The 115343-nt window shown below is 47.3% G+C and carries 96 protein-coding genes, 2 tRNA genes and 1 riboswitch (2 of these 99 only partly in view); of the genes, 68 read left to right on the top strand and 30 right to left on the bottom strand.

The features are described 5' to 3' along the window. On the top strand, positions 1-2027 hold the 3' portion of the coding sequence (locus tag AADH33_RS12680) for an nSTAND3 domain-containing NTPase (protein WP_348549117.1). The gene continues 232 nt to the left of window position 1, outside the view; the window shows 2027 of its 2259 coding nt (coding positions 233-2259); its start codon lies off the left edge, out of view; the stop codon is at positions 2025-2027. Positions 2028-2141: 114 nt separating this feature from the next. On the opposite strand, the gene AADH33_RS12675 is transcribed toward AADH33_RS12680, so the two are convergent. The 8 genes from AADH33_RS12675 to recN all read right to left on the bottom strand — a co-directional run bounded on the left by AADH33_RS12675 (position 2142) and on the right by recN (position 9004). After that, positions 2142-2480: a DUF3817 domain-containing protein gene (locus AADH33_RS12675; protein ID WP_348549116.1), complete on the bottom strand. Its 339-nt coding sequence runs from the start codon at positions 2478-2480 to the stop codon at positions 2142-2144. Positions 2481-2538: 58 nt separating this feature from the next. Continuing rightward, a complete protein-coding gene (gene xerD / locus AADH33_RS12670; RefSeq protein ID WP_348549115.1) occupies positions 2539-3477 on the bottom strand; it encodes a site-specific tyrosine recombinase XerD in 939 nt (312 codons plus the stop codon). A gap of 33 nt (positions 3478-3510) precedes the next feature. Then, positions 3511-4731 carry a class I SAM-dependent methyltransferase gene (locus AADH33_RS12665; protein ID WP_348549114.1) on the bottom strand — a complete coding sequence of 407 codons (1221 nt, stop codon included), beginning with the start codon at positions 4729-4731 and terminating at the stop codon, positions 3511-3513. 100 nt (positions 4732-4831) lie between these two features. Further along, positions 4832-5146 (bottom strand): sulfurtransferase TusA, encoded by a 315-nt coding sequence (gene tusA / locus AADH33_RS12660; RefSeq protein ID WP_305956339.1) that lies wholly within the window; start codon positions 5144-5146, stop codon positions 4832-4834. A gap of 88 nt (positions 5147-5234) precedes the next feature. Further along, positions 5235-5726 carry a hypothetical protein gene (locus tag AADH33_RS12655; RefSeq protein WP_348549113.1) on the bottom strand — a complete coding sequence of 164 codons (492 nt, stop codon included), beginning with the start codon at positions 5724-5726 and terminating at the stop codon, positions 5235-5237. A 113-nt stretch (positions 5727-5839) separates the two neighbouring features. Continuing rightward, complete coding sequence (gene ruvX / locus AADH33_RS12650; protein ID WP_348549112.1) at positions 5840-6427, bottom strand: Holliday junction resolvase RuvX; 588 nt, start codon at positions 6425-6427, stop codon at positions 5840-5842. A 72-nt stretch (positions 6428-6499) separates the two neighbouring features. After that, a complete protein-coding gene (locus AADH33_RS12645) occupies positions 6500-7063 on the bottom strand; it encodes a YqgE/AlgH family protein (RefSeq protein ID WP_288999084.1) in 564 nt (187 codons plus the stop codon). A 261-nt stretch (positions 7064-7324) separates the two neighbouring features. Then, positions 7325-9004: a DNA repair protein RecN gene (gene recN, locus AADH33_RS12640; RefSeq protein WP_348549111.1), complete on the bottom strand. Its 1680-nt coding sequence runs from the start codon at positions 9002-9004 to the stop codon at positions 7325-7327. A 617-nt stretch (positions 9005-9621) separates the two neighbouring features. On the opposite strand from recN, the gene AADH33_RS12635 reads away from it, so the two are divergent. Together AADH33_RS12635 and rlmB are read left to right on the top strand one after the other, a co-directional pair. Beyond that, on the top strand, positions 9622-9957 hold the full coding sequence (locus tag AADH33_RS12635) for a pyrimidine/purine nucleoside phosphorylase (protein ID WP_075101358.1): 336 nt from the start codon (positions 9622-9624) through the stop codon (positions 9955-9957). A gap of 267 nt (positions 9958-10224) precedes the next feature. Further along, on the top strand, positions 10225-10995 hold the full coding sequence (gene rlmB / locus AADH33_RS12630) for a 23S rRNA (guanosine(2251)-2'-O)-methyltransferase RlmB (protein WP_100748650.1): 771 nt from the start codon (positions 10225-10227) through the stop codon (positions 10993-10995). On the opposite strand, the gene coaE is transcribed toward rlmB, so the two are convergent. The 4 genes from coaE to pilB form a co-directional block, all read right to left on the bottom strand. Then, the gene (coaE, locus tag AADH33_RS12625; RefSeq protein ID WP_348549110.1) at positions 10958-11644 is read right to left on the bottom strand and encodes a dephospho-CoA kinase; all 687 of its coding nucleotides are present in this window, start codon (positions 11642-11644) and stop codon (positions 10958-10960) included. The two genes, rlmB and coaE, sit on opposite strands and share 38 nt — an antisense overlap. A gap of 175 nt (positions 11645-11819) precedes the next feature. Continuing rightward, positions 11820-12722, bottom strand: coding sequence for a prepilin peptidase (locus AADH33_RS12620; RefSeq protein WP_348549109.1), 903 nt, complete (start codon positions 12720-12722; stop codon positions 11820-11822). A gap of 25 nt (positions 12723-12747) precedes the next feature. Continuing rightward, positions 12748-13971, bottom strand: a complete 1224-nt coding sequence (locus AADH33_RS12615) for a type II secretion system F family protein (RefSeq protein WP_075101362.1) — start codon at positions 13969-13971, stop codon at positions 12748-12750. A gap of 370 nt (positions 13972-14341) precedes the next feature. Then, positions 14342-16057 carry a type IV-A pilus assembly ATPase PilB gene (gene pilB / locus AADH33_RS12610; RefSeq protein ID WP_348549108.1) on the bottom strand — a complete coding sequence of 572 codons (1716 nt, stop codon included), beginning with the start codon at positions 16055-16057 and terminating at the stop codon, positions 14342-14344. A gap of 350 nt (positions 16058-16407) precedes the next feature. Between pilB and tpiA the strand changes: the two genes are divergently transcribed. From tpiA to pnp, 14 genes are all read left to right on the top strand, one after another. Next, positions 16408-17217 carry a triose-phosphate isomerase gene (gene tpiA / locus AADH33_RS12605; protein WP_348549107.1) on the top strand — a complete coding sequence of 270 codons (810 nt, stop codon included), beginning with the start codon at positions 16408-16410 and terminating at the stop codon, positions 17215-17217. A gap of 431 nt (positions 17218-17648) precedes the next feature. After that, positions 17649-17957 (top strand): preprotein translocase subunit SecG, encoded by a 309-nt coding sequence (gene secG / locus AADH33_RS12600; protein ID WP_075101365.1) that lies wholly within the window; start codon positions 17649-17651, stop codon positions 17955-17957. 223 nt (positions 17958-18180) lie between these two features. Next, positions 18181-18265, top strand: a tRNA-Leu gene (locus AADH33_RS12595). 123 nt (positions 18266-18388) lie between these two features. After that, a tRNA-Met gene (locus AADH33_RS12590) sits at positions 18389-18465 on the top strand. A 438-nt stretch (positions 18466-18903) separates the two neighbouring features. Beyond that, positions 18904-19404: a ribosome maturation factor RimP gene (gene rimP / locus AADH33_RS12585; RefSeq protein WP_075101367.1), complete on the top strand. Its 501-nt coding sequence runs from the start codon at positions 18904-18906 to the stop codon at positions 19402-19404. A 113-nt stretch (positions 19405-19517) separates the two neighbouring features. After that, positions 19518-21002, top strand: a complete 1485-nt coding sequence (gene nusA / locus AADH33_RS12580; protein ID WP_100748657.1) for a transcription termination factor NusA — start codon at positions 19518-19520, stop codon at positions 21000-21002. Between the two features lie 197 nt (positions 21003-21199). Continuing rightward, positions 21200-23926 carry a translation initiation factor IF-2 gene (gene infB, locus AADH33_RS12575; RefSeq protein ID WP_348549106.1) on the top strand — a complete coding sequence of 909 codons (2727 nt, stop codon included), beginning with the start codon at positions 21200-21202 and terminating at the stop codon, positions 23924-23926. A gap of 204 nt (positions 23927-24130) precedes the next feature. Continuing rightward, the gene (locus AADH33_RS12570; protein WP_075101370.1) at positions 24131-24520 is read left to right on the top strand and encodes a ribosome-binding factor A; all 390 of its coding nucleotides are present in this window, start codon (positions 24131-24133) and stop codon (positions 24518-24520) included. A 9-nt stretch (positions 24521-24529) separates the two neighbouring features. After that, positions 24530-25573, top strand: coding sequence for a tRNA pseudouridine(55) synthase TruB (truB, locus tag AADH33_RS12565; RefSeq protein ID WP_075101371.1), 1044 nt, complete (start codon positions 24530-24532; stop codon positions 25571-25573). A 492-nt stretch (positions 25574-26065) separates the two neighbouring features. Further along, positions 26066-26590, top strand: a complete 525-nt coding sequence (locus tag AADH33_RS12560) for a type 1 glutamine amidotransferase domain-containing protein (protein ID WP_075101372.1) — start codon at positions 26066-26068, stop codon at positions 26588-26590. A gap of 108 nt (positions 26591-26698) precedes the next feature. Continuing rightward, entirely contained in the window at positions 26699-26860 is a 162-nt protein-coding gene (locus AADH33_RS12555) for a hypothetical protein (RefSeq protein ID WP_207968990.1), read from the top strand. A 67-nt stretch (positions 26861-26927) separates the two neighbouring features. Next, a complete protein-coding gene (locus AADH33_RS12550) occupies positions 26928-27101 on the top strand; it encodes a hypothetical protein (RefSeq protein WP_198336164.1) in 174 nt (57 codons plus the stop codon). Positions 27102-27493: 392 nt separating this feature from the next. Then, the gene (gene rpsO / locus AADH33_RS12545; RefSeq protein ID WP_075101373.1) at positions 27494-27760 is read left to right on the top strand and encodes a 30S ribosomal protein S15; all 267 of its coding nucleotides are present in this window, start codon (positions 27494-27496) and stop codon (positions 27758-27760) included. A 714-nt stretch (positions 27761-28474) separates the two neighbouring features. Continuing rightward, positions 28475-30577: a polyribonucleotide nucleotidyltransferase gene (gene pnp, locus AADH33_RS12540; RefSeq protein WP_348549105.1), complete on the top strand. Its 2103-nt coding sequence runs from the start codon at positions 28475-28477 to the stop codon at positions 30575-30577. 209 nt (positions 30578-30786) lie between these two features. Here the strand turns inward: pnp and AADH33_RS12535 are convergent, their stop codons facing one another. The 4 genes from AADH33_RS12535 to AADH33_RS12520 form a co-directional block, all read right to left on the bottom strand. Next, positions 30787-31353, bottom strand: a complete 567-nt coding sequence (locus AADH33_RS12535) for a hypothetical protein (RefSeq protein WP_348549104.1) — start codon at positions 31351-31353, stop codon at positions 30787-30789. 22 nt (positions 31354-31375) lie between these two features. Next, on the bottom strand, positions 31376-31981 hold the full coding sequence (locus AADH33_RS12530; protein WP_075101376.1) for a hypothetical protein: 606 nt from the start codon (positions 31979-31981) through the stop codon (positions 31376-31378). 141 nt (positions 31982-32122) lie between these two features. Next, positions 32123-32380, bottom strand: coding sequence for a YheV family putative metal-binding protein (locus tag AADH33_RS12525; protein WP_348549103.1), 258 nt, complete (start codon positions 32378-32380; stop codon positions 32123-32125). Next, positions 32381-34564 (bottom strand): M3 family metallopeptidase, encoded by a 2184-nt coding sequence (locus AADH33_RS12520; RefSeq protein WP_348549102.1) that lies wholly within the window; start codon positions 34562-34564, stop codon positions 32381-32383. 520 nt (positions 34565-35084) lie between these two features. Between AADH33_RS12520 and AADH33_RS12515 the strand changes: the two genes are divergently transcribed. The 3 genes from AADH33_RS12515 (at position 35085) to AADH33_RS12505 (ending at position 38245) form a co-directional block, all read left to right on the top strand. Continuing rightward, entirely contained in the window at positions 35085-36197 is a 1113-nt protein-coding gene (locus AADH33_RS12515; protein WP_348549101.1) for an AOC03_06830 family ribosome hibernation factor, read from the top strand. A gap of 171 nt (positions 36198-36368) precedes the next feature. Further along, positions 36369-37124, top strand: a complete 756-nt coding sequence (locus AADH33_RS12510) for an endonuclease/exonuclease/phosphatase family protein (protein WP_075101430.1) — start codon at positions 36369-36371, stop codon at positions 37122-37124. Positions 37125-37237: 113 nt separating this feature from the next. After that, entirely contained in the window at positions 37238-38245 is a 1008-nt protein-coding gene (locus AADH33_RS12505; protein WP_348549100.1) for an NADP-dependent oxidoreductase, read from the top strand. Between the two features lie 35 nt (positions 38246-38280). Here the strand turns inward: AADH33_RS12505 and AADH33_RS12500 are convergent, their stop codons facing one another. The 3 genes from AADH33_RS12500 to AADH33_RS12490 are packed head-to-tail and all read right to left on the bottom strand — an operon-like array spanning position 38281 to position 41776. Then, on the bottom strand, positions 38281-38898 hold the full coding sequence (locus AADH33_RS12500; RefSeq protein WP_348549099.1) for an alpha-ketoglutarate-dependent dioxygenase AlkB family protein: 618 nt from the start codon (positions 38896-38898) through the stop codon (positions 38281-38283). Between the two features lie 17 nt (positions 38899-38915). Continuing rightward, positions 38916-39806 carry an alpha/beta fold hydrolase gene (locus AADH33_RS12495; RefSeq protein ID WP_348549098.1) on the bottom strand — a complete coding sequence of 297 codons (891 nt, stop codon included), beginning with the start codon at positions 39804-39806 and terminating at the stop codon, positions 38916-38918. Positions 39807-39850: 44 nt separating this feature from the next. Further along, a complete protein-coding gene (locus AADH33_RS12490) occupies positions 39851-41776 on the bottom strand; it encodes an ABC transporter ATP-binding protein (RefSeq protein ID WP_348549097.1) in 1926 nt (641 codons plus the stop codon). A 303-nt stretch (positions 41777-42079) separates the two neighbouring features. Between AADH33_RS12490 and AADH33_RS12485 the strand changes: the two genes are divergently transcribed. Next, positions 42080-42946: an EamA/RhaT family transporter gene (locus tag AADH33_RS12485; RefSeq protein ID WP_348549096.1), complete on the top strand. Its 867-nt coding sequence runs from the start codon at positions 42080-42082 to the stop codon at positions 42944-42946. 389 nt (positions 42947-43335) lie between these two features. Then, complete coding sequence (locus AADH33_RS12480) at positions 43336-44226, top strand: fructose bisphosphate aldolase (RefSeq protein WP_348549095.1); 891 nt, start codon at positions 43336-43338, stop codon at positions 44224-44226. Between the two features lie 86 nt (positions 44227-44312). On the opposite strand, the gene thiC is transcribed toward AADH33_RS12480, so the two are convergent. Continuing rightward, a complete protein-coding gene (gene thiC / locus AADH33_RS12475) occupies positions 44313-46298 on the bottom strand; it encodes a phosphomethylpyrimidine synthase ThiC (RefSeq protein WP_348549094.1) in 1986 nt (661 codons plus the stop codon). A 289-nt stretch (positions 46299-46587) separates the two neighbouring features. Beyond that, positions 46588-46704: riboswitch (TPP riboswitch) on the bottom strand. 272 nt (positions 46705-46976) lie between these two features. On the opposite strand from thiC, the gene pstS reads away from it, so the two are divergent. From pstS to phoU, 5 genes are all read left to right on the top strand, one after another. Next, positions 46977-48143 (top strand): phosphate ABC transporter substrate-binding protein PstS, encoded by a 1167-nt coding sequence (gene pstS / locus AADH33_RS12470; protein ID WP_348549093.1) that lies wholly within the window; start codon positions 46977-46979, stop codon positions 48141-48143. Between the two features lie 209 nt (positions 48144-48352). Next, positions 48353-49306, top strand: coding sequence for a phosphate ABC transporter permease subunit PstC (gene pstC / locus AADH33_RS12465; RefSeq protein WP_348549092.1), 954 nt, complete (start codon positions 48353-48355; stop codon positions 49304-49306). Positions 49307-49391: 85 nt separating this feature from the next. After that, a complete protein-coding gene (pstA, locus tag AADH33_RS12460) occupies positions 49392-50279 on the top strand; it encodes a phosphate ABC transporter permease PstA (RefSeq protein ID WP_348549994.1) in 888 nt (295 codons plus the stop codon). Between the two features lie 251 nt (positions 50280-50530). Then, positions 50531-51289 carry a phosphate ABC transporter ATP-binding protein PstB gene (pstB, locus tag AADH33_RS12455; protein ID WP_348549993.1) on the top strand — a complete coding sequence of 253 codons (759 nt, stop codon included), beginning with the start codon at positions 50531-50533 and terminating at the stop codon, positions 51287-51289. Between the two features lie 98 nt (positions 51290-51387). Beyond that, entirely contained in the window at positions 51388-52167 is a 780-nt protein-coding gene (phoU, locus tag AADH33_RS12450) for a phosphate signaling complex protein PhoU (RefSeq protein ID WP_348549091.1), read from the top strand. Between the two features lie 112 nt (positions 52168-52279). Here phoU and AADH33_RS12445 read toward each other — a convergent pair whose 3' ends face one another. Both AADH33_RS12445 and argH read right to left on the bottom strand, forming a co-directional pair. After that, the gene (locus tag AADH33_RS12445) at positions 52280-52570 is read right to left on the bottom strand and encodes an oxidative damage protection protein (RefSeq protein WP_075101388.1); all 291 of its coding nucleotides are present in this window, start codon (positions 52568-52570) and stop codon (positions 52280-52282) included. 306 nt (positions 52571-52876) lie between these two features. Next, positions 52877-54250 carry an argininosuccinate lyase gene (gene argH, locus AADH33_RS12440; protein WP_348549992.1) on the bottom strand — a complete coding sequence of 458 codons (1374 nt, stop codon included), beginning with the start codon at positions 54248-54250 and terminating at the stop codon, positions 52877-52879. Positions 54251-54363: 113 nt separating this feature from the next. On the opposite strand from argH, the gene AADH33_RS12435 reads away from it, so the two are divergent. The 7 genes from AADH33_RS12435 to AADH33_RS12405 all read left to right on the top strand — a co-directional run bounded on the left by AADH33_RS12435 (position 54364) and on the right by AADH33_RS12405 (position 61794). Beyond that, positions 54364-55515 (top strand): histidine kinase, encoded by a 1152-nt coding sequence (locus AADH33_RS12435; protein WP_348549090.1) that lies wholly within the window; start codon positions 54364-54366, stop codon positions 55513-55515. A gap of 323 nt (positions 55516-55838) precedes the next feature. Next, entirely contained in the window at positions 55839-56576 is a 738-nt protein-coding gene (locus AADH33_RS12430) for a LytR/AlgR family response regulator transcription factor (RefSeq protein ID WP_348549089.1), read from the top strand. 142 nt (positions 56577-56718) lie between these two features. Next, positions 56719-57795: an RNA-guided endonuclease InsQ/TnpB family protein gene (locus AADH33_RS12425; RefSeq protein ID WP_348549088.1), complete on the top strand. Its 1077-nt coding sequence runs from the start codon at positions 56719-56721 to the stop codon at positions 57793-57795. Between the two features lie 176 nt (positions 57796-57971). Then, positions 57972-59006, top strand: coding sequence for a hydroxymethylbilane synthase (gene hemC, locus AADH33_RS12420; RefSeq protein WP_348549087.1), 1035 nt, complete (start codon positions 57972-57974; stop codon positions 59004-59006). Between the two features lie 90 nt (positions 59007-59096). Then, positions 59097-60191, top strand: a complete 1095-nt coding sequence (locus AADH33_RS12415) for a uroporphyrinogen-III synthase (RefSeq protein ID WP_348549086.1) — start codon at positions 59097-59099, stop codon at positions 60189-60191. Positions 60192-60290: 99 nt separating this feature from the next. Then, the gene (locus AADH33_RS12410; RefSeq protein WP_348549085.1) at positions 60291-61244 is read left to right on the top strand and encodes a hypothetical protein; all 954 of its coding nucleotides are present in this window, start codon (positions 60291-60293) and stop codon (positions 61242-61244) included. 67 nt (positions 61245-61311) lie between these two features. Then, positions 61312-61794, top strand: a complete 483-nt coding sequence (locus AADH33_RS12405) for an acyl-CoA thioesterase (RefSeq protein WP_348549084.1) — start codon at positions 61312-61314, stop codon at positions 61792-61794. Between the two features lie 126 nt (positions 61795-61920). Here AADH33_RS12405 and ribBA read toward each other — a convergent pair whose 3' ends face one another. Together ribBA and AADH33_RS12395 are read right to left on the bottom strand one after the other, a co-directional pair. Then, a complete protein-coding gene (gene ribBA, locus AADH33_RS12400; RefSeq protein ID WP_075101396.1) occupies positions 61921-63033 on the bottom strand; it encodes a bifunctional 3,4-dihydroxy-2-butanone-4-phosphate synthase/GTP cyclohydrolase II in 1113 nt (370 codons plus the stop codon). 306 nt (positions 63034-63339) lie between these two features. After that, the gene (locus tag AADH33_RS12395) at positions 63340-64629 is read right to left on the bottom strand and encodes a replication-associated recombination protein A (protein ID WP_348549083.1); all 1290 of its coding nucleotides are present in this window, start codon (positions 64627-64629) and stop codon (positions 63340-63342) included. Between the two features lie 330 nt (positions 64630-64959). Here AADH33_RS12395 and AADH33_RS12390 point away from each other — a divergent pair, with 330 nt between their 5' ends. Continuing rightward, positions 64960-65463, top strand: coding sequence for a type IV secretion protein Rhs (locus AADH33_RS12390; protein WP_348549082.1), 504 nt, complete (start codon positions 64960-64962; stop codon positions 65461-65463). A 264-nt stretch (positions 65464-65727) separates the two neighbouring features. Beyond that, positions 65728-66720, top strand: a complete 993-nt coding sequence (locus AADH33_RS12385; protein WP_348549081.1) for a hypothetical protein — start codon at positions 65728-65730, stop codon at positions 66718-66720. 125 nt (positions 66721-66845) lie between these two features. Here the strand turns inward: AADH33_RS12385 and gltA are convergent, their stop codons facing one another. Next, a complete protein-coding gene (gene gltA, locus AADH33_RS12380; RefSeq protein WP_100748689.1) occupies positions 66846-68126 on the bottom strand; it encodes a citrate synthase in 1281 nt (426 codons plus the stop codon). Positions 68127-69213: 1087 nt separating this feature from the next. Here gltA and sdhC point away from each other — a divergent pair. From sdhC to AADH33_RS12285, 19 genes are all read left to right on the top strand, one after another. Beyond that, positions 69214-69600 (top strand): succinate dehydrogenase, cytochrome b556 subunit, encoded by a 387-nt coding sequence (gene sdhC / locus AADH33_RS12375; RefSeq protein ID WP_075101402.1) that lies wholly within the window; start codon positions 69214-69216, stop codon positions 69598-69600. A gap of 2 nt (positions 69601-69602) precedes the next feature. Beyond that, the gene (gene sdhD, locus AADH33_RS12370) at positions 69603-70007 is read left to right on the top strand and encodes a succinate dehydrogenase, hydrophobic membrane anchor protein (RefSeq protein WP_075101435.1); all 405 of its coding nucleotides are present in this window, start codon (positions 69603-69605) and stop codon (positions 70005-70007) included. A gap of 389 nt (positions 70008-70396) precedes the next feature. Next, the gene (sdhA, locus tag AADH33_RS12365) at positions 70397-72247 is read left to right on the top strand and encodes a succinate dehydrogenase flavoprotein subunit (RefSeq protein WP_348549080.1); all 1851 of its coding nucleotides are present in this window, start codon (positions 70397-70399) and stop codon (positions 72245-72247) included. A gap of 186 nt (positions 72248-72433) precedes the next feature. Further along, positions 72434-73144 (top strand): succinate dehydrogenase iron-sulfur subunit, encoded by a 711-nt coding sequence (locus AADH33_RS12360; protein ID WP_348549079.1) that lies wholly within the window; start codon positions 72434-72436, stop codon positions 73142-73144. Positions 73145-74274: 1130 nt separating this feature from the next. Then, positions 74275-77157, top strand: a complete 2883-nt coding sequence (locus tag AADH33_RS12355; protein ID WP_348549078.1) for a 2-oxoglutarate dehydrogenase E1 component — start codon at positions 74275-74277, stop codon at positions 77155-77157. Between the two features lie 163 nt (positions 77158-77320). Beyond that, positions 77321-78559 (top strand): 2-oxoglutarate dehydrogenase complex dihydrolipoyllysine-residue succinyltransferase, encoded by a 1239-nt coding sequence (odhB, locus tag AADH33_RS12350; RefSeq protein ID WP_348549077.1) that lies wholly within the window; start codon positions 77321-77323, stop codon positions 78557-78559. 407 nt (positions 78560-78966) lie between these two features. Then, entirely contained in the window at positions 78967-80421 is a 1455-nt protein-coding gene (gene lpdA, locus AADH33_RS12345; protein ID WP_348549076.1) for a dihydrolipoyl dehydrogenase, read from the top strand. 185 nt (positions 80422-80606) lie between these two features. After that, positions 80607-81773, top strand: a complete 1167-nt coding sequence (gene sucC, locus AADH33_RS12340; RefSeq protein WP_348549075.1) for an ADP-forming succinate--CoA ligase subunit beta — start codon at positions 80607-80609, stop codon at positions 81771-81773. A gap of 173 nt (positions 81774-81946) precedes the next feature. Next, on the top strand, positions 81947-82822 hold the full coding sequence (gene sucD / locus AADH33_RS12335; RefSeq protein WP_207968964.1) for a succinate--CoA ligase subunit alpha: 876 nt from the start codon (positions 81947-81949) through the stop codon (positions 82820-82822). Positions 82823-82921: 99 nt separating this feature from the next. After that, on the top strand, positions 82922-83959 hold the full coding sequence (gene galE, locus AADH33_RS12330) for a UDP-glucose 4-epimerase GalE (RefSeq protein ID WP_348549074.1): 1038 nt from the start codon (positions 82922-82924) through the stop codon (positions 83957-83959). 48 nt (positions 83960-84007) lie between these two features. Continuing rightward, on the top strand, positions 84008-85357 hold the full coding sequence (locus AADH33_RS12325) for a hypothetical protein (RefSeq protein WP_348549073.1): 1350 nt from the start codon (positions 84008-84010) through the stop codon (positions 85355-85357). A 23-nt stretch (positions 85358-85380) separates the two neighbouring features. Further along, positions 85381-88911, top strand: coding sequence for a glycosyltransferase family 2 protein (locus AADH33_RS12320; protein ID WP_348549072.1), 3531 nt, complete (start codon positions 85381-85383; stop codon positions 88909-88911). Positions 88912-88933: 22 nt separating this feature from the next. After that, the gene (gene glf / locus AADH33_RS12315) at positions 88934-90031 is read left to right on the top strand and encodes a UDP-galactopyranose mutase (RefSeq protein ID WP_348549071.1); all 1098 of its coding nucleotides are present in this window, start codon (positions 88934-88936) and stop codon (positions 90029-90031) included. A gap of 43 nt (positions 90032-90074) precedes the next feature. Continuing rightward, a complete protein-coding gene (locus AADH33_RS12310) occupies positions 90075-91187 on the top strand; it encodes a glycosyltransferase family 4 protein (protein WP_348549070.1) in 1113 nt (370 codons plus the stop codon). A 41-nt stretch (positions 91188-91228) separates the two neighbouring features. Further along, the gene (locus AADH33_RS12305) at positions 91229-92398 is read left to right on the top strand and encodes a nucleotide sugar dehydrogenase (protein ID WP_348549069.1); all 1170 of its coding nucleotides are present in this window, start codon (positions 91229-91231) and stop codon (positions 92396-92398) included. 12 nt (positions 92399-92410) lie between these two features. Next, a complete protein-coding gene (locus AADH33_RS12300) occupies positions 92411-93931 on the top strand; it encodes a glycosyltransferase family 2 protein (RefSeq protein ID WP_348549068.1) in 1521 nt (506 codons plus the stop codon). A 69-nt stretch (positions 93932-94000) separates the two neighbouring features. Next, on the top strand, positions 94001-94885 hold the full coding sequence (locus AADH33_RS12295; protein WP_348549067.1) for a UTP--glucose-1-phosphate uridylyltransferase: 885 nt from the start codon (positions 94001-94003) through the stop codon (positions 94883-94885). Positions 94886-94888: 3 nt separating this feature from the next. Beyond that, a complete protein-coding gene (gene pgi, locus AADH33_RS12290; RefSeq protein WP_348549066.1) occupies positions 94889-96562 on the top strand; it encodes a glucose-6-phosphate isomerase in 1674 nt (557 codons plus the stop codon). Positions 96563-96594: 32 nt separating this feature from the next. Then, positions 96595-97995 (top strand): UDP-glucose/GDP-mannose dehydrogenase family protein, encoded by a 1401-nt coding sequence (locus tag AADH33_RS12285; protein WP_348549065.1) that lies wholly within the window; start codon positions 96595-96597, stop codon positions 97993-97995. A 71-nt stretch (positions 97996-98066) separates the two neighbouring features. On the opposite strand, the gene AADH33_RS12280 is transcribed toward AADH33_RS12285, so the two are convergent. Then, positions 98067-99554 carry a phosphomannomutase CpsG gene (locus AADH33_RS12280; RefSeq protein WP_348549064.1) on the bottom strand — a complete coding sequence of 496 codons (1488 nt, stop codon included), beginning with the start codon at positions 99552-99554 and terminating at the stop codon, positions 98067-98069. Positions 99555-99680: 126 nt separating this feature from the next. Between AADH33_RS12280 and mazG the strand changes: the two genes are divergently transcribed. The 8 genes from mazG to yjgA all read left to right on the top strand — a co-directional run bounded on the left by mazG (position 99681) and on the right by yjgA (position 107644). Further along, the gene (mazG, locus tag AADH33_RS12275; RefSeq protein ID WP_348549063.1) at positions 99681-100547 is read left to right on the top strand and encodes a nucleoside triphosphate pyrophosphohydrolase; all 867 of its coding nucleotides are present in this window, start codon (positions 99681-99683) and stop codon (positions 100545-100547) included. Beyond that, entirely contained in the window at positions 100531-100935 is a 405-nt protein-coding gene (locus tag AADH33_RS12270) for a ComEA family DNA-binding protein (protein ID WP_348549062.1), read from the top strand. Before mazG ends, AADH33_RS12270 begins: the two co-directional genes overlap by 17 nt. Before the next feature lie 163 nt (positions 100936-101098). After that, positions 101099-103297 (top strand): polynucleotide adenylyltransferase PcnB, encoded by a 2199-nt coding sequence (pcnB, locus tag AADH33_RS12265; RefSeq protein WP_348549061.1) that lies wholly within the window; start codon positions 101099-101101, stop codon positions 103295-103297. A 24-nt stretch (positions 103298-103321) separates the two neighbouring features. Further along, the gene (gene folK / locus AADH33_RS12260) at positions 103322-103912 is read left to right on the top strand and encodes a 2-amino-4-hydroxy-6-hydroxymethyldihydropteridine diphosphokinase (RefSeq protein WP_348549060.1); all 591 of its coding nucleotides are present in this window, start codon (positions 103322-103324) and stop codon (positions 103910-103912) included. A gap of 51 nt (positions 103913-103963) precedes the next feature. After that, the gene (panB, locus tag AADH33_RS12255) at positions 103964-104764 is read left to right on the top strand and encodes a 3-methyl-2-oxobutanoate hydroxymethyltransferase (protein WP_348549059.1); all 801 of its coding nucleotides are present in this window, start codon (positions 103964-103966) and stop codon (positions 104762-104764) included. Positions 104765-104861: 97 nt separating this feature from the next. Further along, a complete protein-coding gene (panC, locus tag AADH33_RS12250; RefSeq protein ID WP_348549058.1) occupies positions 104862-105743 on the top strand; it encodes a pantoate--beta-alanine ligase in 882 nt (293 codons plus the stop codon). A 188-nt stretch (positions 105744-105931) separates the two neighbouring features. Further along, positions 105932-106903, top strand: coding sequence for an RNase adapter RapZ (gene rapZ / locus AADH33_RS12245; RefSeq protein ID WP_348549057.1), 972 nt, complete (start codon positions 105932-105934; stop codon positions 106901-106903). 228 nt (positions 106904-107131) lie between these two features. Further along, entirely contained in the window at positions 107132-107644 is a 513-nt protein-coding gene (gene yjgA, locus AADH33_RS12240) for a ribosome biogenesis factor YjgA (RefSeq protein ID WP_348549056.1), read from the top strand. A 286-nt stretch (positions 107645-107930) separates the two neighbouring features. On the opposite strand, the gene AADH33_RS12235 is transcribed toward yjgA, so the two are convergent. Further along, positions 107931-108551, bottom strand: coding sequence for a thiol:disulfide interchange protein DsbA/DsbL (locus AADH33_RS12235; RefSeq protein WP_348549055.1), 621 nt, complete (start codon positions 108549-108551; stop codon positions 107931-107933). A gap of 346 nt (positions 108552-108897) precedes the next feature. Here AADH33_RS12235 and ubiG point away from each other — a divergent pair, with 346 nt between their 5' ends. The 4 genes from ubiG (at position 108898) to AADH33_RS12215 (ending at position 111896) form a co-directional block, all read left to right on the top strand. Continuing rightward, complete coding sequence (gene ubiG, locus AADH33_RS12230; protein WP_348549054.1) at positions 108898-109746, top strand: bifunctional 2-polyprenyl-6-hydroxyphenol methylase/3-demethylubiquinol 3-O-methyltransferase UbiG; 849 nt, start codon at positions 108898-108900, stop codon at positions 109744-109746. 55 nt (positions 109747-109801) lie between these two features. Next, a complete protein-coding gene (locus AADH33_RS12225; RefSeq protein ID WP_100748716.1) occupies positions 109802-110512 on the top strand; it encodes an HAD family hydrolase in 711 nt (236 codons plus the stop codon). A 99-nt stretch (positions 110513-110611) separates the two neighbouring features. Continuing rightward, on the top strand, positions 110612-111445 hold the full coding sequence (locus AADH33_RS12220) for a YciK family oxidoreductase (protein WP_201586569.1): 834 nt from the start codon (positions 110612-110614) through the stop codon (positions 111443-111445). Between the two features lie 184 nt (positions 111446-111629). Beyond that, on the top strand, positions 111630-111896 hold the full coding sequence (locus AADH33_RS12215; RefSeq protein ID WP_317052924.1) for a DksA/TraR family C4-type zinc finger protein: 267 nt from the start codon (positions 111630-111632) through the stop codon (positions 111894-111896). A gap of 117 nt (positions 111897-112013) precedes the next feature. Here AADH33_RS12215 and AADH33_RS12210 read toward each other — a convergent pair whose 3' ends face one another. The 3 genes from AADH33_RS12210 to AADH33_RS12200 all read right to left on the bottom strand — a co-directional run bounded on the left by AADH33_RS12210 (position 112014) and on the right by AADH33_RS12200 (position 114528). Then, entirely contained in the window at positions 112014-113243 is a 1230-nt protein-coding gene (locus AADH33_RS12210; protein ID WP_348549053.1) for a CobW family GTP-binding protein, read from the bottom strand. Positions 113244-113322: 79 nt separating this feature from the next. After that, positions 113323-114081: an osmolarity response regulator transcription factor OmpR gene (gene ompR, locus AADH33_RS12205; RefSeq protein WP_075102182.1), complete on the bottom strand. Its 759-nt coding sequence runs from the start codon at positions 114079-114081 to the stop codon at positions 113323-113325. A 234-nt stretch (positions 114082-114315) separates the two neighbouring features. Further along, a complete protein-coding gene (locus AADH33_RS12200; RefSeq protein ID WP_348549052.1) occupies positions 114316-114528 on the bottom strand; it encodes a hypothetical protein in 213 nt (70 codons plus the stop codon). A gap of 96 nt (positions 114529-114624) precedes the next feature. On the opposite strand from AADH33_RS12200, the gene AADH33_RS12195 reads away from it, so the two are divergent. Beyond that, on the top strand, positions 114625-115343 hold the start of the coding sequence (locus tag AADH33_RS12195) for a Tex family protein (RefSeq protein ID WP_348549051.1). Its footprint extends 1804 nt past the window's final position; the window shows 719 of its 2523 coding nt (coding positions 1-719); the start codon lies at positions 114625-114627; the stop codon falls past the right edge of the window.

Genomic DNA, 115343 nt, shown 5'->3' with positions numbered 1-115343 from the left:
AAGCTGCTAAAGTAAAGGTACTTCATCCGAGTAGATATATTTTTGTCACTTCACTGGCACTTTCCGCCAAAAACAAAGAAGATATTTATGAAGTTTTCAGCCCTTACATCAATTGTGAGTCTGATATCTTTGGTCAAGAGGATTTAAACAGTTTGTTAGATAAATACCCTGAGGTAGAGCGACAACATTACAAACTATGGCTAGCTAGTACTAATGTTTTACAGTCAATTTTATCTAACGACATACTAGGGAGAAGTAGTTTTCAATTAGAAGAGATCCAAGAGTTTCTACCTAAGTATGTACGAACTGAAAATCATAAAAAAGCGTTCGCAAAGTTAGAAGAGCTTGGCAGTATTATTATCAATGGCGAGCCTGGTATCGGCAAAACAACTTTAGCGGAACAGATGTGTTTTGAGTATGCTTCTCAAGGTTACCAGTTAGTTGTGGTTCATGAGTCCATCGTGGAAGCTGAACAACTTTATAATCCTGAACGAAAGCAAATATTCTATTTTGATGATTTCTTAGGAAGCAACTTTTTAACAGCAATAGATGCAAAGCAAGATTCGCATATTGTAAGCTTCATGAAGAGAGTCAGCAAAGATAGCCTAAAGCGATTTATTTTGACGACTCGCTCAAATATCTTAAACCAAGGCAAAAGACTGTCAGAAAAGTTTGAACAAGGTAACCTTGATAGAAATGAATATGAGGTAAAAATTCAGTCTCTTACAGAATTCGATAGAGCACAGATTCTTTATAACCATATCTACTTCAGTGATTTATCAGAGGATTTTGTTCAGCAAATATATATTGATAAACGCTACAGAAACATTATTTCACACCAAAATTTTAACCCGCGATTAATAGAGTTTATCACTGACGCCATTAAAGTTAAGAAGGAAGCTAATCCTAAGATTTATTGGGACTATATTCAAAAGTCTCTTGATAATCCGAAGGATATTTGGCGTGGCATGATACAGACACAGATAAGCGATTTAGATAGACATATAGTAATAGCTATCGTTTTAAACGGTAGTCCGGTCAGTGAAGAACAGATAGTTGCACTATTAACCAGTTTAAAAGAGTCAGGATTAGATATGACTTCTGAATATCCTACCATCAGTAGTATCATGCGTGGATTAGTAGGATCAGTACTAAATAGGAATTTAGGTCAAAATGGACAGATCACGTATAGTTTATTTAATCCTTCGATTGCTGACTTTGTTATCTCCGAATATTTTGATAGAGCTGATTATGTAGCGAAACTAGTGAGTTGCTTGAGAAGTTCTCATGCTTTATCGAATATTAAAACATTATCTGACTCTAAGGATCAGAAGTTTAATTATAAAGCAGTTCTTGAAGATTTAGTACAGTATGAGGTAATGTCGAAATTCGATATTGATCAATACACACTTAAGCTAGTAAGTATATCTCGGACTACCTCGATTAAACTTAAAAATATAACTGAAAAAATAATGAACACTTATCCTAACGACTTGTTTAATAAGTGTGGAACACATTCTTTAGAAGTTTTTCAACTTGCTCTGAATTATAATTTGCTTGCTAAGGATAATATCTATCTTTCATTAGAAATAATCAAAGCACTGCAAGATGCCGATTTTAATGAATTTAAAGAGATTTCAAAATTGATTAATCTTTTAAATTACAAACCTGATTTAGTTAAGTCATTTAAAGAAAGTTTTGTCTATTTTTTATGCGAGGAAATTACTGACTGGGCGATTGCAGGGTATGATTTTGAAGATATATATTACGAATCTGATGTAGAGAATCAATATATCTATGACTACGTAGAAAGTTTAATAAGTGAGTTAGACTGTGATTTTGACTTTGATAATGAAGAGATTGAGCAAATTTCAAGTTCGCTAGATATTGAAAGGATCATAACTTACAATATAGATAGAGAAGCAGATAATGAAAGAGGTGCTGAGACTTATATAGAAAATCGAGATCTTAATGATATTTTCAATCCCATAATTGACCCAATTGATGATTTATTTAATAAAGACTAGTAGAAAACCGTAGCTATGGTGTTACAAATTATTTAGTTTTAAACATTAAATTGATGGATTACGCTTTATCCTCACTCTGTTCGAGAGCTTGAAAAGCTAACCCATCTTATGTACTTACCCTTTCAAATGCTTCTTTAATACATAGTCAAAGATAAACGGGCCAAACGGCAAAAACGAGCCGAGCACGCCAGCCGGCATGGCCCATAGCGGCAGCTTTATTTTGCTGGCTGTGAGCAGCAGCATCAGGATATAAGCGATAAATAGTGCGCCATGCGCCATACCGATGTATGTCACCGCCTCAGAAATGCCGAGCATGTATTTTAGTGGCATAGCGATACCAAGCAATAATAAAAAAGACGTGCCTTCTAAATAACCCGTTATGGTCAAGTTTTTGAGGGCAGTATGCTGCCCTTTGGTGAGCGTAGGCTGTAAAGATGGCTGAGCTTGCGACACGTTATATTCCTTTTACAATCTTCAATAAATAGTCAGTTTTTATGTTAACCGTTCAATACTAGCCGCGTGGATGATGCTCGGCATGCAATTTTTGCAGTCTCGCTGTCGCCACATGCGTATAAATCTGCGTGGTGGACAAATCACTATGCCCAAGCAATAACTGCACGCTGCGAAGATCGGCACCATGATTGAGCAAATGGGTCGCAAAGGCGTGACGCAGGGTATGCGGTGACAATTCTTTGTCAATACTGGCGACTTTGGCGTATTTCTTTAATAAGTACCAAAAGTTTTGCCGCGTCATATAGCCGCCTTGCGCCGTCAAAAACACTGCTTGGCAATTGCCTGACTTGAGATGCGCAATCAGCTCGCCACGCCCGTGAGACAGATAGTCCTCTAGCGCATCGCTTGCATATTCACCAAGGGGCACCAGTCGGGTCTTATTGCCTTTACCTGTGATTTGCAACCAGCCTGAGTTTAGGTTGACTTGCTCAAGCGATAAATTAATCAGCTCACTGACGCGCAGGCCGCAGGCGTAGAGCACCTCTAACATGGCCTTGTCACGTAGGCCAAGCGCAGTACTGGTGTCAGGGGCAGCCAGTAGATTGTCGACATCGGCTTCGCTCAAATCCTTTGGCAATGGGCGACCAAGCTTGGGGCTTTTGATACGCTCGCACGGATTGTCCTCGCGCAGGTTGCTGGCAATCATCCATAGATAGAACTGGCGCAGGCTTGAGAGCATGCGCGCTTGGGTGCGCGGGGTTTTGTCCTCTATAGCGAGGGTAGATAGGCAGTGCAGCACGTCATCCGCTTGCCATTTGGTCAATGGCGCGGTGTTGGTCAGCTCACAGGTACGTAGGTCGCGCACATAAGCGTTACGCGTCCGCGTTGCCAGACCGCGCGCCAGCATGGCTTGGCGAAACTCGGTGATATAGGCGGGCTCATCATCGACAGCCAATGCTTTGGGTTGGCGCTGTTGTACGGCACGGTCACGGCTCATGGCATGTTACTCAGTTATTTATCATTCATCAGGCTAGCATTTATTAGGTATCAAGCACCACAGCGAAGTGACCTCAGCACGGCGCGCAGCATAGAGTGGATCAGAGTCGTCTCGACTGCGGCCATGGGTAGGTTTGGTATCGAGGCGGTATTTTACGGTCAATTCGTGAACAGCAAACCAGCCTAATAACTCTTCTCGGGTGCGTAGCTGTAAGTGCTCAGCCAAATCCGATAAGATCAGCCAGATCTCACCGTGCTCGCTTAAATGATCTCTGGCACCTTGCAAAAAGCCATGCAGCATCGCGCTATTGGCATCATAGACGGCGTACTCAAGCGGCGAGCTGGGCTTGGCAGGTAGCCAAGGTGGATTGCAGACAATCAGATTGGCAGGTGGCGCATCGGCGGGAAACAAATCCACTTGCTGTAACGCTATGCTAGACAATCCTAGCCGCGTAAAGTTTTCATCAGCACAAGCCAGTGCCCGTGGATTAAGATCGGTGGCTATGACGTTTTTGACACCGCGCTTGGCTAAAATAATCGCCAGCAGCCCTGTACCAGTGCCGATGTCGTAGGCGACATCACAAGTCTTTGGTAGCGGTGCCTTGAGCAGTAGCGATACATACTCATGACGCGTAGGGGCAAAGACACCGTAGTGCGGATATATCGATAAACCCAGAGTGTCGATTGGCACGCCTTTTGCGCGCCACTGCGCCGCGCCAAGCGCACCTTGTATGTCACGAAGCGATAGGACACAAGAGTGATCTGCGGCTCCTTCTAGCTGGCCAAACGCCGCTATGCAGGCGGCGCTCATATCAGGAGCACGGCGTAATTGACTGACATAGTCGGTATCGAGTTCTAAGAGCAAACGGCCCAATATACGAGCGCGCTGGGCTTGGGTTTGGCGCTGCTGATGAAACAAATTGGGTATCAATACAGTAGCATCAGTCGATGGCTCGGAGGTTGCCCGTTTATTAGCCTTAGCGGCTTTTTTTGTTTTGCGAAGCGCGGCGCGCTCCTCGGTACGCTCGATGCGCCGACCAAGCGCTTGCAGTAGTTGCTGGGCATTATAAAAGTCACCGCGCCATAGCAAGGATGTACCCTCGCACGCTAAGCGATAGGCCTCATCTGCTGTGGTTTTGTCATCAACTATCATAATGCGCGCAGGCGGCCCATGATTGCTTTCAGACAGCCAGCGCGCGTGACGCAAGGTTTGGTTTTCATACCACTGTACGTACTGTTTTTCAGGTGTTAACACACGATCTACCTTTAATTTGTGAATGATATATTTCGTACAAAGCAAAGATATCTTTATGTGATGAGGGCATGCCTAGGACGCGTAACGTCAGCACGTCGGTTTACGCGCTTTTTTTCTTGACCAAATAGCGATATAGCGTGGCGCTCGTTGGGGCGTCATCATCGTCTGCCACCGTAATCTCATCGGCATCGACGTTTACATGGATATTCTCAGCCAGCGTTTCTTGTTGCACAAGAGTGTGGCCAAGATGGCGACAAAAATTAGGAATATCACGCGTCGTCGCAGGGTCCGTGGCCAGTATTTCTATCACTTCGCCTGCATCAGCGTTGCGTATGGTGCGATGCAGCATCATGACCGGCTCAGGGCAGATTAATCCTTGAGTGTCTAAATGATGGTGAACCGCCGTCTGTGTCATGGTATCTGGTATGGAAGTTGTCATAGTCTTGGTGTTGAGTCAATAAAATAAGGTGAAAGTGGTGTGTGATTGAAAACGAAAGCGGGTGTTATGGTTTTTTAGTGGTACCTTCAGGGCTGCCGGTTTGTTCTTGCGCCGCCAAAAAGTTAAAAAAGCGCGTAAAGCTGACTTTAAACAAAAACGCCACACCCACCCAGCAAGACAGTCCTAGCCAAGCCGTATCAGCAAATAACAAACCGCCGAGTAGCACGATGCTTGAGACGCCGATGGTCATGATTACCATTGATGCTTGGTTTAGGCGATAACGATAAATAATAAAGGCATCATAAAGGCTGGCAGGAATGGTCAGCGCCACCAAGGCATAAGGCAGGTTATAAAATAACTGATAAAGCAGCTGATTGTCGTGAAAGGCCTTGATACTAGCGATGGTACCAAAGACCACAAAAGCAAAAATGGCCGCATAAATCAGATAAATCGCCAGCTGGTTGGCTCGCTGTGCGCCTTTGATACGAGCGATAGCAAGCGGCGCAAAACCATGCCGCGACTTATTGGATACAGGTTGGTTTAAAGCGGTGGTCATAATCATCAGTCGTATATATTGGTTTAGAGGATGGGCGTGGCAATATCTAAGCGTTAAATACTAGCCGTCCGCTTGTGCGCGACTACCTACGCGTCACTACTTGAGGACACGCCCTAGTCAGGCTTGATCGCATCGATAGCCAAGCTGCTATTTGGATCGGCAAAATACGTCGACATCAAAATACACGCAGAGATATCATCAATCGGGTCGCGCTCGTTTTGGATCCAGCCATTCTCCCACGCGATTTCGCGCGCTGCTACCGATGTCAGACGCTCATCACACAGCGTCACAGTCACTGGTAGGCGCTGCTCCATGACTCTATGCGCCAGCCGCCGCGCAAATTTGTGCGCCCGTTTAGAGAGCATGGAGCTGCTACCGTCCATATTGAGTGGTAAGCCGACCACCACCTTTGCCACGCCCCATACTTTTATGATACCCAGCAAGTTGTCCCAGTCAGGTTGACCATTGTTCATCGCCAAGATATCAAAGGCGCGCGCCGTCTCAGTAATGGTATTGCCTAAAGCCATGCCCATTTTTTTGACACCATAATCTAGCGCTAAGATCAGATGCGGTTTGACACTCGGTTCGGTCGCGCTCGGCTCGGCTGTATTATTATCGATATCGGTGGCGACATGGGGTGCTTGAGCGCCCTCATCGTCTCTCATCTCTGCGCTATCATTCATAAAAGAACGGTCTACCATAATCAAAAAATTTTCCTGTGTTGCAGCTTAGTAGCGAGCTTTGGGTGTCTGGGTTTGGCTGAGTCACTGCCATTAAGCGTGGCCGATATCGCTGCTTAAGTAGTCGAAATTTACGCCAATTTTGTCAGCAGCGATCTGCCAGCGCTCCGCAAACGGGGTATCAAACAACAAGTTGAGATCCGCCGGACACACCAGCCAGTCACCACTTGCAAGCTCACGCTCTAACTGGTCTTTGCCCCAGCTGGCATGCCCCAAGCACAGATGATAGTGACCAACGCCTTGGCCTGCGGCGATACGCTTGAGGATATCTTGGCTGGTGGTGATACAGACATTCTCTGAAATAGCAAACGACGATGCCCACTCCGGCTGGCCAGTATGCAGCACAAAACCGACCTCAGGATACATCGGCCCGCCTTCTAAGGCCACGTCTTCCATCACTTGCGGGTCTGTCACCTCGATACTCAGATCCTCTAATAGCTTGCCCACGCGCGACTGCTCTAAGGGGCGATTGACCATCAGACCAAGCGCGCCATGCGCATCGTGACGACAGATATAAATCAGCGCCTGCTCAAACCGTGGGTCTGGCAGCTCTGGTGCCGCGATTAAGAAATGATGGGTCAAATTGGCTTTAGACATAGAAGCAACTGCAACCTAATAATACAATCAACAATAAAAGGATAAAGACATTACTGCATTAAAAACACAACCACGCAAGTAAGAGAAGGTTATATGGCGATGATGACCAAAAAAATCAACCAAAGCAAATATTTATCAGCGGTTTGACTTTAGTGGTCTCGCTCGCAATGGTTTTTTAGCCCTGCGCTCGCTGTTTTAAAGTAGGCTAATGATATCCATCTATGCAGAGCCGTAGGATTACTATGCAGGATAGCAAATGCCTTATTTGACATCCGTTAGCAAGCTACGAGCGTGATCACGAGTGACCTCCGTGATGGTCACGCCGCCCGACATGCGTGCCAGCTCATCGACTTGCGCGCTATCTGTCAAGATGACCAGCTCACTTTCGGTTTGCTCGTCATGATGTTTTTGTACCAAGATATGTTGGTGCGCTTGTGCGGCGACCTGTGCTTGGTGCGTGATGGCCAGTAGCTGCTGAGTCTGCCCCAGTTTACGCAGGAGCTCACCGACCACCTGCGCGGTACCGCCACTGATACCGACATCGACCTCGTCAAAGACCAACATGGGCTTGGCGGCATCATTGTCCGCATTGGTGGCTTGTAGCACTTGCATCACCAGTGCCATCCGCGACAGCTCGCCGCCTGAGGCGATCTTATGCAGCGGCTGCATGGGCATACCGACATTGGCGCTAAACAACAAATCGATATCATGACAGCCTTGCGCATTATATTGGCTTGGGTCGGGTTTTTTGGTAAAGACAAACTCGCAGCGCGCATTGGGTAGCGCTAGTGGCTGCAGCTGCTGGACCAGTTGTTTGCTAATATTTGGCGCGGCTTTTTCGCGCGCTTTTTGGAGTTTGGTGGCCAGCAGCAGATATTGCTGCCACGCTTGCTCGATTTGCGCGGCCATGGCATCACTACTTGGTTCGTTTTCTAATTGTTCTAACTGCGCTTGCCAGTGGTTGGCTTCCTCAATCAAATCAACGGCGGGTAAGCCGTGCTTGCGCGAGAGGCGATGACCGAGGCCGATGAGATTGTCTAAGGTTTGCAAGCGCTCAGGGTCGGGCAGTTGTTGTTCGGCATAATCTGATAGCAATCCTGTGACTTCGGTGATTTGCTGCTGAGCCAGATGTAGCTGCTCTGAGGCTTGCTCAAACGTCTGACTGACGCCCAGTTGATTATCACACAGCTTGATCGCTTGCCCAAGCAGGGTCATGACGTCTGGCTCATCGGTATCGTTGTCGAGCAGATGCAGACCATGACTGGCTTCCATCATCAAAGCTTCGATATTAGACAGCTCTTCGTGCTCCGCTTCGATGTCGGTATAATCCACAGCGAGGAGCGGCTCGATGTCTGCCAGTTGGCTTTGTAACAGCTGGATACGGTCATGGCGCAGCGCTTCGCGACTGGCAATCTCATCAGCGCGGCGTTTTAGCTGCTGATAGTGTTGATAGCTGCTCGCGGTTTGTGCAGCCAGCGTGGTGGTTTGTGCCATGGCATCCAACCACTGCACCACAAATTGCGGCTTTAGCAGTGCTTGCTGGGCGTGCTGGCTATGAATATTGACCAACAGTGTACCGAGGCTCTTTAGCTCCGCTAAGCTGACGGGCGTACCATTTAACCAAGCCTTTGAGCGCCCTGTTTGACTAAGCTGGCGACGAATCAACACATCTGGCTCATCTAAGGCGCGATCATGCTTGGCAAACCATTCTGCGATGAGCGCATTGTTTGCCACATCAAACTGAGCATAGATATCGGCATGTGCCGCCCCATGTCTGATCATTGCGCTGTCGGCTCGCTCACCTGCACACAAAGACAGCGCATCGAGCAGCAGCGACTTACCGGCACCTGTCTCACCGGTGATGACGTTAAAGCCTTCCGCCATACTCAGCTCATGCTGAGCAATCAATGCAAACTGATGTAAAGTGAGTGATACTAGCATCAACGCCTCTCATGACAGACAATGAGTTTCACCAATTCTTTAGATGAAGTCATCGCTAAAATAGAATAAATACAACGATAAAATGGCTCGTTTATGGTACTCAATAGACTATAGTGATTGGCAAATATTATGGTGGCAAACGCCGCTAAATACAAATCATAAAGCCGCGCAATAACATAAATCTCTGCAGCCCGCTTTGGATAAAGTCAGAGGCCCACCGGTGGCACCTCTTGCGCCTGCCGCAACATTTTCCTTGCCCCTGTAACAAACTTTATAGATATAATGTGGTAGCATAATCTCACATAATGACAAACGCTTGCTAGCTTGTTTTATGCTTGTCGTCTGATAATGATAAGTCATCTTATCGTAATATCTCATCGATACCATAGTCGGCATACGCGGGTAGGCATCTTAAGTTGTCAACCAGATGTCAACCAGATATTAAGGCTGATGTCAGTATGTGTGCGAGTCTGTGTCCGCGATTGGGCAAAGACTGTCACTCGATCGAATACAGCACATTTATAGTAGGCTAGGCTGCTTGCAATGCTGATTCATAAAGTCATTTCATCTGTACTTATTTTTTAGTTTTACCATAATTATTTGATAAGGAAGCCACTATGACAGCGGCGCAATTTACCAATGTAACAGTCAATGCTCATGCGACGGTCTCTTATGATGGTCGTTGCTCAAGCCATACCATTATGTTTGAGGATGGACGTCATAAGACGCTAGGCATCATCTTACCTTGTGATAATTTGGTGGAGCATTATCATTTTAGTACCAATACTTCTGAGCGTATCGAGATCACCAGCGGGGAGTGCGAGGTCAAAATAAATGGTGAGGAAGCGTTTAGCTACTACCGTGCAGGCCAGTCATTTGTGGTCGAAGGCAACAGCGGCTTTAACCTCAGAACCGAAGAGATTGTACAGTATATCTGTCATTTAGAAGGCTAAAGACGCATACACTAGGCAATGGCGTAGGCCACCGCCTACCTGCATTTTGCTAGATAATCTGCATATAGTCTCCTTAGCAAAATTAACCAAATTACGTACTCATCAAGCGTCACCCCAAATAAAAACCTCAATCGATCGCGGATAAACCATATCAGTCGGTATGGTTTATTTGTTTTTGATGAGGCTGCACTGTTTTTTTATTGTTGTTTTTTATCGTTATTTCTTATCGCTTTAGCGATATCCATTTGATACTTAAGTAGGCCGATTATGGCAAAACCCATTTATTTTTATGGCATTCATGCAATTGATGCCTTACTCAAACATCGTCCGCTCGATGGTCTTAGCTTGTTTGTCCAACAAGGCCGTGATAGCGACCCTCACGTGCAAGCAATCATGGCCGAAGCCGAGGCCAATGGCATCAGTATTCAGCCCACACAAAAAGACAAGCTGACCCAGCTGTGCGGCAGCCCGCAGCACCAAGGCGTGGTGCTTAATGCCCGCCCTCTAGGTTTCGCGGACGAAGCGCTGCTAGACACCATCGCGGGGCGCGAGCAGTGCTTGTTGCTGATACTCGATCAAATCACTGATGCGCATAACTTCGGTGCGTGTTTGCGTACGGCTGTTGCGATGGGCGTGGATGCGGTGGTTTGTCCAAAACATCACGCCGCCAGCCTCACCCCAACAGTGGCAAAAGTCTCTGTCGGCGCCGCTGAGCTGATGCCGATTGTCAGTGTGACCAATTTGGCTCGTACGCTTGACCACATCAAAAACGCTGGTGTATTTGTGTTTGGTACGGCGCTTAGTGATGCGGCCAAGCCCATACATGCAGCGGACTTGACCGGCAAAACGGCCATTATCATGGGTTCAGAAGGAGAGGGCATGCGCCGGTTGACCACAGAGCGCTGTGATGAGCTGGTCTATATCCCGATGTCGGGCAATGAGCATGGCAACTTACAAAGCCTAAACGTCAGCGTGGCCACCGGTATGGCGCTATATGAGGTCAATCGGCAGCGTACTTTAGCTGCTGGGCAAGCGTAAGATAGTTTTGGTGTAGCGGCTCCAGCTGTGCATACAGAGCCGCTAGGTCGCGATCGTTTAAGATGACATCATCAGCGTGACGGTTGCGCGCTTCGCGGCTTAATTGATTGACCATGATGGCTTTGATCTTTTGGACACTTTGCTCATCACGCTGGCTGGCGCGCTCAAGCTGGGTATCTTCGCTGGCATCAATCACCAGTACTCGTTGGCACAAGTTTGCCAGCCCCGCTTCTGCCGCCTCTATGAGTAGCGGCGCGGACAGCACCACATAAGGCGAGGTGCTGGCGGCTAACTGTGATTTTGCCGCCTCTCTTATCGCTGGGTGAGTAATGGCTTCAAGCTCGATGAGCGCTTCGGGATGGGTAAAAACGTGCGTACGCACCGCCGCTCTGTCCATCGAGCCGTCGCCATTTAACACCCAATCGCCAAATTTTCTTTGAATTTTGCGCAATGTCGCGCTGCCTTTTGCCACCACCTCATGGGCGATCACATCGGCATCGATAATATCGATGCCTTGCTGCGCAAACCAGTCACTAGCAGCAGATTTGCCACTACCGATACCGCCTGTCAATCCGACCACCAGTGTCTTGTTTTGCTTTCGGCGGGTTTGCGGCTTGTGAGAATAAGGTGAAGCGTTAGAGTTTGACATAATAATGACTTATCTGACCGATATGATAGAGAGGAAAACGTGTGCAGCTGTTTTGCCCCATCTGTGCTGATGATTTGAGGCTGGCACAAAGATGAGAGAGATAAGCGCCATTGCCACTTACCCTGCTACTTTTACAGTATGTTTTTTAGAACGTATGGTAAAACTCACGCCTGTTTTAGTAAGTATACATGCCTAAGTACCAACTGACGATATCTGTGCCATATAATAAGGCGACTATACCGGCAATAGCAATGTAAGGGCCGAAGGCAAAGGGTCTGCTCTCGCCTTGTTTTTTCATTAAGACCAGCCCGACGATGGAGCCTAGCAGGGAGGAGAGTAAGATGATCAGCGGTAGCATCATAGGTCCCAGCCAAGCGCCCAATACGGCCAACAACTTAAAGTCGCCCTGACCCATGCCGTGTTTTTTGGTGATCAAATAAAACAGCTTTACCACCACCCATAACGACAAAAACCCCAACAGCAACCCCCAAATCGACTGGCTGGGTGAGACAAACCAGCCTTGACTGTTGACTGCTAGACCTAGCCCCGCCAAAGGGAAGGTTAAGCGATCAGGGAGGAGCTGAGTATCAAAATCGATACCGGTTAAGGCGATTAGCGTCCATACTAAGACCAACGCCGATAAGCCTGTTGCACTCACCCCAAATTGATAAATGATCAGCACAGAGAGTAGGGCAGTGATCAGCTCCACCAGTGGATAGCGAATACCGATGGCGGCGTTACAAGCAGCGCAGCGCCCGCGCAGCATCAGCCAACTGATCAAAGGGATGTTTTGATACCAGGTGATTTTATGAGCGCAGTGCGGGCAGCGCGATGCCGGCCGACTCAAGGTAATCGCGCTGTCGCCTGCGACGATACGGGTCAGTGGCTGCGTATGCTCGCGCGGCATGTCTGCTTGCTCAGCCAGAAACTGACTACATTCTTGTCGCCAGCTTGCAAACATCATCAGCGGGAGCCGATGAATGACCACATTTAAAAAACTACCGACACAAAGCCCTAATAACCCAAATACGACCAAAGCCATAATCGTATTGTCTTGTAATAACTGTATAAATTGCATGAAATCGCAGTCCTTGAGTGAGGTATTAGCCGACCACTGAGCCCATTTGGAAGATCGGTAGATACATCGCAATCACGAGGCCACCGACCAATACCCCAAGCACCGCCATAATCATAGGCTCCATCAAACTGGTCAGGCCATCAACCGCGTTATCGACTTCGCTTTCATAATAGACCGCCACCTTGTCTAGCATCTCCTCTAAGCTACCAGACTCCTCACCAATACCGACCATCTGTATGGCCATACTGGGAAATAAATTGGTAGAACGGATCGAAAACTGTAACTGCTGACCGGTAGAGACGTCGTTTTTGATCTGCTGAGTGGCATTATAAAACACCACGTTGTTGGTCGCGCCTGCTGTGGAGTCCAGCGCATCGATGAGCGGTACCCCCGCGGCAAAAGTCGTTGAGAGGGTGCGGGCAAAGCGGGCGATAATCGCTTGATAAGCAATATTACCAAATACAGGTACCTTCAAAACAGCGCGGTCCAAAAAGTCACGGAATTTTTTGGAGCGTTTTTTCGCTTCTGAAAACCCGATAATGGCGCCGCCGATGAGCACAATCAAAACAAACCACCATGACTGCATCCACTCAGACATACCCACCACCATTTGGGTAAAGGCGGGCAGCTCAGCGCCAAAAGACTCAAAAAGATCAGAGAACACGGGTACCACTTTGATGAGCAAAATCATGGTCACGATGACGGCGACGATAATAACGGCAATCGGGTATTTGACCGCTTTTTTGATTTTGGCTTTGAGCATCTCGCTTTTTTCTTTATAAGTAGCCACCCGCTCGAGCATGGTTTCAAGCGAGCCTGATTGCTCACCAGAATCAACCAACGAGCAAAACAGGTCATCAAAGTAGCGCGGATGCTTGCGTAGGGCAGAGGCGAAGGTTCCACCAGATTCGATATCAGATTTTATTTGCAATACCAAATCTTTCATACTGGGATTGTCTAATGAGTCAGCGACAATTTCAAAAGACTGCGTCAAAGGCACCCCAGCTTTCATCATGGTGGCCAATTGACGAGAAAAAATCGCGATATCGATGGGTTTAATGGCTTTTTTAAACGTATAAAGCGGCTTAGGTTTTTTCTTGATGCCCTTAACCGTAATACCCTGTTTGCGCAAAGTGGCTTTGGCCAGCTCTAAGCTGCGACTGGTGGTCTCGCCTTTTACTTTTTGTCCGCGCCGGTTTACGCCATCGTAGACAAAGTCTGACAGCATGTCGGTCTTCGCTTTTGCCATGTTTCTACCCTCAAAAATTGTCTTATTAGATATTGCAAATATATAAACGATGGTTCGCCAATAACCTCGACTTTAGCCACTTTTATAACAGTGGCTTTTTATGGCACTGCTCTTGTAAATACAACTGAGTACGGCGTAGTAGCAATAGCATAACCTTTTGCATTCCCTACTTTATTTTAGCCTAAAAAACCAGTGTTCATCTGTTTTATTTTGAAATATGTCTGGTAGATATTATTGCTAGTTTATAAAAGAAAAGCCATACCTACTTATGACTGGCAAATGATGACCAAAATTACTGCTGGTGTCTTTGATAAAAACACCATTTAGCAATGACGCAGTATGCTCCTCTTTGACGCGATGAGAGTTGGTGCTATTCAGAGGTTACTCGCATCATCTCTTGAATACTGGTCACCCCTTGTAATACCTTTAAAATGCCAGAGCGGCGCAGATCGCGAAAGCCGTTTTTGAGCGCAGCGTCTTTGATATCCATGGCATTGCCATCTTCCATGATGATGCGAGAGATGTCTGGGCTGACCTTCATGACTTCATAAACACCCACTCGGCCTTTATAGCCTTCACGGCATTCACTACAGCCGACAGGCTCATAAATGACGTTGTCTGGATCGTCTAGATCGGCATCAGTAAAGCCAAGCTCAAGCAAACTTTGCCGCGGTACGTTGATGGCTTTTTTGCAGTTTTTACACAAGCGCCGTGCCAAACGCTGAGCAATGACCAAGTTGACAGAGGTGGCAATGTTAAAAGAAGCCACCCCCATATTGCGTAGACGCGTCAACGTCTCAGGGGCAGAGTTCGTGTGCAGGGTTGAGAGTACCATGTGGCCTGTTTGCGCCGCTTTTATTGCAATCTCCGCAGTCTCTAAATCTCGAATCTCACCGACCATGACGATATCGGGATCCTGACGCAAAAACGACTTCAAAGCATTGGCAAAGGTTAGGCCAACTTTTGGGTTGACGTTGACCTGATTGATGCCTTCAAGGTTGATCTCTACTGGATCCTCGGCAGTGGAGATATTGGTTGCTCCCGTGTTGAGGATGTTGATACCAGTATATAGCGATACGGTTTTACCAGACCCTGTCGGACCTGTGATCAACAGCATGCCCTGCGGCTTATGAAGAGCCTCTAAAAACATCTCTTGCTGATCTGGCTCATAACCTAAGGCATCAATCCCGAGCATGGCCGATGAGGGGTCCAAGATACGTAGTACGATTTTTTCGCCAAACAGCGTCGGCAAGGAGTTTACCCGAAAGTCGATGGCTTTGTTTTTTGACAGTTTTAGTTTGATACGGCCATCTTGCGGGATACGGCGCTCAGAGATGTCCATTTGTGACATGACCTTTAGGCGTGCTGCGATCTTACCGGCAAGCTGGACAGGCGGGCTGGCCATTTTTTGCATGACCCCATCAACACGAAAGCGTACGCGGTAGGTCTTTTCATAGGGTTCAAAATGCAGATCTGAAGCTCCCATACGAATGGCATCCACCAGCATCTTATTGACAAACTTAACGACAGGGGCCTCATCGACGCTATCACTGAGCTTGGTCTCGCCCTCATCAGCCGCGTCATCTCCGTCTTCAAAACCGACGTTTAAATCGCTATCAGAAAAGCTATCAAGCCCCTGCATACTGTCTGCATAAAGCGCTTCGATGCGTTTTTTGAGCTTATCTTCTTCGACCACCACCGTTTCGATAGATAGGCGTGAGTTAAATGCAATGGCATCAATGGCATCGATACGTGTTGGATCACTTAAGGCGACAAACAAACGCTGGCCGCGCTTAAACAAAGGCAAGGCATTAAACTTACGGACGATTTTTTCATCGACCAAGTCTTTAGGGATGACATCGAGGCTCAGAGCGTCTAGATCAAACAAAGGATCGCCAAAAGCTTGTGAAAGCATTTGTGCCAAGTGATAGGCGTCGGCCAGCTTGTTGTCTACCAAGTATGACACCAGTCCTATTTGCTGCTGCTGCGACTCGGTCTGTGCGGTTTTCATATTTGCTTCGCTAACGATACCTTCGCTAATCAGCTGCTGCGCTAAACCACCATATTTGCTGGTTGTGATAGACATGACGACCTCTCCTCAATAACAAACGTTTGTATCGTTATCTGCTGTTGCACGAATAAATAGGTAGTAAACGAATGCTACTATGCAGTTTTTTTGGGTATTAGGGTAATAATATAGAACATTACTTTAGTTTAAAGAACTTATGGCAACTATTAAACTGTTTATTGACGACACCAAAAAGATAATAAGAGATCAATAAAGAGCGCCAGATGGCTTAGTGCGGTCAGCCGCTGCAGCCATATCCAGCCATGACAGCCGATGCAGCACCATACTATAGCAGTTGTGAATTATTTGTTATACTGGCGCGCACATTAGCCGAATTGGCATAAATACTTAAGACAGGGTAACTACAGATGCAAGCTTGGGTAATTGGTAATTGGAAACAAAATCCTGCAACGAGCGATGATGTCCAGACATTATTAAGCGATTTATTGGCGACTGCTGATAAAGATGACGGTGCCAATAGCGCTGGCTGCCAGTTAATGGTGGCCCCTAGCTGTATCCACTTGGCTGGTGTCAGCGCCCATCTACAAGGCAGCCCAGTACTGTGTGCTGCGCAAGATGTCAGCGCGCATAGTGGCACTACAGGTGCCTATACGGGGGATTGCTCCGCGCAGCAGGTGGCAGATGCTGGCGCAACTTGGACATTACTTGGCCACTCTGAGCGTCGTCAGTATCATCAAGAGACGCATGCTTGTTTACTGGGTAAAATGACCCATGCGTTTGACCAAGGCCTAGGCGTGGTGTTTTGTATCGGGGAGACACAAGCACAGTATGACGCTGGACAAACACTTGCGGTTATCGATGAGCAGCTCACCGTCATAAAAGACATACTAACGCAGCAGCCTGCGCTTGCTGGCACCTTGTCCGATCGCCTTATCATCGCTTATGAGCCAGTATGGGCCATCGGTACAGGTAAAGTGCCTACCGTGGCCGAGGTTAGTGCGACGCATCAGCATATTAAGCAGACGGTCGCAGGCTATGGAGAAGCATTGGACAATATCACAGTCTTATATGGAGGTAGCGTCAATGCTGACAATGCCGACAGTTTTGCGGCAGATGCTATGATTGATGGCGCACTGGTCGGCGGCGCCTCATTAAAAGCTGCCAGCTTTTTGGCAATTGCGCAAGCTTTTGGCAATGGGCAAGCTTTTGGCGTCTGATATTACGCCTGACATCGCAGCTGGGTCACTGGTATGTATAGTGCTGCTGGTACTGACGCGGGCACTATAAGCATACGGTTATGGTAAGGTCATCATTTGTATACAAAATGTCTTTATCAGTTGATAAAAGTGGGTTTAACAGTGCCCTTGTAATCGTGTACAATGCGCCTTATTTATATAATCTCATATATAAGCGGTCGGGCAGTGACTTTTGTGCAAAGTCGCCTCTGTGTTTGCATAGTAGGTAAAGTAGAGTTAGTAGGTAACGTAAAAGGTTGGCACTAAAAAGTTAACATTGTTATTTGCTAATGGTCCGGACTTTTAAGTTGCCTTGTTAGATTGTCGCTTTGTTAGACTCAAGTCAGCTTATATATTGATTCTTAGATTTATTTTCCGTTATCAGTCGTCATTACGCGGCAAAAGAGGCCAGCATGTTTACGTTTATATTAGCCCTGCATATTATTGTGGCGATTGCCATGATTGGCTTGATTTTGATACAGCATGGTAAAGGGGCAGATGCTGGGGCTTCTTTTGGTGCAGGCTCGTCTGGTACCGTCTTTGGGGCGGCAGGCTCCGCAAACTTTTTGACGCGAGCGACTGCTGTTTTGACAGTGATATTTTTTATTACCAGTATGACACTCGCGGTACATGCGCGTAAGCAAGCAGAAGATCAGTTTCGCTTAGACGCACCGGTGTCAGCGCCGCAAACGCCGCGCCCTTTGACTCAAAACCCTCAATAACGGCTGGCTCACTATCCGCCTATAGGGGCAGCCTTGTAGGCGATAGAGTAGTAAATGGCTGGTTTTTATGGATTGGGGTTTGAATGACGGTCTTTTTTTCAGCAGTACTTGCTATTTTTAGACGTTAGATTTACAATGCCTTTTCTGTTTTTCGCAGTCTGGCTTTAGAGTGGCTTATATAGACACTCAATAAGCTAAATGGCAAGTAAAGGCAGTAAAAAACGCGATTGTGGTGGAATTGGTAGACACGCCATCTTGAGGGGGTGGTAGCGCAAGCTGTGGGGGTTCAAGTCCCCCCAATCGCACCAAGTTTTATGACGCAGCATGACGTCAGGGCAGATTGATTGATGATAAATGGCTTGTTTAAATTTTATTTAAAATAAGCATTGACAATCATACAAACCTTCCCTATAATATGCGTTCTAGATTGATGCGGGGTGGAGCAGTCTGGTAGCTCGTCGGGCTCATAACCCGAAGGTCGTTGGTTCAAATCCAGCCCCCGCTACCACTTTTTATACTGATGTTTTGTACACTAAATTTGTCAGTAACGATTAACCCACCATAATGTTTGTGGGTTTTTTTGTATCTGAAGGTCAGTGTTATCGCGGTATCTATCCTACTTATGCTAAGCTCTATGTCTATAGAGCACGATACGGGTCGTCACTTGCCGCCATTGGCACGATTGTTTCGTAAGCACACTATCTTTTATTCCCCACTCCTTTATCGATAGTACTGCTTTATGAATAATAAAAGCAATGTTTGGCTGAGCTTGATGTTTTTTTGCTCAGCCTTATATAAACGCGCATACATATAACAATCTGTCTTGGTTTACAATATATGAGTATGACTCATCACGGTGAGTGATTATCATCGGTAAACGATCAGCATAACTTTAATAGAGTTTGTGAGTACGATAGATAAGTGAACAGGAAAATATAAATAAATTATGAAGCTTTCGACCAAAGTTGCAGAACTGACCAATATCATCGCGCCTGCAGTTGCTGCTTGTGATGTGGCGCTATGGGGCATAGAGTTTGCGCCGCAAGGCCGTCGCTCATTGCTGCGTATTTATATCGAAGCACTGCCAGAAGAGCAGGCTCAGGGCAAACACGTCACTATCGAAGACTGTGCGGCGGTGAACCATCAAGTCAGCGGTATTCTTGAAGTGCATGATCCCATCGCAGGTGAGTACGTCTTAGAGGTGTCATCGCCTGGTTTTGATCGCGCGTTTTTCTCAGATGAGCAAATGCATGCGTATGTTGGTCAAACCATCAGCCTACGTTTGATCCAAGCGATCGGGACAGGTGAGCAAAAACGCCGCAAAGTGACAGGTACGCTAGACAGTATCGATGCCACTTCATTGAAGTTGACGGCCGCTGATGGCGAGCAGTTTGATATTGCGTTAAGTAATATTGATAAAGCCAATCTGGTATACGAAGATGCTTAGGTGGCCTACCTGAGCGACTGCACAAATGACCTAGATGGTTTATGGTGAAAAACAACGTTAATACATTAATGATAAAATTTAAGTCAATTAAAAAATGATAGGACAGGTATAGCATGAGTCGTGAAATCTTAACGGTAGTAGAAACTGTCAGTAATGAAAAGGGCTTAAATCCTGAAGATATCTTTGAAGCTATAGAAGATGCTTTGGTGGTATCAACCAAGAAAAAAGTATATACCGAGCAGCCAGAAGTGGCGGTGCGCGTATCAATCGACCGTGCAACTGGCGACTATGATACTTATCGTTATTGGACAGTGGTTGCCGATGAAGATCACGAAATGCCTGCTTGTCAGTTGGCCATCAGTGACTTAGATCAAGACGAGTGGTCCATCGGTGACATCAAAGAAGAGCAGATCGAGTCGATTGAGTTTGGCCGTATCGCTGCCACACAAGCCAAACAAGTCATTATTCAAAAGATCCGTGAAGCGGAGCGTGCACTGGTTGCAGACGCTTTTGAGCCACGTATCGGTGAGATGATGTATGGCGAAGTAAAAAAACAAACTCGTGATGGCTATATCATCGACTTAGGTGATAATGCCGAAGGCTATTTATCACGGGATCAGATGTTGCCTCGTGAGCAGTTACGTCCAAAATCACGTATCAACGCTATTTTATATCATGTTAACCGTGAAAACCGCGGTGCACAGTTATTGTTATCACGCACGCACCCTGAGATGCTTTCAGCCTTGATGCAAAAAGAAGTGCCTGAAATTGCAGAGCAAATCATCGAAATCCGTAACGTCGCTCGCTTGCCTGGGACTCGTGCTAAAATAGCAGTCAAGACCAACGACCATCGTATTGATCCAGTTGGCGCTTGTATTGGTATGCGTGGTACGCGTATCCAAGCGGTGCAGCAAGAGCTCGATGGTGAGCGTATCGATGTGGTGGTGTGGTCAGATGACCCAGCCCAATTTATCATCAGTGCGCTAGAGCCAGCCGATGTTAGCAGTATCATCCTCGATGAAGATACCCAAACCGCTGACATTATCTTTAGCACCAACGACCAGCTCGCGCGTGCGATTGGCTCACAAGGTCAAAACGTCCGTCTGGCTTCAGAGCTGACTGGTTATAAGCTCAACATGATGCTAGAAGAAGAGTATCAGCAGCGTCAAGAAAACGAATCCAAAGCCTTTATTGAGCTGTTTTATGAGCGTTTGGAGGTCGATCATGATCTGGCACAAGCGCTGGTGGATATTGGCTTTACCAGTATCGAAGAAGTCGCCTACGTACCTGTAGAGACTTTTTATGATATCGAAGGTCTGGACGACGAAGCGATTGACATCATTCAAGAGCGTGCAAAAGAAGTGGTCATCGCAGATGAGCTGGTCAAACAACAAAACATGAAAGAGCCAAGTCAAGAGCTGCAAGAGCTTGAAGGTATGACGGTCAGCTGGGCCTATAAAATGGCACAAAAAGACATCATTACCGTTGACGATTTGGCAGAACAAGCCGTCTTCGATTTAGAAGATATCGAAGGATTAGATTCTGAAACTGCAGGACAACTCATCATGAAAGCTCGGGAATCTTGGTTCGATGAATAAGCGGTAACTGCATATCGCTGTCTTTTGGTGATATGCTATTGATAATAAAGCGCTGATAACAGGCACTCATACCGTCACAGGCATTATTGCCGTATCAATACGGACAGATGAGCGCATGAAATCAGCCTTACCCCAATCATTTGTAGCCAACAATTGAATTGAACATATAGCAAATAATAGACAGTAGGTGATAATAAATGGCAGATAAGACCGTCAAAGAACTGGCAGATATGGTAGGCAAAACCGCAAGTGCTGTAAGACAGCAACTGGTGGATGCTGGGCTGCCTGCTCGCGCAGAGGATGACCCAGTCACCGAGCTTGAGCAAGAGAAGTTGGTGACGTATTTAAAGCAAAGTCATGGTCAGCAAGAAAAGCGCCGTATTAGTCTGAAGTCTAAGACGACTAGCACCGCGCGTGTGACCGGCTCTTCAGGTAAGTCTAAGAGCGTCAATGTGGAAGTGCGTAAAAAGAAAGTCTTTGAAAAACCCAATCCAGAAAAGATGGCTGAAGAGTTGGCTGCTCGTGAGCAAGCCTTAATCGAAGCCCAAGCTCGTGCTGCTAAAGAAGCAGAAGAACGTGCTGCTGCTAAGAAAAAAGCAGAAGAGCGTCAAGCGGCAACGCTGGCCGCTATGCGTGCAAGCCTAGGTTCAAGCAAAAAGTCTGACGATAAAAACGACGATATTTCAGCCTCTGTGGTGGTAAAAAAAGGTGGAAAAGCAGCCGCTGAAGTGAAGCCAAAAGAGCAACCGAAGAAAAGAGCCGCTACGACCAAACCAAAGGTAGAAACCGCTGCTGAGCGTAAAGCTCGTGAAGCGCGCGAAGCCGAGGAAGCGCGTCTGCGTGAAATTGAGGCAGAAACACGCCGCAAGCAAGCAGAAGAAGCGCAAAAGCGTACGCTTGAGCAAATGCGTAAAATGGCAGGCAAATATACCGATCGTGAGCCTGTGGCAGAAGTGCGTAAAGATGAGCCGTTGGCCGAAGGTCTGGTCGGTGATGCTCTAGAAGAGTCGTTTGAAAAAGAGCGCCGTGAGATCAAGCGTGGTGCTAGTAGCACGGGCGCTCGTGGCCGCCGCCGTAAAAACCAAGATGAGCGTGAATTCAAAAACCGCAAAAACGGTTTACGTTCAACGCAAGCCTCACAGCACAAGTTTGAAAAACCTGTCGAAAAAATCATCTATGACGTCGAAATCAGTGAGCATATCACTGTTGCAGATCTTGCGCAGCGTATGGCAGTCAAGGCTCGTGAAGTCATTAAATTACTGATGAAAATGGGTGAAATCGCTCGCGAATCAGACACCATCGACCAAGCGACAGCAAGTCTGCTCGTTGAAGAGATGGGCCACAACCCTGTCCCTGTCAGTGATACCAAGGTCGAAGACGATCTACAAGATGCTGTCGATGAGCGCAGCAGTAACGTGCAAACCCGTCCACCAGTTGTGACTATCATGGGTCACGTTGACCATGGTAAGACCTCATTGCTCGATAAGATTCGCGAGACCAAAGTAGCGACTGGCGAAGCAGGCGGTATTACTCAGCACATTGGTGCTTATCATGTTAAGACTGACCGTGGTGTGATTACTTTCCTTGACACCCCAGGTCACGCAGCATTTAGTGCCATGCGTTCGCGCGGCGCGCAAGCGACTGATATCGTCGTCTTGGTCGTGGCCGCTGACGACGGTATGATGCCACAAACAGCAGAAGCCATCGACCATGCGCGCGCTGCTGGTACGCCGATTATCGTTGCTATCAACAAAATGGATAAGCCAAGTGCTGACCCAGATCGCGTCCTCAATGAGCTGACGACCAAAGAAGTGGTGTCAGAAGATTGGGGCGGTGATACCCCAATGGCACGTATCTCTGCTAAGACAGGCGACGGTATCGACGAGTTATTAGAGCTTATCGGATTGCAAGCTGAGCTGATGGAGCTAGAAGCACCGCTTGATGGTTCAGCGCAAGGTGTGGTCATCGAGTCAAGACTAGAAAAAGGTCGTGGTCCTGTGGTGAGCGTGTTGGTCAAAAAAGGCACACTCAAGCAAGGCGACTTGGTATTGGCAGGTGAATACTACGGTAAAGTGCGCGCGATGACAGATGAGCGCGGTCAGCGTATCAAGTCAGCGGGTCCTTCTATTCCTGTCGAGATTTTAGGTTTACCTGAAACGCCAGCCGCTGGTAGCGAGTTCTTAGTCGTCACCGATGAGAAAAAAGCACGTGAAGTTGCGGACTTTAGAACCAATCGTGAGCGCGAGCGTCAACTCGAGCGTCAGAACAAAATGCGTTTAGAGAACATGTTTGATCAGATGGAACAAGGCGATGTATCGACCTTGAACATCGTGCTAAAAACGGATGTTCGTGGCTCATTAGAAGCCTTGCTGGCCGCCTTAAACGAATTATCAACGGACGAAGTCAAAGTCAGAGTGATCAGCTCAGGTGTGGGCCCTATCTCTGAATCTGATGTCACGCTTGCTGAATCTAGCGAAGCGGTATTGCTAGGCTTTAACGTCCGCGCAGATGCGACAGCACGCCGCAAAGCTGATGTCGCCAATATCGATATCCGCTATTATAGCGTCATCTATGGTCTAATCGATGATGTCAAAGCGGCAATGAGCGGTATGCTAGCGCCTGAACATCGCGAAAAAATCCTTGGTATCGCTGAGGTTCGCGAAGTCTTCCGCTCTAGTAAGTTTGGTGCCGCCGCTGGTTGTATGGTGGTCGAAGGTACAATCTACCGTAACAAGCCTATTCGCGTCTTGCGTGATGACAAGGTTATCTTTACAGGTCAGTTGCAGTCATTACGTCGCTATAAAGAAGACGTCAATGAAGTACGTACTGGTATGGAGTGTGGCCTTGCGGTTCGTGGTTATGATGTCGAAGCGGGTGATAAGATCGAAGTCTTTGAAATCCAAGAGTTCGCTCGTACTATCTAAAAACAAAGCTAGATACAAACACCCATCAGACCATAGGCTCTATCAGCCAAGTCTGAAAGGTGTGGTGGATAGACCGTAGTACAGAGGCCTAACAGGTACATCCTGCTAGGCCTTTTTTACCATAGATAAGTCCTCATGACCAAGTCACTTAACCAATAAAAATAAGCCATATTAACTAAGCCATACTCATATTAAGGTAATAACATGAATCAACGTTTACAACGCTTAGCCGATCAAATCCAGCGTGAGCTTGCCGTCCTTATTCGCGACGAAGTCAATGATCCGCGTTTGACCGGTTTTGTCACCATCTCTAGTGTCAAAGTCAGTCCTGATTTGGGTTACGCTGACATTTATGTCACTATCATGGAGCCAGGGCTCGATGATGCGATGACCAAGACCAATCATGAAGAGAGCATCAGTGTGCTCAATAAAGCAGCAGGATTTTTGCGCACCGAGCTTAGCCACAGCCTAAAAACGCGTACGACCCCGCGTTTGCGTTTTCACTATGATGAAGTGACAGCGCATGGTAATTATATGATGGATTTGATCAATCAGGCCGTCAGCAAAACCGAAAAAAACGAGCATGACGAGTAAGCCTATATTATGTCTATCCCAGCGAAGCAAAATGACAAGATAAAAGTCTCAGGGGTTATTTTGGTGGACAAGCCCTATGGTCTGACCTCGCAGCAAGTGGTGTCCAAGGTTAAGTATTTGTTTAAATCCCCAACCCATGACAGCAAAAAAGCAGGCCATACGGGAACGCTCGACCCCATGGCCACCGGTCTGTTGCCGATTTGTCTGGGAGAGGCCACCAAGTTTAGCCACTATCAGCTAGATGCCGACAAATCTTATCAAGCCACCATTTTGCTTGGCGGCCAGACAGATACAGGAGATGCTCAAGGTCAAGTAGTTGCAACGGCTTCTGTGCCGACATTTGATGCTGCCGCTTTAGAGGAGCTTGCCCAGCAGTTTTTAGGCGCGCAGCAGCAGATACCACCGATGTACTCTGCCCTAAAAAAAGACGGTAAAAAGCTCTATGAATATGCCCGCGCTGGCATCGACGTCGTGCGTGAGCCGCGAGATATTATTATCCGCTCTATTCGCCTAACAGCGCTCGATCATGAGCAGATTCAGCTAACCGTCACTTGTAGCAAAGGCACTTATGTGCGCGTGCTGGGTGAAGACATCGCTAAAGCGCTCGGCACACTCGGCCATCTCACCGCCCTGCGCCGCTTACAAGTGGGTAGCTTTAAGGTTGATAATGCCATCACTTTATCTGCTCTAGAAGATCTGCCATTGGCCGAGCGTTTCACGCAGCTGATGCCGATAGATGCCTGTATCGAGATACCTGCGCAAATGACGCTGACGGCCGAGCAATGTCAGCGTGTCCATATGGGACAGCGTCTAAATGTGTCTGCACAACTGACAGATGAGCTACAGGCTTATATATCCCAAAACATTCGCCAGTCTGCCAGCAGCCAAGTAGTAGAAGCTACTGCGGCTCACGAAACGACTGTCAGCAACACAGCTCTCGCCTCTGACGTACCAGTAGATATTCGTCTGCTAGATGACCAAGGTCAGTTTTTGGGTTTGGGTGCTGTCAGTCTAAACGGTAGGCTACAACCGAAAAAGCTTATTCAACGTTAATGTTACCGTTTTGGTTGATCAGCAGCTTATTGCCCAGTTGGCTTACTAACAGTTTACACTAATCACATATCGTCACATTTTATTGCAGGTTTCGCCTATGGTGAGACCTGTTTTTTTTGTACATTGATTAAGTCAGCGAGGGAAACGTGACATCATAATAATAAAAATACTCATAATAAAGATAATAATTAAGAGTTCTATTAAGATAAGAAAAAACAGGACGTTTGAATGGATTATAAAAATAATCATAAATTATAAGAAAAATTAGAAACGCATTGTAGTTTTACTATAGAGGATTGAGAAGGAACATAGTAATAATTATTAATAAAAGAGGATTGAGAGGGAACATAGTAATAATTATTAATAAAAAATATAAGTAAATAAAAATAATGGATTATGATTTTGCTATCTAAAAATAAAATAATAAATACGTGGCTATAAATCGATAAAAAGTAGTTTCTAACAGAGACAACGATAAGGATACGGATAACGATGAAGACCATTGCTTTTTTATTACATAATCACTTTGAACAAGCCGAGTATGAAGATGTCAATAACCAGCTAAAAGATAAGGGTTATCAGACAGTGTTGATTACTACCAACAAAGACAAGCAAGTCCAAGCGATGCAGCAAGACGTTAATAAAGCAGATACGTTTACTGCTGATATTTTTGCTAGCGAAGCAGACGCGAACGACTATGACGCGTTGGTCTTGCCGGGCGGTACCGTCAATGCTGACACCATACGCGGCAAGCAAGACGCCCATCAGCTGATTCATGCTATTAATGATGCTGGTAAGCCTTTAGCGGTGATTTGCCATGCGCCTTGGGTGCTTATTAATACCGGTATCGCAAAAGGTAAGACGCTTACGGCTTATCATTCGCTAAAGACAGATTTGCAAAATGCTGGGGCAGACTTTGTAGACCAGACCGTACAAGTCGATGGTAATTTGATTACCTCGCGTAATCCAGACGATATTGACAATTTTGTTGCTGCTATTGACAAAGCATTATCGTAACTGTGTATGTGCAGTATTTTGTCTATTACTTGTTCTGTTTAAAAAGATTCAACAGCTAACATTTACACTTATTTTACAATCAAGTTTTATTATCAAGAGGAAACTATCATGGCCAATTCAAATCCAAACGATACAAAGCTAGAGCAACAACGCTCAGAATCAGCAAAGGCGGCACTAAAAAGCCAAACTGAAGACAACCACACAGAGGACTCTAAAGCAGCGGCTGATAGAATTGCTGATAATTTAGAAAATGTAAAAAAAGATCAGTAATCAATACAGCTTATTTATAGTTGAGTTTAGCTGTAACTAAATGGAAATAATAAAAATAGGAGGGATTATGAGTCAGTCCACAGATAATATGGATCAACAAGAACAAGAAATTGAAAAACTGGCTGAGGATATCAATCCACGTGAAGATGCGACGCCAGATAGCTTAGCGGAAGCCACCACGGTGCCTTTAGAGGACAACGAGTTGGGCGCGCATGCGACACAAAAAGACGCAAAAAAATAGAAGCATTATAGTTGGTCTAATAACTTATAGATCTACTGTCACCCTTTGACGCGTTTGAGTCGGTTTGTATCCTTCGCTTTTTATCACAAACTAATATGAAAAACTGCTGCGGGTTCAGCAGTTTTTTGTTATAATTGGCGCCACATTTAAATTTGGTTTAAAGATAGCATTAGGCTTAAATTATTGCGCTCATAAGGAGCGAGATAGAGCCGTTACTTATCTGCCTTTTTAGATGATGACCTTATGTGATTGAGCTTAGCGACACTAGGTCAACTCTAGTAATGCAGGGTTGTCCTGAATGCCGTATAAGCTGTTTTACTTTTTATTTTACTGCTCTATATACCGCTCAAATTCGAGTGTATTTAGAGCTTTTAGCATTGCCGGAGATATTTATGCTAACCAATACTGATCGCGAACAAATCATTGCCCAATACCAGCGCAGCGAAAACGACACGGGTTCTCCAGAAGTACAAGTAGCGTTATTAAGTGCACGTATCAATGATTTGCAAAACCATTTTAAAGAGCACAAAGCTGACCATCATAGCCGCCGCGGCCTTATCCGTATGGTGAACACGCGTCGCAAATTGCTTGATTACCTAAAAGGTAAAGATCTTGGTCGCTATACCACTCTTATTAGCCAGTTAGGTCTACGTCGTTAATACAGCGACGATAGTACGAGCGCTCATTCAGATAAGTGACGCCCCTTTAGGCGCTAACTGTCAAGCTTCTAGCAGAGCGCGTCACACTTACTTGCTGATATCGATACAATAGATTTTTCTAAAAACGGTGTGGAATAGTTTCACGCCGTTTTTTTATGCTTATTTATAAGAAGTTAAGAAGTAATACTGTCTGCTCGGTGATGCGTGTAGCACGTGCGCTGTGTGTTATTCTTACTGTCTGTTATAGTGATAATGGTCGATCATCAGCGGTGGACGTACCGTTTTGTAATTGATTGGTCAATAGCCACAAATCACTGTAAAATAATGCATTGTTAACTTGATGGCTTAGCGATTGTTAGATAGAGGAATTGCCAGTGGGTAGGGTGTTTATGCAGGGAGTGCCAATAAGGCAGTCATCATAAATATATTGCACAAGGTAGCATAAGATGCAGGTAGCTAAGCGCGCTGCATTGGTTTTAGATAATAGATCGATCAAACGATAGTAAGACCACATCTGCACAGCCACATATACATACCAGCAAAATATCTGTGGCAGGCATGGATACAAAGATCGTAATGAGATATGCCGCCGCGGCGATGACATAGCAAACGATGTCAGTCAGCGAGCGGCTATATTCAAAGAATTTTAATGACAGATATCAGCTTTATACGATGCTGATATTAGTTTTTGTCAGTCAACATTAGGAAGATTATATGACAATGTTTAATACTATTAAGCGCGAATTTCAGTATGGCGACCAGCAGGTTGTCATCGAAACAGGACGCGTGGCTCGTCAAGCCAACTCTATTTTGGTTCATATGGGCGGGGTGACTGTCCTTGTAGCAGCGGTAGTAAAATCAGAAGCCAAAGAAGGTCAAAACTTCTTTCCGCTCACCGTAAACTATCAAGAAAAAATGTATGCCGCGGGTAAAATCCCAGGTGCTTATGGCAAACGTGAAGGCCGCGCTAGCGAGTTTGAAACTCTTACCTCGCGTCTTATCGATCGTCCGATTCGCCCGTTGTTTCCTGAAGGTTATGTAAACGAAATCCAAATTACCGCCACCGTGGTGTCATCAGACAAGACTCAGTCTGCTGATATTGCAGCGCTTATCGGTGCGTCAGCGGCGCTTGCTATCTCTGATGCGCCATTTAATGGCCCTGTCGCGGCAGCGCGTGTTGGTTTTATCAATGGTGAATATGTACTCAACCCAACGCTTGAGCAGCTAGAGAGTAGTGATCTAGATTTGGTTGTTGCTGGTACCAAGTCAGCAGTGTTGATGGTAGAGTCTGAGGCCGCAGAGCTGTCAGAAGATCAGATGTTGGGCGCTGTGTTATACGGTCATCAGCAGCAGCAAATCGTCATCGACAATATCGCCTCTTTGGCAGAGGAAGTCGGCACTGCCAAGCAAGAATTTGCGGCACCTGAGCGAGGTCAAACGCTTGAGAGTAGCATGAAAGCGCAGTTTGGTGAGCAAGTGGCTGATGCCTATACCATCACCAACAAACAAGATCGCTATAGCAAACTTGATGATATCAAAAATGCTGCCATCGAAGCACTGGCAGGGGATAGCGAATCAGAAGACTACGACAGCAAAGTCTCTGAGATAAAAGACATCTACGAAGATCTGAAATACCGCACCGTTCGTGACAATATCTTATCAGGCAAGCCGCGTATTGATGGCCGTGACCTTGAGACCGTGCGTGCGCTAGACGTGCAAGTTGGCGTATTGCCTTATACTCACGGCTCTGCGCTATTTACGCGTGGTGAGACGCAGGCGCTAGTAACCACGACGTTGGGTAACAGCCGTGATGTCAATATGATTGATTCACTAAGCGGTACGATTCGTGATCATTTCATGCTGCATTACAACTTCCCGCACTTTTCTGTCGGCGAGACAGGCCGTGAAGGTATTCCTAAGCGCCGTGAGATCGGTCATGGTCGCCTAGCGCGCCGCGGTGTTCAAGCCATGCTACCAGACAGCGAGCGCTTCCCGTACGTCATTCGTGTGGTATCAGAGATTACCGAGTCAAATGGTTCGTCTTCTATGGCGTCTGTGTGCGGTGCTAGCTTGGCATTGATGGATGCTGGCGTGCCTCTAAAAGCCCCTGTGGCAGGTATTGCCATGGGTCTGGTAAAAGAAGGCGATCGCTTTGCTGTTCTATCAGATATCTTAGGTGACGAAGATCATTTGGGCGACATGGACTTTAAAGTGGCAGGCTCAAAAGACGGTATCACTGCGCTGCAGATGGATATCAAAATCGAAGGCATCACCCCTGACATCATGGAGCAAGCACTAAAGCAAGCGCATGCTGGTCGTATTCATATCCTTGAAGCGATGAATAAAGTCTTGCCGCAAAGCCGTACTGAAATCAACGCGCATGCACCAAACTACGCGGTCATCGAGATCAACCCAGACAAGATCCGTGATGTCATCGGTAAAGGCGGCGCTATGATTCGTCAGTTGACTGAAGAGACTGGTGCAGTCATCGATATCGATGACGGTGGTACGATTCGTATCTTTGGTGAAAACAAAGCAGCGACCAAAGCGGCAATTGGCAAAATCGAAGCGTTGACGGCTGAAGTGGAAGTAGGCAAAACGTATGCCGGTACGGTTGCCCGTATCGTAGACTTTGGTGCCTTTGTCAATGTACTGCCAAACACCGATGGCCTTGTACATATCTCACAAATCGCAGAAGAGCGCGTCGAGAGCGTATCAGACTATCTGAGCGAAGGTCAGGCAGTCAATGTCTTGGTTCAAGACGTCGACAACCGTGGTCGCATCAAGCTAACCATGAAGGGTGTTGAGCAAAACTAAGCTGTCGTTATAAACGTGTGATGCATTTTATAAACACCCAAAACCGCTTTAAGTTGTTCTTTATGAATGCTTAAGGCGGTTTTTTTTGGCCGTTATAAAGCCGATAGCTCATGCAACACAAGCAATATACATGTTGCTGGTGTCGACTGGTGTGTCGGTTAGACTTAAGCAAGCACGGATGCTATTTGGCAGATTGTTTTAATGGATGCTTAAATGTCAAAATGCTTGGGGACGTGTACATCGATACGCAGTTTGGGCAGATCTTGTAAATGCTGTATCAAAAGCGGTAATGTCTCTGTAGCCCAATCTGGCGGTACGGCGTTTGCTAAATGCGCGGTAGCAGGTGAGTGCTGCCGCGTCGTAGTATCATAAATTAGGGGACGGGCTAGAAGAGCGGCCCTACGCATTCCGTGATAGCGTATCAGTGGTATCAGCTGCTCACGTAGCTGTATCAACGCGGCAGTCAGCCAGCGCATACGAGCCGAATGGTAGGGATGGTCTAATATCACAAGGTTGGCAATGTGGCTTGGCTGATTGCCATTACTACTGGCTGCAAGTCCCGCTTGCTCGCGCATGCGCTTATGCAAAAGACAGCTGCCCACGTGCAAGCTACCGTCGCGGCAGGCACGATGATAGCGCTGGTAGTTGTCAGGAAACAGCGTTTTGGCGCGCGTGAGAATAGGGTCTAACAAAATACCAGCAGTATTGACAGGCAGGATAAGCAGCTGCGCGCTACTATTTAAGATAGGGGCGTGAGTGAGTTGGATGCTTGCCATGATCAGCCCCTTAAAAAAATCCTTATTGCTCAGTGGTTTTGCTGGCGTTATCCGCTTCTAGCTGGGCGATTTGCTGTTCGAGTAGAGCGATTTGCTCTGCTTTCATATCTGCAAGTTTTTTATTCATTGCTAATTGCTCAGCGGCGAGTTTTTCTTGCTCGGCGAGACGTTGGCGCTCATCTTCTAACCGATCAATCTCTTCTTTTGCTAAGCTATTATTCTGTGGTAGCGGTGCTTGTAGGATGGCTTTTGGATCTGGTATTTGGCTGCTGGCCATCGCAGTGCTATTGTTTTCGGTATTTATCGTATCATTATCACGGCTGGTGCCATCATCAGCCGTGTCATCTATACTACCTTCTACATCACTCTTTTCTATATCGCTCTTTATATCATCTGATGAGACATCGGGAGACGCTACCGTATTTGTTGTTTTAGTCTGTTCAGCTAAGGCCGACGAGGATTGGTCGATAGGCTCGCTTACTTTAGGCTGAGACTGCGTCCAAATAAAGTAACCAAAAGCTGCAACAAGCAAAACCAATATCACAGCGACTGCGGCTTTTGAGTGCGATTTAGAGGGCTTGTTGTTTAGATGCTTATTTAATAAAGGGTGCGGTTTTTTGTTTTTCATACTTTGGTCGATTTATGTCAAAGATATCAGAGGCCATACTATAGCAAACTCAAAATGAAAAGCCTATCTATTAAAAGATAGGCTTAAAACACCGTTAAAGAATAAAACACGTCGCTATCATCAAATAGCGACATGTGCCGTTTAGGGCTTAAACTTCACTGTCCCGCTGGTGCCTGTCGCCATGGCATCGCGAGCGAGCTGGTCTTCGGCATGGTTCTTGGCACTGATGGCATCAGGGTCTGGACGGCGCTCTGTGTGCCCGCACTGGGTACACTCGATATATTCATCAGCTACGGGCGTGACGATATTTACCTGCACCACCGCATCCATCGCCTGACATTTAGGGCAACGAACGCCTGCTAAAAATCGGCGCTTGGGGGTTGATGATTGATAACGCATTTAGATGCCCTCGCGCGTGCTGTGAGTAGTATCGGTGTTTTGCATGCCTTGAGTCGCGACAAAACCGCTATGGCGCAATAAAGCATCAATACTGGCACTACGGCCACGGAAGTTTTCAAAGTTGGTCTTGGCAGGGAAGCTACCACCGACCGACAAAATCGTCTCACGAAACGCCTTACCGGTGATTGGGTTAAAGATACCGTCTTCTTCAAACTTACTAAAGGCATCGGCAGAGAGTAGCTCTGCCCATTTGTACGAGTAGTAGCCAGCCGCATAGCCGCCTGCAAAGATATGACTAAAGCCATTGGCAAAACGGTTGTAGTCGGGGGTATGCATGAGAGCGACGTCACGACGTACCGCATCTAGTGTCGCCAAAATACCCTCATAATCAAGTGCTGGCGTGTGTGCATGAATCAGCAAATCAAACAAGGCAAACTCGATTTGACGTAAGGTCTGCATGCCGCTTTGGAAGTTTTTTACCGCCAGTAGAGCATCAAGCTTATCGGTTGGTAGTGGCTCGTCAGTATCGACGTGACTACTAATCAGCGCGATGCCCTCGCTGTCCCATGCCCAGTTTTCCATAAACTGACTGGGCAGCTCGACGGCGTCCCATTCAACCCCATTGACCCCAGCCACATCGCCGACCGTCACTTGGGTCAATAAATGATGGAGACCGTGACCAAACTCATGAAATAAGGTCAATACCTCATCATGGGTCAATAGGCTTGGCTTGCCATCTAAGGCAGGGGTGAAGTTGCCGACCATAAAGCAAACTGGTAGCTGCTGATGCTCTGTGGCCTCATGACGATAGCGTGACTGAAAGCCACTCATCCATGCGCCGCCGCGCTTGCCGCTACGAGCAAACAAGTCGAAGTAAAACCCTCCAAGCAATGTATCATCGGCATCAAACAACTGATAAAAACGCACGTCATCGTGCCAGCGCGATACCGACTCGCTGTGCTCTTGTACCTTGATACCGTATAAGCGCTCAACGATTGCAAACAAGCCGCTGATGACCTTTGGTAAGGGGAAATATGGACGGATCTCTTCTTGCGACAAGCTAAACTTGCTTTGTTTAACTTTTTCGGCGATATAAGCGCTGTCCCATGGCTGTAGCTCAGCAATGCCGTAGTCTTGGGCGCATGTCTGTAGCTGTGCTAAGTCCTGCTGCGCCGCTGGCGTGGCCTGCGTGGCCAAGTTGCGCAAAAAGTCTTCGACCTCCGTCACACTGTCCGCCATCTTGGTCGATAAAGAAACCTCTGCATAATTATCAAAACCCAACAGCTTGGCTTTTTGTTCACGCAGCTGCAAAATCTGACTCATGATATCCGCGTTATTTAGCGACTCGCCTTTGGCATTGGTATGCGTGTCAAACTCTGAGGCACGGGTCACATACGCGCGGTATAGCGTCTCGCGCAAATCGCGGTCGTCGGCATGGGTCATGATGGCCAAATATACAGGGATGTTTAAGCTGGCCACATAATAAGGCGTCGGTAGTGCATTGACATCGGCCTGCAAGAGCGTACCACGAGCCAGCTCACGCGCTTTATATTGCTCACCTGCATCTGCTAGCAGTGCTAAGCCACTGTCGGTTAACCCTGCCAACTGCGTTTGGCTAAGCGGCAGAGCATAGGCTTGAGTAGCGTCCAAAATATGGTCTGAAAACGTCGCAGATAAAGTTGAGAGCTTGCTTTGAATATCAGCAAAAGCCGCTTGCTCCTCTTTTGGCAATGCCACGCCTGATAGCTCAAAGCTACGCAGTGCCAGCTCAATCGCCCGTGCGCGCGCAGGCTCAAGCGCTGCAAAAAACGCTGTGTCATTTTTGATGGCTTGATAACGGCCAAAGAGCGGTTGGTGTTGGCCGACGCGTGTGCCATAAGCGGAAAGCTTGGGGAGCAGCTCGTGATGTACCTGACGGATATCATCATTACTCATCACGCTATTTAGATGCGACAAAATCCCCCAACTGCGGTCCAACGCCAGATTGATATGGTCAAAGCTCATCACATCTGCCAGTGCTTGCTCAGCACTGATTTGACGGTCAGCTGGCAAGGAGTCTAAAGCTGGCATCTTATCTAAAAAAGCATTGGCCGCATCAATGGCGCTGCGGACTTGGTCTTGTAGAGTGGCGGGTGAGACGTTGTCAAAATCGACAAGGTGTAATGCTGGAGAAATGGCTGTCATAGCGGCGTCCGATATCTGATATGAATGAATAATTGACAATCATGCGTTTGGCATGAGGTGGTGTAGGTGGCCTTATTGTTTTGTTTATAAGCTGTATAAAAGATGGGTTCGTTTGCCAAAAATACAACCTACGCGCCAGTCATACCGCAAACAGTGCAAAATCGCAAACGGTGTAAGCAGGGCGGCATTTTTTGAGTCAGGTGGTTTTATATACAATGATTTATACAATAAAGAGTGCTTCGCTTACAAAGCGCTATCATTTGCTTGCAAATTCACCCTATAGAGCGTGAGGTTTAGCTGTTAGCATCAAGGTAATGGACTATCAGCACAGACAATGACAGACAGTACAATATTAAAAACAAGCAGCTCTGTCTTTTAAATGGATGTTTTTTTTAAGCAGTTTTTTTAATAGAAGACACCGTTTAATAAACAATAAGTGTAATAAACAATAAGTGTAATAAACATTAGGTTTAATAAATACTAAAAAACCGTGAAACCATAATAAAACAAGGAGCAATATATGAAAGCAACTCTAAAGAGCTTACGTGAAACCAAAGCCAACCCTGCGGTCAGTATCTTTGTCAAAACGCATCGTGAGCACCCTGCCAACGATCAAGACCCTATTGCCCTAAAAAACCAATTAAAAGTCGTCGAAGAGCGTTTAAATAGCGAGCATGATAAGCGTACGGCTACTGCTATTTTGGACAATATCTACGCAAAAACCAAAGAGCTCAATCACAACTATAACCTTGACACCTTAGCGATATTTGCCAGCGCCGATGATGTAAAAGTCATCCGTATGCCGATCGATACCCAAGAGCGCGTCGTTATCTCAGATCGTTTTGCCACCCGTGATCTAGTACGTGATATGGCAAGTGCCGTCCACTACTACACCGTGGTGCTGACCCGCGAACATGCGCGTCTCATCGAAGCCTCGAACGATCGTGTCATCAGAGAGTTTGATAAAGATGACGATGCTCAAAACAACATGGAAAATATCCCATTTCCTGTAGAAAATAATGGCCCCTATACCACAGGCGATGGTGGCTCAGATCGCTCATCAAACAACGAAAGCAGCTATCTCAAAGAGTTCTTTAATCAGGTCGATAAAAGCGTGCAAGAGCTGTGGGGCGATAATAAAATGCCGCTGGTCATCGTGGGTGATGCCAAAAACATCGGCTACTATAAAGAAGTCTGTGACCGTCCTGACAACATCATTGCTACCGTCACCAATGCGACCAACCTAGAAGATGGCAGCGCTCAGCATATCATCGATAGCGTACAAGAAGCGGTCGAGGGCTATCGCTCGTCGCTACATCAAGAAGCCCTCGGTGAGATAGATAAAGCACGTGGCGCCAGTATGCTCCAGACTGACTTGCAAGAAGTCTATCGCAGTGCCTATCAAGGCGTGGGCGAGACCCTCTATGTCCGCCGTGGTTATATCCAGCCTGCAAAGATAGATGAACAAGCGCAGACCCTGAGCCTCGCAGACGACCCAGCTGCTGATGGCGTGACGGATGATGCCATCGGTGAAATCATTGAGCATGTCATTCATAATGGTGGTAAAGCGGTGTTTATGCCACAAGATATCATGGGTGCAGACCAACCGATTGCTCTGGTGACGCGCTACTAAAACGGGGCTGCCAGATACTGGCGTTATACGATGACGCATTAGCCATCGGCGGCAGTTAGGTATAACATAAGAGCATTGGTTCACAACGAATCAATGCTCTTTTTACGTCGGTTTTGGCTCACCGCAGACCATGCCACCCCTATCTTACATACTGAGTTTATGACCAAACCTATGACTACCACGACTTCTTTTGTTTTAACCAGCTATAACATTCATAAAGGCATGTCGCCGATGAACCGCCAAGTCAAAATACAAGGCATCGCGCAAGCGCTCGATATCATAGGTTCTGATGTGCTGTGTTTGCAAGAAGTGCAGGGTCAAAACCTAAAGCGCAATATGCAATACAATGAGTACCCTGACCAGTCTCAGCATGAGTGGTTTGGCGAATACCTAAAACTGCAAAACAGCTACGGCAAAAACTCAGAGTACGAAAATGGCCATCATGGTAACGCGGTGCTCAGCCGCTTTCCCTTAGACCCAAAGCATAACGTCAATATCACCGTCAATAAGCTAGAGCAGCGCGGCGTTCTCCACTGTGAAGTACAACCCGTCGGCTGGGAGCGGCCAGTGGTGGTATTGTGCGCGCATCTAAACTTGTTTGAGCGCGACCGTATCAAACAGTACGAGGCCATCGCCAATTATGTACGTAACGAAATCGATGACGATCAACCTCTGGTTTTGGCCGGGGACTTTAATGACTGGAAAAAAATGTCTTGTGATAAGTTGGCAGCTAGCCTCGGCATGACGGAGGCCTTTAAGCACTGTCATGGCAAGCTCTTGCCCACCTTTCCAGCCAAGCTACCAGTGCTCAGCTTAGATCGCATCTATGTGCGTAATTTGACGGTCAAAGATGCATGGGTGCACACGGGCAAGCCTTGGTCGACCCTATCTGATCATCTGCCGCTCAGTGCTGAGCTGACCTTATAGCGGGTGCAGCTTATGAGAGTGACGACACCGACCCTGATATATGAGCACATGTATAAATGTATGTATAAAAAACCAAAAACACTTTAATCAATAGACGGATAAGGATATATACCATGTCTAATTTAACAACCGAAAAACCACTGCCAACCACACAGCACGCTGTCCTCATCAAAGAGTTTGGTGCACCCGAAGTGATGCAATATCAAGACGGCGTGGCGATGCCATCGTTGGCAGACGAGCAAGTTTTGATTGAAGTGGCGTATGCAGGGATAAACCCCGTCGATTATAAGACGCGTCAAGGCAAAGGCTGGGGTGCAGAGGCGATTCAAAACAATAAGTTTGATAAAAACGAGCCAGCAATTTTGGGTTTCGATGTCGCAGGTACGGTGGTAGATAGCCGTAGTGATAAATTTGCCATCGGTGATCAGGTGGCGGCTTTGAGCTTTGAGGGCAGCTGCTACGCTGAATATGTGGCAGTAGATGCCAAACTGTTGGCCAAAGTGCCCAACCCTGTCACACTAAAGCAAGCAGGCGCACTGCCTTGTATTGGCCAAACCGCGCTACAGTTTGTTGAGTTTGCTGATATCAAAAAAGGCCAGCACGTCGTCATCAATGCACCCGCAGGCGGGGTGGGGCACCTAGCGATACAGCTATTGATGGATAAAGTAGACAACGACGATATCAAGGTCACGGTCATTTGCTCACCTGAGAAGTATGACAAGCTTGCAGACTTAATCGATAAAGACAAGCTGGCAGGCTGGATTGACTATACCAAAGACGCGGCGTTTCCTGATCTGCAAGCTGATGTGCTACTGGATCTGGTCGGTGATGAGGCAGGCGTACGAGCGCTGAGCGTGCTCAAGCCTGCGGCTCGGGTTTTTGTGTTGCCGACTATCTGGGTTGATAAACTCAAAGCAGCAGGTGAGCAAAAGCAGCTAACGGTCACAGGCTACAAAGCGCAGCGCAGCGGTGATGATATGGCGCGCGTTTTACAGCTCATCGCTGATGGAAAGTTACGCTTAAAGATTCAAAGCGTCTACCCACTCTCGGAAGTGGTGGCGGCGCATCATGAACTACAAAAAGGCGATGCCTTTGGCAAGATAGTCTTACAAGTAAAATAAAAGACCGATTAGCCATACCCATGCAGTTATATTCGTTAAATTGACTGTATGTGCCGAAAAGTTAGGCTGATGCGCCCATCGGCGACGGTTTTTGTCTTAGTGATGCTGTGCTTCCAAAATCGCTGCGTCTCGCCATGCATGACGATTAGCTGACCGGACTCAAGATAAAGCGCGACTTTGTCTTGAGTTTTTTTGTGCTTAAAGACAAATTTACGTGTGGCACCCAGTGATAAAGAAGCAATCACAGGCCGCGCGCCCAACTCTTTTTCATCATCGGCGTGGTAGCCCATGCCATCATGCCCTGTCGGGTAGTAATTGAGCAGACAAGAATTGAAATTGGTATCAATACCGATGCTTGATAGTTGCTGTTCAATATGATGTTTCACGTGAAACACAGTATCTGACCATGGTAGGCTGTGACGGGTATGTCCTGAATACTGATAGCTCAGATCCTTTTCACCCATCCATACCACTTGGCGAGTGGTGATGTGCGTCTTGCCAAATAAGGTCACGCTATCAGGCTGCCATGGTAGCTCGGCCAATAATGCATCATAGAGCTGGCAGTCATCATCGATGATGCGGCCGAAGTCATTTACCCTACCATCATAAGGCAATAAGTTATCGGTTGGGGCAGGGGCAAAAAGGTCGCTCATGGCTTATATTGCTCAGCTTAGTGACTGTTTTTATAATGCTCATTGATAATTTGCGCGCACAGTTTTGGCGCTTCCATTGGCAACAGATGGCCGTAATCTGGCAAAGAGATGATACTGTCGGCAGGGACGAATTTTTGCCACTGCTTACGGACTTTATTGCTGATAAATAAGGTCGGCTTGCCCGTGATCAGTGTATAAGGGCAGCGGAGTTTTTTTAGAGCGGTGTCGATATGCGGCGCACCAAAATAGTTGGCAAGCTCTTGCTCTGGGGCAAACATCAGCGTGTGGCTACCATCAGCATTGACGCTCAAGCTTTGCTCAGCAAACACGTATAAATGTGCATCGCTGATGCGTTTGTAGGCTCGGTTGGCGCGTAGGGTTTGATAGTACGCATCAACGCTCGCCCAAATAGTGGGTTTGGTCAGCGTGCTTTTAAATGGCTCTCGACTGAGCAAAAACCGCCGCGGCAATAAGTTATACAGCCGTGCTTGGTTTTTGGTAAAGGTGACTGGCTCTATCAGATACAGCTGGGAGAATAAATCTGGGCGTTTGGCGGCGGCCATGGCGGTGGCAGTGGCACCTTGCGAATGACCGATACCCACCACAGGCCGATCTTGGGTGCGCTCCAAAAACTCAATCAATAGCTCAGCGTCTTGCTCACGAGTGAGGCGGCGTTTTTGCGGCTTATCGTACCAGTAGCCGCGTAGGGCAAGCGCACTGATATCAAACACTGCTGCCAGCTCATGCAGCAGCGGCGTATAAGTACCGACCGTAAAGCTGTTGCCCCCATAAAAGTGCGCAGGCGCACGTTTGTTGTGCTCTGCTGCTACTGATGGGTTGAGACTGCCAAGGTCGTAGTAGCGTGCTTGTTTGCCGCTTAGGTTGATACGATGGGTAAAGGCTTCCATAAACTGCCCACTTCCTTATGTTTTATTTTTATGATGATGGCGGTCTAGGGGGTGTCTTCGCCCAAAAACCCGCCGCTTTGACGCTGCCACAAGCGCGCATAGACGCCGCCTTGTGCCAACAGCTCGTCATGGCTACCTTGCTCGATGATTCGGCCTTTTTCCATCACCACCAGCCTATCGAGTGCGGCGATGGTAGAGAGGCGATGGGCAATGGCAATTACAGTTTTGCCGGTCATAATATCGTTGAGGCTCTCGGTAATGGCAAACTCAATCTCAGAGTCAAGCGCGCTGGTGGCCTCATCCAATAACAAGATCGGCGCGTTTTTTAGCATAACACGAGAGATGGCGATGCGCTGACGTTGACCGCCAGAGAGTTTGACGCCACGTTCACCCACTTGGGTATCAAGACCTGTATTGCCTTTATCGTCATATAAGTCTTTGATAAAGTCCCATGCTTGGGCTTGTTTGGCGGCATGGATGATCTCTTCGTCAGAGGCGTCGGGACGGCCATAAGCGATGTTTTCACGTACGGTACGATGCAGCAGTGAGGTGTCTTGGGTCACCATACCGATCTGCTGACGCAGAGAGTCTTGTGTGACGTCATCGATCGCTTGACCATCGATATATATCTTGCCGCGATCGACATCAAAAAAGCGCAGCAGCAAGTTGACCAAAGTGGACTTGCCCGCTCCTGAGCGCCCGACCAAGCCGATTTTTTCTCCTGGTTTGATATCCAAATAAAAGTCATCAAGCAGCTTGACCGAGTTGTCTTGCGCCATGTCAGTGGTCGCTACCGACGGTTTAAACGTTTTATCGGTGGCGTGAAGGGTATCGTGGTCTTCATTCTCATAGCTAAAGTCGACATGATCAAAGACGATATGTCCCTCGGTGACGCTTAGTGCAGCTGCGTCTGGCTTATCGACGATCGTCTGCGGCGCGGATAGCGTGCGCATGCCGTCTTGTACTGTGCCGATACTCTCAAAGAGGCTGGCAGTCTGCCACATGATCCAGCGCGTCAGGCCATTGAGTCGGAGCGCCATCGCCGTCGCCGCGGCAATCGCCCCAACCCCGACCGCGCTTTGTTGCCATAGATACAGGCCAATCCCTGCGGTACTACTGACCAAAATCACACTGATAAGATGGGTGAAAATCTCTAAATAACTGACCCAGCGCATCTGCGCATGTACCGTTCCTAAAAATTGCCCCATGGCGTTTTTGGCATAACCAAGCTCACGGCGTGAGTGGCTAAACAGCTTGACGGTCATGATATTGGCATAGGCATCGGTGATACGCCCGGTCATCAACGCGCGCGCGTCTGCTTGTACGATGGCGGTTTGTTTGAGTTTTGGAATAAAATACCATATCGCCAGCGCCACCAACCCAAACCAGAGGATAAAGGGAATCAATAACAAGCTGTCTAAATTAAATAAAATAATGCCACTGGTCACAAAATATACGGTGACATACATAAACATATCTGTGACCGTCATCACCGTATCACGCACCGCAAGCGCGGTCTGCATGACCTTGGCTGAGACGCGTCCAGAAAACTCGTCTTGATAAAACTGCATGGACTGCCCAAGCATACGCTGATGAAAACGCCAGCGCATCTGCATGGGAAACACGCCTTGCAAGGTCTGAAAATGAATAAACGAGGATAAGGCAATCCAAAACGGGCTGACAATCATCACCGCCAGCATCAGCAGCAGCATATCGCCTTTTTCTAGCCATAAGTTCTGCGGCGTATAGACGCCAAGCCAATCGACGATATCGCCAATCCATGCAAACAGCATCGCTTCATAGATGCCGATGCCTGCTGACAACACCATAAACAACAGCAGCCAGCTGCGCAGCCCCTTTGTGCAAGCCCACAAAAACTGCAGCATACCGTCACGAGGCGAAGGCAGCGGCATGGGGGTGGTGGGGAAGGCCGGTAAGCGGTTTTCAAAAAAGCGAAATAGAGCATTCATAGGCAGTGATAAAACATCAATAGCAGTACGCCAAAACAAACGATGACGGTCGTTATTTTGAATCTTTACTTTGTGATAGGAAGTGCTGGCTATTTTAGCAAAATTCCCTGTCAGACCTGCAGGCTAATTGTAATTGCATGCACACGGGTGCCATGAATATCAGCACAATAAAACACCAAAAAGCCATTGTTGTATTGGAAATATTTTGTTACTTTTTATGGTTTTTGTATTGTTTGCTATGGCTTTTCATATTGCTGACGCGCGATGTTGCTCTGACATGAATAAAGGATAGAGGTAGGGGTTATGATGTATTTGGTGGTAGCAGTACTGTGCAGTGTGGCCGTCTCGGTACTGCTCAAAATCCTGCGGCAAAAAAATATCGATATTCGCCAGACCATCGTCGCAGGTTATCCTGTGGCTTTTTTGCTGACATGGTTTTTATTAACGCCAGATGTCAGCAGCATCAGCACGCTTGGCAACGCTTGGGGCATCATTCTGGCGCTGGGAATACTGCTGCCGACGGTTTTTATTATCTTGGGCCGTGCGATTGCATCGGTCGGCATGGTCGCAACCGACGCCGCCCAGCGCTTGTCGTTGATTATTCCTATTATCGCCGCTTTTTTATTATTTGGTGAGGTGCTGACGGGCACGCGAGTGCTCGGTTTGGTCTTAGGGTTTTTGGCGTTGGGGGCGTTGGTTTACCGGCCCAAACATACCGGCAGCGGCGAGCACGCTAGTATAAGCCCGCCCGCCGCGCGTACCCCGCTATGGCTATTTGGCGTATGGGTAGGCTATGGCATCGTCGATATCTTGTTTAAACAAGTCGCCAAACAAGGCACGGCCTTTCCACTGACGCTGTTTGTCAGCTTTGGCGTCGCAGGATTGTTATTGCTGATTTATTTGCTTGTGACACGCGTGCGTTGGCAGGGTAATGCCTTGGCAGCAGGGCTATTACTGGGCGCTCTAAACATGGGCAATATCTATGCGTACGTGCGCGCCCACCAAGTATTGTCCGACTCTCCCAGTATTGTCTTTACTGGGATGAACGTCGGGGTCATCGCCGTCGCGACGCTCATCGGTGTGGCTGTGTTTAAAGAGCGCCTCGGTCGTATCAATGTGCTAGGCTTGCTGCTAGCGATTGGCTGTGTGGCGGTACTGTTTTTGGCATAAGGTTTTGGCATAAGAGTTTGATGTAAGGCTTTGGTGTACATGATTTGGCATAAAATTCTTATACCTATAGTCGATGTACTCTAAAAAGAGCATGGCGCTACTGGGGTACTGTTTTTAAACGTAGATTGCGCAGCCTCTGAGAACGCTGCACGCCAGCAAAACTTATACCAGTAGCGTGTTCAAATTTTTATAACCGTTTTATTTTCAACTGGCTATTTCAACTGGCTATTTTTAACTGATATATCATAAAAATTGGCGGCGCTGTCACGCATCCTATATAGGTAGATACAGCATCCTATGGTAAGGTTATCTACAAATAGCAAGGCTCATATAGATTGAGCCAATTGGTGATGTTTGGTTTTAATGAATAAAAATAGGATACCTTTTCAATGGAATACCAAAAACAACGACAGCGTATAAAGGATGGTTCAGGTTTTATCGCCGCGCTTGATCAAAGTGGCGGCAGCACACCAAAAGCCCTAGAAAACTACGGCATCAGCAGCGATGCCTATGACAATGATGACGCGATGTTTGATCTGGTGCACGAGATGCGCGCGCGTATCATGACCTGCGACTGCTTTGATAACGAGCGCGTGCTGGGGGCGATTTTATTTGAAGACACCATGGAGCGTGAGGTCAATGGCAAGCCAACGGCAAATTATCTGTGGGAAGATAAAAACATCGTGCCGTTTTTGAAGGTGGATAAGGGTTTGGCCGAGCAAATGAGCGGCGTACAAGTCATGCGCCCGATGCCAGAGCTAGACTCGCTACTGGATAAAGCCAAAAACTATCCGGTGTTTGGTACCAAGATGCGCTCGGTGATTTATGAGCCTAACGTCGATGGGATTGAGCTGGTGGTACAGCAGCAGTTTGATGTGGCTAAGCAAATCCTCTCCAAAGGTTTTATGCCCATCGTAGAGCCTGAGGTTAATATCGATAGTGCCCAAAAGCATGAGTGTGAAGTGATACTCAAAGCAGATATTTTGCGTAACCTTGAGCGTCTAAGTGACGACCATCAAGTGATGCTTAAACTAACCTTGCCAGAAGAAGAGGGTTTTTACCAAGAGCTGATCGATCATCCAAAAGTGTTAAGAGTCGTTGCCTTATCTGGCGGTTATAGTCGTCGTGAGGCCTGCGAAAAGCTTAAGCAAAACCCCGGTATGATTGCCAGCTTCTCTCGTGCGTTTACCGAAGGGTTGAGCAAACAACAAAGCGATAAAGAATTTGCTGATACCATGAATGCCTCAATTGAAGAGATTTACGAAGCGTCAAAGGTTTAATCTAATGTAAAGATAAAATAGTTTGCAATAAAAAGCGCTACTTATGAGTAGCGCTTTTTTGTGAATTAAGGATTAACATTAATCGCTTAAACCTCTTTATATAGCTGTCGCCCCTCGCTATGATATTTTTCAGTCATCTCTTTCATACCTTGTTCAATCTCAGCTGCACTCATTGCCTCTGTGCCTAAGCTTTCTGCCGCATCCAAACCTTTGGCGTACTCACGGACGTTTTGGGTAATTTTCATCGAACAAAATTTAGGGCCACACATTGAACAAAAATGCGCCGACTTGTGCGCGTCTTTTGGCAGCGTTTCGTCATGATATTCGCGGGCGGTATCAGGGTCGAGCGCTAGATTGAACTGATCATCCCAGCGGAACTCAAAACGCGCCTTAGACAAGGCATTATCGCGAGCTTGCGCGCCTGGGTGGCCCTTGGCGAGATCAGCGGCATGCGCGGCGATTTTATAGGTGATAATACCGTCTTTCACATCCTTTTTATTCGGCAGTCCTAAATGCTCTTTTGGTGTCACATAACAGAGCATGGCGGTGCCAAACCAGCCAATCATCGCCGCACCGATGGCACTGGTGATATGGTCATAACCGGGTGCGATATCGGTGGTCAGCGGCCCTAAAGTATAAAACGGCGCGTCGCTGCAAATCTCTAACTGCAAGTCCATATTTTCTTTGATGCGGTTCATCGCCACATGTCCGGGGCCTTCGATCATCACCTGTACATCGTGCTGCCATGCGATTTTTGTCAGCTCACCAAGCGTGCGCAGCTCACCGAACTGCGCTTCGTCATTAGCATCTTGCAAGCAGCCAGGACGCAGACCATCGCCTAGACTAAAAGCCACATCGTACTGCTTCATGATCTCACAAATCTCTTCAAAATGGGTGTATAAAAAGCTCTCTGTATGATGAGCAAGGCACCACTGCGCCATGATAGAGCCGCCGCGAGAGACGATACCTGTGAGTCGATTGGCCGTCAGTGGCACATAGCGCAGCAGCACGCCTGCATGAATGGTGAAGTAATCAACGCCTTGTTCGGCTTGCTCGATAAGTGTATCGCGGAATATCTCCCACGTCAGGTCTTCGGCGATGCCGTCGACTTTTTCTAATGCTTGATAAATGGGTACCGTACCGATGGGCACAGGCGAGTTACGAATCAGCCATTCGCGGGTCTCGTGGATATGATTGCCTGTCGACAAATCCATGATGGTATCAGCGCCCCAGCGCGTCGCCCAGGTCATTTTTGAAACTTCTTCATCGATAGAGGAGCCGAGCGCTGAGTTACCGATATTGGCGTTAATCTTTACCAAAAAATTACGACCGATAATCATCGGCTCAGACTCAGGGTGATTGATATTATTTGGGATGATGGCTCGACCAGCCGCGACCTCACTACGCACAAACTCAGGGGTGATGATTTTTGGCGTATTGGCACCAAAGCTCTCGCCGTAATGCTGACGCATATCGGTCAGCTCATGCTGCTTTTGCGTCTCACGAATGGCGATATATTCCATCTCAGGGGTGATGATACCGCGGCGCGCATAGTGCATCTGGGTGACATTGCCTGCTTTACCATTGACTTTTTTGGCGCGGCGCGGCTTATCGATATGGGTAAACCGTAGATTGGCTGTGGTGATATCACGCGCACGCGCTTGCCCGTATGAGCTGGACAAACCGCTTAGCTGCTCTGTATCCCCGCGCTCGGCTATCCAGCCCTCGCGCAGTTTGGGCAAGCCGCGGGTTAGGTCAATTTGGGCATCAGGGTCGGTATAGACGCCTGAGGTGTCATAGACATAAAACGGCGGGTTTTGCTCCCAGTCGGATTCATCAACGCCTTGGATGGGGGTGGGGTCCAGAGTGATCTTGCGCATCGGCACTTGAATATCAGGTCTAGAGCCTTCGATATAGACTTTTTGCGAGGCGGGGAGAATGCGGTGTAGGTCGCGCGCGTCTTCTTCAAAGCGCGTGTCTCTGGCGCTACGGTGCGCAGGGGTTTTTAGGGCGTCGGCTTTTTTGTCAGAGGCGTTTTGCTGGGTCTTTGGAGGTAGGGTTGAGGTTGTCATATGCTGTCCTAGCGTGTTGGTTTTTGAATAAAAGCAACACCGCCAGAAGCTGCGGGGGTAGCACTTATCATCTAGGCAATTTTTGCTGCGTCGTCGTCACTGGCTGTCAAATCTATCATCGCAAAAACCTGCCTTCGCGGAGGATGTCATCAACCTGTAAGCGACGCTTGGTATCTCTCATCATTGCTTCGCACTACTTAACGCTATAAAGCTTAGCACCACAAAGTGGGCATTTAGGCTAACAGTCATGAGGATAACGGGGCATTTCTGCCCGTGTCTGCCTTATATAATACAGTGCTGAAGACTTCCCTGCGTCGGTACTAACCGCATCAGGTTCGGCGGGTGATCTCTCAGCGAATGTACAAAGGCAGTCAGCCATTCGTACACCGCACCCCGAGTCTGTCAGTGTTGTAAATCAGTCTCATACTAACAAACTTCTGCCGTGAGGGCTACTGGTGTTTGACCATCGGTATGTCAGTCAACGTGCGCATGAGGCTCTGAATCATGACACGCAGGCTAATGAGCGTTAGCCTTAAGCGGCGACTGATTTGACCCTATTTATCACGCATATAAAAGAGTTGGGCGGTTGTCATCAAACTGTCATAAAAACTTGTCAAGATGTCACACATGCCACCAATCATGCTTTGTTCAATCGTTGTTAAACTTTAGGAGTCCTACATGCGTTATTCGTTATTGGCAGTCGCCGTTAGTTGCACCTTAGTACTCACCGCTTGTAATAAATCCACCGACACCGCAGAGTCAGCAGCGCAGAGTGACACCAGCGCGGCGACAGTGGCCGAAACCACCAACACAGCGACATCCTCTCCAGCAAGCGATTTTAAATCAGCTGAAAACATCGCCATGAACATCACTGGTGCGGGCGCGTCGTTCCCGCAGCCTATCTATGCCAAATGGTCCTATGACTATAATGCCGCGACTGGCGGTCAGGTCAACTATCAGTCTATCGGCTCCTCAGGTGGCATCAAACAAATCCAAGCAAAAACCGTCGACTTTGGCGCATCTGACGCCCCGATGACCCCTGAAGAGCTGGACGCGGCAGGCCTTATTCAGTTTCCGACCGTTATCGGTGGTGTGGTACCGATTGTCAATATCGATGGCGTGGGGCCAGGTGAGCTAAAGCTGGACGGCGCAACCTTAGCCGATATCTATCTGGGTAAGATTAGTAAATGGAATGACCCTGCTATCACTGCCATGAACCCAGATTTGACCCTGCCAGATGCTGCCATTACCACCGTGTTTCGCTCAGATGGTTCAGGCACGACTTTTAACTTTACCGATTATCTGGCCAAAGTCTCAAACGATTGGAGTGACAGCGTGGGTGTCGATAAAACCGTCAAATGGCCTACCTCTGCCACAGGGGCAGGCGGTAAAGGCAACGAGGGCGTATCAAGTTACGTCAACCGTATGAAAAACGCTATCGGCTACGTCGAGTATGCTTATGCCAAGCAAAACAACATGGCACACGCTGCCCTAAAAAACGCGGCGGGCAACTTCGTACAGCCATCCGCTGAGACCTTTGCCGCGGCAGGTGACATTGATTGGTCACAGCAAGCAGGCTTTTATAAAGTCATCACCAACTCTGAGACCGAGCAAGCGTGGCCCATCGCTGCTGCCACCTTTATCTTGGTACACAAGCAGCCAGAAAACCCGCAGCAAGTGGCTGGCGTGCTGAACTTCTTTGATTGGGCGTATGCCCAAGGTGATGATAGTGCCATGGCGCTTGATTATGTGCCTTTCTCCGATACCGCAGTGGCACTGTTTAAAGACAAGTGGAATGAAGTCAAAGGTCGTGATGGTCAACCCGTCTACACACCGGCTCAGTAGTTTTTCTATATATGTATAGCAGCACTTGTAAGCCCCTTTGAGACACCTATTCTCCGGTGGTTGTCTCAAAGGTTTTATCACAACAAATTTAAAAATAGCGTCATCCATTACCGTTAATAGCACCCTTTATTAAGGTTTCGTTTGCTGTGATAAGACCTGATGAGTCTTTTCAAGATTTTGATTTAATATTATTTAATGCTGAGACACTTATGAATGATTTAAGGTCGCAACTGGCAAAACAAAAACGTTACGACGCACTATTCGTCAATGCCACCAAGGCATTTGCCATTCTCGTACTGCTATCTTTGGGCGGTATTTTGCTCTCTTTGATCATTGGCGCTTGGCCGAGCATTCAAGCATTTGGCCTTGGGTTTTATACCAGTAATAACTGGGATACGGTCGCTAATGAGTACGGTGCGCTAGCGCCGATCTATGGCACGCTGGTGACGTCCTTTATCGCTATTTTAATTGCCGTGCCAGTCAGCTTTGGTATCGCGATATTCCTGACCGAGATGTGTCCAAACTTTTTAAAAAAGCCTCTCGGCATCGCCATTGAGCTGCTGGCAGGTATTCCCTCTATCATCTACGGTATGTGGGGACTGTTTGTCTTTGCGCCGTTTTTTGGCGATCACATTCAGCCGTGGTTTATCGAACACGTTGGCCCTTTGCCTATCATCGGTAAGCTGTTTACCGGTGCGCCAATGGGATTGGGCATGTTTACCGCCTCTCTTGTCCTTGCCATTATGATCATTCCTTTTATCGCCGCCACCATGCGCGATGTTTTCTCTGTGGTGCCAGACCTGCTCAAAGAGTCAGCTTATGGCATGGGTGCGACCACTTGGGAAGTGATGTTTAAGATTATCTTGCCCTATACCAAAGCAGGCGTGGTCGGCGGGGTTATCTTGGGGCTGGGTCGGGCACTGGGCGAGACCATGGCCGTGACCTTCCTTATTGGTAACGCCTTTAATATCAGTCCAAGTCTGTTTACTTCTGGCGTCACCATTACCTCAGCACTGGCCAATGAGTTTGCCGAAGCCTCTAGTGAGCTACATCTGGCCTCGCTGCTGCACCTTGGCCTCATACTATTTATCATCACCTTTATTGTGCTGTCGCTGGCTAAGCTCATGCTGTTGCGTATGGACCAAAAAGCAGGCAATCGCTAATACATAACGACACACAGACGATAGCGATATACAGGCTGACAAAAAATCTTGAAAAATGGAAATGAGTTTTATGCCTACTAATACGATGCACTCAGCGTTACCTGCGCAGACTGGCTTTGATAGCCGTTACGACAAGCGTCTTTATAACAAACGGCGCTGGGCCAATAAGCTGGGTTTGGGTTTTGCCATGTCGGCGATGGTATTTGGCTTAATTTGGTTGTTTTGGATACTGGTGACGCTGTTTGTCGAAGGCTTTCAGGGCATGATACAGATGCCTATCTTTACTGCCGATACGCCGCCGCCAATGAGCGAAGGTGGTCTACGCAACGCCATTGTCGGCTCGGTGATGTTGGCGTTTTCGGGATTATTTATCGGTGCGCCCATTGGCCTGATGACAGGGATTTATTTGTCTGAGTTTGCGCAAGGCAGCCTGCTTGGCAAAGTGACGCGCTTTTTAAATGATATTTTGCTCTCTGCGCCGTCGATTGTCATTGGTCTGTTTATTTATGCGTTGATGGTCAAAGGCCAAAGCTTTTCTGGGTGGGCGGGCGCATTAGCATTGGCACTGATTGTAGTACCAGTGGTGGTACGCACGACAGAAAACATGCTCAATCTGGTGCCCAATAGCATTCGTGAAGCAGCCTATGCACTGGGCACGCCCAAGTGGAAGATGGTCACGCAAGTGACGATTAAGGCGGCTCGAGCGGGGCTGACCACTGGTGTGCTGTTGGCCTTTGCCAGAATCACCGGTGAGACGGCGCCCTTGCTATTTACGGCATTGAATAATCAATACTTTAGTACCGATATGAGTCAGCCGATTGCTAACTTGCCGAACACCATTTATCAGTTTGCCATGAGTCCTTATGACAATTGGCATACACTTGCATGGGCCGCTGCATTGCTGATTACCGCTTCGGTACTGGTACTCAATGTCTTGGCAAGGTTTATCGGTGGTCGCAGCTCCAGCAAATAGTAGCCAGAGTCGATAACGCCTACCGCCAAATCACCTTATATATAGCAGTTACCTAAATTTATATTCATCAAGCTATGTTGGATAATATTATGAATGATGTCATAAGCAAGACTAGCACAACAACTGATAGTAGTAAGACGGTTAAGACTACCGACAATTTATTAAATAGATCGATGGCGACGGTCACACAAATGTCGCAGCCTGATATAGCAAACTTAAACAAGCAAACCCTACATGATATCCCCAAAGACATGCCAGCAGCGAAGATACAGATTCGTGATTTAAGCTTTTATTACGGGGATTTTCAGGCGCTAAAAAACATCAATATCGACATTCCTGATAAAAAAGTCACCGCCTTTATCGGCCCGTCAGGTTGCGGCAAGTCAACCCTGCTCCGTACCTTTAACCGTATGTATGATTTATATCCTGGCATGCGTGCAGAAGGCAGTATCAACCTCGATGGCAAAAATATCTTGGGCAAAGACATCGATGTCAATTTGCTACGTGCGCAAGTCGGTATGGTCTTTCAAAAGCCGACACCGTTTCCGATGTCTATCTATGACAATGTCGCCTTTGGTGTGCGTCTTTATGAAAGACTAAGCAAAGCTGAGCTAGACAATCGGGTGGAATGGGCACTAAAAAAATCGGCACTATGGCCGGAGGTAAAAGACAAGCTCAAAGCCTCAGGTTTGTCGCTATCAGGTGGGCAGCAGCAGCGTCTGTGTATCGCTCGTAGTGTCGCTACCAAGCCTGAAGTGCTACTGCTTGATGAGCCAACTTCGGCACTTGACCCACTCTCGACAGGCGCCATTGAGGATTTGATTGAAGACTTAAAAAAAGACTATACCATCGCCATTGTCACTCACAACATGCAGCAGGCGGCGCGCGTCTCAGACTATACGGTATATATGTATCTGGGCGATATGGTTGAGATGGGCGAGACGAATCAGATATTTACCACGCCGGCGCAAAAAGCCACGGAAGATTATATTACGGGTCGTTATGGCTAATGCTGTACAGATTAAGACTATCGTTAATTTTCAATAACAACAATACAGCTATGCCAGCAGCACGCCATCAATATACAGATATTTAGGGAATAACTCTCATGCAAAGTGATAAGCATATCTCCAAAAGTTTTGATCAAGATTTGGATGAAGCCATTCGTCTGTTTTTGGTGATGGGCGACCATGCAGCCAGCCAAGTTGCCAAAGCCATTCACGCGCTTATCGACAAGGATGACACACTGGCGCAAGAAGTCATCGAGATGGATTTTGAAATCAATCGGCAGGAAGTCGAGCTCGATGAGCATATCTTGTTATTGGTCGCCAAGCGTCAGCCTGCGGCCAGTGATTTGCGTTTGGTGATGTCCATCAGTAAAGGCGTGGTGGATCTGGAGCGCATCGGTGATGAAGCGGTTAAAATCGCTCAAATGGCCAGTAAGCTCACTGCGCAAGAAGGCAAGTCAGCGTATGGCTATGCAGAAGTCCAGCATCTGAGCAATCAGGTGCGTCTGATGCTGCACAATGCGCTGGAGGCTTTTAGTCAGTCCAATGCTGAGCAGGCGTTTGAGGTAATGCGCAATGATGATGTGGTCAATGAGGAGTATCAATCAGCGATTCGTGCCTTGATGACTTATATCATGGAGGACGCGCGTCAAGTCTCCAAGGTCATCAATATCATGTGGATACTGCGTGCACTTGAGCGGATTGGCGATCATGCGCAAAACATCGCTGAGCTGGTCATCAACTATATCAGTGGCCAAGATGTACGCCACTCAGACTATGCTTTGGTCGAAAAAGCGGTGCAAGAAGCCAATGAACGGATAGCCACGCGCCAAAATGATGATGTGATAGCGACAGATATCGCACCGCCAGCTAGCGACTAGCGATAAAAAACTGAGCAATGGCCTTTAAATATCCATTAAAAACGCGCTATTTAAAGATAGCGCGTTCCGATATTTAACATACTGATATAAATATAAAAGTGATGCTGAGTTTTTATTTTTCTGGTGTCCAGCCCTGCGCGCGCTCATAATCCTCGTTGTCCAAAAACTTCTCACGCTGCTCGGTCAAAAACTTTTTGGCCTCAGGGTCCATCATGCTGAGATGGTTTTCGTTGATTAGCATGGTTTGCTGCTCTAGCCATTCTTTCCACGCTTTGTCAGAGACTGTTTCTTGTAGCTCTTTGCCTTTTTGGTTGGGGAAGGGTGGGTGCGGCATTTTTGGCAGCTCTTGCTTGTATTTGCGGCAAAACACGGTATTGGCTTGCGGGTTAAAAGTCTCAGTCATTAGAGGCTCCTTATAAACTATGAATATCACCCTATGATAACGATCTGAGTAAATTTAGCAAAGGCTATCGGGTGTATAGACGGTAACAGCTAAGTTGTTTGATGAAAGTTTTGGCGATGTGATGACAAAAAAACACCCGCGCTAGGTTATAAGTGCTAGGCGCGGGTGTTGTATAGTGAGTTCAGGATAAAAAAGATACAGTGGGACTGGGATGAATCTTACGCAGCATCTGTCCGCACAGGCACAGCACGCAAGGAAAATTTATACCCGTTCTGCGTCGAAATATCATGTCTCTGTTTATGCAAATTATGCAAAAGCTTTTAAGCGCGCGCGTCCATTAACCACCGCTTGCTTGACCTGATTGGGCGCGGTACCACCCAAATGATCACGGGCGGCGAGTGAGCCCTCTAGCGTTAAGTAATCAAAGACATCATCGCCGATCGCGTCGCTAAATTGCTGAAGCTGCGCCAATGACAAGTCACTTAAATCAACGCCTTTTTTGATGCCTAAAGCCACCGCGTTGCCGACCACTTCATGGGCATCACGGAATGCCACGCCTTGACGTACTAGGTAATCTGCCAAATCAGTCGCTGTCGCATAGCCCTTCATGGTCGCTTGACGCATACTGTCTTTATTTGGTGTGATGTTTGGTAGCATATCAGCGAATGCCAGTAGCGAACCTGTCAAGGTGTCGACACAGTCAAATAACGGCTCTTTGTCTTCTTGATTGTCTTTATTATACGCAAGCGGTTGGCTTTTCATCAGACTTAACAATGTCATTAATTGACCAAAGACCCGCGCCGCTTTACCGCGTACCAGCTCTGGCACGTCAGGGTTTTTCTTTTGCGGCATGATCGACGAGCCAGTACAGAAGCGATCGGGTATCTGCACAAAGTTAAACTGCGCCGACATCCATAGGATAATCTCTTCGCTCATACGCGACATATGCATCATAAGGATAGAGGCCGCTGAGGTAAACTCAATGGCAAAATCTCGGTCTGAGACCGCATCGAGTGAGTTTTGGCAAATACCATCAAACCCTAGCAGTCTAGCGGTGATGGTACGGTCAATCGGAAAGGTCGTACCAGCAAGCGCAGCACTACCAAGTGGCATCTGATTGATACGGCGACGGGCGTCGACGAGGCGCTCGGTATCGCGGTAGAGCATCTCAAACCATGCCATCACGTGATGGCCAAAGCTGACAGGCTGCGCGGTTTGTAGATGCGTAAAGCCTGGCATGATGGTGTCCGTATGCTGCTCGGCCAAATCCAGCAAGCCGTTTTGCAATCGCACCAACAGCGCGATGATATTGTCGGTTTCTTCGCGTAGCCACAGGCGGATATCGGTGGCCACCTGATCGTTACGGCTACGGCCAGTGTGTAGTTTTTTGCCCACCGCGCCGACGATATCAGTCAGACGTGACTCGACGTTCATGTGTACGTCTTCTAGGGTGATAGACCAATTAAACTCGCCTGCTTCGATCTCAGCTAATACCTGCTGTAGACCATCGATGATGGTCGCCACTTCATCAGCGGTCAAAATCCCGCATTCTTTGAGCATGGTCGCATGAGCGATAGAGCCTTGGATATCATGTCGGGCAAAGCGTTGATCAAAGCCGACCGAAGCGGTAAAAGCGGCCACAAAGCTGTCCGTCGCTTCACTAAAGCGTCCGCCCCACATCTGCTGGCCTGGCGCGCTGGCAGAACTGCTTTGCGCCGCGTTATTTGTTGTAGAGTCATCTGTGCTAGAATCAGAGACTGACACGTTTTTATTTAATTCAGGATTACTAGGGTTTGAAGAGTTGGCGTTCATATCGATACAAGACAAGTCAAGAGAATAAGAACTCAAGTATAGCAAATGATGAGGTTGCCTTACTAGCGGAGCGCTTAGAGTTTTTTATCCCCAAGCTCATGGAAGTCATGAAGCCTTGGCAATGGCTGATTTATATCTTTTTTTGGTCGCTGTTTGTGACGGTGATCGACCGCCATGACCTAGCTACTTGGTCTGACTTTATAATCAAGTTTGGCAGCCGAGTGATACAAAACACCTTAAGCATCATCCCTTCTTTATATATCATCGATTATCTGCGCCCTGTCTTTAAGAGCATGAGCATACCCAAGGTCAGTATGTATGTGCTCGCCATCCTTATGCTGGCCTCTGCTGTCTCTATGGTGCTGGTCTTGCTGGTCATGATAAACATGGGCTGGCACGAATACAGCCTACAAAACTTTGTGTTAGAAGTGATTTTTGACTTAATCCTTGCAGGCGGTTTTACCTTGGTGTTTTTGTTGTACTTTTTGCGCCGTTATCGTGAGATGAATGCCCTGAATCAATCCTTTGAGCACAAACTAAACGCCCAAAACGACTTAATCAAAGCCCGTATCACGCCGCATTTTTTCTTTAATACCATCAACACACTGGTGTCGCTGATTGAGTCCAATCCAGCGCGCGCCTCCCAGTTGCTACAACACGTCTCCGCGCTGTTTCGCGCCAGCTTTAGTGGCGCGCGTGAGATCAGCTTTGAAGAAGAGATCGCTTTGTGTGAGCACTATTTGGCCATCGAGTCTAGCCGGCTATCTGACAAGCTTGATGTCACTTGGCAACTGCCAGATGAAGACATTATGTATGACATGGTCATCACCGCTTTGACGCTGCAAAGTGTGCTAGAAAAAATGCTCCTCAACGTGGTGGAGATGACCACAGAGACGATTTTTATTCATATCAAAGTCACTTGGTATGAGCACCGCGTCAGCATCACCATCAGCGTCCAGCTCCCCAAAAAAACCTTGATGATCAATCATGACTTGCGCCAGCACATGAATTTTTATATCCAAGCAGAGCGTCTGCGCTCGTACTTTGGCCAAAGCGCCGATATCAGAAGCAAAGTGACCAACAGCCAAATCATTACCTTGATTGATTATCCGCTACAAGACGTCGGGATATAGCGGTCTGTCATCTAGCTATCTGCAAGCTAGCGATTATCAATAGATACCTATTACTAATACAAACTTTTGTTTAATGCTATTAATATAAAGTATGGCACAGTTATTGCACCATACTGTTTAAATTGGCACGATAATCGTCAATATCTAATATGTATTTGACCGATAAATAAGCGCTGCCGCTGCCCAAATTAAATGTTCAGAATACCTGCAATAATCAAACATTTTTTTATGCTAAGTCCTAGGGCGTTAGTGTTATTATTGATAGTAGGTTGATGAATTATTTCATTAAATCGTATTAAGTATTTCCTAAAACAGGAGTTTGCATGCGGATCGTAGTCTGCGATGATGAGCCATTGGCGCGTGAGCGTTTGGCCAGAATTGTACAAGAGTCAGGCCATCAGGTGGTGGCACAAGCCACGACAGGGGCAGAAGCCATTGTCGCTGTCAAAACCCAGCAGCCAGATATCATATTATTAGACATTCGTATGCCTGAGATGGATGGGGTGCGCTGTGCGCAAGCGCTGAACGAGCTTGAGCATCCGCCAGCCATTATCTTTGTCACCGCCTACGATCACTATGCCATTGCTGCTCTCAAGGCCAATGCCATCGGCTATTTGCTCAAACCTGCCAATAAAGACGAGCTGCTGGAGGCGCTAAACAAAGCCAAAAATCTAAATGCCGCCCAGCTCAACGAAATCCGTAAGCTTGAGGACCCGACAGCGCGGCCAATACGTGAGCATATCGCCGCTCGTACCCATCGCGGTGTCGAATTGATTAAACTCACAGATATCTACTACTTTACTGCCGATCAAAAATACGTCAAAGTCCGTCACAAGGATGGTATCGTATTGATTGATGAGACACTAAAAGAGCTTGAGCAAGAGTTTGAAGACCGGTTGTTCCGCGTCCATCGCAATGCCATTATTAATCTGAGCTTTTTGGACTACTTAGAAACCTTGGATGCCGGCCAATATCAAGTGCGCTTTAAAGGCGTCGATGAGACATTGGCGGTGAGTCGTCGCCACCTGCCAGCGTTACGTGATAAAATCCAAAGCATGTAAAGCGCTATCTGTAACTGACTGTTTTTATCAACCAGCGCCTGATATCTACATCCTTCTAGGGCGTGGATATCAGGCGCCAGTCGTTGTCGTACAATATTGCGAATACCTTGATAAACAACTGCATTGAGATCATAATTATCCTATGAAAACGCTCAAGCTACGCATCAAAGACAAACACGCCACTCAGCTCAATATCTTGGCTGGGTCGGTCAACTTTGTCTGGAATTACGTCAATGAGCTAAGTTTTAAACACCTTAAGCGCACAGGTCAATTCTTTTCAGCTTATGACTTGGCCGCTTATACCAAAGGTAGTGGCGAGTATTTAAACTTGCACAGTCAAACCTTGCAAGCGATTAGTGAGGTTCACGCTAAATCCCGTAAACAGTTTAAAAAAGCCAAACTAAACTGGCGCACCAATAATCCTCAAGCCAAACGCAAGTCTCTTGGCTGGATTCCTTTTAAAAAGACCGCGATTAAACATATCAGTACGCGTCAAAGCGGTAAAAAGTCTCTAAAAAGCACCCTGCAATTTAGCTTAGCTAACCGTCAAAAGCTCACAATAGACCTATGGGATAGCTATAACCTCTCGCTCTACAACATCAACACTTGCGAATTAGTACAAGACAATAGCGGCCACTGGTACGCCTGTGTCACCGTTAAAGATTTTCCAAAGATTAAGTGTGGTACTGGCCAAGTCGGTATTGATCTAGGTTGTAAAGATGCCGCAGTCAGTAGTGATGGTGACAAACTACAAACCAAAGTCACGCATCAATACGCTGAAAAACTGGCCATTGCCCAAAGAGCCAAAAACAAAAAGCGGGTCCGTGCCATTCATGCCAAGATTAAAAACACCCGCCAGGATTTAATTCATAAATTCACATCAAAGCTTGTTAAGGCCAACAGCTTAATCGTTGTTGGAAAGATCAAATCAAACTCATTCACTTCATCCAAACTGGCCAAATCCGTCTATGACGCAGGTTGGTTTGAGATTAAGCGGCAACTGGACTACAAATGCGCGAACGCAGGTTGCCACTATATCGAAGTCAATGAAGCGTACAGCACCCAAACCTGCTCGTGTTGCGGCTCCCGCCAAGACAGTCCGAAAGGTAGATCAGGGCTTGGTATAAGAGTATGGTTTTGTCGTTCTTGTAAAACGACCCATAACAGAGATGTTAATGGAGCGAAAAACATTCTCGCGGTCGGGCTTGGCCGTCTTTAGTAGGAATCCCCTCACTTTAGGGAGGGGAGGAAGTCAAGCTTAAATAGGGGTATTTTTTTGCGTCAGCGTTTACTATCAACGAGTGATAGCGCCCATTTTTGTGGCAAATCGACCGTATCGTTTCATGCAGAGATGATTCGCACTGATATTGTATATCAAACTTATTGAGGCCTTTTATGAGCAATCTGCAGCAACCTGCTTTGACTACTTTAAACATCGCCACGCGCCAAAGCCCATTAGCCTTATGGCAAGCTGAGCATATCCGCGATCGTCTGTTGGCGCTATATCCTGAGATGACGATTAATATGCTAAAAATCGTCACTAAGGGTGACAAAATTTTGGACACGCCACTGGCAAAAATTGGTGGCAAAGGTTTGTTTGTTAAAGAGCTTGAGCAAGCGCTTTATAATAAAGACGCAGATATCGCCGTGCATTCGCTAAAAGATGTGCCCATGCAGCTGCCTGAAGGCTTGACGTTGGGGGTATACTGCAAGCGCGCCGCCCCAACCGATGCGTTTGTGTCCAATACATACGATAGTATCGATGAGTTGCCGCAAGGCGCTGTCGTTGGCACCTCAAGCTTGCGCCGTCAGTGTCAAATCAAGGCTTATCGCCCAGATCTACAAATCAAAACCCTGCGCGGTAACGTTGGTACCCGTTTGAGCAAATTGGACGCAGGCGAGTATGACGCGATTATTTTGGCCACCAGTGGTTTGCAGCGTATTGAGCTGGACGAGCGTATTCGCGGTGAGCTGGATATCGATGCTTGTCTGCCCGCGGTTGGGCAAGGGGCGTTAGCGATTGAGTGCCGCGAGGGCGATGATGCAGTATTGCAGCTATTGGCACCGCTAAATGATAATAAAGCGCGTATTCGCCTGATTGCTGAGCGTTCCCTCAACCGTCATTTAGAAGGCGGCTGTCAGGTACCGATCGCAGCCTATGCGGTCTTGCAAATGGCAAACGAGACCGAGGATGACCGTGCGAAAAATACCGAAAATGGCAACAATGACGACGGCAACATATTGTGGCTGCGCGGGCGCGTGGGGCAGGCCGATGGTAGTGAGCTGCTAAAAGCAGAAAAACGCATTGCCTTAACTGGTAGCCAAGACGAGCAAGAAGCTCAGGCCAATCAGCTGGGTATCGATGTGGCTGATATGTTACTTGCAGACGGTGCAGGCGCTATTTTATCAGCGATTTATGATACCAAATAACACGTAGATACCGCCGTCTAAGCTGCAAGCCCGTAATTAAGACGAGTTTGCGACTTCTTTATTTCTTTCGATTTTTGTCATGGTACGTCTATGTCATCCACCTCATCTCATCCAACATCTACCGCTCGGTATAAGAGCGCGGCCCCATCAGCACCTGCGCGCGTGGTCATCAATACCAGACCGGTAGAGCGTGCCGCTCCGCTGACGCAGCATCTACAAGCTGCGGGTCTAAGCGTGGTAGAGATTCCGATGCTGACGCTACAGCCGCGTCCTACCACAGATGCGGACATGGCGCTGATGCGTCAGTGGTTTGCAGGCGACTATCAGGCACTGGTCATCGTCAGTCCTACGGCAGCAGCAGCGGGACTAGCGGTTTGGCAAGCGCTTGCCCGCGAGAGCCATGCCCAGCACTCTGAGACGAATGGTGATAACCAAAATGATGAAAGCCAAAAAACCACCGAGCTGCAAACCCTCAGCGCCCCCAGTCACTTGATTGCGGTAGGAGAAGCGACAGCTGCGGTCTTAAATGAAGCAAAAGTCAAGGCGGCAAGCTATCACGTGCTGCAGCCGCGCGTGGCCAATAATGAAGGCATGCTTGCGATGCCAGAGATCGACAGCTTGCAAGCAGGGGACAAGCTACTGGTATGGCGCGGTCTTGGTGGCCGCCGTTTATTGGTCAACACGTTACAAGCGCGCGGTGTCCATATCGATAGCATCGCTTGGTACGAGCGTATTATGCCTCATGAGGCCTGTACGCAATACAATCAATGGTTACAGCAGTTTGCTACGGCCGCTTCTTTGCCTAGCTCTCCATCATCAACATTAGCATCAGCACCAGAACTTGCAGAGCCAGCAGCGCCAAGCGCCGCTCAGCATCCACAGCCTATACCCAAACAGTCAAAACCGGTCGTTATAGTTAGTAGTGCCACCGCCTTTGAGCATTGGCGGCAAGTGGTCAGTCAAGGTAAGCGACAAGCAACTGATGAGACGAGTGCTAAGGATACTGTAAAGCAGCCATTGGCAGACAGTACAGGGACTGATGGGTTGCCCAAGCTCAAGCTGTCGGACTTTGCTTATGTGGTGCTGGGTGAGCGCTTGGCCAATATGGTTGCCGATGAGCAGTTGAGCTACTGGCGGGTGGAGGATTTGGCACCAGCCACCATACTGGCTGCGATCAGTGCTTGATACGCCTAGGATATGGCTGTTTTGTCATCAGGATGCTTATTCCCGTTTTATACGGCTTGCGACAACCATGACCCAATCTACCAGTAACGGTGCTGTACTATGTCTATGAACCCTGAGTCTTCATCCAAGGACCCTTCTACTATTCAGCAGCGCCGGCAAGCAAATATGCTACTCATACGCTTGCAATGGCTGACGATTTTATTGCTTATCGCCGCCTTACTTTGGTTATATATCAGCCAGCAGCGTTTTGAGCAGAGTGTCCATGAGCGTCTGCAAAGTAACGAGCAAGTCGTCAGCCGTTTAAACGAGATGGATGATCGCTTGTTTGCCATGAGTCAGCAGACGCTACCTGAACCACGCGTGGCAGCCAGTAGCCAAGCGCAAAATCAGCTGGATTTACTACGTATTCAAATAAAAGCGGTGGATAGGTTGCTGGTGGATAACAACGATAGCGCGGCGATTGATTTGCTGCGGGGGCTACACTGGCAGCTGTCGCAAAGCAGTAATGAGATTGCCCCTGCGCTGACGGTGGTGATTAAGCAAAGCCTGCTAAAAGATATTGAGCGCCTACAAGCACAAAGCGCGCAGCCAAGCCCGTGGCAGATGCACAATTTGGCCATGCAAAATATCCAAACCTTTTTGCAGCGCCATGAGCGTTACGACCATAAAGAGGGTAGCAAGGACAATAAAACCCCAGCTGAAGACACAGCTAAAGACAAAGAGGCACTGACCCGTAGGCAGCTGGCCATCCACGAGACCATTATGACGCTCAATTTGGCCATGCAAGCCAGCAATATGCGCGACCGTGAGCAGCTCATCAGTTATCTGTCGCAGGCGCGCAAACAGCTCATAACCTTCACACCAAGCGCTGATGAGCGGCAGAAACAGACACAAGCCAACCTGCAAGCGTCAGATCAAACGGCCAATATCACGATGATGCAAGCCCCCAACGATGTGGCAGAGGTGATAAATTGGCTAGATCAATTGATTGTCGAAGCACCCAAGCCCACGGCGCTATTGACCACGCAAGTCTTAGCCAAACCGCAGCGCTAGTCGCTGGGTTCTTGACGATAAGACACACCCAAATAATAAAAAACAGGATGATAAAAAAGGACACTTTATGAACCGCTCTCTACCAGCCGACTTACCGACAGTCAATGAGCCCCTGCCGACTGAGCTGGCTCACTATCCCGTCATCCATCATCAGCCGATTCACTGGGGCGAGATGGACGCCTTTAACCATCTAAATAACGTGGTGTTTTATCGTTATGCTGAGTCAGCGCGTATCGCTTATCTGCAGGCATTAGGCATGTTTGATGGCAGCATGGTGACGGTATTGGCGCAGTCAAGCTGTCAGTATTTGCGTCCTGTGGTTTACCCTGATACTTTGTTATTAGGGGTGCGCTGCCAGCGCTTGGGCCGTACCAGTATCGTGATGGAGTATAGTTACTATAGTACGGCGCAAAGTTTGGTAGTGGCGACGGCTGAGGCGGTGGTGGTGCGTTTGGACAGCGCTGGCAAAGACAAATTGCCGTGGAGCAGCGCCGAGCGCACGCGCCTATTGGCATTAGAAGCGACCGTTGGTCATACGCCTGAGGTTTGAGCGCCAACTTTTATAAAAATTACTTGCACATAAAAAAAGCACGCTCAATTTATAAGCGTGCTTTTTTTATGATTGATAAGGCTATTTAATCACTATCGAATAGTGATTAAATAACGATCACAGCGCCTAGCCTTGCTTGGGTGCATGCACAAAATCTACTACGTTTAGATCAAAACCTGATAGTGCATAAAACTTCATGGGTGATGACAATAAGCGCATATCACGCACGCCTAAATGACGCAAAATCTGTGCGCCAACCCCGATGCTACGATACGGCTGCTGGGTGATGGTTGATTGCGATTGATTGTCCGCCGCTTTATCCAGCGCATCGCCTAGATCAACGGGCTGATTGCTACCAATCCAAACCAGCACGCCGCGCTCCGAGGCGCTGATTTCTTCCAACGCTGACTGTACGCTCCAGCCGCTACGACCCGTCATATCGTTTTTGGCGGCAAACAAGTCACGCAGCGGATGGAAGCCATGGACACGGACAGTACTGACGCCTTCGCTGACATCGCCCTTGACCAACGCCAAATGCGTCTCTTCAGCGCCAAACTCACGGAAGCGGTGCAAGGTAAAAGTCCCATGCTCGGTCTCAAAAGGACGGGTCTCTACTTCTTCTACCGTTTGCTCGTTAGCGATACGATAATTGATCAGATCAGCGATTGTGCCCATCTTGATGCCATGCTCTTTGGCAAAGATTTCAAGATCGTCACGACGTGCCATCGTACCATCAGCGTTGATGATCTCGACGATGACCGCTGCAGGCTCCAGTCCCGCTAGGCGAGCCAAGTCGCAGCCTGCTTCGGTGTGGCCGGCACGGTGCAGGACGCCGCCGTTTTGTGCCATGATAGGGAAGATATGGCCGGGTTGTACGATGTCTTCGGGTTTGGCTGATGCAGAGACCGCTGCCTGAATAGTGCGCGCGCGGTCAGCCGCTGAGATACCTGTGGTGACGCCTTCAGCCGCTTCGATAGACACCGTAAAGTTGGTGCTAAACTTTGCTTCGTTGCGATCAGACATCAGCGGTAGTGCTAGCTGTTGGCAGCGCGCTTGCGATAGGGTCAGACACACTAGGCCGCGAGCATGGGTGATCATAAAGTTGATGTCTTCAGGGCGCACATGGGTGGCGGCCATGATGATATCGCCTTCGTTTTCGCGGTCTTCATCATCCATCAAGATGACCATTTTTCCAGCACGGATGTCTTCGATAATCTCAGGAATGGTATTTAAACTCATAGTAAGTCTCAATATTTTATTATGTGTAGATAGGTGTGAGGTAACATATATAGCATGATCTGCCTATTGTAACAGCCGCTGAGGCCATAAGCTGTTGCGATTAGGCAACGCGCCGCTTGCTACATCTATTCGATGATGGGCACGCCCCGGCTATAGGTACGGACGCTAGGCACGATTGCCTCATTGCTTATATATCATTATGAGGACATTTTAACGTTTTTCATCCTATCGTGCTGCCCCATCTCCAAACTATATCCCGAAGTCTGTCAAAAACAGCGTTCAGTATTACTAATAAACGGGCAGGTTTTAAGAGTTACTGGCAGATTGGGATTTTAGCCAATCCATAAACTGCTTGCTGTGCTGTTCTCGCTGATTATCAGCAAAGTGATAAAAGCGCGTACCCAGCAGCGTATCTGGAAGATAATGCTGCGGATAATAATGATTGGGGTAATCGTGTGGATAGGCGTAGCCCTGCCCGTAGCCTTGGTTTCGCATCAATTTGGTCACGCCATTGCGCAGATGTAGCGGTACGGGAGAGGCGTCTTTTTCTGCCAAGGCCATCGCCGCATTTATCGCTTTATAAGTGCTGTTGCTTTTGGCACTGGTCGCCAAATACACCACCACTTGTCCTAAGATAATGCGCGCCTCTGGCATACCGATGGACTGAACGCTACGCAGGGCGGCATCAGCGAGGAGTAGGGCATTGGGGTTGGCATTGCCGATATCTTCGCTTGCCAAGATGACCAAACGCCGCGCGATAAACTCAGCTGGCTCTCCGCCCACCAGCATCCGCGCCATCCAGTAGAGCGCTGCATCAGGGTCGGAGCCGCGCACGGACTTTATCATGGCGGAGACAATGTCGTAATGCTGCTCGCCGTCTTTATCATAGCGTACCAGCGCCGTTTGCGCGACGCGAGCGACCAGCGCATCATCGATGATCAGCGGCGATTGTCTGGTATCCGCCGTTTGTATGGCCAGCTCTAGCAGGTTAAGCGCCTTTCTAGCATCGCCGTGCGCCAGTTGGCTAATGGTGTCTTGTGCCTGCAAATCCACGGCCAAGTCTTTGAAAATGCTATCTTCTGAAATGGCGCGCTGCAATACGGCGGCGATTTGCTCGGGTGTCAGTGGCTCCAAACGATAAACCTGACAACGCGATAGCAAAGCATTGTTGACGCTAAATGAGGGGTTTTCGGTAGTTGCCCCAATCAAGGTAATATCCCCAGACTCGACCGCGCCAAGTAAGGCATCTTGCTGCGCTTTGTTAAAGCGGTGTATCTCATCGATAAACACCACCGGCGACTCAAAGCTCAACGAGTCCTTAGTCTCCAGCACTTCGCGTAACTGCTTGACCCCCGTATTGAGTGCCGACAACGCATGAAACGGCCGACCCACGGCATCAGCCAATAGCATAGCAATGGTGGTTTTGCCGATGCCTGCCTCACCGTGCAAGATAATGGAGGGCAAATGGCCTTGCTCGACCAAGCGTCGCAGCGGTGCCCCAGCCGCCAGCAGATGCTCTTGACCGATGATAGCATCGAGCGTCGCTGGGCGCATGCGCTGGGCAAGCGGGGTGTCGGCATGAAAGTTTGGCGGCATAACAGTCTCTATGGTTGATCAATGGGGCGGCAAAAGGATAGTCAATATAAAAGCACAGGCTCAGTATCAAATTAAAATGTATCGACTATCTACCATAGGATATCAATGACGCATAGCACTATCCTAGCACTCCTTACCCTACTGTATAACTTCTGTCTTCGCGGCTTTTATTTTTATATCAAAAGCCTTATTAAACAAATAAGACAGCACCAGTTATAAAAGTACTTGTACTTCCTAGGTGTTTATCTAGGCACTTATATCCTATATAACGGCACTTATCCTATATAACGGTACTTATATTATGCACCTACATAACGGCATTGATTGTTTATGATACGTGAGACCATACAGCAGTTATTGAGCCAAGCGCGGCGTTTATCAAGTCATCAGCGCCCAAAGAGACGGTCGCGCCATCTGAGCGCAGGTGAGGTTGCGCTGGCTCGCTCGGTATTTGGCGACAGTATTAGGCTGGAGGATGTGCAATTAAAAACAGCGTGGTGGGTGCTTAGACATTATGCTGTCAGCCCCAATGGGCATATTTACTTTCATCCAGCAGACTGGATCACAGATTTTAGCCAGTCCTCCTTAAGTAAGCAAAGCTGGCTGATACATGAGCTAACGCACGTTTGGCAGCTACAGCAGGGTATCAAGGTGGTACGCGGGGCGTTGGTCGATCGGCGTTATGACTACGTATTTACAGTCGGCAAGCCCTTTTTTAAGTATGGTATCGAGCAGCAGGCGCGTATGGTGCAAGACTATTTTGTCCGTCGCCAGCGTGGTCAGGACTGCCGTGATTTTGAGCGCTGTATACCGTTTTTGACGACCGTTTCTTGAGTCTGAGGTCACACGTTTAATGCCACAAGTCTACAGTTGACACAAATCTACTGTCAATGTCGCTAGCTCGACACTCCGTTCACAATTGACGCTTCTTATTGGGATCAATAACCACTATGATAAAAGTATGCTAAATGGTGCTATGAGAGGTTTATGACCTAGACGCTAGCACAGTATCGCCAGCATCGGATGGCGGTGATACGCCTACCTTTTATTATTTTGCGTCAACTCATTGTTTTGCGTCAACAAAGGATATGTACTCTGATGTATAAATTTTTACCAGATAAAGCAAAGGGTCATGATACCGCTCATGATAGTCATATGAATAAAACACCCTCACCTAATAGTAAATATGCTGCCACGACTATACTGGCTGCGACGTTGAGTGGTGCATTGCTACTCGGCGGCTGCCAACAGCAGACCGAGACCGCGCCTGTCGTCGATGATAGCCAAGCGACTGAGCAAGCAGCTAGCGAAGACAGCAAGCCTGTACCGCAAAGTGAGTCGGCGGCGGCGCGTATCGAGCAGTTTGAGCCAATTTATGTGACGCAAATGCAAAGGTTGCAGCGCCGGCTACAGGCCGAGTATGAGTCGCTGCAAGCGGCAGACTCGACCCAAAGTGCAGAAGATTTATTGTTAAATAGTGCGGACACAGCAGGCGATAATACGACAAATAGCGGTGACGCCACGGCTGCCAATAACAATAGCAACGTCGATGCTAATGCCAATTCTAATACTAATATCAGTGCTAATGCCAATGCCGCCGCGACGGCTCAAAATAGTGAGCGTGGCGATGAGGCAGCAGCAGACATCAATACCAGCACAGAAGTGGGTGAGCGCGATTTGACCGTCCTCAAACGTATTAGCCTCGAGCCGCGCAAGCCTGTCATGCAAACAGAAGATGAGATCATCGACAGTTACCAGCAGGCAATGGCGGCACTTTATCAGCCAGTGATCACGCCGCTGAGCGCTGACGAGGTAGATACCTTGATAAACATAGCGACTTTGGTGCCGCAACTGTTTGAGCATGCTGAGATTGCAGGTAGGCTCAGTGCCAAAAGTCCGGCGCTGGCACGTCTTATCATTCAGCATCAGGTTTGGGAGCAGATAGAGGCGCAGCAAGTCATCGATATGCAGCAAATGAAGCTCAATCAACAACAAGAGTTTGAAGCGCTTATGGCCAAGTTTAACGAGACCATCAAGGGTTATGATGAGCAAATTGCCAAGTACGAACAAACGCTTAAAGCATTTGAATAAACAGCTACCGCTCAAGCTATGACGGCGACAGCCAGCATCACAGTGCTTATCTATCGTTCATAAAAAATCCCGCACTTAGCGGGATTTTTTATGATTATTTTATACACATGCCGTATCTAAGCAGATTACTTGCGGTCTTCTACTTTGACAAAGTCACGATGCGTCTCGCCAGTGTATAGCTGACGTGGGCGACCGATTTTGAACGGTGCGCTGTGCATCTCTAACCAGTGGCTGATCCAACCTGAGGTACGCGCCAATGAGAAGATCACGGTAAACATAGACGTTGGAATACCAATGGCTTTTAGGATGATGCCAGAGTAGAAGTCAACGTTTGGATACAGGTTACGCTCAACGAAGAACGGATCTTCTAAAGCGATTTTTTCTAGTGCCATGGCCAGTTCAAGCTTAGGATCGTTGATGCCTAGTGCGCCGAGTACTTCATCACAGGTCTCTTTCATGACTTGGGCGCGTGGGTCGAAGTTTTTGTAAACACGGTGACCAAAGCCCATGAGCTTCACTTCACGGCTCTTCACTTTTTCCATAAATGCTGGCACGTTTTCGACAGTACCGATTTCATCTAGCATCTCAAGCACAGCTTCGTTGGCGCCGCCATGTGATGGACCCCAAAGGGCGGCGATACCAGCGGCGATACAGGCGTAAGGGTTGGCACCCGTTGAGCCAGCTAGGCGCACAGTAGAGGTCGAGGCGTTTTGCTCATGGTCTGCGTGCAAGGTGAAGATTTTGTCCATCGCGCGGGTGACCACGTCGTTTGGCTCATAGTCCACATCAGCAGGCGTGGCAAACATCATGTACAAGAAGTTTTCCGCGTAGCTAAAGTCGTTGCGTGGATACATGAACGGTTCGCCCTGCGAGTATTTATAACTCATCGCCGCAAGCGTTGGCATTTTTGCGATCAGACGAATGGCAGTGATTTCGCGGTGCTCTTCGTTGCTGACGTCTAGGTTGTCATGATAAAACGCTGACAAGGCACCCACAACGCCCACCATAATCGCCATTGGATGCGCGTCACGGCGGAAGCCTTCAAAGAATTTACGTAATTGGTCATGTACGCCTGTGTGCTTACGGATTTTTTCAAAAAAGTCCGCTTTTTGCTCGGCGTTTGGCAAGTCGCCATGAATCAAGGCATAGGCCACTTCTAGGTATTCAGCATTGTTTGCTAACTGGTCGATAGGGTAGCCGCGGTGCAACAGCTCACCTTTACCACCGTCGATATAGGTAATTTTTGACTCAACAGGAGCGGTTACTTTGAAACCTGGGTCATAAGACCAAAAGCCTGAGTCTTGTAGAGCAGCAATATCGATAACTGGGCGCCCTAAAGTACCTTTGATGATAGGAAGTTCGTATTCTTCACCATTGACGGTTAGTTTGGCATTAGTGTCAGCCATAAATTGCTCTCCATTGATTTAACTTGTTAGAATAAAATTACTATAGACGCATACCCTCGCGCCCAGGATTACTACAGGCGCTTACCCTCGCGCCATGCTCAGTCAAACGGTCAAAACACATTTAACGCATTTAATATGCTGGGTATATTAGCAGCAATTCCCTGCGATTTGAAAAGACTTTTACCATCAATGCCGTCAATTGGCACGGTTTGGTCGTGTTTATTCACTGTAATTTTTGTATCAAAATATGTCTGATTGGTTATTTTGCCGCAAATCTTACTTTTTATTGGTGGCAAAGACGCGCTGTGATGTCACTTGGATTTTATAAGTATCAGACTCGGTATCCACGATTGGCGAGATGATTTGTCTGTGCAAGCTAGCAGTATGGATATGACAGACAAGGTACTTGCGGCAAATTTTTTTAGGATTACTGACCGTATCGCTTTGTTTGATAAGACAAAACGCTGTTGTATTGTGAACTGATTGTTCCTTTTTTACCACATAATGGATAAATTTGTAATTATCGCCCAGTCATTTTATAATTGCAGCTACTTAACTGGCACGAGTTTTGTGCGAATTGATAAGTGGTCATGATATAGTGTCGTCTAGAGCTTCTCTATTCATACTGGTATTCATATTTGGTTACAGCTGGACAATGTCAATAGACCCAAACCCAACCGATGGTTTGAATGTTCTTGTTAACTGTTCTATTTTTAAACACTTAGCGTCAGGTTTGCACCCTTATAGATAACACAATCGCAAGATAACAAAACACGGTTATCTTGTGATAAGTGCGACCAGTAAAAATAGACTAGTTAATCGATCTTACTCATGTTTATTTTCTTTGTTGTATAATAGACAGGTTGTTTGACCGATCTGTTTGCCAAGCAGTTGTAAACCGAGCAGTCGTAGACAAAGTATCAATACCTTACCACATGATTCTTTCTTCACCTTTAGCACAAACTAAACGAAGTCAGCTAGCTCTTCCTTACTTTATTCGTCTCGTGTGTTGCTCTACGCTTAATTGACACAATCCCGACCTATGTCATGCGTTGATAGCAGATACAGGAGTATAACCGCAAAAAGGATGCCCGCTGTGAAAAGCAACCGACCTATTGATCTGCCTTTAAGCCAAGTGATTAGCGTTAATCGCTCACCGATTGCGATCGCTTCTATCTTGCATCGTATCTCTGGCATTATTTTATTTTTATTGATTCCTGTCATGCTGTGGTTACTACAGAACTCATTGGCGTCGCCTGAGAGTTTTGAGACCGTGTTTGACAACGTACTTGTGCGCTTTTTAGCATGGATATTTGTGGCTGCGATTGCTTATCACTTTGTGATGGGCATCAAGCACTTATTTGCTGATATGGGCATGAACGAAGAGCTAAAATCTGGCCGCGCCGCATCTAAGGTCAGTTTTGTGATTGCAGCGATTTTAATTGTCGCGTCATTTGTATGGGTGATGTTCTAATGATTAAAAATGATTCAGGAATCAAAAGCGCAACTGGTCTGACAGGTTCAGGCTCACGTGATTGGATTGTCCAGCGTATCAGTGCGGTCGTTTTGGCCGTTTATAGTGTGGTGTTGCTGGGTTTCTTTTTGACCCATGGCGATGTCACTTATCTTGAGTGGTCGTCATTTATGACCAGCTTACCGATGCGTCTGTTTAGCTTGGTCGCTGTGGTGGCACTTGCAGGCCATGCTTGGGTAGGTATGTGGACCGTATTCACTGACTATATCACCTCAGGCAAGATGGGTGAGAGCGCGCCAAGATTGCGTTTGGTATTACAGACTTTGATGATTATCTCTATTTTAGTCTTTTTATTTTGGGGCATCATGATTTTTTGGGGTAATGGCTTTGGTGTCGTTGCTGTTTAATGATGAGGTGAGCACCCAGATTGGGTGGTAACGCCAAAATATTGATAAAAATGGATGGCTGTAAACGTGATTGATAGCTTGGTTATCACTGCCATTCATACATAGCCGAAAATAGTCATAGCATTGGGTTTGGTTACTTGTTTATTTTATGTCTAATATTTTATGTTTAAAAAGACAAATGCGCTGATAGGGCGTTCGATAGATAAGCCGCCGAGCATAATACCGCTCAGCCCAGTATAACGATAGATATGCAAATTAAGTGGTTAAAGGCCAGATGTGTCATATGCTTTAGGTAAGCTGCACTGAGAAAATAAGTATTGGTGTACAGACACAGGACAGATAGCCTTTTTATTTACTTCTAAGCATTAACAGGCATTAGGAAAACCGTAATGGCAACTAGACAAGATAATACCATTAGTAATATTAAGACCCTAAACTACGATGCCGTCATCGTCGGTGGTGGTGGTTCAGGAATGCGTGCTTCACTGCATTTGGCTGAGTCAGGCATGAAGGTTGCAGTTTTGACCAAAGTATTCCCAACCCGTTCGCACACCGTCGCAGCCCAAGGTGGCATCGGTGCAAGTTTGGGTAACATGAGTAACGATAACTGGCACTTTCACTTTTATGACACCGTAAAAGGCTCAGATTGGTTGGGTGACCAAGACGCGATCGAATACATGTGCCGTGAAGCGCCAAAAGTCGTCTATGAGCTTGAGCACATGGGCATGCCGTTTGACCGTAACGAAGATGGCACGATTTATCAGCGCCCATTTGGTGGTCATACCTCAAACTATGGTGAAAAAGCGGTACAACGCGCGTGTGCGGCAGCTGACCGTACAGGTCACGCCTTGCTACATACGCTGTATCAAAAAAACCTAGAGCAAGGCACCGAGTTCTTTATCGAGTGGATCGCGCTTGATTTGATCAAAGACGAAGATGGCAACATCAACGGTGTGGTGGCGATTGAGCAAGAAACTGGTACCATTGCTGTCTTCCAATCACCAATCACCGTGCTCGCGACAGGTGGTGCAGGCCGTATTTTCGCCGCGTCTACCAACGCTTATATCAACACAGGTGACGGTATTGGTATGGCCGTGCGTGCTGGTATCCCGCTACAAGATATGGAGTTTTGGCAGTTCCACCCAACGGGCGTGCATGGTGCAGGCGTACTATTGACCGAAGGGTGCCGCGGTGAAGGGGCTATCTTGCGTAACAAAGATGGCGAAGCGTTCATGGAGCGTTATGCGCCAACGGTCAAAGACCTAGCGCCTCGTGACCTTGTATCGCGCTCGATGGACCAAGAAATCAAAGAAGGCCGCGGCTGTGGTCCGAACGCTGACCATATCGTAATGGACATGACGCACCTAGGTGTCGATACCATTATGAAGCGTCTACCGTCAGTGTTTGAGATCGGTAAAAACTTCGCCAACGTCGACATTACCAAAGAGCCAATTCCAGTTATCCCGACCATTCACTATATGATGGGCGGTATTCCAACCACGATTCATGGTCAGGTCATCGTACCAGATCTAGAAGCGGGTACCGATGAAGACGGTCTATACGCTAAAGGCAATGTGGTGAAAGGCCTCTATGCCATCGGCGAGTGTGCGTGCGTCAGTGTCCATGGTGCCAACCGCTTAGGTACCAACTCACTTCTTGACTTGGTGGTATTTGGCCGCGCGGCTGGTAAGCACATCGTTGATGAGTTCCATCATGCCGACCACAACTATAAGCCATTAGACCCACGTGTGCTTGACTTCACCATGCGTCGCCTAGACAAGCTGCAGCAGTCTACTGAAGGCTACAACGCGCAAGATGTCGCTGACGAAATCCGCGCTACCATGCAAAAACATGCCAGCGTATTCCGTACCCAAGCCATCATGGACGAAGGTGTCGAAAAAATCTTGGCATTGGGTGAAAAAATCGACAAGATCCACTTGGCCGATAAATCGCAAGTCTTTAACACCGCTCGTATCGAGGCCTTTGAAGTGGCAAACTTATACGAAGTTGCGAAAGCCACAATGATCTCAGCGGCGCATCGTCACGAAAGCCGCGGCGCGCACAGTGTCTCTGACTACGATCGTCCAGAGGATGATGATTACGCACCAAATGGCCGTAACGATCACGAGTGGATGAAGCATACCTTGTGGTATTCTGAAGGCAACCGCATCATTTATAAGCCAGTTCGTAAAGTGCCGTTGACAGTCGACTATATCGAGCCAAAAGTTCGCGTCTACTAATATTGGACGCCGCGCCTGATATATACTCGATATATAAACTGCGCAAACGTTTTATCCCTTATTCATTTATTAAAAGGTGACCGCCAGCTACATGCACTTGCCCGCGCTAACGATAAATCAGTCGTTAGCGCAACGAGATTGCAGTCTTTGTATGCCCGCCATCACCTATGTGTGGAGTTTAGCATTATGAGCCGAGGTACTCGCACCATCGAAATCTATCGCTACGATCCTGATGTGGACGCAGCGCCGCGCATGCAAACCTATACGATTGAGCTGTTAGACTCAGATCGTATGTTGCTTGACGTGTTATTACGCCTAAAGAAAGAAGATGAGACCCTCACTTTCCGTCGCTCTTGCCGCGAAGGCATTTGTGGCTCTGATGGCATGAACATCAATGGCAAAAACGGTCTTGCATGTCTTATCAACATGAACACCTTGCCAGAAAAAGTCACCGTCCGTCCTCTACCAGGTTTGCCTGTGGTTCGTGATTTGGTCGTCGATATGAACCAGTTCTACGAGCAATACGAAAAAGTACACCCGTACTTAATCAACGATCAGCCAGCACCGCCGACAGAGCGTCTGCAATCACCTGAGCAGCGCGAACAACTAAACGGCCTGTACGAATGTATCTTATGTGCATGCTGTTCGACCAGTTGCCCATCATTCTGGTGGAACCCTGACAAGTTCTTAGGTCCATCAGCATTGCTACACGCCTATCGTTTTGTGGCTGATAGCCGTGATGGTGATACGCAAGCGCGTCTTGCACGTTTGGACGATCCGTTTAGTTTGTTCCGTTGCCGCGGTATCATGAACTGTGTGTCAGTTTGTCCAAAAGGCTTGAATCCAACCAAAGCAATTGGTCATCTGCGTAATATGTTGATTGACCAAGCAGGTTAATCGTTTATAATTGCATGGTTTTTTACAGATACTGTAAAAAAAACACCACCTAGTTATTAGGTGGTGTTTTTTATTGACTAAGGCGTGTTGGCTTCTTAACGGCGCAACCTACATTTACAAACAGCATCGCAAGCGCCATGTGTTTTTAGCGTGCATCGATGACAGCATGATGGTAAAGCTATATTGACAGTACGTTGGTCATGTGTAAGAAGGCCTGTGATAAAGGCGCGCGCCCTATATAATTAAATACGCAATACCAGTAACTTGATAGAAAAGTCATACGGGTAAGCGCACATTAGCTCAGGGTTTTGATGAGGTATTTGCCTTTATTTAGGTAGATTTGGTGTTTGATTGGGCCGAATGTTTAGGAAGATTTTGCTACTTTAGGTATAATAGCAAGCCAGAATCAGCCAATAATGATATCATTATATTGATAATAGATATTCATTATGTAAATACCTAGTATTGAACAAACAAACTATGTCGTAAAAAGTAGACATGCTACCCTATACAGCAATGTATATTTGGCTAAGAGTGTCATCTATCTCATTGATAGGATAACGGTTCAGCCAAAATAGCCGTGTGAAAGGCTAGCTGAAAGCAGGAAGACTGGCGATTCATTGGTTGCTATTGCAACATCTATACACACCTTGCCAGCCATATGTGTCAGGTGGATATATACTATGAGCTTGCCATACACCAGCATGGATAACCCATGGTTAATAAATGTTAGTTAATAGATTTGTTATGGCTTTTTGCATTATATATAAATTAATATTGTGAAACGAGTTGGTTCAGAAAACTGAGCGTTCACAAATAGTTATATTTTTACCAACACTATTGTAATAACTGCGATCAGCACTACTTAGCTATTGTCGACACCGTATGTTAACGGCAATGCAAAAATAGACGAGAGACAGTCGGCGGTCAATTTGTTTGACTGTTGCTTGACGTAAGTTATGTCAGAGGTTATCCAGACTTTTGACAATCAATAAGCGCTCGGTCAATAAGCGCTTAGTCAATAAACGCTCAGCCGCTGATGTGACACAAGGTTTACATAGCAGATATACGACAGATTACACAATAATAAGCACGATTCCATTCATTTATCTATCAAATAGACGATTATTATGAATAGTATAACCAAAGACGCAGCAGAGCTAGGACATACTGAACTGGCCGCTGACAATGCCAATTATATCGAAGCGCTCTACGAGCAATACCTAACAGATCCTGATAGTGTGGATGCGGACTGGCAAACGTATTTTGAACAGTACAAGTCGCCAAATGACGCCAAACACAATGCTATTAAAGATCAGTTTTTATTGCTGGCCCGCAATCAAACCGCCAATAAAGTCAACACCGACACCAGTAGCGCGCCTGCTGGCAGTGCTGACTGCGCGGATCCTAAACAAATGGGTGTGCAGCAGCTGATCTCAGCTTACCGCCGCCGTGGTCATCGCCGCGCCAAGCTAGATCCATTAGATCTGCATCCGCGTGCCGAAGTAGAAGATCTGACGCTTGCGTATCACAACCTATCAGAGGCCGATCTCGATACGGTGTTTCCGACCAATGATTTAAACATCGGTAAAGACGAAGCGACACTCCGTGAGATCATCGAAATCATGGAGCGTGTGTACTGCCGTTACATCGGTGTTGAATACATGCACGTGACCACCAGCACCGAAAAACGCTGGATGGAAAAATACCTCGAGACCAACCTAGGCTATATCGAATTTGATAAAGAAAAACGCTTATCTATCTTAGAGCGTCTGACAGCGGCTGAAGGCCTAGAGAAATATCTGGCTCGTAAATATACCGGCGTCAAACGTTTCGGTCTAGAAGGCGGCGAGAGCTTTATCCCAGCCATCAATGAAATCATCCAACGTGCTGGCGGCTATGGCACCAAAGAGATGGTCATTGGGATGGCGCATCGTGGCCGTTTAAACCTCTTGGTCAATATCTTAGGTAAAAACCCTGCCGATTTGTTTGATGAGTTCGATGGTAAGGTACAGCCAGAAAAAGGCTCAGGCGACGTTAAGTATCATAACGGTTTTTCTTCTAACGTGATGACACCAGGCGGTGAGGCGCATTTGGCTCTAGCCTTTAACCCCTCGCATCTTGAAATCGTGGCGCCTGTCTTACAAGGCTCGGTACGTGCACGTCAAGTTCGCCGTAACGACCAGCCATTTATGGACAACCAAGACGGTAACTCAGTATTGCCAATCGTCATCCATGGTGATGCTGCCTTTGCCGGTCAAGGGGTGGTTCAAGAAACCTTCCAGATGTCACAGACGCGTGCTTATACCACGGGCGGTACGGTTCATATCGTGATCAACAACCAAGTCGGCTTTACGACCAGCCGTCAAGAAGACGCCCGCTCAACCGAGTACTGTACTGATGTGGCCAAGATGGTGCATGCTCCTATCTTACACGTCAACGGCGATGACCCTGAGTCTGTGGTGTTTGCCGCGCAATTGGCACTAGACTACCGTCATGAATTTGACAAAGACATCATCATTGATTTGTTCTGCTATCGCCGTAACGGCCATAACGAAGCCGACGAGCCATCAGCGACGCAGCCTTTGATGTATGCAGTTATCAAAAAACTGCCTACGACGCGTACTATCTACGCACAAAAACTCATCGCCGATGGCGTCCTTAGCGCAGAAGAAGAAAAACAGTACGAAGATGATTACCGTGAGTCGCTAGACCGTGGTGACTATGTCGCTAATGCCTTGGTCAGCAAGCCAAACGAAGCATTATTTGTCGATTGGAAGCCCTATCTAGGCCATGATTTGGTCGATGAGTGGGATACCAGCGTCGATATCGAAAAATTAAAAGAGTATGGCCGCCGTATGGCGCAGATGCCAGAAGGCTACAAGCTACAGCGTCAAGTACAAAAAATGGTCGATCAGCGCCTAGCCATGCAAACAGGCGAAGAGCCATTGAACTGGGGCGCTGCTGAAACCTTGGCCTATGCGTCATTGGTCGATCATGACAATGTCTTGGTTCGTATCACTGGTGAAGACGTCGGCCGTGGTACTTTCTCGCATCGCCATAGTGAGATCTACAACGTCAATGACGGCAGCATGTATGTGCCCTTATCGCATATCAGCGAAGACCAAGCACGTTTTGCCACTTATAACTCGTTGTTGTCAGAAGAAGCGGTACTGGCCTTTGAATACGGCTATGCAACCACCGTACCAAACGCGCTAATCGTTTGGGAAGCGCAGTTTGGTGATTTCGTCAACGGCGCACAAGTGGTGATTGACCAGTTTATCTCAAGCGGCGAGACCAAATGGCAGCGCGTTTGTGGTCTGACCATGCTGTTGCCACATGGCTATGAAGGTCAAGGCCCTGAGCACTCATCAGCGCGTCTTGAGCGTTTCTTGCAGCTATGTGCCGAAGACAACATGCAAGTGATTACCCCAACGACGCCTGCACAGATTTATCATGCCTTACGTCGTCAAGCGGTACGCCCAATTCGTAAGCCGCTTATCGTTATGTCACCGAAGAGCCTGCTGCGTCATAAGCTGGCCACCTCTCACCTAGAAGAGCTTGCCAACGGTAAGTTTGAGACGGTACTGCCAGAGATGGATGAGCACAATGCAGACAACATCACTCGTATGGTGCTCTGTGGTGGTAAGGTCTACTACGATCTACTTGAGCAGCGCCGTGCGCTTGGCCTTGATCATGTGGCCATCGTCCGTATTGAGCAGCTTTATCCGTTGCCAGAAAAACGCTTGATTGCTGAGATCGAAAAATACAGCAATCTAAAAGAAATCGTTTGGACGCAAGAAGAGCCATTGAATCAAGGTGCTTGGTACTATCTAGCGCCGCATATGTTCCGTATCGTCGTACCACATCCAACCAAGGCAAAAGTCATGGAGCCAGTGGCACGTCCACCGAGCGCCGCTCCTGCGACAGGCTCGCCAAAACTGCATGCTCAGCAGCAGCAAGCACTGATCGCAGGCGGTCTTGGTATCAGTGTCGATGAGCTGGCAAAGTAAAGTAAGTGACAGACGTTACAAGTTATAGATTATAGAAGACACATGAAGCAGGCGATGACAGTCAGTACTGGCAATACCTATCAGTGACATTGTTGCACACAGTATTGACTGCCTATCACGACTTAATAATGCATATAAATATCCAAATCTAAGGAGTATATCGATGGCTGATATCAAAGCCCCCGTTTTTCCAGAATCGGTTGCCGATGGCACGATCGTCGAATGGCATGTCAGTGAAGGTCAGCAAGTAAACCGTGATGACCTATTGGCTGAAATCGAAACTGACAAAGTTGTTTTAGAAGTTGTGGCACCTGATGATGGTGTTGTGACCAAAATCGTCAAGCAAGTAGATGACACAGTACTATCTGACGAGCTAATCGCTGAGTTTGAATCGGGTGCAAGCGGAAGCACAGACTCAAACGATGAGCCAGCAGTCAACCCAGACCAGCCAGCGGCACCGGTACAAGCTAAGCAAGGTACAGATGGCGGTGAGCCAGTACAAGCCACTGACAAAAAAGACGAAGCCGACCATAAAGATCAAAGCCCAGCCGTTCGTAAAGCGGCCAAAGAGTCTGGCGTAGATCCGAAAAACGTCGAAGGCAGTGGCCGCGGTGGCCGTGTGACCAAGAGTGATATGGCAAAAAAAGCCGACAGCTCTATCAAGTCAGATAGCGGTCGTCCTGTGGCAGAGTCAACTGGCGAGCGCACCGAAAAACGCGTTCCAATGACGCGTCTACGTAAGCGTGTCGCTGAGCGTCTACTATCAGCTACCCAAGAAACCGCTATGTTGACGACCTTTAACGAAGTCAATATGAAGCCGTTGATGGACATGCGTACTAAGTACAAAGCCCAGTTCGAAAAACGTCATGGCGTACGTCTAGGCTTTATGTCGCTATTTGTCAAAGCGGCGACCGAAGCCCTCAAACGCTTCCCAGCGGTAAACGCTTCACTAGACGGTGATGACATCGTTTATCATGGTTTTTATGACATCGGTGTGGCGGTATCATCAGATCGCGGCCTCGTCGTTCCAGTACTTCGTGATACTGACCGTATGGGCATGGCGGACATCGAAGCCAAAATCCGTGAATACGGTAGCAAGGCGCAAGAAGGCAAGCTTGGTCTAGACGAGATGACGGGTGGTACATTCACTATCTCAAACGGCGGTGTATTTGGCTCACTCATGTCAACGCCTATCTTGAACCCACCGCAAACTGCTATCTTAGGTATGCATGCAATCAACGAGCGCCCAATGGCAGTCGACGGTAAAGTTGAGATCTTGCCAATGATGTACCTAGCGCTGTCTTATGACCACCGTATGATCGATGGTAAAGAAGCGGTACAATTCTTAGTGACACTAAAAGAATTGGTCGAAGATCCTACTATGCTTCTTTTAGACCTGTAAGCTTCTAAGCTTGTATTGGCAATCGCTGATACAAGTTTTTTAACTTTGGTATCGGCCATTGTCATTTGAGCAAAATCACGCTTAGCAATAATCCAGCCGTTTAATTATGACGTTTAATTGTGACGTTTAATTGTGACGTTTAATTGTGACGTTTAATTGTGACGTTTAATGAAGATGCAGTCCTATAGGACGGCGTCTGACGGCTGGCTGTTAGTACGCCTTATCGAGCTGTCTGTATTTAAGGCAGCCTATTGGCGACTACAGACGTCATCAAAACCAGACAAATAATTAATCCTGTGGTTAAAGATGAGAGCGGTCGTTATTGCACAAAAGTGACACCATCGTGCCGATATACCTCACACAACATGAGCAAAATCTAAAATAATCTAAAAAAATAGGAACGTACTATGAAAGACAATTATGATTTGGTCGTCATCGGCGGCGGTCCTGGCGGTTATGAAGCAGCCATTCGTGCAGGTCAGCTTGGCATGAGCGTGGCCTGTATCGAAAAACGCGTTTATAAAGGCGAGCCTGCGCTTGGCGGTACTTGTCTAAACGTCGGTTGTATCCCATCAAAAGCCTTGCTGGATAGCTCGCACCGTTATGAAGCGACCAAGCATGACTTAGCTGAGCATGGCATCAGCACAGGTGATGTCTCTATCGATATCGAGCAGATGATCGCTCGTAAAGAAGGCATCGTCAAGCAGTTGACCGGCGGCGTGGCAGCATTGCTCAAGGGCAATGGCGTTGACTGGCTACAAGGCTGGGGTACGCTCATCGATGGTAAAGGTAGCGAGAAAAAAGTTAAATTTACCGCGTTAGAAGACGACAGCGAAACGACCATCACCGCAAAAAATGTCATTCTTGCGGCAGGCTCTGTGCCTATCGATATTCCAGTGGCCAAAACTGACGGCGACCGTATCGTCGATTCAACTGGCGCGCTTGACTTTACTGAAGTACCTAAGCGCCTTGGCGTGATCGGTGCGGGTGTGATTGGTCTGGAGCTAGGCTCTGTATGGCGCCGCTTGGGTAGTGAGGTTGTGGTATATGAAGCACTACCGAGCTTCTTAGCCGCCGCTGACAAAGACATCGCTAAAGAAGCCGGCAAACTGCTGAAAAAACAAGGCCTTGATATCCGTGTCGATACCAAAGTCACCAACGCTGAAGTCAAAGGCGATCAAGTCGTTGTGACCAGCGAAGCCAAAGGCGAGTCGAGCGAGGAAAGCTTTGATAAGTTAATCGTCTGTGTCGGTCGCCGTGCCTACTCTGAAAAACTACTGGGCGAAGACAGCGGTATCACCTTGACCGAGCGCGGTCTAATCGATGTCGACGATCAGTGCAAAACCAATCTAGACGGCGTCTATGCCATCGGTGATTTGGTACGTGGTCCTATGCTTGCGCACAAAGCGATGGAAGAGGGTATGATGGCTGTCGAGCGTATCCATGGCGAAAAAGCTCAGGTCAACTACGATACCATCATCAACGTCATCTATACCCATCCAGAAATCGCATGGGTTGGCATGACTGAGCAAGAAGCCGAAGAAGCAGGTTATGAAGTCAAAACTGGCTCATTTAACCTAGCGGCCAACGGTCGTGCGCTTGCGCAAAGCGAAGGCCAAGGCTCTATCAAAGTCGTCGCCGATGCCAAAACAGATCGCTTGTTAGGTATGCATGCCATCTCTGCAGGCGCAGGTGATATCGTCCATCAAGGCATGATCGCGATGGAGTTTGTCTCTAGTATCGAAGACCTGCAGCTGATGACGTTTGCTCACCCAACGATCTCAGAAGCAGTACACGAAGCGGCGCTATCTGCAGATGGCCGCGCCATTCACGCTATCCAGCGTAAAAAGCGTAAAAAATAAGTCGTTCGCTACCGTTGCAAAACAAGCAAACAAATAAGCAAGTATCGATTTATGACTTGACTATTTAGGCGTCAATGATAGTACTGCTATCGGCGCTGCTGCTATGGTCATAAGTGCGCCAGACTCTGGTCTACGCGCACTTATTTTCACTTTTTATTAATTGTAAAAAACAAGGGATACAATCAATGAATTTACATGAGTATCAAGCAAAAGAGCTATTAAAAAGCTACGGATTGCCTATTCAAGAAGGTATCATCGCCCACAATGGCGACGAAGCTGCTGCTGCTTTTGACAAAACCCCAACCGATATCGCCGTCATCAAAGCACAGGTACACGCTGGTGGCCGTGGTAAAGCGGGCGGTGTAAAACTGGTTAAGACTCGTGAAGAAGCCAAAAAAGTGGCAGAAGAGCTCATCGGTACCAACTTGGTCACCTTCCAGACTGATGCTGATGGCCAACCCGTCAACTTCGTCTTGGTTGCAGAAGATATGTATCCAGTACAGACTGAGCTATATCTTGGTGCCGTGGTCGACCGTGCTACCCGCCGTGTGACCTTTATGGCATCAACCGAAGGCGGCGTCGATATCGAGGAAGTCGCTAATGAGACACCAGAAAAAATCTTCAAAGTACATGTGGATCCATTAGTCGGTCTCATGCCTTTCCAAGCGCGTGATGTGGCGTTTAAACTTGGCCTAGAAGGCAAGCAAATCAACCAGTTCGTAAAATTGATGACTGGCGCATACAAAGCCTTTGTCGAAAACGACTTTGCCCTAATGGAGATCAACCCATTAGCTGTACGCGAAAACGGCGAAATCGTCTGTGTCGATGGCAAAATCGGTATCGACTCAAACGCCTTATATCGCCTACCAAAAATTGCAGCGCTACAAGACAAAACGCAAGAAAACGAGCGTGAGCTAAAAGCTGCTGAGTTTGACCTAAACTATGTCGCCCTAGAAGGTAACATCGGTTGTATGGTCAACGGTGCGGGTCTTGCCATGGCGACCATGGACATCATCAAACTGTACGGCGGCAAGCCTGCTAACTTCCTAGACGTGGGCGGCGGTGCAACCAAAGATCGCGTTGTAGAAGCGTTCAAAATCATCCTAGAAGACAGCAGCGTAGAAGGCGTCCTTATCAACATCTTCGGCGGTATCGTACGCTGTGACATGATCGCAGAAGCCATCATCGCTGCGGTCAAAGAAGTCGACGTACAAGTACCTGTGGTCGTCCGTCTAGAAGGTAACAACGCTGAAAAAGGCGCGCAAATCCTAGAAGAGTCTGGTCTAAAACTGATCTCAGCTCAGGGCCTCGCAGACGCTGCACAAAAAATTGTCGAAGCTGTACAAGCTTAATACCGATTGCGCCAGCGCCTTAGAGTAGGGCGATAAAACCAAACTCTAAGCATACAAGCGCTATCGCATAGTCGTCAAAGCGTGATGGCACTTGCTAGGCTCAGATCATCATTGATAGTGGTTATCAGTCGTCAAGTCGCTGTCACAAGACAACCGAATACAAGGAAAAAATAATGAGTGTATTAATCGATAAAGATACCAAAGTATTGGTACAAGGTTTTACGGGTAAAAATGGTACCTTCCATTCAGAGCAAGCCATCGAATACGGCACCAAAGTCGTCGGCGGTGTCACTCCAGGTAAAGGCGGTCAAACGCACCTAGGCTTGCCAGTATTTAACACCATGGCGGAAGCGATGGAAGCGACTCAAGCTGACGCGTCTGTAATCTATGTACCAGCACCATTTGTACTAGACTCAATCGTCGAAGCGATCGATGCTGGCGTGAAACTGATCGTCGTGATCACTGAAGGCGTACCGACTATCGATATGCTAAAAGCCAAGCGCTATCTAGAAGAAGCGGGCGATGTGCGTCTAGTGGGTCCAAACTGCCCAGGCGTCATCACCCCAGGCCAGTGCAAAATCGGTATCATGCCAGGCCACATCCATCAGCCAGGTAAAGTGGGTATCATCTCACGCTCTGGTACCTTGACTTATGAAGCGGTCGCGCAGACCACAAAGCTTGGCTTTGGTCAGTCAACCTGTATCGGTATCGGTGGTGACCCTATCCCTGGTATGAACCAAATCGACGCGCTAAAACTGTTTGAAGAAGATCCACAGACAGAAGCGATCATTTTGATCGGTGAGATCGGTGGTACTGCGGAAGAAGAAGCCGCCGCTTATATCAAAGACCATGTGACGAAGCCTGTGGTTGGCTACATCGCTGGCGTCACTGCTCCAGAAGGCAAGCGTATGGGCCATGCTGGTGCGATCATCTCTGGTGGTCAAGGTACGGCAGAAGAGAAGTTTAGAGCCTTTGAAGATGCTGGTATCGCGTATACACGTGACCCATCGAAGCTAGGCGATAAGCTAAAAGAAGTTACTGGCTGGTAAGGTAGACGTCAGCATAAGTCTACAAAAAGCCACGAAAGCTGTGTTGAATTATCAAAAAGACATCTCTACAATGGGGTGTCTTTTTTTGTTTGAAAAATTATGAAGAATAAAATCTTAGTAACTGGCGGCGCAGGCTACATCGGCTCACACACTTGTATAGCCTTGCATCAGGCAGGCTACGAGATAGTTGTTTATGACAATCTATCTAATAGTAGCCGTGAAGCGATCAATCGTGTCTCTCACCTTATCGGTGCACCTATTGACTTTATCAAAGGCGATATCCGTAATGCCAAGGCATTGAGACAAGTGTTTGACGCCCATCAATTCTTTGGTGTCATACATTTTGCCGGATTAAAAGCCGTCGGTGAGTCCGTGGCCAAGCCCTTACTTTATTATAATAACAACGTCAGTGGCACCATCACCTTACTCGAAGTCATGGCAGAGTACGACGTTAAAAACCTCGTTTTTTCCTCTTCTGCCACGGTTTATGGCGATCCTGAGACTCTCCCTATCGATGAGACCGCCCCGCGCTCCTGTACAAACCCTTATGGTCAGAGCAAGCTGACCGTCGAGCATATCCTAGAAGATCTAGCCGTCTCCGATACTAGCTGGAGTCTAATCTCTCTGAGATACTTCAATCCAGTAGGCGCGCATCCATCAGGGCAGATAGGCGAAGACCCAAACGATATTCCAAATAATCTCATGCCCTATATCTCGCAAGTCGCTGTCGGTAAGCTGGAGAAACTTAGCATCTTTGGCAACGACTATCCTACCGTCGATGGTACAGGCGTGCGGGACTTTATCCATGTCACTGATTTGGCCGCCGGTCATGTCGCTGCATTGAATTATTTACAGCAGCAAGTCAATGTACAGCAAAGCTCAGCAGGGTTTTTGCCTATTAATTTAGGGACCGGCACAGGTACGTCAGTATTAGAGCTGGTCAATGCCTTTACCGATATCACAGGGCAACGCGTGCCGTATCAGTTTGTCGCGCGCCGTGCCGGAGACATCGCCAGCTGCTATGCCAGTGCCGATAAAGCCAAAGTGCTACTTGGCTGGCAAGCTAAGCTGTCTGTCGCTGAAATGTGTGCAGATACCTGGCGCTGGCAAAATCAAAATCCGAGTGGTTATAAGTAAATAAGCTTCTCCTGTCTATTATTATTGTTATTTATAAAGGAAATCCATATGAGTATTATCATCCAAGCTGGACATAAAACTTCTAAATCCAAGGAGGTAATGGAGAAGCTATATGAGAGAGGCTTGGATAGATCTAAAGAAAGCTACACTCATAAAATGACTGCCGAGCAAGTTTCAGAGACGCTATATAAGGTGCTTGCGCGAGAAAACATGTCATCTGCTAATGAAAAGATGGCTGATAATGTGATGACAGATTTTCTTTTGGCTAATTTGGATTTTGAAGACTGGGGTTGGGAGTCTGATAAGAATCTAGCGGGTTTAGAGTATTGGCAGCAGATTGAGCCTGATGTAGGGTTTGTTTTAGTTTTTGATCATCCAAGAACGATTTTTGAATTTAGCTCGATCAATACTCTTACGGTCAAGACATTAAATCAAAAAATAGAAGATTGGGTGAAATACAATGAAGTTTTGTTGGAGTTTTACGAGAAAAATCAAGATAAATCTATATTAATAGAGGGTAGTAGTGCTCTGAGCAATATTGCTGGTTTAAAGGAGCAAGTAAAAAGGCTTGCTAGTACGTTAGACTTAAAGAGTAGTTGGCAAGTCTCCAGTACTAACACTGCTATTACTAAAGAGCGGTCAGCCAATAGTAGCTATAATATTTTGTTAGGTCTAATAGCTGAAGAGACTTTAACCAACTATCCAGAAGTGATCACTTTATTTAATAGGTTGCTTTCTAAAGCTTCTATCAAAGAAAGTGACAGCATTTTTAAGACAAAACGTCTAGGCGTGGATAAGCTTGTAACTTCGTTGAATACAATTGGGTTACAACAAGAAAAAACTCTTTCTATCGAGAAAGAAGCTCAGTTAAAGAATGAGAGTCTAGAAAGAGCATTAAGAGAACAACAGAGTAAAAGCAAAAAGCACTCTGATGATGCTGTATCACAGAGTAATCAAATTATCCTGGAGCAACTGTTGCAAGCTCAAGAAGAGTTAGAGAGACTATATCAAGAAAGAAGTAATCAAAAAGAGCAGCAATCTAATTTTAAGAAGCCTGGAACCCCTAAAAAAAGATATGGAGCTGCAGAAGCTATTAAAGCGGACTTGCCATATAAGTTAGGTAATGTAATGGTATCAGCAAAAAAGCCTGATCAAATTGCAAAGTTACCTATAATGCTTATGAAGGAGTATAAAGCGTTTGAGAAGGAATCAGGCAGCCTCTATTCTCCTTTGAAGTTAGATGATTATGCAGATGCTCGTGAAGCTGAAAAAGTCAAAAAGCACCTTTCTTATCAATTGGGTAAGGTTATGCTTGATAGCAAGCAGTCACCAAAAAAGCTAATAAGCCTACCTTTAAACATGGGTAAAATAATAGTTGGTTTTAAAAAAAATAAATAATCAATATGATCAAAGGTATAAAAATGACTTTTAAAAAGGCTAATCACTACTTACGTGAAGGCAAGACTAAAGAGGCGTTAAAAGAATATCAGAAGATAGATACTACTAATCCTTTATACGGCCAAGCTCAATTCAATATAGCTCTGATTGAGCAGAATTTAGACAAAGTTAAATTAAAGAAAAGCCAGCAGCTAACACTAGATAGAGCGGCGAGCACTTCAGGCAACTTACTATCCAGTAATATTAAACCATTAGTCAGTGTGGTCATGCCGGTATTCAATGTGGCGCCTTACCTCGATGCCAGTATCATGTCTGTCCTAAATCAGACATATGAGAATATAGAGCTGATCATCGTGGATGATGCCTCGACTGATAATGGTATGAACATCATTAAGATGTATGAAAAACAAGATAGCCGTATCAAGGTTATTCCTCTTGAGTTTAATACACTTGGTGGTGCAGGCATTCCTAGTAATATAGGGGTCGATCATGCTAAAGGTGAATACATCGCTTATGCTGATAGTGATGATATTCTAGACAAGCATGCAGTCGAAAAAATGCTAACTGCAGCTAGGACGTATGACGTAGATGTTGTCATTGGAGATTTTTGTAATTTCAGCGATGAGACGCGCGCTGTTGATGTTGCCTACGATAAAAACAGATGGGGAGGATTACCTTTAGATGAGGCATTTAGCCCTATAAAATATCCTGATGTCTTTAAATTGTCGCCCGTGCCATGGCGAAAACTTTATAGTCGTAAGTTCTTAGACTTACACAATATACGGTTTCCTGAAGGCGATTACTTCTACGAAGACAATCCGCTACATTGGTTTGTATTATCTAAGGCCAACAGCATATTTATGCTAGATTATGTGGTGGCTTTCCATAGAATGGGACGAGAAGGGCAAACTATGGGCGCAGATAGCTTTAAGTTAGCTGCACACTTTTGCCACTCGAACTCTGTATTACGATTTTTTGAGACCTCTACTGAGCCAGTTAATGCGATTTTTTGGAAGGAGCTACTAAAAAAATCAGTTAATTATCAATGGGTGATAAGACAAGTAGATGATGAGGCTATTCAAAACACATTTAAAAAAGTTAATGCTCAGCTAGTGAAAAATGCGTTATATGCATCTAAACTGTCTGACAGTGTTATAAAAAAAGAGATACCACAAGTTTTTTCCAAAATTAGTGAGTACTCTAAAGCCCGTTCCGATGTAGACTTAACTATTATTATTCCAGTCTATAATTGTGCTGATCTTCTCGACAGCACCTTGCAAAGCTTAACTCAGTTCAAGAAAATAAACAGTGAAGTATTATTGATGAACGATGGTTCGTCGGACGATTCATTAATGATTTGTCAAAAATATGCTGAGCAATTTGATAATTTTTATATCTTTACTCAGAATAACAAAGGTGCAGGCGTTGCGAGAAATGCGGTTATTCCTCTAGCAATAGGGGAATACACGTACTTTTTAGATGCTGACGATACTATTGAGATAGAAAATCTAGAAGAGGCGGTATTGCAGGCACGAAATAGTAGCAACGATCTTCTTTTGTTCAAATATAAGATTGATTATTTTGATAAGAATAAGTCTAGAGAGATGTTTAATTCGGATCAAAAGATTTGGAATAAATTATTAGTCTCCAGTGATAACAATGATAAAAAAGTACTTGCATCAGGTTTAATTAACTATCCGTGGAATCGCATCATTGCCACGAAGCTATTGCATGATGAAAATATATTCTTTGGCAAAACTGTCGTGCACAATGATGTGCCATATCATTGGCACAGTATTATGGCCTCTGAAAATATTGGCATATTAGATGAAGTGGTGTGTCATCATCGTAAATTTGATGAGCGAGAGCAAATTACTAATATCAAGGATAGTCGGCGATTGATGGTATTAGAAGTGTATCGTCATACTCATCACCTGATCTCAAAGTACAAAGGCTTTGCTCAGCTATTGCCAGTATGGAAAGACTTTATTACTCACTTATTGACGTGGGCAGAAGATAAAATTCCTGATGCCGATAAATCATATTATAACGCTAAACGTATAGATATCTTAAGTGAGCTCAATCATCTATGCAGTAATTCTGATGAGATAGAAATTGGTAATATTGATACCGAAGTCGGGTTTTATAGAATCATAGGTAACAGCATATCTGGGCTACATGCTGAAAACCAAGCAGAAGAAAACCTAGAGTACATATTAAATAACGAATCTAGCGTACAGAATGTCACTAAGTACTTCGTTCTTAATAGAATCTTTGATGACAGTCATAGACACAGATTATTAAAAATATTGAAAGATAAGCATGCGAACTATTTAGAAATAGCTTTTGATCCTGATGTATTCAAAAAGATAGGTTACGACTTTGGTAGTCTCCCAGATAGCTATTACTGGTTTGCTACTAAAAAAGATAAGTGGGCAGAAATCGTATGCAACACAGCCGTTAGAAACTTTAAAAATGCTTATCTTATGAATAACAATGGCGCCAGAAACTTCGCTCTCCAACATGGCAAGAGTCGCTTTGATTGGATAATGCCTTGGGATGGCAATTGTTTTTTACCTGACGATAGCTTTAAAAAGCTTCTATCATCTATGGCAGTTAGAAATGGCTCATATAAATATGTAGCCACTCCAATGCAGAGGGCGACAAGTGAGGACTATATAGACAGGGACGCTCTAGTTACTAATGCGATCGATGAGCCACAGATATCGTTTAGACGAGATGCGAAAGAAGTGTTTAATGAGGACAGAGTTTATGGTAATCAATCTAAAGTTGAATTGTTTAAGCGTTTAGGATACAAGAATGATAGTTGGGATAAGCTGATTAATCTTTATCCTTGGAGGAAACTTAAGTTTATACCTTCGTCTGAGCAAGGGCAACTTATCGAAGCTTCTGGTGTGTTCAGACTATACTCTGGTAATAATCAGGCTGCTACTAATGGTGAGAATAGGTCTCACACTCGCTCATTCGGTATCATAGAGACCATTGATAAGGTAGAGGCAGACCAGATTGCTGCTACTATCACTATGAAAGCAAATCGTATCCAACCCTTACTAGCAACCAAAATAACGACGTTAGCACCTAAAAACAAGCTTGAGAAACTGTTTGAAAATAACTTCTCTAACAAGACTGATGATATTAACAAGCTGAATAGCAAAGATAGAGTCTATGCGGTGGTTTATGCTTTTTCTCAAAGTAAACTGCTTGCAGTACATGCAGCACCAGTGAATATTAAAAGGCTTTACTTCAAGGAAGATATCGACCTTGCAAATGTAGATAAGTTTTGTGCAGTATTGAATAATCTGACGACAGCACTCGTTTGCAGTTTGATAAGCAAGGATTATGTAAAAGCGGTAAAAATCAAGCTAGACTTAGCCATGCTTTTATATTATTACCACTTTAATATGCATGACTTAAATTTTAAAAGCAGTCGTCATGCCAAGCATATTGAACAGATGATCGCGATAGTGACTGATATTTTTGACGAAGTCTTTGAATACTCATTCCATGAAAACTTTAAACACACATTTCAATAATAAAAGACAAAAAGGACTAAATATGAATATCGCAATGGCAGGTGCAGGACTATCATGCGCAGTAATCGGTAGAGAGTTAGCAGAAAAAGGGCATACTATCACTATCTTTGAGGCACGCAGTCATATCGCTGGCAACTGTCACACAGAGCGTGATGAACAGACTGGCGTCATGGTCCATGCTTATGGTCCGCATATTTTTCATACAGATAACGAAGAGGTATGGAATTATGCGAATAGATATGCGAAGTTCCAACCCTATACCAATCGTGTGAAGAGTACTACCCAAGGTCGTGTTTATTCATTGCCTATTAACTTACTGACTATCAATCAGTTCTTTGGTGAGACTTTATCTCCTGATGAAGCAAAAAGCTTTATAGAGTCAAAAGCCGATATGAGCATTACCGATCCACAAAGCTTTGAAGAGCAAGCGTTGCGGTTCGTCGGTAATGATCTTTATGAGGCTTTTTTTAAGGGCTATACCAAAAAACAATGGGGGCTGGATCCAAAGAAACTGCCCGCCAGTATCCTAAAGCGCTTGCCTGTGCGTTTTAATTATGATGACAACTACTTCTCGCATCGCTTTCAAGGAATGCCACTTGAAGGCTATACCGCTATGGTGGCCAATATATTGGATCATCCTAATATTACCGTGCATCTAAACAGTGGCTTTGAGCGTTCGCAAGTGGCAGATTATGATCATGTATTCTACTCGGGTACGATAGATGGCTATTATGACTATGAGTTTGGCCGCTTGCCTTATCGCACTTTGGATTTCGTCAAAAAATACGCTGAAGGTGACTTCCAAGGTTGCGCTGTGATGAATTACGGTGATGAAGCGGTGCCATATACGCGTATTTCAGAGCATAAGCACTTCGCGACATGGGAGGAACATGAAAAGACTGTCTATTTCGAAGAATATAGCCGTGAATGCGAGCCTACAGATATCCCTTATTATCCTATCAATCTATTAGAGGGTAATGAGCTGATTGCAAAATATAAAGACAAAGCGGCACAGGAAGATAACGTCACCTTTGTTGGTCGTTTGGGTACTTTTAGATATTTAGATATGGATGTGATTATTAAAGAGGCTTTAGATATTAGTTTATGCTTCAAGGCTTAAAGTAGAATTTTTGAATGTATATTGTTATTAAAGGTGGGATTATATGTGTCTGAATATAGGTTATGAAAGAACAACATATGCTGAGAAGCGTCTGTTTATAAATTCTATAGAAAGTTATAGATATGAAAAAATAGATGGTCAGAATTTAGATGACTCTTTAATTTTGAATGAAAAAGAATTACGCTGGAGCTCAAATATAGATAAGAATAATGATATTGACTTAGTTCATACGTTTAATAGTATTAATTATGGTGACTGTCCATGGGTGGTCACTTTTGAAACCTCAGTACCTAGGCTTTATAGAAATGAAGTATTTCATCATGGTATTAACGTTTTAGAAAAGGATAATTGTTTAGCAATTATAGCAATGTCTCAAGCTGCCTTAAATATTCATAATAATTCTCTAAAAAGTAAAAGTCCTGAAAGCTTAAGTGTATTAGATAAAAAAACTTATATTTTACATCCGCCCCAACCTTTAATTGATTCTAATATGTATAGGTTTAACGATATAAACCCATTAAAGTTGATTTTTGTTTCTAATCAATTTTTTTTAAAAGGCGGAGAGGTACTATTAGAAGCATTAATAGAGTTTAGAAAAATTCATAATGTAGAATTAACCTTAGTAACTAGATTTGGCTTAAATGATAATGTTACTTTACACGATGATGCGGATACTGAGCGCGTAAAAAAAGTTATTAATGAAAACTTAGATTGGATAACATTACATAATAGTCTGCCTAATGAAGATGTGTTGAAAGTCATAGCTGAGAGCCATCTAGGTATAGTACTGTCTTTTGCAGAAACGTATGGATACGTAGTTTTAGAAATGCAGGCGGCAGGAGTCCCAGTTGTTACTACAAATATCAGAGCATTTCCTGAGATGAATTCTGATACTACAGGTTGGTTAGTAAAATATCCATATAAAAACGGTCGGTTACCCAACGGTTCTACTAGAGAGGACGTAAAAGAGATTTCGGAAAGCATGAAGAAGCAGTTATTAGTAATACTCAAAGAAGTGATTTCAGACAATGGTAAAATATTAAGTGAAAAAGCCTTTAATTGTAAAAAGAAAATATTTTTAGAAAATAATCCTTACTTATATGCTGAAAATTTAAAAAATATTTATAGTAAAGGTCTCGAAAACTATAATTGCTAGTTTAGGTGCTAAGGTAATCTAACTTTATTAAAGAGCTCTCAATGAAAATAACCATCGTAGGCACAGGATACGTCGGTCTTTCTAATGCCGTACTTTTTGCGCAAAAGTACAGCGTCACTGCATTAGATATCGATCAAGATAAAATCAATAAAATCAATCAGCGTCAGTCACCGATCGATGACAAAGAAATAGAAAACTTTCTAGCTCGTAAGGAGCTAGACCTAACGGCGACCACAGATAAAGTACAGGCTTATACCGATGCGGACTATGTGCTGATAGCCACTCCGACCAACTATGATACAGACACCAACTGTTTTGATACCACTAGCGTCGAAGCCGTTATCAAGGACGTACTGGCAGTCAATCCCAATGCCTTGATTATCATCAAATCCACCATCCCTGTTGGCTTCACCAAACGTACTAAAAAGCAGCTTGGTATTGAGAACTTATTGTTCGCTCCCGAGTTTTTACGCGAAGGCAAGGCACTGTACGATAATCTATACCCCTCACGCATCATCGTCGGTGAGCAGTCAGAGCGGGCAGCAGAGTTTGCGCAGATAGTCGCAGACTGTGCCGTTAAAGAAAATATTGATATCTTACTCACCAATAGCGCTGAGGCCGAAGCGATCAAGCTGTTTGCTAATACCTATCTGGCCTTGCGTGTTTCCTACTTTAACGAGCTTGATACTTATGCAGCGGTTCATGGCCTGGATACTGAGCAAATTATCAAAGGTGTTTGTTTAGATCCGCGGGTCGGGGATTTTTATAATAATCCATCTTTTGGCTATGGTGGTTATTGTCTCCCTAAAGACACTCAGCAATTGCTGGCTAATTATGAAAATATACCGCAGAACCTGATACAGGCTGTGGTTTTATCAAACAATACCCGTAAAGAGTTTATCGCTAATGACATCGTATCAAGCAACCCAAAGGTTGTGGGAATCTATCGTCTGATCATGAAAGCAGGCTCTGACAACTTCCGTGCGTCAGCCATTCAGGGTATTATTAAACACTTAAAACGACTGGGTACGACAGTGATTATTTATGAGCCGAAGTCTGATGAACATAGTTTTTTAGACTGTGAAATTGTAAATGATTTAGAAGAGTTTAAGAGGAGGTCAGATATTATTGTAGCCAACCGACTCTCAGAAGATTTATCAGGTAGTTTGGATAAGGTATATACTCGAGACTTATCTGGTTCAGATTACTAATTAGGTCTCGATTTGAAATACTTTTCTTATGTTAAAAATAAGCAGTTCGCTCAGGCTTTAGCAGTGTTAAAGCCTAGGCAGCGCTATATCACTGCTAAGCGCCGTTGGTATGCAGTGCGTTTAGGTTTATATCGTAGAGCTTTAGAGCGTGAATCATGGTTATCAGTAAAGACACCGCGTCATACAGTGGTATCTACTATTGCCAATATTAAGCGTCAAAACTTAACGAATGAGAAGGCTAAAGGTCATATAGAGCAACTCTTATATGATAACCGCTATCGTCAATTTCATCATGAATTGATCAAAGAGACGATATCACTTTACCCTGAAGTGGTATTTTATTTTTTGAAAGCACAGAAAGAAAAGTCAGGCACGTTAGATAGCTCTTATTATCAAGGTCTATATATTGCGCTTTTACAGCAGTATTACCCACTAGATACTCACGTTGACAGCTATTTAAGTGGTTTTTTATCATACCAAGCAGATGATGAGTATACAGATAAAAGATGTCTCTACAATAATATAGCACTTCATATGCCACTGGCGAAGCTGGCCAATTTAAATCAAATGTTTACTCATCATCAGCTTGATCAGATAGCGCTGTCCGATGAGCAGCAGCAATTCACTGTAGCTAATCTAAGCACAGTAGAGAATCTGAATAAGCAAAAAGAGTCTCAAGGTTATCAGCGGCATAAAGTGACAGTCATCGTTACCACCTATAATGCCAGCGAGACAATTGAGAGCTGTATTCATAGTTTGCTGATGCAGACGTGGCGCAACTTAGAAATAATAGTCGTTGATGATGCCAGCACTGATGATACACTACAGCGTTTAGAGTCTTTGAACAGTCGCTATAAAGGTTTAACGGTCATTGCGTTACCGAAAAATGTAGGAACATTTGCTGCCAAAAGCATCGGTGCACAGTATGCGACAGGTGAGTTTTTGACCTGTCAGGATTCTGACGATTGGGCGCATCCACAAAAAATAGCAGAGCAAGTACAGCCATTGATAACAGACGCTAGAGTCATGGTTACGACCTCCCACTGGTTGCGATTAGATCATGAAGGTCAGTACTATGTCAGGCAAGTGTATCCCTTTATGCGCCAAAATCCCGCTTCTCCCATGTTTCGCTTGCAGGCTATCAAACAAGAGGCAGGGTTATGGCATATCGTGCGTACAGGGGCGGATAGTGAGTTTTTTGAGCGTTTAAAGCTAGTCTATGGCAATGAGCGCATCGTAGTTATTAAAAAGCCGCTGACCATCGCCAGCCATCGTCCGAACTCTTTGATGACTTCAAAAGAATTCGGTATCTATAATAAAACAGCAGCGCTGGCTCGCTTAGACTATTGGGAAGCATGGCGACTGTGGCACATAGAGACACTTCATCAGAAAACCAGTTTGATTATGCCGAGTGTCGAAAAACAAGCCAATGCGCCACAAGCTTTATTTGTTGGAATACCAGATAGCATTAAAGTAGATATGCTGAGCTTAAAAGAAAGCTTGGACACACATACAGTATTGAGTAAGCTTTAATGTGAACTCTAGATAAAGCTCTTTATTAAATACTAACGATAAATATTAAGCCAATAGGATTGTTGAGGTATGAAAAACATCACCCACGCCGTTATCCCCGTCGCAGGCTTTGGCACCCGTATGCTGCCACTGTCCAAATCCGTGCCCAAAGAGCTATTGCCACTGGGCAATCGCCCCGCCATTCATTATGTCGTCTCAGAAGCCATTGCTGCGGGTATCAAGCACATCGTCCTCGTTGGCCATGCACAAAAGAGCGCCATCGAAAACTACTTCGATATCAATGCCGAGCTGGATACGCAGCTGCGTCATAAAGGCAAAGACGAGCTGGCCGATAGCCTCAACTGGCTACCAGAGGACGTGACGGTGTCGATGATACGTCAAGGCAAGGCATTGGGGCTGGGTCATGCGGTACTGGCCGCCCGTCCCATCATCGGTGAGCATGACTTTGCCGTGTTATTGCCTGATGTGGTGCTCGATCCATACACCACCGATATGAGCGTGGACAACTTAGCCTTTATGATCGATGCCTTTGCCAATGATGGTCATTCGCAGATATTAGTCGAGAACGTGGCAGATGAGGACGTGCATAAATACGGTATCGCGCAATTGAGTCAAGCGTTTAGTGATGCGAGCGATATCGATGACAACACAAACAGCAATAGCAGTGTTAAGGTGGCAGGGTTTGTCGAAAAGCCCAGCTTAGCAGACGCGCCATCCAATCTCGCCGTGGTCGGCCGCTATGTGTTTAGCAATCAAATCTTTGATTATCTGGCGCAGACTACCGCCTCGGTCGGCGGTGAGATTCAACTGACCGATGCCATCGATGCACTGATTAGTGAATCGGGGGTCAATGTCACGACGATGCGCGGTGATAGCTATGATGCTGGCGATATGCGCTCATACATGCAGGCGTTTATCTACTTTGCCGAGCGGCAACTCGCGGATGATAAGTAACCCATGGACGATAGACAGCAAGATAGCGCTTATCGCAGCGCCCGTCACTCGGTATATTGGTCGCAGCTACAGAGCTTAGCGGCGCAGCGCTGGTCGGTGGCGGATTTGTTTGCGCAAGATACCACGCGCGCCACGCGTTTTAGTACGCGGGCGGGGGCGCTATATATGGATTATAGCAAGCAGTGTATCGATGAGACGGTATTATCTAACCTTTTAAGCCTTGCTGATAGCTGCGACCTATCGGCTCGTATCGAGGCGCTGCTACAAGGCGCGATGGTCAATACCAGCGAGCAGCGCGCGGCACTGCATACAGCGCTACGTCTGCCAGCGAACGCCGCGCTACAAGTCGGCGAGCAAAACGTGGTGGCTGATGTGCATCGCAGTCTGGCGCAGGTGGCTCGCCTATCGGCGCGGGTACGCAACGGCACGTGGCGCGGATTTTCGGGAAAGGCCATTACTGATGTGGTCAATATCGGCGTCGGCGGCTCAGATCTTGGGCCTTTGATGGCGACGACGGCGCTTGATGAATGGGCTGATACCGATATCGATGTACACTTTGTCTCCAACATGGATGGCACCCAGCTGGACAACCTGCTCAAGCACCTCAATCCTGAGACCACTTTATTTATTATCTCGTCCAAATCCTTTGGTACCGTAGACACCTTATCCAATGCCAAGACCGCCTTATCATGGTTGCTCGCTACTGCCAAACGCCATGCAGGTACAGAGGGCAGTGTGCTGCGTCGGCATTTCATCGGTATCTCTGCCAATAGCGCAAAGATGCGCGCGTGGGGGATTCATCCTGAGCATCAGCTACAGCTATGGGAGTGGGTCGGCGGGCGGTTTTCGATGTGGTCGGCGATCGGTCTTGCGCTGGCCATTCGGATTGGTATGGCGGGGTTCAAGGCGCTACTGGCAGGCGCGCACAGTATGGATGAGCACTTTGCTCAGGCTGATTTTGCAGAGAATTTACCGGTCTTATTGGGTTTGATTGCTGTTTGGAACAGTACTTTTTTACGCATCAATGCCCACACGGTACTGCCGTATGATGGGCGTTTGAGCTATCTGCCAAGCTACTTAACCCAGCTGGAGATGGAGAGTAATGGCAAGTCAGTCACCCAGCATGGCGCGCGTCTCGATTATGATACTTGCCCGATACTGTGGGGTGAGATCGGCTCCAATGCGCAGCATGCGTTTTATCAGTTGCTGCATCAAGGAACGCAGCAGGTGTCATGTGATTTTATCGCCTGCGTGCGCCGTTATCACGATAAGCAAAAAAACGCGCCGTTGCAGCAGCAGCATGAGCTATCGCTCGCCAACTGTCTGGCCCAAAGCCGAGTGCTGGCCTTTGGGAATGCCGCCGTTGCGACAGCTGGCAGTGATGGCATAGCCGATAGTGCTGCTGATAAATACAAATACTACCGCGGTAACCAGCCGTCAACCACTATCTTGCTCGATGAGCTGACCCCGCATAGTCTAGGCGCGTTGATTGCGCTGTATGAGCACAAGGTCTATGTCATGGCCAGCATCTGGGATATCAACCCCTTTGACCAATGGGGGGTTGAGATGGGTAAGCAGATGGCGGAGTCCGTGTATCATGCCATGCAAGACGAGCGTGAAGGGCAGTTTGATAGCTCCACCGATCAGCTGCTACGCCACATCAATCAGCTGTCTTAAAGCCTATAATCATCAGTTTACAAGGTAACACCATGAGCACGGATAATAGTGATAAGCGTTCATCTGACCCACGGGGCTGGCAAGCAAAGCCAGTAAAGGAGACTGATGTCTGTGTGCTGGTCGGTCATAGTATCGAGGCCATCACCAGTGCGGTGGTGCTGGCAAGCCTCGGTCAGTGCGTGCATCTGTATGCCGATAAAATCCTACTGGCCCAGCAGTTAGAGCAGTATGGTTTTGAGCATCATCTGCAAGCACTGTGGCAGATGTATGAGCAGCAGCAGCTGATCAGTCACCACGCATTGCCAAATAGTGCAGACCAGCTGTTGCAGCGCTATGATAAAACGGGTGATGGCACTCACAACGCCGCTGATAATCCGCCCAAACCAGCCAGCGTAGCGTTATATTGGCTATTTTTAGACAGTATTGACGCGATATGGCTAGAGGACGGCTGGATTACCGCCTTTAATCACAGCCATCAGCAGTCGCTACCGCTGATCATGAGCGGTATTCAGGCATTAGGGCAGGTGGCTGCACTGGCGCAGCGGCTGCAGCGGGCGTGGGTGTACTATGTGCCCTTTGTGTTTTTAAAAGACGGTGATGCTTATAGCTCGATGTTAAACCCTTCATTGTGGCTGCTGGGCGAAAAAACGCCAGAGAGTAGTCAGCATTTGGCCATATTAAAGCCATTGATGCAGCATGCAAGCGCGTCCCATCATGCCGATATCGCGACCATTGAGTTTGCTCGTAGTAGCATCATGGCGATGCTGGCGACGCGGGTGAGCTTTATGAATGAGATGTCGCGCTTGGCAGATAGTCAAAACGTCGATATTGGACAAGTCAGCCGTATCATGGGCTTAGATCAGCGGGTGGGCAGTAGTTACTTACAAGCTGGGTGGGGCTTTGGTGGCAACACTCTGCCAAGTGAGCTGCAGCAGCTGCAGCAGTCGAGCCAAGCACGTAGCCTAGATATGCCGCTCTTAGAGTCGGTCATACATATCAATGAAGATCAAAAAGAGCTGATATTTCGTAAGTTTTGGCAGTATTTTGATGGGTTTATCGACAATAAAACCGTGATGATCTGGGGCGGTAGTTATAAGGCTGGTTCGGGGCTTACAATTGAATCAGCTATTCATCCATTACTCGCTTTGCTATGGTCGTACAATATCCGCACACTGGTCTATAGCGATAAGGCGCAACATGAGCTGACCGTGCTGTATGCGCAGCAGCCACTGCTGGAGCTGGTTACCCAGCCTTATCAGTACCTTGCAGAGGCGCAGGCTATTTTTATCATCAGTTGGTCGCCGCGCGATCAGTTAGATATTGGCAAAATCAATCAGTACGCCATGCCGATATTTGATGCGCAAAATGCCATGAGCCGCTCACAAATTGCGGCCTTGGTGGGGAGCTATATGGGCATCGGTCGTGCGAAATAAAGGCGCGCTCATATTCACTAGCGAGCCTTTATTGTCTGACCATTAGCACTCTTTGTACCAAGGTAAAGGCTTTATGCTGGCATCGCCCCTTGTGCCGCCAGCCACTGCTCGATCTCTTGTATCTTATCTGCCAAAAGTGGCTGATCGCCGCGCGTTTCGATATTGAGCCGAATGAGCGGCTCGGTATTAGAAGCGCGTAAATTAAAGCGCCAGTCGCCAAAGTCGAGGCTTAGACCGTCAAGGGTGGTTTTGCTGGGGTTTTGGCTAGCAAACTTGTCTTCAATGGCTTTAATAATAGCAGGCGCGTCATTTGTGGTTAGGCGAAAGTTCATCTCCCCCGAGCTGGGGTAGGCATTGATATAGCCGGTGACCAGCTCCGACAGCGTCTTACCGGTGATGGATAGCAGCTCAATGGTCAGTAGCCACGGAATCATGCCGCTGTCGCAATAGCAGAAGTCGCGGAAGTAGTGATGTGCCGACATCTCGCCGCCATAAACCGCGCCCGACTCGCGCATGACTTGCTTGATAAAGGAGTGCCCAGACTTACTGATGACCGCCTCACCCTGATGCGCGTCAATCACCGCTTCGGTGTTGTATATCACTCGTGGATCATAGACGATGGACTCGTTTGGATATTTATTTAAAAAGGCTTGCGCCAGCATACCCACCACATAGCTACCATCGATAAACTCGCCTGTCTCGTCGAACAAAAAACACCGATCAAAATCGCCATCAAAGGCAATACCCAGATCAGCTTTGTGAGTCAAAACCGCTTGCTGCGTCGCGGCTCGGTTGGCGGTAATCATCGGATTGGGGATGCCGTTGGGGAAGCTGCCATCTGGCGTATGATGCAGTGTGATGATGTCTATCGGTGCGCCCGCTTGCGTCAATTTGTCAGTCAATAAATCAACGACAGGGCCGGCGCTACCGTTACCAGAGTTGATGACCAGCTTTAGCGGTTTGAGCTTGTCGGTGTCGATAAAGGTCATCAAATGATTGATATAGGCGCTTTTATCCGTCAGCAGCTGCAATGCCCCTGACTTATCACTGCTGGTAAATTGCCCAGACTCCGCCAATGCCTGAATCTCGGCCAGACCATCATCAGCGCTGATGGGTTTTGACTGCTCTTTGACCAGCTTTAGGCCGTTGTAGTTGATCGGATTGTGACTGGCGGTGACTTCGATGCCGCCCAGCGCCTGATAGTGGCTGGTGGCAAAATACACCTCCTCAGTACCGGTCATACCAAGGTCGATGACATCGACGCCTGCATCGACTATCCCTTTGATGGCTGCTTGTTTCAGCTCCTCACTTGAGTGGCGAATGTCGCTGCCGATGACGATAGCGGGCTGTAGCGTCGCCAGCTCACTGTCTTGATCAGCGGCTGCTTGCTGATACCGCTGAAACAATATCTGTGCAAAGGCGCGACCAATACGATAAGCGATGTCTTCATCGAGGCTAACGCCGAGCTCACCGCGAATATCATAGGCCTTAAATGAGCCAATCGTCATTGGTGGAAACTCAGGCGCTGGTCGATAGCTGGGGACGGTAGAGGTGGGCATAACGATATATTCCTTTAATAAACAATAAACAGTGAATGGCGGTGTTTATACCATTATAAGCCAGTTGCTATTCAATGATACACTAGCTGACACAGGAACCAACCCGCAAAAACAAGAGCGTCTTTTATGAAACCGTTAGAGCAAACCACGTTGCCACCCACGCCTGTACAAGGCACCCCTGAGGCCACTGGCCAGATCGATGATTTACTTACCTTGATGGCGCGGCTGCGTGCTGACTGTCCGTGGGACAAAAAACAGACCAATCATAGCCTGATTCCTTATGCCATTGAGGAAGCCTACGAGCTTGGCGAAGCAGTACAAGCGGATGATGACGAAGACATCAAGGGCGAGCTGGGTGATGTACTGCTGCAAGTGGTGTTTCATTGTCAGCTCTACGCTGAGCAAGGGCGTTTTGATATGAGCGATGTGATCACTACCTTGCAAGAGAAGCTCATTCGCCGTCACCCGCATGTCTTTGAGGCGGAGACACTGACAGACGACGCGGCGGTCAAAGCGCGCTGGGATGAGATCAAGCTCGAGGAGCAGCAAGCCCGAGAGGCGCGCGGCAAACCCAAGCGCCGACTGGATAATACCAAAGCGGGTAGCGCGCTGATGCAAGCGCAGTCGGTACAAAGCCAAGCGTCAAAGTTAGGCTTTGATTGGGAGGGGGTAGCTGGCGCGTTTGAGAAGTTAGAAGAAGAGATCGAGGAGTTAAAGACGGAGGTTAGGGATAAATCCAAGGCGGAGATAAAAGCCAATATTAGCGATATCGAAAAAGAGCTGGGCGATTGTATGTTTGCGCTGGTCAATGTGGCACGCAAGCTCAGCCTCGATGCCGAAGCGGCAACGCTGACCTGTGTGCATAAATTCAAATCACGCTTTGGCTATATCGAAGCGCAGCTGGCGGCGGCAGGCAAGCGTCTGGAAGATAGCGGTATTGAGGAGATGGATGCCTTGTGGGAGGCGGCAAAAAGACATGAACGCTCATCATAAGCCTGGCTTGATCGGTGCTATGCTCAGCACAGCCGTCAGCGCAGTCGGTGCGGCTGCCGCTGGGGCATTACTTATCATGGCGCTCATGCTAAGTGAGGCTTTGGCAGCGACTTGTTTAGCCAGTCCGCAGCAAGCATACGCGTCTTTATTGGCGCAAGAGACCGCGCAGTTGCAAGCACGCACGCAAACGGTGGTCAATATCAATCGTGCCGGTGAAGGCGAGCTGGTCTCGCTGCATGGTATCGGTAGTAATAAGGCGCAGGCGATTGTTTTATACCGCGAGATGTTTGGCGGTTTTCAGACGGTCGATGACTTGGCAAAGGTCAAAGGCATCGGTCAGAAGACCGTTGAGAAAAACCGAGCGCGCATCAGCGTACAAGATGAATAAAGGCGTTTGGCAATAATCAAGGCAAATATTGACAAAATAGCACGTAAGTAACGGTCATAACACACCCAGCAGGCGCAAAATTTGTTAAACTAGTCGTTACATCCGCCTGATAAACACTGTGTCTGTTAGGGGTGATCAAAGAATACCGGCGAGGAGTAGATGCATGGCCGAGCGTGCCGCCAAGCAGTTAGAACTGAATAAATCTGAATTACCCAATTCCATTACTGAAGTCATTGCCACATTGACCCGAGCTGGGTTTGATGCCTATATCGTCGGGGGCGGGGTGCGTGACACATTATTGGGTCTGCGTCCAAAAGACTTTGACGCAGTGACGGATGCCAAGCCGCATGAGATCAAAGACGTCTTTGGAAAGCGCTGCCGTATCATCGGTCGCCGCTTTCAATTGGCGCATGTGTATTCTGGCCGTGAGCTGATTGAAGTGGCGACGTTTCGCGGGCCACCGACCAACAACGCCAATACCAACCAAGATGGTATGATTTTGCGCGACAATGTCTGGGGCGATATCAAACAAGACTTTGCCCGTCGTGATTTTTCTATCAATGCGCTCTATTATCAACCACTCAAAGGCGTGGTCCATGATTTTTGCGGGGCGCTTGACGATATCGACAATCGCATCATTCGTCTGCTTGGTCACGCGCCTACTCGTATCGAAGAGGACCCTGTACGTCTTCTACGGGCGCTGCGTTTTAAGGCCAAGCTTGGCTTTGAGTTTGATGAGGCATTGGCGGAGCAGTTCCATGAGGACAACTGGGCGCTACTTGAGCAAATATCGCCGCATCGTCTCTATGACGAGACGCAAAAGATGTTTACCGGTGGCTATTTGGTACCGCTATTGCCGTTATTGTTTGAGTCAGGGGCAATGGATAGCTTGGTCATTTATCCACCTGCTGAGCCAAGCGCACTGGTCAAGCAAGTGGCGATCAATACCGACAAGCGCATCGCTGCTGGCAAAAGCATCAATCCGGCGTTCTTTTATGCGGCGCTATTGTGGGAAAACTACCTGCACCAGCTAGAAAAAGCCAAAAAACGCAACATGCCTTTTGCCGATGCGCAACTGCATGCCGCCGGCAAAGTCATCGACCGTCAGCGTATCAAAACCGCCATTCCAAAGTTTGCTGAGCAATTTATCCGTGATATCTGGATTTTGCAGCCCAAGCTATCCGCACCGCGTAACAAGCAAATCGTCCAGCTCTCTGAGCATCCACGTTTTCGCGCAGGTTTTGATTTTTTGTTGCTGCGTGAGCAGTGCGGCGATGCTGAGCATCCCTTGTCTGAGTCGACCAATGGTATGGGCGAATGGTGGCAGACGTATCAGACGCTCTCCACGTCCGAGCAGCAGCAAGCGATTGATGCATTTGACGAAAGCATACGCCGCGGCGCCTACAAAAAAAGCCAGCGCGGCCGCGGGCGCAATCGCCAAAAGTCAGATAGCAGTATCGATAGCGTGACAGATACCGCGTCGACCAAACCATCAAATGTGCCTCAAAAAGACAGCGCTGATACAGGCGGTATTCCTGCGCGTCGCCGCCGTGCCAAATCACAGCCAGCGACTAGCAAATCAAATAATCAGACAAACAGTAAGTCAAGCGCTGGCCGTCATGATGACAATCAGCCATTGTCGCAGGACGAGGCTGAGCTGGCACAATTGCAGCAATTGTCACTGACCGCTATCAAGCAGTCGCACAAAAAGCCTGCCGCGCCAAAGCCATTGTTTGTCATCGAGCACGAAGCAGTCGTACCGCCGCTAAAAAAACAGCTGCCGCAAGATAAAGAGGCTCAAAGCGCTGCTCAAGACAAACAGCAAGCCGCGCAAAAACGACCGAAAAAACAACCGCAAAAACAACCAAAGTCGCAAGCAGAAAACCCATCCTCAACACAGCAGACGTCATCGGCTCAAGCTGTTAGCCGCGATGATAAGCACACAGCCGTCGCATCGGTACCAGATAAGCCTGCGCTCACGGTTGCTCAGTCGCCAGCATTGGTGAGTCTCAATAATGCGCCGATACCTTATCAGCGTCGCCGCCGTCAGCCTAGCAGTACTGCTACTATGACCAAACCGCAAGCGACCGATGTCAGCGAGCAGACGCCCGTAAAACCGGCTAAGGCTTATGCAAAACAAGCGCCAAAACCTGCTGCTCAGTCTACTATCGAAGCTGAGCCGCCAGCTAAGCGCGGCACAGACCATAAAAAAGCCGCTACAGCGAAAAAAACGTCTGCGCCCAGCGCAAGCAAAAAAACACAAACTGCAATGCCTCAGACGATCATCAGTCTGATAGAGGCGGATAAAGGCCCGATACCTTCAAAGCGTCGCCGTCGTCAGCCCAGCACCAAAGACGTTTGATCGGTGACTGTGAGAGCCAATGGTATGAATAATCGCCTTCATAACAGTCAAAGCACCGATGGTGCTGTAGACGTCAATAGCACAACTGATCACGGCAGTAATCAGGACGCCGCAGAATGGGCATGCGCTTATGTGGGGTTAGGTAGTAATTTGGCCAATGAGCTGGGCTCGCCGACCGAACATCTACAGACCGCCCTCAACGCGATGCAAGCGCATGCGCAGATACGTCATCTGCGGGTGTCATCGTTCTATGCGTCAGCGCCGATGGGGCCACAAGACCAGCCTGACTTTATCAATGCGGTCGCGGGGTTTGAGACGACGTTATTGCCGTTTGAGCTATTGGCGTTTTGTCAGCAGCTAGAGGCACAAGCAAAACGCGCGCGTTTGCGCCGTTGGGGTGAGCGCAGTTTGGATGTCGATATTTTACTATATGATCAGCTGCAAATGACGGATGCTAAGCTGACCATACCGCATGCTGGATTGTGTGAACGTAACTTTGTCTTGCTGCCGCTACGTGAGATAGCGCCAGAGCTACAGGTATTGGGCAAGCCGATTGCGGACTATCCGCCAAGCTGCGATTGGACAGGTCTCAAGTTATTAAAAAATAACTCATGAGCGGCGCGCTCGCCAGATATTCAGCTGATAATCAAAGGGATTGAGGGCTATATGACGACGTTATCTACGCTAAATAAATTTAAAAAAGAAGGCACCAAGTTTACGTGCTTGACCTGCTATGATGCGATGTTTGCGCGGATGATGGACAAGGCGCAGATTGACACGATCTTAATCGGTGATAGCTTGGGGATGGTCGTTCAAGGCCATGGCTCAACGCTGCCAGTCACGGTTGACGATATGGTTTATCATACCGCCAATATCGCTCGGAGTAATAGCAGCGCTTTGATTTTGGCAGATCTGCCGTTTATGAGCTATGTTACTTTGCCAGAAGCGGTGGCCAATAGCCGCAAGCTGATGCAGGCGGGCGCGCACGTGGTGAAGATAGAAGGCGGTCGTGAGCTGTGCGAGCTGGTCACAACCTTAGCGCAGGCAGGCACCCCAACGTGTGTGCATCTGGGGCTGACGCCGCAGTCGGTCAATGTCTTTGGTGGCTATAAAATCCAAGGCCGCGGTGAGACAGCCGCAGACAAGCTACTGGCTGATGCCAAAGCCGTCGTCGACGCAGGCGCAGCGCTGTTGGTACTAGAGTGTGTGCCCGCTGAGCTGGCCAAAGCGGTGACCCAAGCAGTCGCGGTACCAGTGATCGGAATCGGCGCAGGCGCAGATACCGATGGTCAGGTGCTGGTCATGCATGACATGCTCGGTATGGCGCACGGCCGCGTGCCGCGTTTTGTCCATGATTTTTTGACCGATGCGCGTAATCGTGCTGGCAGTATTGAAGGCGCGTTTGCTCTGTATCAGCAGTCGGTACGCGAGGGCAGCTTTCCTACCGCCCAGCATCAATTTAGCTAGTTTTAATTTTTAAGTTGAATTGATGATAGCTTAACCTTTTAGTGAGTTTGACTTTGTCTTTCGGCAATTACGATTATTAAGAACAGAAGGCTTTATCATGCCAATCATTTATCAGCAGATATCAGACTTGCGTGCAGCGCTGCAGCCGCATCGCACTCAGCAATCTATCGCTCTGGTGCCGACGATGGGTAATTTGCATGATGGCCACCTTGAGCTGGTAAACATCGCCAAGCAACACGCTGATATCGTGGTGGTGAGTATTTTTGTCAATCCCACGCAGTTTGGTGAAGGTGAGGATTTTGATAGCTACCCGCGTACGCTGGACGACGATGTGGCAAAGCTTGCCACAGTGGCGGCGGACTATGTCTTTGCGCCCAGTATCGAGGAGATGTATCCAGTCTTGCCGCCCGCGACAGCAGTGCTGGCAGGGACGATTAGCGCGCAGCTATGCGGGCAGTCACGTCCTGGACACTTTGATGGGGTGGGTATCGTGGTGGCAAAACTGTTCAATATCATCCAGCCTGATGCGGCGGTGTTTGGACAAAAAGATTACCAGCAGTTGGCGATTATCAAGCAGTTGGTGCGAGACCTTAGTTATCCGCTAGAGATTATCGCCGCGCCCATTGTCCGTGCTGCTGATGGTTTGGCGCTATCATCACGCAATCAGTACTTAACGGCCAGCGAGCGGCAGGTAGCGCCTATGCTCCATCAAGCGCTACAAAGTTTGGCGCAGCAATTGCAAGATATAAAGATAGCGCCGCAAGGCTCGATATTGCCGCACATAGCGGCGTTACTTGCACAGACGCGTGAGCACCTCACAAATGCAGGGTTTACTGTTGACTATTTAGAGATAAAAACCGCTGAGCTGGATGCTATAACAGAGGGTTTTGATAAAGATGAACAAGACATGGTTATTTTGGTAGCGGCATGGCTTGGTCGCGCGCGTTTATTGGACAATCAGCTAGTGACGCTCAAGTAATTATTATGCAATTCGTCGTCAGATAATCAGCCATGGTAATATCGCAATGTGCAGGAAGCAATAGCGTCAACTACCGACAACAATTGCCATAGCCGCTCTGTGGCAAAAGCAAGACCGCTTTTATGATGGCTGAGTAGCGTGGTTTGGTATGTATGGCTTGGATAACCTAGGACAGGTGGGTGATGGACATGGATCAACATAATAGCAATCAGCCGTCTGAGCAGGCTTTGGAGCAAGTGCGACGGTCAGCCGCCGCAGATGCACTTAGCATCCTTGTCGTCTCAGGTCGCTCAGGCTCTGGCAAAACATCAGTGCTCAATATCTTAGAGGATCTTGGGTATTATTCTATCGATAATTTGCCTTTGTCTTTGGTGCCACAGGCAGCTCATAAGCTGGTGAGAGAAAGCGGTATACGCCGTATCGCCCTTGGGGTCGATATTCGCACACCGCGCGCTGATTTGTCTAACTTTGCAGAGACTTATGAGGCGCTAAAAACAACGTATGGCAAGCAGGCGGTAAAAGTCGTTTATGTCACCGCGCAAGAGCATACTTTGATCGCGCGGTTCAATGCCACTCGCCGTGTCCATCCGCTGATGTCGCAAGATGTGGACAGTGATAACGCCCGTCATATCGCCTTTAACCTGCCAGCGGCCATCAAAAGAGAAATAGAGCTGCTAGAGCCGATAGCAGGTCACGCTGATATCAGAATCGATACCAGCAGCTTAAATATCCATCAGTTAAAAGACAGCTTACGTGCGCATATCGGCATGGACAATCAGATTGTTATCAATCTTTTGTCTTTTGGGTTTAAGTATGGCAGCCCTATCGATGCCGATTTTGTCTTTGATGTGAGGGTGTTGCCAAACCCGCATTGGAACCCTGAGCTGCGAGCGGCGACTGGTCTAAATGCAGAGGTCGCCACATTTTTTGCCGATTATCCAGAAGTGGCAGAAATGACGGACGATATCGAGCAGTTTTTGACGCGCTGGCTGCCTGAGTTTTTGCACAACAACCGTCATACCGTGACGGTAGCGATTGGCTGTACAGGCGGCAAGCATCGTTCGGTGTTTATTACAGATGCTTTGCAGCGCCGTTTGGCACAGACTATGCCAGCAGGGGTCAAGGTGTTGGCCAAGCACCGCGAAAAAAGCCGGTGGTAAACCCCTAGGGCGTGTCTTCAATTCACTCGATAGTTGTCTAAATGGGCTAAAAATGGCCAAATTTTGCCAAACATCGTCAAATAGCGGGTTTATATCCCGATATTAACGGCGCTATTTTCCTTGTTTGACCGCAATGTAGCTCATTTTTATCACCATTTTTGCAATAAAGACACGCCCCAGCAGACGTGCATTTTATTATTTTACTATTCATCACTTCGGAACGCTTTTATGATTGACTGGTCAGAACAGGATATGCGCGTCTCGCGCACAGAACTCAAAAAAGCTCATGAGCGCTTGCAGCAGTTATCCATACCGCTTGCAAGCTTGTCGAAAAAACAGCTAAAAAAACTGCCAGCCAGTGATTATTTTATGGCTGAGCTGATGGCGTTGGCGGATATCACCAGCGCCAATGCGCGCAATCGTCAGACTAAGCGTGTGGGTAAGCTTATCGGCGAAGAAAACCGCCATGAGCTTGTCAAAGCGCTGTTTGATGCCTATTTTCCAAAAGAGCATGTCTCCAAAATCGAGAGCTGGTATGATCGCCTCAATATCAATGACGAAGGCACGCTAAAGCAGTTTGTCAAACAATACAAAGCTTCTGAGCGCAACAGCATGTATCAGCTGTTGTTATGGATTGAGTACGCCAAACACATGCAAGATGATGAGCTACTAGCAGAATCAGAAGCCGATTTGGCCAGTTATATACGAGAAGTGGCCATCTTGTCGCAGCTCAAAAAATAACTGCCCAGCGTCGCTATAGTGATTTCAGTATAAAAACGATACAGTGGGACTGGGATGAGTTTTACGCAGCCTCTATCGGCGTAGGCACAGCACGCAAGAAAAACTTATACCAGTCTCACGTTGACATACAATGTATCTGTTTTATTTAGAATCGACTATATCAATGCTATAAACGTAAACAAACAAAAAAGCCAATCATCAAATGATTGGCTTTTATCTATGAGCTTACTATCACGATATGCCCGAGGCTGCGATAAGACCGAAGCGCTCGGTTAAAGGGCTGGGTTTATTTCTTTTCAGCGCGCGCTTTGTCGACCAAATAGTCAACGACCTTGGGTACTTTGGCGCTTTCACCGGTGACGACGTATTTGCCTTGTACCACGACTGCTGGTACCCCTGAGAGCTGATAAAGCTTTGCGCCAGCTTGTGAGCGGCCGATTTTTGTGCCGACGGCAAACGAGTTGTATAGGCTGTTAAATTTCTTTTCATCCACGCCTTTTGACGCATACCACTTGCTCAATGATGCTTGGTCAAAGAGTTTTTTGCCGTCTTTATGAATGGCATCAAACAAAGCGTCGTGGGTTTTGTTTTCAAACCCTAATAGCTGGGCGGCATAAAAACCGCGGGCGTTGGCTTCCCAAACAGGGTTGAGCGCCGCTGGGGTTTTAAAGAACGCGACATCTTTGTCTTTGGTTTTTGCCCACTTTTCCATATGCGGATTGAGGACGTTACAATGCGGGCAGCCATACCAAAAAAACTCACGAACAATGATGGCGTCACCGCTGATTTTTTCTGGATTGTCGAGCACGCGATAGTCTTTTCCGGCGACATAGTCGGCAGCTTGTGCGCCCATAGTGGCAAGTCCAATAGCCATAGCCAGACCAGTCAGTGTGATGACACGTTTCATACTTTATCCTTGAGATGTATAAACTTAGGGTGATGATGGGTTTTACCGCTTAGACAGGCCAAAAGTGCTAAAAGCTGTATAAACGATATAGTGTCGAGTACGGTCGACCTACCATAGAGTAGCGACTATGATAACGTAAAACATAGGCGCTTGTGAATCCGATTCTTAACGAATGGTTGTAAAGCTGTGAGCGAATCGATGGCCATGACTCACAATCCGTGACGATGTACCTCACGACAAAGCCGCTACTCTCATGCTAATATTGAGTGTATCGTCGTGCGCGTTGTAGACGTTGTACGACAATCCCTTCATATACGACACTTATAATGACAATAAAGGAAATATCATGAGCTCAGTCCATGCCTCTTCGTCAACTGCCAATGAGCATACCGATAGCTGCGTCAATGATGCCGAGATTAACAGCATCAATGTGGATGCCAGCGAGGTGGATAAATTTAATAAGCTGGCAGGGGAGTGGTGGAGCAGCACGGGCGCCTTTGCGACATTGCACGAAATCAACCCGCTACGCCTCAACTGGATAGAAGAAAATATCAAACGCAGCTATCAAAGCGCGCAGCCCTCTGTTGATAAGCAGCACACTGATAAGACCGCTGAGCAGGGTCTGGCGGGCAAAAAAGTGCTGGATGTGGGCTGCGGCGGCGGGATATTGTCAGAGTCAATGGCACGCCGCGGCGCAGATGTCACAGGCATTGATTTAGGAACCGAAAACCTAAAAGCTGCTGCCCTCCACGCCGAGCAAAGTGGCCTTGGGCACACGCTGCGCTATCAGCATATCCCTGTAGAGACGCTGGCAAAAACGCACGCCGGTCAGTTCGATGTGGTGACCTGCATGGAGATGCTGGAGCATGTGCCGGACCCTCAGTCGATTGTGCAGGCGTGTTTTGAGCTGCTGGCACCAGGCGGGGTGTGCGTGCTATCGACGATCAACCGCAATCCCAAGTCTTATTTGTTTGCCATCATTGGCGCAGAGTATGTGCTGCGTCTGCTTGATCGCGGCACTCACGATTATGCCAAGTTCATCACCCCCGCTGAGCTTGACAAAATGGCTGTCCATGCTGGATTTAGACGCCAAGACATCATTGGCCTGCATTATAATCCGCTGACCAAACGCTACTGGCTGGCACAAAACGTCGATGTCAATTATATGATGGCGGTACAAAAGCCCCTACGATAGCGCCGTCCTCAAGTGATTTTGCCTACATTTATCTTTTAGACTAAGAGCATTTATTATGAGCCAATTTGTAAAAGCGGTTTTATTTGACCTTGATGGGACGTTAATCGATACTGCTGCTGACTTTGTCCGCATCATCGCAAAGATGAGCGGTGAAAACGATTGGCAAGCGCCGCCGGAGGGGCAAATTCGAGAGCAGGTCTCTGCGGGAGCCTCGGCCATGGTGCAGCTGATGCTGCGTCATAATGACCAACTGCAGGCGAGTGATGAAGAGCTGCAACGCTTTCGTCAGCAGTTTTTGGACGATTACGCAGCAGACATCTGCGTCGATAGCTGCGTGTTTCCTGCGCTCGACGAGGTGCTGAGCACACTGGAGGCAAAAGGCGTGCCATGGGGTATCGTCACCAATAAGCCGCGTTATTTGGCCGAACAGCTGCTCAGTGTGATGCAATTAGATGAGCGCTGCGCGGTGCTGGTCTGCCCCGACGATGTCTCGCGCTCAAAACCTGATCCCGAGCCGATGTATGTGGCCTTAGAGAAGCTCGGTATTCCGCGCGGTGCGGCAGGCTGCGTACTCTATGTCGGCGATCATATACGCGATATCGAAGCCGGTAACGCCGCTGGCATGCCGACGATTTTGGCCGCTTATGGCTATATCCCGCCTGAAGACCAAAAAAGCCTAAAAAAATGGGGCGCAGACTATATTACTGAGACGCCTGAAGCATTAAATAAACTTTTATTGTCTTCGGGTCAGTTCGATTATTTATAGCCTCTACAAGATAAGCACTACAAGCTAAGCCTTAAAAGCCATTTATCGAAATAACGATTAAGCATCCTAACTATTTAATAATAAGCAGTGAGTAATGCCATGAGTGACACTACGAATCAGCCAACCAAACCGCAGAGCAGTACAGACACAGCTGGTTTTACCCAGCCGTTGACACATGACGAGATCCGCAGCTTTGTACCCCCTGACAACTGCTTGGATGGCAAGACTATTTTGGTGACAGGAGCAGGTGACGGTATCGGGCGGGTCGCCGCCTTGACTTATGCGCGCTATGGCGCGACTGTATTGTTGCTCGGACGTACCAGCAGCAAGCTTGAATATGTCTATGATGAGATTGAGAGCTTTGGCGGCAAGCAGCCTGCCATGCTACCGATGAACCTAGAGGGTGCCACTTATGCCGAGATGCAGCAGCTAGAGGGGCTGATCGATAAAGAAATCGGCCAGCTAGATGGTATCTTGCATAATGCTGGTCTGCTTGGGCAGCTGACACCGCTTGAGATGTATGACGTCGATACCTTTGCACAAGTGATGAAGGTCAACTGTACGGCGACATTTATGCTGACGCAGGCGCTGCTACCGCTGCTCAAAGACGCAGACAATGGCTCTATCGTCTTTACCTCTAGTAGTGTGGGCACGCATCCGCGCGCGTTTTGGGGTGCCTATGCGCTCTCCAAGCAGGCAGTGGAAGGTATGAGCGATATCTTTACCCAAGAGACAAAAAACACCACCAATTTACGTTTTAATTGTATCAACCCGGGTGGGACGCGTACCAACATGCGTGCTCATGCCTACCCAGGAGAAAACCCCATGAGCCTAAAAACCCCTGAGGATATCATGGCAGGTTATGTCTGCTTGATGAGTGATGCCAGTATCGGCGTGCGCGGGCAAGTGGTCGCGTTGCAACCAAAAGACTAGCGATCGCCAATAAGAAAAATGGCTCAGTCACGTCTCATCGTGCTTAGTCTATATCTGATGATGGCGTCCTCATAAACCGCCCCTAACTGGCATTGTAATCCATAAAGACAGCCCCATCTATTTGTTATTAAAGGCTTTTGTTGTTTAAAAGCTAAATAGCATTAATAATAAATAGGATGACGTTATGGCAGGTGGGTGGTCAAGAGATGGTGCTGAGCACGAGCAAATGGATGCAACGGTCAACGACGCACTAGAGCGGGCGCGACGGGCTATGCCTAAAGGTGAAAGCGCTGAGTTTTGTGATGAGTGTGGCAATGCGATTCCACAAGCACGGCGACTGGCCGTACCCGGTGTGCAGCACTGTGTCGGCTGTCAAAGCGAGCTTGAACAAACCGCACGGGCAACGGAGCTGTTTAATCGGCGCGGCAGTAAGGACAGTCAGCTTCGATAGCAGGCACACATGATAAGAGTGAATTGAAAAAGCCAATACTTCTACAGTATTGGCTTTTTTTGTGTGTAGCCTGTATTGAAGCTATACAGAAGCGACCAATAAGTAAATAGAGGCTCGCTACCCTAATGCCACGACCATTGCCATAAGCTGACGATCATAGGGTTGCCAGTCGATAGCGATAGGCGTATGGTCAGCGCCATCATTGCTGCCATTGTCAGTACCTTGCAAAATGACCTCCAAGCGGCTATCACTCTGCGCACTGACTGTACGGGTAGTTAGGCTATCAGGCGTGAAGTTCAGCTGCAACCAACCATCCGAGGTGTGTACCACGCCTTTGATGCGTTGCCAGTTTGGTAGCCTCAGCAGCCAACTTTGTAGGGTATCTGCGGGCAGCACATAATGCGCTGGCAGTCGCCAACCGGCCAAGAGCAGGTCTTGCTGTGTCTCGTGATAACGATAAGGCAGCTCGCTATCGGTACTATTTTGGGCGCTACTGCCAGCCAAGGTAGGATCAGCTAACGCAGAGACGGCAGGAGTGTTACCCTGCAATGGCGTGCGAAGTACTGATTTGGCCAATGGCCCAAGCGCAACCTTATGCTGACGGTTTAAGACCTGACTGGGCTTGGTTAACTGCTCGCGTAGCATGGTGATATAGGCTGGCAGCGCGTCATTTTTGTCACTGCTGCCATTGCTGCTGTTATCAGGATTATCGCTATGATCGCTGTCATGACTAACAGCCGCAGCAGGCTCATGTGCCGCCCAAATGATAGTAGCGTGCGGATTCAGTGTGGCTATCCATGCTTGTAGCGCTTGTATTTCGTCGGCGCTTAGATGGTCGTAACGATTGATAATCAGTGCATCGGCCTCTTGCACATGCACCGCAAAGCCCTCATGCTCACGATATTTGGCTTGCTGCCATTGTATGGCATTTAAGACGGTGAGTACCGCTTGCATCTGTAGGGCAGTTTGCCAATGTGACTCGCTCAGCTGCTGGACGAGCTCGCGAGGGTGAGCCAGTCCGGTCGGCTCAATGAGCAAACGCTGCGGCTTGTGCTCACTGAGTAGGCGGCTGATGGCGATTTGTAAGGGCAGCTGACTGGTACAGCAAATACAGCCGCCGCTGACCTCCCGTACCGCGATCGTCTCTTGCGCCGCCTGCCACCAATCAGCCCCTTTTAGCAGCGTACCGTCAATACCGATACGACCAAACTCATTGATTAAGAGCGCCCAGCGCTGCTCGGTCGGTTTGGTAGTCAGTAAGTGATTGATGAGGGTCGTTTTGCCAGCACCCAAAAACCCTGTCACTAAGGTGCAGGGTATGTTTTGAAAAATAATTGGGTTTTTCACAGGTATGCTCATCATATGGGCACGTGTTTGTGAGTAACCAAACACGGCCTATATTAAAAGAAATTAAATCAGTCAAAAGCTATTCACTCTTGGCGGTTTCGGCTTCTGCCTCATCGGGTACAAACACATAACCCACGCCCCACACTGTCTGGATATAGCGCGCTTGTGACGGATTGTCCTCAATCAAGCGGCGCAGGCGTGAGACCTGTACATCAATAGAGCGCTCCATTGCTCCCCATTCACGGCCCCGTGCCAGATTCATAAGCTTATCACGAGTCAAAGGTTCACGCGGATGTTGCACCAAGGCTTTTAGGACAGAAAACTCGCCTGTCGTCAAAGTCACGACATTGCCGTCGCGTTTGAGCGTACGCGTTGATAAATCAAGCGTCCATGGTCCAAACTCTACCACTTCTAGTTGATGGCTTGGCGCACCCGGCAGCTCACGGTTTTGACGACGCAGTACCGCTTTGATACGTGCCAGCAGCTCTTTTGGGTTAAAGGGTTTTGGCAAGTAGTCATCAGCGCCTGCTTCGAGGCCAGCGATACGATCAGCGTCGCCACCTTTGGCGGTGAGCATGATGATAGGGATGTCGGCATTGTCCTCACGCAAGCGCTTACAGATACTAATGCCGTCCTCACCAGGAAGCATCAAATCAAGCACCACCAACGAAAACAACTCGCGCTGCATCAGCTTATCCATCTGACTGCCATCATGGGCGGTGCGCACGACAAAACCATCGTCCTCTAAAAAGCGCTGCAACAAAGAGCGCAGGCGGGCATCGTCATCGACGACCAAAATACGCTGAGTCAAAGTATCTGGGCTATTATTATCTGTCATACAGGCATCCTCTTATAAAAATTATTATGAACATTCATTATCGGTGTCACGCATAAATTGCGCTGAGCAACACCCTTATCATTATTTGCTCTGTGATTAAAAACTGTCTAAAAAATTATCTAACGACAAAGGTCCCTCTTAATATGCCCTATAGTCGATCCAATATAAAAACACCGTTTCATTGAGCGACTTGCTGGCCAGGTATCTGATTTATTTGGGTTCGACTATAGCCTTCTAAATATAGAAGTACATACGATTATGTAGCGGCGGTAAGCGATACAAAATAGTCAGACTTAGAGATTCACGCTGCAAGACACCACCAAACTGCGCCGCTGATACTTTAGTGTATAAGATTGCACCAGCAATTGCATCACCCATCAGGATAAATGCTGTATGCGTTTGTTTAACAAGGCCGAAACAGAAAGGATAAAAGGCGATATCGGCCATAAAATCTAGGCAAAAGCGCAAAAAGATAAAAAGGATTTTTATTCATGCAGCTTTTGCTATAATGCAAAACTACATTTCTCAACGATTGATACGTATATGAGTAGCACTGATACCTTAACGCCATCTCAAACCCAGACAAATACACAGGTTTTGGATGCAACCACACACGCGAATATTCACGACAAGCTTGCTCGCGCGCTTGGCATTAAGACTGCTCAAGTCAATGCGTTTGTCAAACTTTATGATGAGGGCGCGACAGTTCCGTTTATTGCCCGTTACCGTAAAGAAAAGACGCAAAATCTTGACGATGCACAACTGCGAGCGCTAGAAAAATCGCTCAACTATGAGCGTGACATGGCCAGCCGCCGCCTCAAAATCACTGAGCTGCTCAGCACGCAAGGCAACTTGACAGATGAGCTGCAGGCGCGCATTGACAATGCGACATCGAAACTTGAGCTAGAAGACATTTATCTGCCATACCGTCCGCGCCGCCGCTCTCCTGCGGCCAAAGCCCGCGCTGCCGGTTTGGATGTACCAGCACAAGCGCTGTTGACCCAAGAGATTACCCCCACTGATGCATTGGCAGATTATGAGGCGCCAGCCAGTATCTCTGATGACAAGGGTAACGAGATAGAGGTCGACTTTGGTGATCTAGACAAACAACTGGCGGGCGTACAAGCCATCATCGTTGATGAATGGACGCAAGCGCTGGATTTGCTTGATAACTTGCGTAATGGCTTTGCAAAGACAGCGAGCATCGTATCGACTGTCGCCAGTGACGAAAAACGCGAAGTGGGCGAAAAATTCAAAGACTA

Source organism: Psychrobacter sp. KFRI-CH2-11 (assembly GCF_038239325.1).
In the GTDB taxonomy this organism is placed as follows: domain Bacteria; phylum Pseudomonadota; class Gammaproteobacteria; order Pseudomonadales; family Moraxellaceae; genus Psychrobacter; species Psychrobacter celer.
This window is presented reverse-complemented; position numbering and strand designations above follow the sequence as displayed.

Bases quoted from the DNA above. Each gene is read 5' to 3' on its own strand.
- xerD (WP_348549115.1), bottom strand. From the start codon at position 3,477: ATGAGCCGTGACCGTGCCGTACAACAGCGCCAACCCAAAGCATTGGCT.
- tusA (WP_305956339.1), bottom strand. From the start codon at position 5,146: ATGACACAGACGGCGGTTCACCATCATTTAGACACTCAAGGATTAATC.
- AADH33_RS12655 (WP_348549113.1), bottom strand. From the start codon at position 5,726: ATGACCACCGCTTTAAACCAACCTGTATCCAATAAGTCGCGGCATGGT.
- ruvX (WP_348549112.1), bottom strand. From the start codon at position 6,427: ATGGTAGACCGTTCTTTTATGAATGATAGCGCAGAGATGAGAGACGAT.
- AADH33_RS12645 (WP_288999084.1), bottom strand. From the start codon at position 7,063: ATGTCTAAAGCCAATTTGACCCATCATTTCTTAATCGCGGCACCAGAG.
- recN (WP_348549111.1), bottom strand. From the start codon at position 9,004: ATGCTAGTATCACTCACTTTACATCAGTTTGCATTGATTGCTCAGCAT.
- AADH33_RS12635 (WP_075101358.1), top strand. From the start codon at position 9,622: ATGACAGCGGCGCAATTTACCAATGTAACAGTCAATGCTCATGCGACG.
- rlmB (WP_100748650.1), top strand. From the start codon at position 10,225: ATGGCAAAACCCATTTATTTTTATGGCATTCATGCAATTGATGCCTTA.
- coaE (WP_348549110.1), bottom strand. From the start codon at position 11,644: ATGTCAAACTCTAACGCTTCACCTTATTCTCACAAGCCGCAAACCCGC.
- AADH33_RS12620 (WP_348549109.1), bottom strand. From the start codon at position 12,722: ATGCAATTTATACAGTTATTACAAGACAATACGATTATGGCTTTGGTC.
- AADH33_RS12615 (WP_075101362.1), bottom strand. From the start codon at position 13,971: ATGGCAAAAGCGAAGACCGACATGCTGTCAGACTTTGTCTACGATGGC.
- pilB (WP_348549108.1), bottom strand. From the start codon at position 16,057: ATGTCTATCACAACCAGCAAATATGGTGGTTTAGCGCAGCAGCTGATT.
- tpiA (WP_348549107.1), top strand. From the start codon at position 16,408: ATGCAAGCTTGGGTAATTGGTAATTGGAAACAAAATCCTGCAACGAGC.
- secG (WP_075101365.1), top strand. From the start codon at position 17,649: ATGTTTACGTTTATATTAGCCCTGCATATTATTGTGGCGATTGCCATG.
- rimP (WP_075101367.1), top strand. From the start codon at position 18,904: ATGAAGCTTTCGACCAAAGTTGCAGAACTGACCAATATCATCGCGCCT.
- nusA (WP_100748657.1), top strand. From the start codon at position 19,518: ATGAGTCGTGAAATCTTAACGGTAGTAGAAACTGTCAGTAATGAAAAG.
- infB (WP_348549106.1), top strand. From the start codon at position 21,200: ATGGCAGATAAGACCGTCAAAGAACTGGCAGATATGGTAGGCAAAACC.
- AADH33_RS12570 (WP_075101370.1), top strand. From the start codon at position 24,131: ATGAATCAACGTTTACAACGCTTAGCCGATCAAATCCAGCGTGAGCTT.
- truB (WP_075101371.1), top strand. From the start codon at position 24,530: ATGTCTATCCCAGCGAAGCAAAATGACAAGATAAAAGTCTCAGGGGTT.
- AADH33_RS12560 (WP_075101372.1), top strand. From the start codon at position 26,066: ATGAAGACCATTGCTTTTTTATTACATAATCACTTTGAACAAGCCGAG.
- AADH33_RS12555 (WP_207968990.1), top strand. From the start codon at position 26,699: ATGGCCAATTCAAATCCAAACGATACAAAGCTAGAGCAACAACGCTCA.
- AADH33_RS12550 (WP_198336164.1), top strand. From the start codon at position 26,928: ATGAGTCAGTCCACAGATAATATGGATCAACAAGAACAAGAAATTGAA.
- rpsO (WP_075101373.1), top strand. From the start codon at position 27,494: ATGCTAACCAATACTGATCGCGAACAAATCATTGCCCAATACCAGCGC.
- pnp (WP_348549105.1), top strand. From the start codon at position 28,475: ATGACAATGTTTAATACTATTAAGCGCGAATTTCAGTATGGCGACCAG.
- AADH33_RS12535 (WP_348549104.1), bottom strand. From the start codon at position 31,353: ATGGCAAGCATCCAACTCACTCACGCCCCTATCTTAAATAGTAGCGCG.
- AADH33_RS12530 (WP_075101376.1), bottom strand. From the start codon at position 31,981: ATGAAAAACAAAAAACCGCACCCTTTATTAAATAAGCATCTAAACAAC.
- AADH33_RS12525 (WP_348549103.1), bottom strand. From the start codon at position 32,380: ATGCGTTATCAATCATCAACCCCCAAGCGCCGATTTTTAGCAGGCGTT.
- AADH33_RS12520 (WP_348549102.1), bottom strand. From the start codon at position 34,564: ATGACAGCCATTTCTCCAGCATTACACCTTGTCGATTTTGACAACGTC.
- AADH33_RS12515 (WP_348549101.1), top strand. From the start codon at position 35,085: ATGAAAGCAACTCTAAAGAGCTTACGTGAAACCAAAGCCAACCCTGCG.
- AADH33_RS12510 (WP_075101430.1), top strand. From the start codon at position 36,369: ATGACTACCACGACTTCTTTTGTTTTAACCAGCTATAACATTCATAAA.
- AADH33_RS12505 (WP_348549100.1), top strand. From the start codon at position 37,238: ATGTCTAATTTAACAACCGAAAAACCACTGCCAACCACACAGCACGCT.
- AADH33_RS12500 (WP_348549099.1), bottom strand. From the start codon at position 38,898: ATGAGCGACCTTTTTGCCCCTGCCCCAACCGATAACTTATTGCCTTAT.
- AADH33_RS12495 (WP_348549098.1), bottom strand. From the start codon at position 39,806: ATGGAAGCCTTTACCCATCGTATCAACCTAAGCGGCAAACAAGCACGC.
- AADH33_RS12490 (WP_348549097.1), bottom strand. From the start codon at position 41,776: ATGAATGCTCTATTTCGCTTTTTTGAAAACCGCTTACCGGCCTTCCCC.
- AADH33_RS12485 (WP_348549096.1), top strand. From the start codon at position 42,080: ATGATGTATTTGGTGGTAGCAGTACTGTGCAGTGTGGCCGTCTCGGTA.
- AADH33_RS12480 (WP_348549095.1), top strand. From the start codon at position 43,336: ATGGAATACCAAAAACAACGACAGCGTATAAAGGATGGTTCAGGTTTT.
- thiC (WP_348549094.1), bottom strand. From the start codon at position 46,298: ATGACAACCTCAACCCTACCTCCAAAGACCCAGCAAAACGCCTCTGAC.
- pstS (WP_348549093.1), top strand. From the start codon at position 46,977: ATGCGTTATTCGTTATTGGCAGTCGCCGTTAGTTGCACCTTAGTACTC.
- pstC (WP_348549092.1), top strand. From the start codon at position 48,353: ATGAATGATTTAAGGTCGCAACTGGCAAAACAAAAACGTTACGACGCA.
- pstA (WP_348549994.1), top strand. From the start codon at position 49,392: ATGCACTCAGCGTTACCTGCGCAGACTGGCTTTGATAGCCGTTACGAC.
- pstB (WP_348549993.1), top strand. From the start codon at position 50,531: ATGCCAGCAGCGAAGATACAGATTCGTGATTTAAGCTTTTATTACGGG.
- phoU (WP_348549091.1), top strand. From the start codon at position 51,388: ATGCAAAGTGATAAGCATATCTCCAAAAGTTTTGATCAAGATTTGGAT.
- AADH33_RS12445 (WP_075101388.1), bottom strand. From the start codon at position 52,570: ATGACTGAGACTTTTAACCCGCAAGCCAATACCGTGTTTTGCCGCAAA.
- argH (WP_348549992.1), bottom strand. From the start codon at position 54,250: ATGTGGGGCGGACGCTTTAGTGAAGCGACGGACAGCTTTGTGGCCGCT.
- AADH33_RS12430 (WP_348549089.1), top strand. From the start codon at position 55,839: ATGCGGATCGTAGTCTGCGATGATGAGCCATTGGCGCGTGAGCGTTTG.
- AADH33_RS12425 (WP_348549088.1), top strand. From the start codon at position 56,719: ATGAAAACGCTCAAGCTACGCATCAAAGACAAACACGCCACTCAGCTC.
- hemC (WP_348549087.1), top strand. From the start codon at position 57,972: ATGAGCAATCTGCAGCAACCTGCTTTGACTACTTTAAACATCGCCACG.
- AADH33_RS12415 (WP_348549086.1), top strand. From the start codon at position 59,097: ATGTCATCCACCTCATCTCATCCAACATCTACCGCTCGGTATAAGAGC.
- AADH33_RS12410 (WP_348549085.1), top strand. From the start codon at position 60,291: ATGTCTATGAACCCTGAGTCTTCATCCAAGGACCCTTCTACTATTCAG.
- AADH33_RS12405 (WP_348549084.1), top strand. From the start codon at position 61,312: ATGAACCGCTCTCTACCAGCCGACTTACCGACAGTCAATGAGCCCCTG.
- ribBA (WP_075101396.1), bottom strand. From the start codon at position 63,033: ATGAGTTTAAATACCATTCCTGAGATTATCGAAGACATCCGTGCTGGA.
- AADH33_RS12395 (WP_348549083.1), bottom strand. From the start codon at position 64,629: ATGCCGCCAAACTTTCATGCCGACACCCCGCTTGCCCAGCGCATGCGC.
- AADH33_RS12390 (WP_348549082.1), top strand. From the start codon at position 64,960: ATGATACGTGAGACCATACAGCAGTTATTGAGCCAAGCGCGGCGTTTA.
- AADH33_RS12385 (WP_348549081.1), top strand. From the start codon at position 65,728: ATGTATAAATTTTTACCAGATAAAGCAAAGGGTCATGATACCGCTCAT.
- gltA (WP_100748689.1), bottom strand. From the start codon at position 68,126: ATGGCTGACACTAATGCCAAACTAACCGTCAATGGTGAAGAATACGAA.
- sdhC (WP_075101402.1), top strand. From the start codon at position 69,214: ATGCCCGCTGTGAAAAGCAACCGACCTATTGATCTGCCTTTAAGCCAA.
- sdhA (WP_348549080.1), top strand. From the start codon at position 70,397: ATGGCAACTAGACAAGATAATACCATTAGTAATATTAAGACCCTAAAC.
- AADH33_RS12360 (WP_348549079.1), top strand. From the start codon at position 72,434: ATGAGCCGAGGTACTCGCACCATCGAAATCTATCGCTACGATCCTGAT.
- AADH33_RS12355 (WP_348549078.1), top strand. From the start codon at position 74,275: ATGAATAGTATAACCAAAGACGCAGCAGAGCTAGGACATACTGAACTG.
- odhB (WP_348549077.1), top strand. From the start codon at position 77,321: ATGGCTGATATCAAAGCCCCCGTTTTTCCAGAATCGGTTGCCGATGGC.
- lpdA (WP_348549076.1), top strand. From the start codon at position 78,967: ATGAAAGACAATTATGATTTGGTCGTCATCGGCGGCGGTCCTGGCGGT.
- sucC (WP_348549075.1), top strand. From the start codon at position 80,607: ATGAATTTACATGAGTATCAAGCAAAAGAGCTATTAAAAAGCTACGGA.
- sucD (WP_207968964.1), top strand. From the start codon at position 81,947: ATGAGTGTATTAATCGATAAAGATACCAAAGTATTGGTACAAGGTTTT.
- galE (WP_348549074.1), top strand. From the start codon at position 82,922: ATGAAGAATAAAATCTTAGTAACTGGCGGCGCAGGCTACATCGGCTCA.
- AADH33_RS12325 (WP_348549073.1), top strand. From the start codon at position 84,008: ATGAGTATTATCATCCAAGCTGGACATAAAACTTCTAAATCCAAGGAG.
- AADH33_RS12320 (WP_348549072.1), top strand. From the start codon at position 85,381: ATGACTTTTAAAAAGGCTAATCACTACTTACGTGAAGGCAAGACTAAA.
- glf (WP_348549071.1), top strand. From the start codon at position 88,934: ATGAATATCGCAATGGCAGGTGCAGGACTATCATGCGCAGTAATCGGT.
- AADH33_RS12310 (WP_348549070.1), top strand. From the start codon at position 90,075: ATGTGTCTGAATATAGGTTATGAAAGAACAACATATGCTGAGAAGCGT.
- AADH33_RS12305 (WP_348549069.1), top strand. From the start codon at position 91,229: ATGAAAATAACCATCGTAGGCACAGGATACGTCGGTCTTTCTAATGCC.
- AADH33_RS12295 (WP_348549067.1), top strand. From the start codon at position 94,001: ATGAAAAACATCACCCACGCCGTTATCCCCGTCGCAGGCTTTGGCACC.
- pgi (WP_348549066.1), top strand. From the start codon at position 94,889: ATGGACGATAGACAGCAAGATAGCGCTTATCGCAGCGCCCGTCACTCG.
- AADH33_RS12285 (WP_348549065.1), top strand. From the start codon at position 96,595: ATGAGCACGGATAATAGTGATAAGCGTTCATCTGACCCACGGGGCTGG.
- AADH33_RS12280 (WP_348549064.1), bottom strand. From the start codon at position 99,554: ATGCCCACCTCTACCGTCCCCAGCTATCGACCAGCGCCTGAGTTTCCA.
- mazG (WP_348549063.1), top strand. From the start codon at position 99,681: ATGAAACCGTTAGAGCAAACCACGTTGCCACCCACGCCTGTACAAGGC.
- AADH33_RS12270 (WP_348549062.1), top strand. From the start codon at position 100,531: ATGAACGCTCATCATAAGCCTGGCTTGATCGGTGCTATGCTCAGCACA.
- pcnB (WP_348549061.1), top strand. From the start codon at position 101,099: ATGGCCGAGCGTGCCGCCAAGCAGTTAGAACTGAATAAATCTGAATTA.
- folK (WP_348549060.1), top strand. From the start codon at position 103,322: ATGAATAATCGCCTTCATAACAGTCAAAGCACCGATGGTGCTGTAGAC.
- panB (WP_348549059.1), top strand. From the start codon at position 103,964: ATGACGACGTTATCTACGCTAAATAAATTTAAAAAAGAAGGCACCAAG.
- panC (WP_348549058.1), top strand. From the start codon at position 104,862: ATGCCAATCATTTATCAGCAGATATCAGACTTGCGTGCAGCGCTGCAG.
- rapZ (WP_348549057.1), top strand. From the start codon at position 105,932: ATGGATCAACATAATAGCAATCAGCCGTCTGAGCAGGCTTTGGAGCAA.
- yjgA (WP_348549056.1), top strand. From the start codon at position 107,132: ATGATTGACTGGTCAGAACAGGATATGCGCGTCTCGCGCACAGAACTC.
- AADH33_RS12235 (WP_348549055.1), bottom strand. From the start codon at position 108,551: ATGAAACGTGTCATCACACTGACTGGTCTGGCTATGGCTATTGGACTT.
- ubiG (WP_348549054.1), top strand. From the start codon at position 108,898: ATGAGCTCAGTCCATGCCTCTTCGTCAACTGCCAATGAGCATACCGAT.
- AADH33_RS12225 (WP_100748716.1), top strand. From the start codon at position 109,802: ATGAGCCAATTTGTAAAAGCGGTTTTATTTGACCTTGATGGGACGTTA.
- AADH33_RS12220 (WP_201586569.1), top strand. From the start codon at position 110,612: ATGAGTGACACTACGAATCAGCCAACCAAACCGCAGAGCAGTACAGAC.
- AADH33_RS12215 (WP_317052924.1), top strand. From the start codon at position 111,630: ATGGCAGGTGGGTGGTCAAGAGATGGTGCTGAGCACGAGCAAATGGAT.
- ompR (WP_075102182.1), bottom strand. From the start codon at position 114,081: ATGACAGATAATAATAGCCCAGATACTTTGACTCAGCGTATTTTGGTC.
- AADH33_RS12200 (WP_348549052.1), bottom strand. From the start codon at position 114,528: ATGGCCGATATCGCCTTTTATCCTTTCTGTTTCGGCCTTGTTAAACAA.